Annotated in this window: 88 protein-coding genes and 1 pseudogene; 55 read left to right on the top strand and 34 right to left on the bottom strand. The window is 66.0% G+C overall.

Features of this window, described 5'->3' with window-relative positions:
• Positions 1–38 precede the first annotated feature (38 nt).
• The 8 genes from BRAO375_RS09440 to BRAO375_RS09405 form a co-directional block, all read right to left on the bottom strand.
• A complete protein-coding gene (locus BRAO375_RS09440; protein ID WP_009027243.1) occupies positions 39–341 on the bottom strand; it encodes a DUF3861 domain-containing protein in 303 nt (100 codons plus the stop codon).
• 27 nt (positions 342–368) lie between these two features.
• Positions 369–1070, bottom strand: coding sequence for a PadR family transcriptional regulator (locus BRAO375_RS09435; RefSeq protein ID WP_009027242.1), 702 nt, complete (start codon positions 1068–1070; stop codon positions 369–371).
• Between the two features lie 120 nt (positions 1071–1190).
• The gene (locus BRAO375_RS09430) at positions 1191–4265 is read right to left on the bottom strand and encodes an efflux RND transporter permease subunit (protein WP_009027241.1); all 3075 of its coding nucleotides are present in this window, start codon (positions 4263–4265) and stop codon (positions 1191–1193) included.
• Between the two features lie 30 nt (positions 4266–4295).
• Positions 4296–5411, bottom strand: coding sequence for an efflux RND transporter periplasmic adaptor subunit (locus BRAO375_RS09425; RefSeq protein ID WP_035639743.1), 1116 nt, complete (start codon positions 5409–5411; stop codon positions 4296–4298).
• Positions 5411–6973 carry an efflux transporter outer membrane subunit gene (locus BRAO375_RS09420; protein WP_244423148.1) on the bottom strand — a complete coding sequence of 521 codons (1563 nt, stop codon included), beginning with the start codon at positions 6971–6973 and terminating at the stop codon, positions 5411–5413. The genes BRAO375_RS09425 and BRAO375_RS09420 overlap by 1 nt, the downstream gene beginning before the upstream one ends.
• 345 nt (positions 6974–7318) lie before the next feature.
• A complete protein-coding gene (locus tag BRAO375_RS09415) occupies positions 7319–8236 on the bottom strand; it encodes a PepSY domain-containing protein (RefSeq protein ID WP_009027238.1) in 918 nt (305 codons plus the stop codon).
• A gap of 245 nt (positions 8237–8481) precedes the next feature.
• Positions 8482–9795, bottom strand: a complete 1314-nt coding sequence (gene dctA, locus BRAO375_RS09410) for a C4-dicarboxylate transporter DctA (RefSeq protein WP_009027237.1) — start codon at positions 9793–9795, stop codon at positions 8482–8484.
• 44 nt (positions 9796–9839) lie between these two features.
• Positions 9840–10811 carry an amidohydrolase family protein gene (locus BRAO375_RS09405; protein ID WP_035639755.1) on the bottom strand — a complete coding sequence of 324 codons (972 nt, stop codon included), beginning with the start codon at positions 10809–10811 and terminating at the stop codon, positions 9840–9842.
• 589 nt (positions 10812–11400) lie between these two features.
• On the opposite strand from BRAO375_RS09405, the gene BRAO375_RS09400 reads away from it, so the two are divergent.
• The 6 genes from BRAO375_RS09400 (at position 11401) to cyoD (ending at position 18033) form a co-directional block, all read left to right on the top strand.
• Positions 11401–12633 (top strand): acetyl-CoA C-acetyltransferase, encoded by a 1233-nt coding sequence (locus tag BRAO375_RS09400; RefSeq protein ID WP_009027235.1) that lies wholly within the window; start codon positions 11401–11403, stop codon positions 12631–12633.
• A 238-nt stretch (positions 12634–12871) separates the two neighbouring features.
• Entirely contained in the window at positions 12872–14668 is a 1797-nt protein-coding gene (locus BRAO375_RS09395; protein ID WP_502688870.1) for a chloride channel protein, read from the top strand.
• A 69-nt stretch (positions 14669–14737) separates the two neighbouring features.
• A complete protein-coding gene (locus tag BRAO375_RS09390) occupies positions 14738–16069 on the top strand; it encodes a PQQ-dependent sugar dehydrogenase (protein WP_009027233.1) in 1332 nt (443 codons plus the stop codon).
• A gap of 72 nt (positions 16070–16141) precedes the next feature.
• A complete protein-coding gene (locus BRAO375_RS09385) occupies positions 16142–16975 on the top strand; it encodes a ubiquinol oxidase subunit II (RefSeq protein WP_009027232.1) in 834 nt (277 codons plus the stop codon).
• Positions 16976–16999: 24 nt separating this feature from the next.
• On the top strand, positions 17000–17641 hold the full coding sequence (locus BRAO375_RS09380) for a cytochrome (ubi)quinol oxidase subunit III (RefSeq protein ID WP_009027231.1): 642 nt from the start codon (positions 17000–17002) through the stop codon (positions 17639–17641).
• The gene (cyoD, locus tag BRAO375_RS09375) at positions 17638–18033 is read left to right on the top strand and encodes a cytochrome o ubiquinol oxidase subunit IV (protein ID WP_009027230.1); all 396 of its coding nucleotides are present in this window, start codon (positions 17638–17640) and stop codon (positions 18031–18033) included. Before BRAO375_RS09380 ends, cyoD begins: the two co-directional genes overlap by 4 nt.
• Positions 18034–18250: 217 nt before the next feature.
• Here the strand turns inward: cyoD and BRAO375_RS09370 are convergent, their stop codons facing one another.
• Entirely contained in the window at positions 18251–19045 is a 795-nt protein-coding gene (locus BRAO375_RS09370) for a thermonuclease family protein (RefSeq protein ID WP_035639739.1), read from the bottom strand.
• Between the two features lie 127 nt (positions 19046–19172).
• Here BRAO375_RS09370 and BRAO375_RS09365 point away from each other — a divergent pair, with 127 nt between their 5' ends.
• From BRAO375_RS09365 to BRAO375_RS09355, 3 genes are all read left to right on the top strand, one after another.
• Positions 19173–20204: a S1C family serine protease gene (locus BRAO375_RS09365; protein ID WP_009027228.1), complete on the top strand. Its 1032-nt coding sequence runs from the start codon at positions 19173–19175 to the stop codon at positions 20202–20204.
• Positions 20205–21579: 1375 nt separating this feature from the next.
• Positions 21580–22266, top strand: coding sequence for a cysteine hydrolase family protein (locus BRAO375_RS09360; RefSeq protein WP_009027226.1), 687 nt, complete (start codon positions 21580–21582; stop codon positions 22264–22266).
• Positions 22267–22338: 72 nt separating this feature from the next.
• A complete protein-coding gene (locus BRAO375_RS09355; RefSeq protein WP_009027225.1) occupies positions 22339–23994 on the top strand; it encodes a hypothetical protein in 1656 nt (551 codons plus the stop codon).
• 200 nt (positions 23995–24194) lie between these two features.
• Here the strand turns inward: BRAO375_RS09355 and BRAO375_RS09350 are convergent, their stop codons facing one another.
• Entirely contained in the window at positions 24195–24626 is a 432-nt protein-coding gene (locus BRAO375_RS09350) for a DoxX family protein (RefSeq protein WP_009027224.1), read from the bottom strand.
• 100 nt (positions 24627–24726) lie between these two features.
• Here BRAO375_RS09350 and BRAO375_RS09345 point away from each other — a divergent pair.
• Positions 24727–25685, top strand: a pseudogene (locus BRAO375_RS09345) (LysR family transcriptional regulator).
• Between the two features lie 81 nt (positions 25686–25766).
• Here BRAO375_RS09345 and soxA read toward each other — a convergent pair.
• The 8 genes from soxA to BRAO375_RS09305 form a co-directional block, all read right to left on the bottom strand.
• Positions 25767–26543, bottom strand: coding sequence for a sulfur oxidation c-type cytochrome SoxA (gene soxA / locus BRAO375_RS09340; RefSeq protein ID WP_009027221.1), 777 nt, complete (start codon positions 26541–26543; stop codon positions 25767–25769).
• A complete protein-coding gene (soxZ, locus tag BRAO375_RS09335) occupies positions 26540–26860 on the bottom strand; it encodes a thiosulfate oxidation carrier complex protein SoxZ (RefSeq protein WP_009027220.1) in 321 nt (106 codons plus the stop codon). The genes soxA and soxZ overlap by 4 nt, the downstream gene beginning before the upstream one ends.
• The gene (locus BRAO375_RS09330) at positions 26860–27348 is read right to left on the bottom strand and encodes a SoxY-related AACIE arm protein (RefSeq protein ID WP_009027219.1); all 489 of its coding nucleotides are present in this window, start codon (positions 27346–27348) and stop codon (positions 26860–26862) included. Before BRAO375_RS09330 ends, soxZ begins: the two co-directional genes overlap by 1 nt.
• Before the next feature lie 6 nt (positions 27349–27354).
• Positions 27355–27801, bottom strand: coding sequence for a sulfur oxidation c-type cytochrome SoxX (gene soxX, locus BRAO375_RS09325; RefSeq protein WP_009027218.1), 447 nt, complete (start codon positions 27799–27801; stop codon positions 27355–27357).
• Positions 27785–29062, bottom strand: coding sequence for an NAD(P)/FAD-dependent oxidoreductase (locus BRAO375_RS09320; protein ID WP_009027217.1), 1278 nt, complete (start codon positions 29060–29062; stop codon positions 27785–27787). The genes soxX and BRAO375_RS09320 overlap by 17 nt, the downstream gene beginning before the upstream one ends.
• A 52-nt stretch (positions 29063–29114) precedes the next feature.
• Complete coding sequence (locus BRAO375_RS09315; RefSeq protein ID WP_035639736.1) at positions 29115–31298, bottom strand: xanthine dehydrogenase family protein molybdopterin-binding subunit; 2184 nt, start codon at positions 31296–31298, stop codon at positions 29115–29117.
• A 10-nt stretch (positions 31299–31308) separates the two neighbouring features.
• Positions 31309–31758 (bottom strand): (2Fe-2S)-binding protein, encoded by a 450-nt coding sequence (locus tag BRAO375_RS09310; protein ID WP_009027215.1) that lies wholly within the window; start codon positions 31756–31758, stop codon positions 31309–31311.
• A gap of 140 nt (positions 31759–31898) precedes the next feature.
• Positions 31899–33296 (bottom strand): MFS transporter, encoded by a 1398-nt coding sequence (locus tag BRAO375_RS09305; RefSeq protein ID WP_009027214.1) that lies wholly within the window; start codon positions 33294–33296, stop codon positions 31899–31901.
• Positions 33297–33899: 603 nt separating this feature from the next.
• On the opposite strand from BRAO375_RS09305, the gene BRAO375_RS09300 reads away from it, so the two are divergent.
• On the top strand, positions 33900–34466 hold the full coding sequence (locus tag BRAO375_RS09300) for a CBS domain-containing protein (protein WP_244423147.1): 567 nt from the start codon (positions 33900–33902) through the stop codon (positions 34464–34466).
• A gap of 545 nt (positions 34467–35011) precedes the next feature.
• Here BRAO375_RS09300 and BRAO375_RS09295 read toward each other — a convergent pair.
• Positions 35012–35647: a GntR family transcriptional regulator gene (locus BRAO375_RS09295; protein ID WP_009027211.1), complete on the bottom strand. Its 636-nt coding sequence runs from the start codon at positions 35645–35647 to the stop codon at positions 35012–35014.
• A 118-nt stretch (positions 35648–35765) separates the two neighbouring features.
• Between BRAO375_RS09295 and bioB the strand changes: the two genes are divergently transcribed.
• The 5 genes from bioB to BRAO375_RS09270 all read left to right on the top strand — a co-directional run bounded on the left by bioB (position 35766) and on the right by BRAO375_RS09270 (position 42188).
• Positions 35766–36812, top strand: coding sequence for a biotin synthase BioB (gene bioB, locus BRAO375_RS09290; protein ID WP_009027210.1), 1047 nt, complete (start codon positions 35766–35768; stop codon positions 36810–36812).
• 312 nt (positions 36813–37124) lie between these two features.
• Positions 37125–38282 (top strand): 8-amino-7-oxononanoate synthase, encoded by a 1158-nt coding sequence (locus BRAO375_RS09285; protein ID WP_009027209.1) that lies wholly within the window; start codon positions 37125–37127, stop codon positions 38280–38282.
• On the top strand, positions 38264–38893 hold the full coding sequence (bioD, locus tag BRAO375_RS09280) for a dethiobiotin synthase (protein WP_009027208.1): 630 nt from the start codon (positions 38264–38266) through the stop codon (positions 38891–38893). Before BRAO375_RS09285 ends, bioD begins: the two co-directional genes overlap by 19 nt.
• Positions 38893–40155, top strand: a complete 1263-nt coding sequence (locus tag BRAO375_RS09275) for an adenosylmethionine--8-amino-7-oxononanoate transaminase (RefSeq protein WP_009027207.1) — start codon at positions 38893–38895, stop codon at positions 40153–40155. The genes bioD and BRAO375_RS09275 overlap by 1 nt, the downstream gene beginning before the upstream one ends.
• Before the next feature lie 167 nt (positions 40156–40322).
• The gene (locus tag BRAO375_RS09270) at positions 40323–42188 is read left to right on the top strand and encodes an alkyl/aryl-sulfatase (protein ID WP_009027206.1); all 1866 of its coding nucleotides are present in this window, start codon (positions 40323–40325) and stop codon (positions 42186–42188) included.
• 52 nt (positions 42189–42240) lie between these two features.
• On the opposite strand, the gene BRAO375_RS09265 is transcribed toward BRAO375_RS09270, so the two are convergent.
• Positions 42241–43311: a glycosyltransferase family 4 protein gene (locus BRAO375_RS09265; protein WP_009027205.1), complete on the bottom strand. Its 1071-nt coding sequence runs from the start codon at positions 43309–43311 to the stop codon at positions 42241–42243.
• A gap of 282 nt (positions 43312–43593) precedes the next feature.
• Here BRAO375_RS09265 and BRAO375_RS09260 point away from each other — a divergent pair, with 282 nt between their 5' ends.
• The 4 genes from BRAO375_RS09260 to BRAO375_RS09245 all read left to right on the top strand — a co-directional run bounded on the left by BRAO375_RS09260 (position 43594) and on the right by BRAO375_RS09245 (position 49549).
• Positions 43594–45357 (top strand): ABC transporter ATP-binding protein, encoded by a 1764-nt coding sequence (locus BRAO375_RS09260; protein WP_009027204.1) that lies wholly within the window; start codon positions 43594–43596, stop codon positions 45355–45357.
• A gap of 70 nt (positions 45358–45427) precedes the next feature.
• Positions 45428–47629, top strand: coding sequence for an amylo-alpha-1,6-glucosidase (locus BRAO375_RS09255; RefSeq protein ID WP_009027203.1), 2202 nt, complete (start codon positions 45428–45430; stop codon positions 47627–47629).
• The gene (locus BRAO375_RS09250) at positions 47626–48135 is read left to right on the top strand and encodes a PRC-barrel domain-containing protein (RefSeq protein ID WP_009027202.1); all 510 of its coding nucleotides are present in this window, start codon (positions 47626–47628) and stop codon (positions 48133–48135) included. The genes BRAO375_RS09255 and BRAO375_RS09250 overlap by 4 nt, the downstream gene beginning before the upstream one ends.
• A gap of 97 nt (positions 48136–48232) precedes the next feature.
• On the top strand, positions 48233–49549 hold the full coding sequence (locus BRAO375_RS09245; RefSeq protein ID WP_009027201.1) for an MFS transporter: 1317 nt from the start codon (positions 48233–48235) through the stop codon (positions 49547–49549).
• Between the two features lie 11 nt (positions 49550–49560).
• Here BRAO375_RS09245 and BRAO375_RS09240 read toward each other — a convergent pair whose 3' ends face one another.
• The 4 genes from BRAO375_RS09240 to fixL form a co-directional block, all read right to left on the bottom strand.
• A complete protein-coding gene (locus BRAO375_RS09240; RefSeq protein ID WP_009027200.1) occupies positions 49561–50268 on the bottom strand; it encodes a helix-turn-helix domain-containing protein in 708 nt (235 codons plus the stop codon).
• Between the two features lie 130 nt (positions 50269–50398).
• Positions 50399–50794 (bottom strand): response regulator, encoded by a 396-nt coding sequence (locus BRAO375_RS09235; protein WP_009027199.1) that lies wholly within the window; start codon positions 50792–50794, stop codon positions 50399–50401.
• Positions 50795–50871: 77 nt separating this feature from the next.
• Positions 50872–51489, bottom strand: a complete 618-nt coding sequence (fixJ, locus tag BRAO375_RS09230) for a response regulator FixJ (protein WP_009027198.1) — start codon at positions 51487–51489, stop codon at positions 50872–50874.
• Positions 51482–53092 (bottom strand): sensor protein FixL, encoded by a 1611-nt coding sequence (gene fixL / locus BRAO375_RS09225; RefSeq protein ID WP_502688872.1) that lies wholly within the window; start codon positions 53090–53092, stop codon positions 51482–51484. Before fixL ends, fixJ begins: the two co-directional genes overlap by 8 nt.
• Positions 53093–53274: 182 nt before the next feature.
• On the opposite strand from fixL, the gene BRAO375_RS09220 reads away from it, so the two are divergent.
• From BRAO375_RS09220 to ccoS, 10 genes are all read left to right on the top strand, one after another.
• A complete protein-coding gene (locus BRAO375_RS09220; RefSeq protein ID WP_009027196.1) occupies positions 53275–54108 on the top strand; it encodes a universal stress protein in 834 nt (277 codons plus the stop codon).
• A 35-nt stretch (positions 54109–54143) separates the two neighbouring features.
• The gene (locus tag BRAO375_RS09215; protein ID WP_009027195.1) at positions 54144–54569 is read left to right on the top strand and encodes a CBS domain-containing protein; all 426 of its coding nucleotides are present in this window, start codon (positions 54144–54146) and stop codon (positions 54567–54569) included.
• Between the two features lie 241 nt (positions 54570–54810).
• Positions 54811–56457: a cytochrome-c oxidase, cbb3-type subunit I gene (gene ccoN, locus BRAO375_RS09210; protein ID WP_035639724.1), complete on the top strand. Its 1647-nt coding sequence runs from the start codon at positions 54811–54813 to the stop codon at positions 56455–56457.
• Positions 56458–56468: 11 nt separating this feature from the next.
• On the top strand, positions 56469–57203 hold the full coding sequence (gene ccoO / locus BRAO375_RS09205; protein ID WP_009027193.1) for a cytochrome-c oxidase, cbb3-type subunit II: 735 nt from the start codon (positions 56469–56471) through the stop codon (positions 57201–57203).
• An 18-nt stretch (positions 57204–57221) separates the two neighbouring features.
• On the top strand, positions 57222–57386 hold the full coding sequence (locus tag BRAO375_RS09200; RefSeq protein ID WP_035639721.1) for a CcoQ/FixQ family Cbb3-type cytochrome c oxidase assembly chaperone: 165 nt from the start codon (positions 57222–57224) through the stop codon (positions 57384–57386).
• 7 nt (positions 57387–57393) lie between these two features.
• Positions 57394–58266, top strand: coding sequence for a cytochrome-c oxidase, cbb3-type subunit III (gene ccoP / locus BRAO375_RS09195; RefSeq protein WP_009027191.1), 873 nt, complete (start codon positions 57394–57396; stop codon positions 58264–58266).
• Positions 58267–58363: 97 nt separating this feature from the next.
• The gene (gene ccoG / locus BRAO375_RS09190; RefSeq protein ID WP_009027190.1) at positions 58364–59860 is read left to right on the top strand and encodes a cytochrome c oxidase accessory protein CcoG; all 1497 of its coding nucleotides are present in this window, start codon (positions 58364–58366) and stop codon (positions 59858–59860) included.
• A gap of 18 nt (positions 59861–59878) precedes the next feature.
• Positions 59879–60382 carry a FixH family protein gene (locus tag BRAO375_RS09185; RefSeq protein ID WP_175345308.1) on the top strand — a complete coding sequence of 168 codons (504 nt, stop codon included), beginning with the start codon at positions 59879–59881 and terminating at the stop codon, positions 60380–60382.
• A 14-nt stretch (positions 60383–60396) separates the two neighbouring features.
• Complete coding sequence (locus tag BRAO375_RS09180; RefSeq protein WP_009027188.1) at positions 60397–62598, top strand: cation-translocating P-type ATPase; 2202 nt, start codon at positions 60397–60399, stop codon at positions 62596–62598.
• Positions 62589–62774 (top strand): cbb3-type cytochrome oxidase assembly protein CcoS, encoded by a 186-nt coding sequence (ccoS, locus tag BRAO375_RS09175; protein WP_035639719.1) that lies wholly within the window; start codon positions 62589–62591, stop codon positions 62772–62774. The genes BRAO375_RS09180 and ccoS overlap by 10 nt, the downstream gene beginning before the upstream one ends.
• Here ccoS and BRAO375_RS09170 read toward each other — a convergent pair.
• Both BRAO375_RS09170 and BRAO375_RS09165 read right to left on the bottom strand, forming a co-directional pair.
• A complete protein-coding gene (locus tag BRAO375_RS09170) occupies positions 62771–63973 on the bottom strand; it encodes an MFS transporter (RefSeq protein WP_009027186.1) in 1203 nt (400 codons plus the stop codon). The genes ccoS and BRAO375_RS09170 overlap by 4 nt on opposite strands.
• 85 nt (positions 63974–64058) lie before the next feature.
• Positions 64059–64505, bottom strand: coding sequence for a cupin domain-containing protein (locus BRAO375_RS09165; RefSeq protein ID WP_035639717.1), 447 nt, complete (start codon positions 64503–64505; stop codon positions 64059–64061).
• A gap of 297 nt (positions 64506–64802) precedes the next feature.
• Between BRAO375_RS09165 and BRAO375_RS09160 the strand changes: the two genes are divergently transcribed.
• From BRAO375_RS09160 to BRAO375_RS09155, 3 genes are all read left to right on the top strand, one after another.
• Positions 64803–65078, top strand: coding sequence for a hypothetical protein (locus BRAO375_RS09160; RefSeq protein ID WP_244423146.1), 276 nt, complete (start codon positions 64803–64805; stop codon positions 65076–65078).
• A gap of 55 nt (positions 65079–65133) precedes the next feature.
• Entirely contained in the window at positions 65134–65343 is a 210-nt protein-coding gene (locus tag BRAO375_RS37300) for a hypothetical protein (protein ID WP_139031346.1), read from the top strand.
• A gap of 172 nt (positions 65344–65515) precedes the next feature.
• Positions 65516–66229 carry a peroxiredoxin-like family protein gene (locus BRAO375_RS09155; protein ID WP_009027182.1) on the top strand — a complete coding sequence of 238 codons (714 nt, stop codon included), beginning with the start codon at positions 65516–65518 and terminating at the stop codon, positions 66227–66229.
• A gap of 18 nt (positions 66230–66247) precedes the next feature.
• On the opposite strand, the gene BRAO375_RS09150 is transcribed toward BRAO375_RS09155, so the two are convergent.
• Positions 66248–67144 carry a LysR family transcriptional regulator gene (locus BRAO375_RS09150; RefSeq protein WP_035639714.1) on the bottom strand — a complete coding sequence of 299 codons (897 nt, stop codon included), beginning with the start codon at positions 67142–67144 and terminating at the stop codon, positions 66248–66250.
• Between the two features lie 185 nt (positions 67145–67329).
• Between BRAO375_RS09150 and BRAO375_RS09145 the strand changes: the two genes are divergently transcribed.
• The 3 genes from BRAO375_RS09145 (at position 67330) to BRAO375_RS09135 (ending at position 71729) form a co-directional block, all read left to right on the top strand.
• Positions 67330–68151: a 3-hydroxybutyrate dehydrogenase gene (locus tag BRAO375_RS09145; protein ID WP_009027180.1), complete on the top strand. Its 822-nt coding sequence runs from the start codon at positions 67330–67332 to the stop codon at positions 68149–68151.
• Positions 68152–68217: 66 nt separating this feature from the next.
• Positions 68218–69366, top strand: coding sequence for a DUF3734 domain-containing protein (locus BRAO375_RS09140; RefSeq protein ID WP_009027179.1), 1149 nt, complete (start codon positions 68218–68220; stop codon positions 69364–69366).
• A gap of 239 nt (positions 69367–69605) precedes the next feature.
• Positions 69606–71729, top strand: coding sequence for a methyl-accepting chemotaxis protein (locus BRAO375_RS09135; RefSeq protein WP_009027178.1), 2124 nt, complete (start codon positions 69606–69608; stop codon positions 71727–71729).
• A 153-nt stretch (positions 71730–71882) separates the two neighbouring features.
• On the opposite strand, the gene glgA is transcribed toward BRAO375_RS09135, so the two are convergent.
• Positions 71883–73271 carry a glycogen synthase GlgA gene (glgA, locus tag BRAO375_RS09130; protein WP_244423149.1) on the bottom strand — a complete coding sequence of 463 codons (1389 nt, stop codon included), beginning with the start codon at positions 73269–73271 and terminating at the stop codon, positions 71883–71885.
• A gap of 314 nt (positions 73272–73585) precedes the next feature.
• Between glgA and BRAO375_RS09125 the strand changes: the two genes are divergently transcribed.
• The 7 genes from BRAO375_RS09125 to BRAO375_RS09090 all read left to right on the top strand — a co-directional run bounded on the left by BRAO375_RS09125 (position 73586) and on the right by BRAO375_RS09090 (position 80496).
• Positions 73586–74704, top strand: coding sequence for a CaiB/BaiF CoA transferase family protein (locus BRAO375_RS09125; RefSeq protein ID WP_085964480.1), 1119 nt, complete (start codon positions 73586–73588; stop codon positions 74702–74704).
• 238 nt (positions 74705–74942) lie between these two features.
• Positions 74943–76010, top strand: a complete 1068-nt coding sequence (locus BRAO375_RS09120; RefSeq protein ID WP_009027174.1) for an alcohol dehydrogenase — start codon at positions 74943–74945, stop codon at positions 76008–76010.
• Positions 76011–76146: 136 nt separating this feature from the next.
• Positions 76147–77226, top strand: a complete 1080-nt coding sequence (locus BRAO375_RS09115) for an isocitrate/isopropylmalate dehydrogenase family protein (protein WP_009027173.1) — start codon at positions 76147–76149, stop codon at positions 77224–77226.
• Positions 77227–77315: 89 nt separating this feature from the next.
• Positions 77316–77645 (top strand): hypothetical protein, encoded by a 330-nt coding sequence (locus tag BRAO375_RS09110; RefSeq protein ID WP_009027172.1) that lies wholly within the window; start codon positions 77316–77318, stop codon positions 77643–77645.
• 609 nt (positions 77646–78254) lie between these two features.
• Positions 78255–78992 (top strand): DUF6969 family protein, encoded by a 738-nt coding sequence (locus BRAO375_RS09100; protein ID WP_009027170.1) that lies wholly within the window; start codon positions 78255–78257, stop codon positions 78990–78992.
• 209 nt (positions 78993–79201) lie between these two features.
• Positions 79202–79834: an RNA polymerase sigma factor gene (locus BRAO375_RS09095; RefSeq protein ID WP_009027169.1), complete on the top strand. Its 633-nt coding sequence runs from the start codon at positions 79202–79204 to the stop codon at positions 79832–79834.
• Positions 79831–80496 carry an NrsF family protein gene (locus BRAO375_RS09090; protein WP_009027168.1) on the top strand — a complete coding sequence of 222 codons (666 nt, stop codon included), beginning with the start codon at positions 79831–79833 and terminating at the stop codon, positions 80494–80496. Before BRAO375_RS09095 ends, BRAO375_RS09090 begins: the two co-directional genes overlap by 4 nt.
• Positions 80497–80526: 30 nt before the next feature.
• On the opposite strand, the gene BRAO375_RS09085 is transcribed toward BRAO375_RS09090, so the two are convergent.
• The 3 genes from BRAO375_RS09085 to BRAO375_RS09075 all read right to left on the bottom strand — a co-directional run bounded on the left by BRAO375_RS09085 (position 80527) and on the right by BRAO375_RS09075 (position 83305).
• A complete protein-coding gene (locus BRAO375_RS09085) occupies positions 80527–81345 on the bottom strand; it encodes an enoyl-CoA hydratase (protein WP_009027167.1) in 819 nt (272 codons plus the stop codon).
• A gap of 336 nt (positions 81346–81681) precedes the next feature.
• On the bottom strand, positions 81682–82077 hold the full coding sequence (locus BRAO375_RS09080) for a helix-turn-helix domain-containing protein (RefSeq protein ID WP_006611929.1): 396 nt from the start codon (positions 82075–82077) through the stop codon (positions 81682–81684).
• A 7-nt stretch (positions 82078–82084) separates the two neighbouring features.
• The gene (locus tag BRAO375_RS09075) at positions 82085–83305 is read right to left on the bottom strand and encodes a LysR family transcriptional regulator (RefSeq protein ID WP_009027166.1); all 1221 of its coding nucleotides are present in this window, start codon (positions 83303–83305) and stop codon (positions 82085–82087) included.
• Between the two features lie 603 nt (positions 83306–83908).
• Between BRAO375_RS09075 and BRAO375_RS09065 the strand changes: the two genes are divergently transcribed.
• Both BRAO375_RS09065 and BRAO375_RS09060 read left to right on the top strand, forming a co-directional pair.
• On the top strand, positions 83909–84154 hold the full coding sequence (locus BRAO375_RS09065; RefSeq protein WP_009027164.1) for a hypothetical protein: 246 nt from the start codon (positions 83909–83911) through the stop codon (positions 84152–84154).
• Between the two features lie 329 nt (positions 84155–84483).
• The gene (locus BRAO375_RS09060; protein ID WP_009027163.1) at positions 84484–85218 is read left to right on the top strand and encodes a cytochrome c biogenesis CcdA family protein; all 735 of its coding nucleotides are present in this window, start codon (positions 84484–84486) and stop codon (positions 85216–85218) included.
• Between the two features lie 9 nt (positions 85219–85227).
• Here the strand turns inward: BRAO375_RS09060 and BRAO375_RS09055 are convergent, their stop codons facing one another.
• Together BRAO375_RS09055 and BRAO375_RS09050 are read right to left on the bottom strand one after the other, a co-directional pair.
• The gene (locus BRAO375_RS09055; RefSeq protein ID WP_009027162.1) at positions 85228–86742 is read right to left on the bottom strand and encodes a sensor histidine kinase; all 1515 of its coding nucleotides are present in this window, start codon (positions 86740–86742) and stop codon (positions 85228–85230) included.
• Between the two features lie 234 nt (positions 86743–86976).
• A complete protein-coding gene (locus BRAO375_RS09050) occupies positions 86977–88251 on the bottom strand; it encodes a serine hydrolase domain-containing protein (RefSeq protein ID WP_009027161.1) in 1275 nt (424 codons plus the stop codon).
• A 148-nt stretch (positions 88252–88399) separates the two neighbouring features.
• On the opposite strand from BRAO375_RS09050, the gene BRAO375_RS09045 reads away from it, so the two are divergent.
• The 10 genes from BRAO375_RS09045 (at position 88400) to BRAO375_RS09000 (ending at position 100756) form a co-directional block, all read left to right on the top strand.
• On the top strand, positions 88400–89320 hold the full coding sequence (locus tag BRAO375_RS09045; protein WP_009027160.1) for a dioxygenase family protein: 921 nt from the start codon (positions 88400–88402) through the stop codon (positions 89318–89320).
• Positions 89321–89646: 326 nt separating this feature from the next.
• Positions 89647–90963 carry a CmpA/NrtA family ABC transporter substrate-binding protein gene (locus tag BRAO375_RS09040; RefSeq protein ID WP_009027159.1) on the top strand — a complete coding sequence of 439 codons (1317 nt, stop codon included), beginning with the start codon at positions 89647–89649 and terminating at the stop codon, positions 90961–90963.
• A gap of 66 nt (positions 90964–91029) precedes the next feature.
• Entirely contained in the window at positions 91030–91938 is a 909-nt protein-coding gene (gene ntrB / locus BRAO375_RS09035) for a nitrate ABC transporter permease (protein ID WP_009027158.1), read from the top strand.
• A gap of 13 nt (positions 91939–91951) precedes the next feature.
• The gene (locus tag BRAO375_RS09030) at positions 91952–92743 is read left to right on the top strand and encodes an ABC transporter ATP-binding protein (RefSeq protein ID WP_009027157.1); all 792 of its coding nucleotides are present in this window, start codon (positions 91952–91954) and stop codon (positions 92741–92743) included.
• Positions 92744–92823: 80 nt separating this feature from the next.
• Positions 92824–93249, top strand: coding sequence for a globin family protein (locus BRAO375_RS09025; RefSeq protein WP_035639701.1), 426 nt, complete (start codon positions 92824–92826; stop codon positions 93247–93249).
• Positions 93250–93254: 5 nt separating this feature from the next.
• Entirely contained in the window at positions 93255–94463 is a 1209-nt protein-coding gene (locus BRAO375_RS09020; RefSeq protein ID WP_052536077.1) for an NAD(P)/FAD-dependent oxidoreductase, read from the top strand.
• 16 nt (positions 94464–94479) lie between these two features.
• The gene (locus BRAO375_RS09015; RefSeq protein WP_009027154.1) at positions 94480–97173 is read left to right on the top strand and encodes a nitrate reductase; all 2694 of its coding nucleotides are present in this window, start codon (positions 94480–94482) and stop codon (positions 97171–97173) included.
• A gap of 215 nt (positions 97174–97388) precedes the next feature.
• Positions 97389–98228: an aldo/keto reductase gene (locus BRAO375_RS09010; protein ID WP_009027153.1), complete on the top strand. Its 840-nt coding sequence runs from the start codon at positions 97389–97391 to the stop codon at positions 98226–98228.
• A 196-nt stretch (positions 98229–98424) separates the two neighbouring features.
• Positions 98425–99378, top strand: coding sequence for a DMT family transporter (locus tag BRAO375_RS09005; RefSeq protein WP_009027152.1), 954 nt, complete (start codon positions 98425–98427; stop codon positions 99376–99378).
• 205 nt (positions 99379–99583) lie between these two features.
• Entirely contained in the window at positions 99584–100756 is a 1173-nt protein-coding gene (locus BRAO375_RS09000) for a fumarylacetoacetate hydrolase family protein (protein WP_009027151.1), read from the top strand.
• A gap of 284 nt (positions 100757–101040) precedes the next feature.
• On the opposite strand, the gene BRAO375_RS08995 is transcribed toward BRAO375_RS09000, so the two are convergent.
• The coding region (locus tag BRAO375_RS08995) for a ferredoxin--NAD(+) reductase (RefSeq protein ID WP_035639698.1) at positions 101041–101795 on the bottom strand (755 nt) is incomplete at its 5' end.

The following is a 101795-nucleotide window of genomic DNA, read 5'->3' as shown; positions in this document are numbered from 1 at the left end:
GTTGGTGCGGCTTGCATCGTACTCTCTCATTTACAATCTTATCCCTCCGCCGCCTGCGCCTTCGCGCCTGACTTCAGCTTGGTCATGAAAGCCTTGAACGCCGGGCCGAACTCGGCGAACAGCGGCTCGCCGCGATGGCTGAGCATCACGCCGCCGAGCAGCTTGAGACCGGTGACGAAGGCCTTGCTTTCGTTCGGGTCGAACAGGCCGCGGCGCTGGACGCGGGCGACGATCTCGTTGAGATCGTCGTGGCTGGTGAAGGTGAAGTCGTAGCTCGGACCGACGGCGCCGTCGCTGCGCGGGTCGATGTCGGTCACCTCGATGGCGTAGGCGTGGGGCATGTCGATGCTCCTTTCAGTGTCTCAGTGTCAGGTCGCGGCGCCGTCGTCGCCCTGGATCTCGGCGATCGCGCGGGTGAGGATGTCGCTGACGCGCTTGGCCTCGGCCTCGCTCCAGCCCGGGCGGTGCATCTTGAGCGCCATCTTCAGCGTCTGCACCGCCTGCAGCACCGGCTCCGGCGGGTGCATGCCGCCCATGGCGCGGGCCATGATGCGCATCCGGCTGAGAAGGCCCTCGATGGCGGCTGCGTCGTCCTTCAGCGCCTGGCGGCCGGCTTCGGTGATGGCAAACAGCTTCTTGCCGCCCTCGGCTGATGCTGCTTCGATCTGGCCCATGTCCTCGAGCAGGCTGAGGATCGGATAGACGGAGCCGGGGCTCGGCGAATAGGCGCCGCCGACCAGCTGCTCGACCGCCTTAATCAGCTCATAGCCATGGCGTGGCTTCTCGCCGATCAGCCAAAGCAGCAGGCTGCGCAGGTCGCCCGGGCCGAAGAAGCGACCGCCGCCGCCACGTCCGAACTCGTCGCGGCCGCCGCGCCGTCCGTCGCCTTCAAACCGGCCCGGCCCGCGATGGCGGCCGAAACCGGGACCGCGGCCGGCCAGGCGAGCGTCTTCGCCTCCCTCGCCGAAGCCGTGGTGTCGGTCATGGCGGCGATGATGACCCCAGCCGCGATGCTCGCGCTCCTCGTCCCAACCAGAGCGATCGAAAGTCCAATGATGATGATGTCTCATACGATATGATCTCCGTTTCGTGCGAACGATATATCGTTTATGAGTATCGTTTGTCAACAACGATCGAGTTGGCCTCTCGAATACTGAGCCAAGTGCCTGATCTATGAAGCCTTTCGCTTGCTATGGAGCGGCCGCCACGGCGGGGTCCGCGTTCGTCGCATGCACTGTGCCGCGATGGGCGATCAGCGCATAGGCGACGGGCACCACGAACAGCGTGAACAGGGTGCCGATCGACAAGCCGGTCGCGATCACGAGTCCCATGTTGAAGCGCGACACGGCGCCAGCGCCGCTGGCGGCGATCAGCGGGATCACGCCGAGCACCATCGCCGCCGTCGTCATCAGGATCGGCCGGAGCCGGACGGTCGCGGCCTCGATGATCGCCTCGGTGCGGTCCTTGCCCTGTTCGCGCAGCTCGTTGGCAACCTCCACCATCAGGATGCCGTGCTTGCTGACGAGGCCCATCAGGGTGACCAGGCCGACCTGGGTGTAGATGTTGATGCTGGCGCCGCCGAGCCCGAGGCTGATGAACATCAGCGCGCCCGCCAGCGACATCGGCACCGACACCAGGATGATGATCGGGTCGACGAAGCTGTTGAACAGCGCGGCGAGCGCCAGGAAGATGATGATCAGCGCGAACACGAATGTGGTGACGAAGCCGCCGGATTCCTGCTCGAGCTGCCGCGACGCGCCGCCATAATCGATCGAGTAGCCCGTCGGCAGCGACGTCGCGAGCTCCTTCAGCGTGGTGAGCGCATCGCCCATCGCGACGCCCGGCATCGCCACGCCCGAGATGGTCGCCGCATTGATCTGCTGGAAGTGGTTGATCGACTCCGGAATGGTCTTGTGCTCGAGCCGGGCGACCGTCGACAGCGGCACCATCGCGTCGCCACTGGTGCGGATCGAATAGTCGAGCAGCTGCGTGTCGGTGAGGCGGTCGTTCTGGCGAACCTGGGGAATCACCTTGTAGGAGCGACCCTCCAGGCTGAAATAGTCCAGATAGTTGCCGCCCAGCATGGTGGCGAGCGCGCCGCCGAGATCGCTCATCTTCAGGCCGAGATCGGCGGCCTTGTCGCGGTCGAACACGACGGTGGTCTGCGGCTTGTCGATCTTCAGGTCGGTGTCGAGGAAGATGAACTTGCCGCTCGCCAGCGCCTTGGCCATGAAGTCGCGCGAGACGTCGTTGAGCTCGGAAAACGCACCCGTCGTACCGATCACGAACTGGACCGGGAGGCCGTTGCTGCCCGGCAGCGGCGCGGGCTGGAAGGCGACCGAGCGGGCGCCGGCGATGCCGTTCAGCATCTGCTGGAATTCCGGCTGCAGGGTCTTGGTCGTCGCCTTGCGCTGATCCCAGGGTTTCAGCACCCAGCCGCCGATCGCCTGCGTCGGAGTGTCGATCTGGAACACGGTGCGCGTTTCCGGCCGCTGCGCGATCAGGCCGAACAGCTGCTGGCCGTAGAACTCGCGCTGCTCGAGTGTCGCCGATGGCGCGGAATTGGTCAGCGACAGCACGATGCCCTGGTCCTCGTCAGGTGCGAGCTCGCTGGTCGAGCTGACATAGAGCCAGGGGATCATCGCCAGCAGCAGCAGCGCGAACACAACGACCACAGGCTTGGTGGCGAACACGCTTTCGAGCCCGCGGCGGTAGGCATGGGCGAGCCGTTCGAGCACATGGTCGATTGCGCGGACCAGTCGCGCCTCCAGCGTTTGCGCATCGCGCTCGGTCCGGCGCAGCAGCCAGGCGCAGTTCATCGGCGACAAGGTCAGTGCGATCACCGCCGAGACAGTGACTGCGCCGGCGAGCGTGAAGGCGAACTCCGTGAATAGCGCGCCCGTCAGGCCGCCCTGGAAACCGACCGGCACGTAGACCGCGATCAGCACCACGGTCATCGCGATGATCGGGCTCGCCAGCGCCCGCGCCGACTGGATCGCGGCGTCGACCGGCGATACGCCCTCCTCGATCAGCCGGTGAACCGCTTCGACGACGATGATGGCGTCATCGACGACGAGGCCGATCGCGAGCACCAGCGCCAGCAAAGTCAGGAGATTGATCGAGAAGCCCATCAGCAGCATCAGGCCGAAGGTGCCGATCAAGGACAGTGGAATCGCGATCACCGGGATCAAGACCGAGCGCCAGGAGCCCAAGAACATGAACACCACGATGATCACGATCGCGATCGCCTCGACCAGCGTATGGATCACCTCGTCGATCGACGAGTTCACGAAGTCGGTGGAGTCGTAGAGAACCTCGCTGGTGATGCCGTTCGGCAGCTGTCGCTGCAGCTCCGGATAGACCGCCTTCACGCCGTTGATGACGTCGAGCAGGTTGGCGGTCGGCGCCGCCTGGATGCCGATATAGACCGCCGTCTTGCCGTTGAAGCGCGTCGCCGAGTCGTAATCGTCATTGCCGAGCGTGACGTTGGCGACGTCGCGCAGCCGGATGATGGCGCCGTTGACCTGCTTGACGACGAGGTTGCGATACTGCTCCAGCGAATGCAGGTTGGTCGCGGCGGCCAAGTCGACCTGGACCAGGCGGCCCTTGGTGGTGCCGAGCCCGGAGATGTAGTCGTTGCCCGACAGCGCCGTCGACACATCCGTCGCGGTCAGGCCATAGGTGGCGAGCTTGTCCGGGTCGAGCCAGGCGCGCAGCGCGAATTTCTTGGCGCCGAGCAACTCGGCGGTCTGCACGCCGGAGACGGCCTGCAGCTTCGGCTGCACCACGCGGGTGAGATAGTCGGTGATCTGGTTCGGCGCCAGCACGTCGCTGGCGAAGCCGATATACATCGCGTCGATGGTCTGGCCGACCTTCAAGGTGAGCGTCGGCTGCTGCGTGCCGGTCGGCAGCTGGTTCAGTACCGAGTTCACCTTGGCGTTGATCTCGGTCATCGCCTTGCCGGAATCGTAGTTCAGCCGCAGGTGCACGGTGATGGTGCTGCTGCCGGTGACGCTGGTCGAAGTCATGTAGTCGATGCCGTTGGCCTGGGCGATCGCGTTCTCCAGCGGCGTCGTGATGAAGCCCGCGATGATGTCGCTGTCGGCGCCTGCATAGGCGGTGCTGACGGTGACGATGGCGTTCTGCGTGCGCGGATATTGCAGGATGGCGAGCGTCGTCATCGAGCGCAGGCCGAGCACGAGGATCAGCGCGCTGACCACGAGCGCCAGCACCGGCCGGCGGATGAAGATGTCTGTGAAACGCATGGGAGGCTCTGATGACTGGCTAGCGCGCGGTTACTGATCGACGACATCAGGCGCAGCTTCCGCCACGGGCACGTGCGAATTGTCGATCTTCACGGGACTGCCATTGCGCAGCTTGATCTGTCCGGCGATCACCACCGTCTCACCCGACTTGACGCCGTCGGTGATCGCGATGCGGTCGCCCTTCGCCGGCTTGCTCTTGATGAACATCTGCCGCGCCTTGCCCTGGCCGTCCTTGAGATCGTCGACGATATAGACGAGGTCGCCGTAAGGATTGCTGACGACGGCCGTCAGCGGCAGGGTCACGAGCTGCTCCGGCTGGCCGATGCCGATCTCCACCTTGGCGAACATGCCGGGCAGCAAGCGGGCGGCCTCGTTGTGCAGCGTCGCGCGGACCTGGACGTTGCGGCTGGTCGAATCGACCTTGGCGTTGATCGCCGAGATCTGGCCCGTGAAGCGCTCGCCGGGAAAGGCGTCGACGGCGATCCTGACATCCTGGCCGATCCGGATGTCGGCGAGCGACTGCTGTGGTAGATAGAAGTCGACGAAGATCGGATCGAGGCTCTGTAGGGTGACGATGGTGGTCCCGGCGCTGAGATACTGGCCGAGATCGACGGCGCGGATGCCGAGCCGCCCGGCGAACGGCGTCTTCAAGGTCTTCTGCTCGACGATCGCCTTCTGCTGAGTGACCAGTGCCTGTGCGTTCTTCAGGTTGGCGCGGTCGCTGTCGAGCGTCGCCTGACTCACCGCATTGAACTTGATCTGCTCCTCGTCGCGCTTGACGACGATGGCGTAGTTCTCCGCGGTGGCCTGCAGCGACTGCAGCTTGGCGACGTCGTCGGTGGCGACGAGCTGCAGCAGCGGCTGGCCGGCCTCGACGGAGTCTCCGGAATTGAACTGGATGCTCTGCACGATGCCCGAGGCCTGCAGCGCCAGGTCGGCGCCGTTGACCGCACGCAGTGAGCCGACCGCTGTGAGATTCGAGCGCCACGGGGCGGTTGCCGCGACCACCGTCGAGATCGTCTGCGGCGGGTTGGCCAGGGCACCGATCGCCTTGGCAATCATGATGCCCTTGAAGGTCTGGAAACCGTAGAGGCCGCCGAACAGAACCGCCATGGCGGCCAGCATGATCGTCATGCGTTTCTTCATTACAGTGCTTCCTGGGTCGTGCGGTTAGGGCCGGCGAAATAGCCGGGATTGGCGCGTGGCAGCGCCGCTGGTGTCTCGTCCTGGCGATTCCACCAGCCGCCGCCGAGCGCCTGGAACAGCGCTGCGGTATCGGTGAAGCGTGTCGCCTGCGACTTGATGCGGGAGACGCGCGCGTTGAGGTAGGATTGCTGCGCCGTGATGACGTTGGCGTAAGGAACGGCGCCGCTCTTGAACTGCTCGATCGCCATCGCCAGACTGTCGGCCGTGGCCTTCTCGGCGGCGGCCTGCGCCTTCAGCGCCTCGGCGTCGTACTGGATGGCGCGGAGCGAGTCGGCGACGTTCTGGAAGGCGGTGATGACGGTGCTCTTGTAGAGCGACAGGTCCTGCTCGAAGGTGGCGACGTCGGCTTCCTTGGTATGATACAGCGCGCCGCCGTCGATCAGCTTCTGGCTGACGCTGGAGGCGGCCTCCCACACCAGCGTCGTCGGCGAGAACAGCCGCTCCGGTCCGCTCGCGCCATAGCTGCCCGACAGCGTCAGTTGCGGCAGCAGATTGGCGATGCCGACGCCGACCGTCGCGGTCGCCTGGTGCAAGGTCGCCTCGGCCTGCCGGATGTCGGGGCGCTGGCGGACGAGCGAGGAGGGCAGGGAGACCGGCAGCCTGCGCGGCAGCCGCAGCTCCGCGAGCGTCACATGCTCGCCGCGGTCCTGGCTAGGCAGCCGGCCGAGATAGGCCATCAGCTGGTTGCGCTGCTGCGCGAGTTGCTTCTGCAGCGGGGCCAAGGTCGCCTTGGCCTGCGCCAGCGTCGCCTCCTGCGAAAGCACGTCGGATTTGGAAATGGCGCCGACGTCGAACTGGCGCTGGATTCGCCCGAGCTGATCGGTCTCGGCCTTGATGATCTCTTCCGTGGCGGCGATCTGGTCGCGCAGCGAGGCGTCGGTGATCGCCGCGGTCACGACGTTGGCGGTGAGCGACAGATACGTCGCTTCCATCCTGAACGACTGATAGTCGGCCTGCGCCTGCAGCGCTTCGACCTGGCGCCGTGTGCCGCCCCAGATGTCGAGCGCGTAGCTGACGCTCACCGACGCGCCGTAAAGCGTGTACAGCGAGGTCTGCCCCGGCCATTGCCCCTGCTGCGTGCTGGAGCCCTGCGTGCGCTCGGCCGATCCGCTCGCGCTCACCTGCGGAAACAGCGCCCCCTGTTGCGATAGCGCATTCTCACGCGCGGCGCGCAGCGCGAACTGCGCGGCCTCGATGTCCGGATGATTGCGAATCGCCTCCTCGACAAAGGCGTTGATCTGGCGCGAATGCAACAGCGCCCACCACGTGCCGGGCAGGTCGCGTCCCCACGCGAAGCTCTGCGGATTTCCGCCGGGCGTCGCGGCGCTGGCCGTGGATGCGAGGCGCTGCTCGCGGACGTAGCCGGCGATAGCCGGAGCATCGGGTGACAGGAACTCCGGGCCGACCGCGCAGGACGCGAGCAGCACGCTGCAGCCGACGACACCGAGTGAAGCCGGAACCGCGCCATATCGCGGGACTCGACTTGAACGGGCGTGAAACATCTGGACATCATCCGAAATAAAACAAAACTGTTTCGTTTTGTCTGGCGACGATGCGATGCGGCACGGAATGGGTCAAATCACGTTGCTGACAGGGGCGAGGCTCACGGTTTCTCTCGCGCAATAGGCCGCCATTTCAGGAGCGCGCCGGCTCGTGCGCCGAGCTCGGCAGCGGCGGGATGGCGCGTGTGAGCTACCTTAGCGCTGAACGCGATCAGAGACCCTGTCGATGCGGTCATCAAGCATGAGCCAGGCGTGCCGGTCTGTTGAGCTTGGCGCGTCTCGGTACGGTCGCATGCTGCAACGACCGGCGCTGACGATGCGCCGGTCCATCGTGATAGCGGGAGGTCAGGATGGCATCGAAGGGACGACCGCGGGCTTCGCGGGCACCTCGCGCGCTCGATTCGGGCGGCGCAGCCGGCGCTGCGTCCAGATCAGCACGCCGGTGACCAGCAGGGCGAGCAGCACGACCGAGATCAGCACGTTCGCGGCACTGCCGATCAGCGACCAGTTGCCTTCGTGGAGCAGCCGCACCCAGTTGCGCGGCAGCGCCGAGAGGCCGTCGGCCGTCACGGCATAGGCGCGCAACTCGTCGCCCTCGATGATCCGCGCCAGCATCCGCCCGCCGCGATTGCCGATCATGTTGACCGTGGCGAGATCATGATCCCGCGCGACGATGCTGACCGCCTCGGTCAGCGAGATGCGCTTGGCCGCGGCCGGCTGCGCGGCGAAAAAGCTGTTGCTGGGATCGAGCAGAACCCCGGTCAGCGGGCTCAACAGGATCAGCGGCAGCGTGAACCACGCTGCGCCCTTGTGCCAGCCGGACAGCGTGTTGCGCAGCCGCGGCAGTCCCATCAGGATGCCGATGATCATGATCACGATCATGCCGATGGTGGAGATCGTCGTGAGGCCCTCGATTCCGATCAGGTGCTCATGGGTCATGCGCGCCCACTGAAACACGCTTCCCATCGCGGGCTTGTCGGCCGCCGCGCCGGTCGTCATGTCGAGCTCGGTGCCCGGCCGACCCTGCAGGGTGAGATGCTGTGTCGCCGGATTGATCGAAACGCCGCGCGCCTTGCCGTCGGGGTCGTACTGCCTGATCAGCGCGACGACGCGCGCCGGATCGACACTGCCGGGCTTCACGGCAGCGACCTGTGCGATCGGCTCGAAGGAGAGGATCAGTCCGGTGACAATGATCACCAGCAGCGGCAGCGCGAAAGTTAGGCTGATCCAGCGGTGGAGTTTGAGCAGCAGCTGCTTGTTCATCGTCATCTCCAGATGATCGTCACGCACAGGGGTGATGCGTCGGGACCGTTGTCCGCAGGCGCTCACTCCATGATCGTTTCTGATTATTTGTCGCAGGGCGACGGCTGGAAACCAGCCCTCGTCCGCGCATCATCCCTTAGCTGAGCACAGCGACGGGACGAAGGAGATAACTATTAATTTTAGGTCATGGGCCGTTTGACCGGCGTCAATGCGGCACGATCTGATCCGTGTCGGTGAACATGATTTCAATTTGCATCAAATGCCGTCTTGCTGCCATCGAGCACCTGCTTCAGCCGCTCCGAGTCGAGCGCGTTCTCCCATCTGGCGATGACGATGGTCGCCACCGCATTGCCGATCAGGTTGGTCGGCGTCAGCCCTTGGGACATCAGGCGGTGGATGCCGAGCACCAGCGCGACGCTGGCGACGGGAATGGTGCCGGTGGCTGCCAGCGTGGCGGCCAGCACCACGAAGGCCGCGCCGGCGATGCCGGCCGCGCCCTTCGATGTGACGAGCAGGATCAGGAGCAGGCCGATCTGATGGCCGATGTCGAGCTGGGTATTTGTGGCTTGTGCGAGAAACACCGCGGCGGTGGCGAGGTAGAGGCAGGTGCCGTCGAGATTGAACGAATAGCCGGTCGGGATGACGAGACCGACGATGCTGCGCTCGCAGCCGGCGGCTTCCATTTTCTCGAGCATGCGCGGCAGCACCGTCTCCGACGACGTGGTCGCGATGCAGACCATCACCTCGTCGCGGATGTAGCGGATCAGCTTCCACAGGCTGAAGCCGGTCAGGGCGGCGATGGGGCCGAGCACTGCGGCGATGAAGATCAGGCAGGTCAGATAGAAGCTGCCGAGCAGCAGGCCGAGCTTGGCGAGCGAGCCGACGCCGAACTTGCCGACGGTGAAGGCGATGGCTCCGAAGGCGCCGAGCGGCGCCGCCCACATCACGATCCTGACGACGCCGAAGATCATCTGGCCGGCGACCTCGATCACGTCGGTCACCGCCTTGGCGCGGTCGCCGAGCCAGATCAGCGCAAAGCCGCACATTACCGAGATGAACAGCACCTGCAGGATGTTGCCTTCCGCGAAGGCGCCGACGAAGGTCTGCGGAATGATGTTGAGCAGGAACGGCACGAAGCCGACCGCCGCGGTCTGCTTGACATAGGGCTCGATGGATGCGGAGTTGATCGTCGCGGGGTCGACATTCATGCCGACGCCGGGCTGGAACAGATTGACCGCGGCAAGGCCAATGATCAGCGCGAGCGTCGTGATCACCTCGAAATAGACCAGCGCCTTGATGGCGACGCGGCCGACCTTGGCCATGTCGGCCATGTGGGCGATGCCGTTGACGACGGTGCAGAAGATGATCGGCGCGATCAGCATCCGGATCGCCTTGATGAAGGCATCGCCCAGCGGCTGCATCTGGGCGCCGAGATCCGGCTTCACCGCGCCGAGCAGGATGCCGGCGGCCATCGCGATCATGACCTGCACCCACAGCTCCTTCCACCAGGCGCGGCGGGCGCCCGTCTTGCTGTCGGCGGCGAGAGTCGTGGCAGTCATGATCGGTCCTGTCGCTGTAGGGATCGAAGGTCGGGTGTGGTGACTCAGCTCTTCGGCTCGAACTTGAACAGCCGTTCGGGATTGCTGACAAGCAGCTTTCGCTGCATGGCCGGATCCGGGGCGTAGAGCGGGATCAGATCGACCAGATCGCCGTCATTGGGCATGATCTTGACGTTCGGATGGGGCCAGTCGGTACCCCAGATGACGCGGTCCGCCGCATTCTCGATCAGCTTGCGGGCGAACGGCACCGCATCGTGGAACGGAGGGCCGGAGGCCGAGGCGCGCTCGGGACCGGTGATCTTCACCCAACATCTATCGTCGCTCGCCTGCAGGTCGAGCAGCGCCTTGAACTCGGCGTCGTCGATGCCCTTGGCGGCGCTGATCGTGCCCATATGGTCGATCACATAGGTGACCGGCAGCGCCTTGAGGATCGGCACGAATTCCTGGATCGTCCCGGCCTCGAGATAGATGTCGACATGCCAGCCGATCGCCGCGACGCGGTCGACCAGGGTGCGGAAGACCTTCATGTCGCCGACGCCGCCGAGACGGCGGAGGAAGGCGAAGCGGCAGGCGCAGATGCCGGCCTTGCCGAGCGCGGCGAGATCGGCGTCGGACATTGCCGCGTTGATATTGGCGACACCCTTGTAGTTGCCGTTGCTCTGCGCGATGGCGTCGGTGACGACGCGATTGTCGGTGCCATGAACGGTGGCATTGACAATGACGGCGCGTTCGACGCCGATCTTGGCGTGCAAGGCGCTGAACATCTCCAGCGATGCGTCGGGTGGCGTGTAGGGCCGGGTGGGCGAGAACGGATAGGTCGCGGCCGGTCCGAAGATGTGGGTGTGGGTATCGACGCTGCCCGGCGGCGCCTTGTAGCTCGGGGCCTTCGTCACCGGATCGGGCCCGGGAATGCTGGGGATCTTGGCCTCCTCCGCGGCCAGTCGTGCAGGGATGGCGCCGAGCATGCCTGCCGTGCCCAGTCCGGCGATGGTCGCCAGCAGATCTCGCCTCAACATCACAGCGTCCTCCTCGGAATGGCCGCGATCACCGGCAGGCATCGCCTGCCGTCCCGCAGCGTCTTTCATGATCGCTATCTTCACGCCGCGGCGTAGAGATCAGGCGGCTTTGCAACGTGACATCGCGATCATGGCGTCCTCCCGACCCGGCGCCTTGCAGCGTCCCTGTCGCAACGGGGGCTCATCGCCGCGATCGCAATCCGTTTCCGCGTTCGAAGATCTTGCAGGCGTCGGAGCCTGGCAAGGAGCGTTGGGCGAACGGTCAGTTCTCTTGGTTGGACAATGCGCTGCGGACGTCTTGCAATCTTGCAGGTCGGCGCCCGGCGCTGCGTTGCAACGCACGCGACCGGGTGGAAGATGCGCTTCAACCGAATGGCCAGAAGGTGGCTCTATCGCGCCGCTGCGCCGAATTGTTCGCGGGACGGAAAGGTGAGTAGCCTCAACGCCATGGCGTGCGTTTTGGACATGCGCTTGCAGCTTCAACCAGCGTTGTCGCGACGGCGGCCGGAATGCTATGCGACAGCAAAGGCGATCGTGCCGGCGCGACGCCGCTGCCGGTCTCACAACAACATCGGGCAAAGGAAGCACCATGGTCGACGCGCTCATCATCGACGCCTGCAGAACTCCGCGTGGTATCGGCAAGGCCGGCAAGGGCGCGCTGGCCGGGCTGCATCCGCAGCATCTCGGCGCGACCGTGCTGCGCGCGCTAGCCGAGCGGACCGGCATCAATACCGGCGATGTCGACGACATCATCTGGGGCTGCTCGTCGCAGCGCGGCCCGCAGAGCGGCGATCTCGGCCGGATGTCGGCGCTCGATGCCGGCTACGACATCCGCGCCTCCGGTGTCACGCTCGACCGCTTCTGCGGTTCCGGCATTACCAGCGTCAACATTGCTGCGGCCCAGATCATGGCCGGGCAGGAGGACCTCGTCATCGCCGGCGGCTGCGAGATGATGTCGATGGAGGGCCGGCGCGGCGAGGGGCCGCTGATGATGGATGCCGGCAATCTGCATCTGCGCGCGCTGCATCCGCAGTCGCACCAGGGCGTCTGCGCCGATGCCATCGCCACCATGGAAGGCATTACGCGGGCCGATGTCGACGCGCTCGGGCTGGAGAGCCAGAAGCGGGCGGCGGCGGCGATCCAGGCCGGGCACTTCAAGAAGAGCCTCGTGCCGGTGCATCGCGACGACGGTAGCCTTGCGCTCGACCATGAGGAATATCCGCGGCCGCAGACCACAGCCGAGGCGCTCGCCGGGTTGAAGCCGGCATTCCCGGCGATTGCCGACTATGCGCTCGACGACAAGGGCACGACCTATCGCAACCTGATCCTGCAGCGCTATCCCGGCCTCGAGATCGAGTTCATGCATCATGCCGGCAACTCCTCGGGCGTCGTCGATGGCGCCGCCGCGCTGCTGCTGGCCTCGCCGTCCTATGCCAAGGCCCATGGTCTGAAGCCGCGGGCGCGCGTCGTGGCCATGGCCAACATGGGCGACGACCCGACCTTGATGCTCAACGCGCCGGTGCCGGCCACGCGCAAGGTGCTGGCCAAGGCCGGGCTGACGATCGACGACATCGACCTGTTCGAGATCAACGAGGCCTTCGCGGTCGTGGCCGAGAAGTACATTCGCGACCTCAAGCTCGATCGCGCCAAGGTCAATGTGAACGGTGGCTCGATCGCCCTCGGACACCCGATCGGCGCCACCGGGTCCATCCTGATCGGCACCGTGCTCGACGAACTGGAGCGGCGCGACCTCAAGCGCGGCCTGGTGACGATGTGCGCGGCCGGGGGCATGGCGCCGGCGATCATCATCGAGCGGATCTGAGGGACCCTTCCTCTCATCCAATTCATCTGCGCCCGTTGCGGACCCCCGCAGCGGGCGTTGCCCTTTGAGGGACACTTTGCGACTTTCGGGGCTCTGGGTCGTTGATGCCGGCTCCTCAAGGAGGCCCGACGGTTCCACTTTCCGGACCAGTCAACCACGTTTCGACTGGAAGGGAATTCGCGCTTGTTCCGCTAGTTGCGACAGGTTATTGCCACCGGGAGGCCTCATCGTAGAAGAAATGGCTCTCGTGCTCTCCACGCTGTCGCATATCATCGATCGCAAGGCCTCGAACCGGGTGGTCACGCGGCTGCGGGCGCTGCTGCGCAGCAACGAGTTCTACCTGATACCGCTGGCCCTGGTGATCGGCGTGTCCACCGGCGCCATCGTGACGGTGATGAGCCTGATCGCGCAGCTCGCGCATGTGGTCATCTTCGGCATCCCGATCGACGTCCGGCTCAGCGCCAACGCCTGGGTCAACCCGGTCGTTGCGCTGATCGCGCCAGCGCTCGGCGGCCTCATCCTGGGCCTGATGGAATGGCAGCGGCGGCGCTGGAAGATCGCGGCGGCCGTCGACCCGGTCGAGGCCAATGCGCTGCGCGGAGGCCGGCTGTCGATGCGCGACAGCCTCGTGGTCAGCAGCCAGACCCTGGTCTCCAACGGCTCCGGCGCCTCGGTCGGCCTCGAGGCCGGCTACACCCAGATCGGCGCCGGCGTCGCCTCGCTGCTCGGCCAATATCTCACGCTTCGCCGCAACGACCTCAGGCTGATCGTCGGCTGTGGCGCCGCTGCCGCCATCGCCGCCGCCTTCGGCGCGCCGATCACCGGTGCGTTCTATGCCTGCGAGCTGATCGTCGGCGTCTATTCGGTCGGCAGCGCGGCGCCGATTCTGGCGGCCTCGCTGGCGGGGGCGCTGACCTCGCAATATCTCACCGGCGCGCCGTATTCGCTCGAGATCCAGAAGGTCGGTGCGGTCGGCTTCGAGCAGTACATTGCGCTGTTCGTGCTGGCGCTGCTGGTCGCCTTCATCGGCATCGTGGTGATGCGCGCCTCGCCGGCGGTGGAGCGGCTGTTCGTCCGCATTCCGGTCTGGCTGCGCCCTGTGATCGGCGGTCTCTGCGTCGGCGCCATGGCGATCGTCACGCCGCAGGTGCTGGCGGCGGGTCACGGCGCGATGCTGCTCGACCTGCATCGCGAGATGGCGGTCGGCCTCATCGCCACCATCATCGTGCTCAAGCTCGCCGCGTGCCTGATCTCGTTGGCCTCCGGTTTCCGCGGCGGACTGTTCTTCGCCTCGCTGTTCATCGGCAGCCTGCTCGGCAAGCTGTTCGCAGGACTGTTGGCGCTGGCCGGGCTCAGCATCGCGGTTGATCCGCTGGTGGCGATGCTCACGGGCATGGCTACGCTAGGCGTCGCCATCGTCGGCGGGCCGTTGACGATGTCGTTCCTGGTGCTGGAGATGACCCGTAGCGTCGACGTCACCGCCGTGGTGCTCGGTGCCTGCATCGTAACCTCGGTGTGCGTACGCGTGCTGTTCGGGCACTCGTTCTCGACCTGGCGGCTGCATCTGCGCGGCGAGACCATCCGCAGCGCCAATGATGTCGGCTGGCTGCGCAACCTCACCGTCGAGCGGCTGATGCGCTCCGACGTCGCCAAGGTGCCGACCACCACCAGCATCGCAGCCTGCCGGCGCGAGTTCGCGCTCGGCACGCGGCAGGCCGTGGTGGTGGTCAACAACAGCGACGATTATTGCGGGCTGGTGTCGCTGCCCGATCTGTTCTCCGGCGAGCTCGACTCCATCGCCGACGAGATCCAGGTGGTCGAGCTCGCCAAATATTTCGAGGTCGCGCTGTTGCCCGAAATGAACGTCAAGACGGCGATGAAGATCTTCGACGATTCCGGCGCCGAGGAGCTCGCGGTGCTCGAGTCGGAGAACAGCCGCAAGGTGATCGGCTTCCTGACCGAATCCTTCGCCCGCCGCCGCTATGTCGAGGAGATCGACCAGGCCACGCGGGGCGTGCTCGGCGCGCTGTCGTGACGCATCGCTTCGCGACGTGATCTCCGGGCCAGGATAGGTTGCCGGTCGTTTGGGACGCGCGAGGACGACATGACGAGACGGATCACAACGGCTGTCGTTTGCGTGTTGAGCGCACTGACGGCGACGGCGGCTGCCGCCGAGCCCGCGGTGCTCAAGGGCAAGGACGCGTTCGGCAGCTGGCAGGGCGATGCGCCCGGCACGATCAGGCTGATCCGGCCTGCGGACCTGCCCAAGCCCGGCGCGACCGCCTCGGCCGCCAACGTCTCGCGCGTGGTGCAGCGGCCGGCATCCGCCGTGCCCAAGGTCGTCGACGGCTTCAAGATCGCGCTGTTCGCCGAAGGGCTGAGCGGGCCGCGCATCATACGGACGGCGCCGAACGGCGACATCTTCGTCGCCGAGACACGCGCCGGGCGCGTCCGCGTGCTGCGGCCGAGCGAGGACGGCAGCACGGTCGCCGCGAGCGAGATCTTCGCAGACCGGCTCGGTCATCCCTTCGGCATCGCCTTCTATCCCAGCAGCGATCCGCAATGGGTCTATGTCGCAAGCACCGAGCGCGTGATGCGCTTTCCGTATCGGGCCGGCGACATGAAGGCGTCCGGCGCGATGCAGGTCGTCGTGCCCGATCTGCCGGCCGGCTACGGCCATTCGACCCGCGATGTGGTGTTCACCACGGACGGCCAGCGCATGCTGGTGTCGGTCGGCTCCGCCGGAAATGTCGGCGAGGCCATGGGCGAGCCGACGGGCGGCCTCACCGCCTGGATCAAGGCGCATCCGCTCGGCGCGGCGTGGGGCGGCGAGAGCGATCGCGCCGGCGTGCTGGCATTCGATCCCGACGGCAAGAACCGCAGCCTGTTCGCGACCGGCATCCGCAACTGCGTCGGCCTCGCCATCCAGCCCGCGACCGGCGCGCCGTGGTGCTCGACCAACGAGCGGGACGGGCTTGGCGACGATCTCGTGCCGGACTACGTCACGCGGGTGAAGGAGGGCGGTTTCTACGGCTGGCCCTGGTACTACATCGGCGACAACGAGGACCCGCGGCATCGCGGCGAGCGCGCCGACCTCAAGGGCCGGATCACCGTTCCCGACGTGCTGTTGCAGCCGCATTCGGCCTCGCTCGGCCTGACGTTCTACGACGCCAGCCTGTTCCCACCGGAGTATCGCGGCGATGCCTTCGCGGCCGAGCACGGCTCGTGGAACCGATCCAAGCGGACCGGCTACAAGGTGATCCGCATCCGGCTGAAGGACGGCGTTCCGACCGGCGAATACGAGGACTTCGTCACCGGTTTCGTCATCAACGACCGCGAGGTCTGGGGCCGGCCGGTCGGCGTCGCCGTGGCGCGCGACGGCAGCCTGCTGATCTCCGAGGACGGCAACGGCACGATCTGGCGCGTCACCCACTGAGCTGTGTTTTGCGGCGCAGGAACATCCGCTTCCGAAGTCGGTTGGGAGCGGGGTTGAACGCCGGAAGACCGCATGAACATTTTCGATCCGAAAGGACCGATCGCCGCCGCCCAGCAGACGATCCTGATCGATTCCGTGATCATCATGCTGGCGATCATCGTTCCGACCTCGATCGCGGTGCTGGCCGCCGCCTACTGGTTCCGCAGCTCCAATACGCGGGCACGCTACCGGCCCGATTTCGCGTATTCCGGCGCGGTCGAGCTGGTGGTGTGGTCCATCCCCGCACTCACCGTGATCCTGCTCGGCGGCGTCGCCTGGATCGGCTCGCACGATCTCGATCCCGGCAAGCCGGTCGACGGCACCGGCCTTCCCATTCGGATTCAGGCGGTGTCGCTCGACTGGAAATGGCTGTTCATCTATCCTGATCAGCGCATCGCCACCGTCAACAGCCTCACCGTTCCGATCGGTGCGCCGCTGCAGCTCGAGCTGACCTCCGGCAGCGTGATGACCGCGTTCTTCATCCCGCAGCTCGGCGGCATGATCTACACCATGAACGGCATGGTGACCCGGCTCAATCTGCGCGGCGATCACGTCGGCACCTACAAGGGGCTCGCCTCGCAGTTCAGCGGCGACGGCTTTCCCGACATGATGTTCGACACCCATGTCGTGTCGCAGCCCGACTTCTCCAACTGGGTCGCCAATGCGGCCAAGACCGACCAGGTGCTCGACGAGGCGAGCTACAAGCAGCTCGCCGCGCAATCCGTCGAGAAGACGCCGAGGATCTACCGGCTCAGTGATCCCGAGCTGTTCGGCAAGATCGCCATGCAGCACATCCCGCCGGCGCCCGGGCCGCAATTGAGCGAGAACCGGTCGCGAGAGGAGAGCGGAGCGTCGCATGGCCACTGATCCGTTTGCACCCGGAGTGGACCGATGTCGGTGACATCTGTCGAGCAGGCGCCGGCCTATGCCGATCCGCATCATCTGCGCACCGCCGAGCACGAGGGACCCGCGCCGAAGCGGATCGTCACTGGATACGGCTTCTGGATCTTCCTGCTATCCGATATCGTGATGTTCTCGTGCTTCTTCGCGAGCTTCGCGGTGCTGTCGGGCGCCACCGCCGGCGGACCGGGCGGAGCGGAGCTGTTCGACGTCCGCAACGTCGCGATCGAGACGGCGCTCCTGCTCTTGTCGAGCTTCACCTGCGGCATGGCGAGCATCGCCGCCGAGCGCCACAATGCGCTCTGGTTCCAGGTCGCGATGGCCGTCACCGGTCTGCTCGGCGCCAGCTTCCTGCTGCTCGAGATCCGCGAGTTCGTCGATCTCGTCGGCCGTGGCGACGGGCCGAGCCGCAGCGCTTTTCTATCGGCATTCTTCACGCTGGTCGGCTGCCACGGGCTGCATGTCGGGGCCGGCATTCTCTGGCTGCTGACGATGATGGCGCAGGTCGTGGCCAAGGGCTTCCGCGCCGACATCGAGCGCCGCATCCTGTGCTTCGCGCTGTTCTGGCATGCGCTCGACATCATCTGGGTCGCGGTGTTCTCCGTGGTCTATCTGCTGGGGAGTGCGACATGAGCGAGCAGACCTACTCGGGCGATCCCGTAGAGACCGATCTCGCACCCGGCGAACAGCAGCATGGCGATCTGCGCTCGCGCATCCTGTTCTATGTCGCCGGCCTCGGGCTCGCGGTGCTGCTGACGGCAACATCATTCTTCATCGCCAGGACTGATCTCGTCTGGCAGCCCTCGATTCCCGTCGCGATCATCGTGCTCGCGATCGCGCAGATGGGCGCGCATCTGGTGTTCTTCCTGCACATCACCACCGGGCCCGACAACACCAACAACGTGCTGGCGCTGGCCTTCGGACTGATCATCGTCTTCCTGGTGGTCGGCGGCTCGCTGTGGATCATGTCGCACCTGAACCAGAACATGATGCCGATGGATCAGCTGATGCAGATGCAGCGGTGAGATGGCGCTTCTTCAGGCCGTTGTCCCCAGGAGCCAACTGGCAGTCTTTCCTTCGGCCCCTGGATCGCTTCGCTGCGCTCGCGATGACGGAGCTTGTTGAGCGCGCGGTCCCCACCACACCCGTCATCGCGAGCGCAGCGAAGCGATCCAGGGGCTCAGGAAAGGTTCTGGATGGCTCCAAGGAGGCGTCGTATCACGCGCCGGCCGCCGTTCAGCTTCACTTCCCCTTCGCCGCCCGGCAGTTGAAGGCGCGGCGGAAGCCGGAGGCTTTGGCGTCGTCCTCGGAGCAGAACCAGCGGTCGGGCTCGGTGGTCGCCGGATAGCTCGGGCAGCCCTGCAGATGATAGATGCCGATGTTGCCGGTGACGCGGGCGCGGACGGCGAACTTGCCCTTGATGGTGCAGCCGGGCGGGGCGCTCGGCGCCTCCGGAAACAGCACGGCGCGGATTTCGGGGTCGCGGTCGGCGCGACAGGCGGCGCCGAGCAGGGCGCCGTCCTTCTTGTCGCTGCGGAACTCGCTCGGGGCGATGAAGCATCCCTTCCACAGCCCGCGCGCCGCATCCTTGGCGGCCGCAACGTCATCCTTCACGCGCGCCTTCGCGGCCGGCTCGGCGCTGATCGCGAAGCCGGCACGCGCCAGCTGCTGGTTGAGGCTGAGCTTGTCGCCATCGACGGCGCACAGGCCGATCCTGCGGGTCTTGAGCGGCTTGTCCGGGCCGAGATCCTCACAGCGCACCGCGCGGCCGCCGATCAGCCTGGTCAATTGCTCGCGCGCCTCGACGCCGCAGCTCCAGGGATCGGCGTGATCGTCGATGCACAGCTGGTCGACCTCCGGCGCATCGATGCCGTCGAGCCGGAACACCGTGTCGCCGAGCTGGATGGTGTCGCCGCTGCGCACCGTCGCGGTCGCGGCCAGCGCATCGCCGGCCATGCCGGCTCCCATCATGATGGCCCCGCACAATGCCAACAGCCGGTCTCGCAGCCGCATGCGTCCTCCCGCAATCACATTCATGAAATACCCGATTGAAGTCCTATCACATCGACCATGAGTCTCGCCAAGGGCCGCCGGGTTCGCTGCGAGCGGCCGACTTGCGTCGGGGCGATCAGCTACCCATCTGACGTTACAAAGGAATTACGTCATGTTGGATTTCACTTCCGATGTCGCCGGCGACGCCCTGTCGCCGGCGCAAGCGTCTCCTGCCGTCGGACGCGACGACCGGGCGCTGCTCGATGCCTACTCCAATGCGGTCATCGACGTGACCGATCGCGTCGGCCCGGCGGTCGTCCGCGTCGAGACCGGCCCGAAAGCCGGCTCCCGCGCCGAGCGCGGCGGGCTCGGCTCGGGCATCGTGATCTCGCCGGATGGGCTCGTGCTGACCAACAGCCATGTGGTCGGAAGCTCCAGGGACATCCGGCTGCGCGACGTCGAGGGTGTCGTCACCGACGCGCAGGTGCTCGGCGTCGATCCCGACACCGATCTCGCATTGCTGCGCGCCAATCACGCGCGCGACCTGCGCTACGCGTCGCTCGGCAATTCCAAGAGCCTGCGGCGCGGCCAACTGGTGGTCGCGATCGGCAATCCGCTCGGCTTCGAGTCGACGGTGACGGCCGGTGTCGTCTCGGCACTGGGCCGCTCGATCCGCTCGGTCTCGGGCCGGATGATCGAGGACGTCATCCAGACCGATGCGGCGCTCAACCCCGGCAATTCCGGCGGCGCGCTGGTGTCGTCGGCTGCCGAGGTGATCGGCATCAACACGGCGATCATTCAGGGCGCGCAGGGCATCTGCTTCGCGGTCGCCAGCAACACCGCGCAGTTCGTGCTGTCGGAGATCATCCGTCACGGCTATGTCCGCCGCGCCTATATCGGCGTCTCCGGCCAGACCGCGCCGGTGCCGCGGCGCCACGCCGTTCTCGCCGGCGTCGAGAACAAGATGGGCGCGCTGCTGATGCAGATCGAGCCGGACGGCCCGGCAGCGCGCGCCGGCCTGCTGCCGGGCGACGTCGTGATCAAGCTCGACGGCGTCGACATCAACGGCGTCGACGATCTCATCCGCGTGCTCGACCGCGACCGCATCGGCCGCACGGTGGCGATGGACGTGCTGCGGCTGGGACGATTGCGTGGCATCGACATCCACCCGGTGGAGCGCAAGCCGGCGAGGCAGACGTCGTGATCGTTGTCGCACGTCGAGTGTTGTGCGACGCCGAGCTGTCGCCACGACCACCGCTGTCGTCCCCGCGAAAGTGGGGACCCATATCCCCAGGGAGCGGTTTGAGGCAGGCTCGCCATTGGCTTTTTGCCAAACACGACCGCCGCGGAGTATGGGTCCCGGATCGGCGCCACGCCGCGCTGCGCGTGTCGCGGCTTGTCCGGGACGACAGTTGTGGTGAGGCGATTCACTGCTCCATATGGTAAGCAGAGTATCAGTTGGTAGTCCGGAGGGTGGCAAAGGCGCGCCGGTCTCTGCGTTGTTTGCTCCGTTCCAGCGCGCGCCGTGCCCACCACTCTCACCGGGCATGCGGATGCATGGTGGGCACGCGACCGCCCTGCGGGCGGCTGCTTTGCCCACCCTACGGCAGCGTTGCTCGAAGTGGGATTTACGTATCAAACAGCGATCGACATGAGGGCGCGTTCTCGCGGCGGCTTTCGCCCGAGTCCTGTTCTCAGTTCGCGCCTCGCAACATGCAGAGGGCGCAGGGAATGCCGGGTGACAGCCTCACCCATGGCCCGCCTGCTAACAAAAATGCAGGCGGCAGGTACCACAGGCAAAGCCGGAACACGCCGGCATTCCCTGCGCGGTGGTCTTCACGCTTATACGCAGTCTCCCTGGTGCGCCGGGCTTGTTGGCCACCATGGCGCGACAATGCTTGCGCATCGCGCGGGGGACACCAGCATCGGGGTGTCAGGACGCTGCGACTTCACGTCCGCGAGCAATCGTTCGTCCGCGCCCTCGTTGCCGAGGGACGCTGCGATCTCTCGCGGCCACCGCATCCCCGCCTCGCGTGTCGTGACGATCGCGCGCTACGCCCCTTCTGCTTGAGGCAGGATGCGCGGAGATAATCACTGATTCTGAAAAATAGCAAGTAGATTATTTTTATCGGAAGGTGTCGCGTCGCCCTCCGCCGTCGTCCCGGACTTGACCCGGGACCCATACGCCGCGGCGGGAGTGGTGAGAGCGAGCTGGTCGACGTCTGTGCGTCAAAGAGGAGCCGGTGGTTATGGGTCCCGGGTCAAGCCCGGGACGACACCTTTGAATTGGCGCGATTGGTGGTCGTACCTCCGGCATCGTACGAAGTCCCGCTCAGTCCGTTTCTTGCCGCACAGAGTTGCATCAAGGTGATCGTTGCATGCAATGACCGCTCACGAAATGGGCTGACTTCGCGCCAAATGCGCCTGCTCAGCAAGCGGGCAGCTTCGGCGATCTCACCAACCTGTTGAATTAGTTCGTACTTCGCAATCGCCGTTGCCGTCTTCCCAATTGTACACAATGGCACACCGCTTGCTTCGTTGTCTGCGACGTATTCTCGCGGGGAAGGCAGGCGGCTGACATGGCGAACTCATCTGCATCGGCAACCGCAACGATCATCGCCGAGCCGGAGCCGATCGCGCTCGATCTGTCGAGGACCGCGCTCGTCATCATCGACATGCAGCGCGACTTCATGGAGCCCGGTGGGTTCGGCGAGACGCTGGGCAACGACGTTTCGCAGCTCGCGCGCGCAGTGCAGCCGATCGCCAATGTGCTGGCGGCGGCGCGCAAGAGCGGCATGCTGGTGATCCATACGCGGGAAGGCCATGAGCCGGATCTGTCCGACGCCCCGCCGGCCAAGGTCGAACGCGGCGCGCCGTCGCTTCGCATCGGCGATCCCGGGCCGATGGGCCGCATCCTCATTCGCGGCGAGGCAGGGCACGACATCATTCCCGCGCTCTATCCCACGGACGGCGAGGTGGTGATCGACAAGCCGGGGAAGGGCGCGTTCTACGCGACCGAGATGGGGGACGTGTTGACGCATCACGGCATCGACAACCTGCTGGTGTGCGGCGTCACCACCGAGGTCTGCGTGAACACCACCGTGCGCGAGGCCAATGACCGCGGCTATCGCTGCGTCGTCATCTCCGACGGCTGCGCCTCCTACTTTCCGGAATTCCACGAGATGGGCCTGAAGATGATCAAGGCCCAGGGCGGCATCTTCGGCTGGGTCGCCGAGTCGGCCGCGGTTCTCAAGGCAATAAGCTGAAAGACGGGCTGAGAGATCTGAGACGGATGAGTTCGATCATGTAGTCGCTGCAGACAACAGGGGAGCAAGGCGATGAGCGGAAGCGGGACGGCAAGCTCGGTCAAGGCGGATTTCAAGCCGGTGCTCTGGACACCCGGCGACTGGAACGCGTTCTTCGGTTTCGGCACCAACATCCTCGTCAACATGCTCGTCCTCACCGGGCTGTTGCGCTTCGTGCTGAAGATGCCGGACAGCCTGGTGTTCGGCCGCATCCTGCCGGCGCTCGGCCTGATGATGTGCCTGTCGACGCTGTACTACGCGTTCCTCGCCTATCGGCTGGCGCAGAAGACCGGACGCAGCGACGTCTGCGCGCTGCCATCCGGCGTCAGCGTGCCGCACATGTTCATCGTCACCTTCGTGATCATGCTGCCGATCACCTTGAAGACCGGCGATCCCTTGAAGGGCTGGTCGGCCGGCCTCGTCTGGGTGTTCTTCCAGAGCTTCATCCTGATGATCGGCGGCTTCATCGCGCCCTATATCCGCAAGATCACGCCGCGGGCGGCGCTGCTCGGCACGCTCGCCGGCGTCTCCGTCACCTTCATCTCGATGCGGCCGGCGCTGGAGATGTACATGACGCCGCAGATCGGGCTCGTGTGCTTCGCGATCATCCTCGTGAGCTGGTTCGGCGGCGTGAAGTATCCGAAGGGCCTGCCGGCGGGCCTGGTCGCGATCGCAGTCGGCATGATCATCGCGTGGGGCTCGAACCTGTTCGGCCTCGGGCTCGGCGGTCTCAGCGTGAAGGGCGTCGGTGATGCCTTCGCGAGCTTCGGCTTCTCGGTGCCGCTGCCGGCGTTCGGCACGGTGTTCTCCGGCTTCGAATATCTCGGGATCATCCTGGTGACCGCGATCCCGTTCGGCATCTACGACCTCGTCGAGGCCATGGACAACGTCGAGAGCGCGGAGGCCGCGGGCGACGAATATCCGACCACGCGGGTGCTGACGGCCGACGGCGTCGTCAGCCTGATCGGCTGCATGATGGGCAACCCGTTCATCAACGCGGTCTATATCGGCCATCCCGGCTGGAAGGCGATGGGCGGCCGCATCGGCTATTCCGCGGCGACCGGCCTGATGGTGATCGTGCTGTCCTGGCTCGGCATCATCTCGGTGCTGCTGGCGCTGGTGCCGGTGGTCGCGATCTCGCCGATCCTGCTCTACATCGGCATGCTGATCGGCGCGCAGGCGTTCCAGACCACGCCGGTCAAGCATGCGCCGGCGATCGTGCTCGCCTTCACGCCGCATCTCGCCGCCTGGGCCAAGCTGCAGATCGACACCATGCTGGCGTCCACGGTGACGGCGGCGCAGAGCGTCGGCGGGCTGGCGGCCGACAAGGTGGATGCGGTGAAGACGGCGGCGATCGCGGCGCTGCCGCAGCAGGGCGTGCTGTATCACGGACTCGAGGTGATGGGCGGCGGCTCGATCCTCGCCGGCCTCGTGCTCGGCGCGATCGGCGTGTTCGTGATCGAGCGCGACTTCACCAAGGCGTCGGCGTTCGCGCTGGCCGGGGCTGTGATGACCTATTTCGGCTTCATGCACGGCGAGGCCGTCGGCATCGGCGGCGGCTTCGGCGTCACGCCGGCGGTGGCGCTGGCCTATGTCGTGGTCGCGGGCGGGCTGTTCTGGCTGGGGCGGCTCGGCATGTCCGAGAGCTACGTGCCGCATGCCGACATGCACGCGGCGCCGGCGGAGTAGGACGGATGCGCTTCGACGACTGGTAGAGCCTTTGTCGTCATCCCGGGGCAGCATGCCGTCGCGAAGCGGCGGCGTGTTGGCGATTGAACCGGGAATCTCGAGCTGATGAAAACCGCCGCAAGACAACATCGGGATTCCGGGTTCAAGGCCTGTCGGCCTTGCCCCGGAATGACGTTGGTAAGGCACCGGCAGCGGTGAGATCAGCCGCGCGGCGCGATCGGCGCCTTGCCGTTCCGGCCCCACAGCACGAACAGCGACAGCGCCAGCAGCAGGATGTTGAGCGGCGTCACCGCGCCTTCGCCGCGCGAGATGTGGAAGACGAAGGCGAACACCTGCAGCGTGGCGCAGCCGAGCGCGGCCAGCACGGTGAGGCGCGGCATGATCCGGGTCAACGACGGCAGGAGAATGCCGAGGCCGCCGGCGAGATCGATCAGACCAATGGTTCGGACGAAGCCGACTGAATATTCCCCGGCCCAGGGCATCATCGGCGCCAGGTCCTTGATCGGCGTGAACGTCTTCATGACGCCGGAGAAGGTGAACATGGCAAACACCAGGACTTGGGCCGTCCACAGGCCGATGCGCAGAGCGAGGGAGGGTTGGAGCGGGAGGTCGTTCGTCGTGGTCGCGGACATCAGGAGGTCTCCAGGATTGAAATCTCGGACCGACATTGAGAATTTCTTCTGGTTTGATCATTATGCTCATTGTTGAAGCATCATTTCTCCCGGGTTGATAATGGATACGCTGGTCAGTATTCGGGTGTTCTGCCTGGTGGCGGAGCTCAAAAGCTTCGTCGCGGCGGCCGACCGCCTGGGCCTGTCGCCCGCGATGGCCTCCAAGCATGTCATGCAGTTGGAGCAGCGGCTGTCGACCCGATTGCTCAACCGCACCAGCCGGCGGGTCGGCGTGACCGAGGCGGGGCAGGTGTATTTCGACCAGGTGCGTCCGATGCTCGATCAGCTCGACGAGGCCGAGGCGGTCGTCAGCAAAGCCACGGTGATTCCGCGCGGCACGTTGAAGGTGAGCGCGCCGGTGTGGTTCGCCAATCCGCTGTTTGCCGGCATGCTCGCAGCCTATCACGCGCGCCATCCGGACGTGGTGCTCGACCTCGATCTCAGCGGTCGCCTCGTCAATCTCGTGGAGGAGGGCTTCGACCTCGCGCTGCGGGTTTCCGCAGCCCCAGGGGACGGATTGATCGCGCGTGCCTTGCCGCCGGTCCTGATGCAGCTCGTCGCCGCGCCGAGCTATCTCGCCGCCGCAGGGCGGCCGGCCACGTTGGCCGAGCTCGACGGCCATGCATTTCTCAAATATTCGCTGTATCCGGCCAAGGCGATCATCGTGCAGAGCGATCAGCGCGATGTGACATTGTCGTTCAACGACGTGCTGGTCAGTGGCAATGAGACGATCCTGCACCACGCCGCAGTCGCCGGGATGGCATGGCGGTGCTGCCGCGCTGGCTGATGGCGGATGATCTCGCGAGCGGCCGGCTTGAGACGGTGCTGCCGGACGTGATGACCATCAAGGCGCCGCTGATGGCCGTCTACCCCAGTCGCAAATATCTTTCAGCGAAGGTCCGCACCTTCATCGACTTCATCGCCGCCGATCCGCTGATGAAGCAGGCCTCCGAGGGACCCGCGGCTGCGATCGACCGGGTGGCGGTGCGGGCAAGGAAGGGGCGGAACAAGCGGGCGTGAGGATCTTGGGGCCGAAGGTCTCTCGGCCGTCAAGTCCGGGCATGACGGTCACTCACATGACCGCGCGTGGGGCTTGATCGCTCATGGCCGCACCGCCGGCGCGTCCATTGTCATGCCATGCGCGCGCGACATCAGGTAGAGCTCGAGCGCGATCATGTCGGGCGCGTCGAAGTCGAATGCCTGCGCGCGGATGCCTGTCATGCAGCCGCGCAGGCGCCGCTGCAGCGAGCCCATGCCCTGCCATTCCAGGCGATAGATCGGATAGCCGGTCGGCTGTCCTTGCGTGATCGCCGAGCCCGCGAGATGCTTGTCCCAATTGTCGTCGTGGCAATTTGCGCAGGCGAGATTGAGCTGGCCCTGGCGCTGGACAAACAGCTCGCGGCCGCGCGCGACTGACGAGGCGAGGCGCGGGTCGCCGCCGGCCGTGATCGGCATCCCGCGCGACTGCTTTGCGATCAGCGCGGTCAGCGCCAGCAGCTCGCGACTCTCCGGCGCGAAGGGATCGGCCTCCTGATGCTGCCTGCGGCAGAGATTGACGCGCTGGCCGAGATCGACAGGTGCGGCGCTCGCGGCACTGAAGGCGGGGTAGCGGGCCGCGACGCCCTTCATGCTGACATCCACGGCGCCGTGGCAGTCGCTGCAGGATTTGTCGGCGGCGCCGGCCTTGGTCGTCCACAGCGTCTCGCCCTCAAGCACCGACAGCATCGCGGGATTGGCGGTGTCGTCGTCCTGCATCGCCTTGCTGTCGGCCGACATGAAGTCATAGCCGGAGCGGCGGCCGGAGGGCGCGATCTCGCCGGCCAGCACGGGCAGGGCCATGCCGAGCAGAGCCGCGGCGAGGAGCGCTTGAGGCCTCATTCGACCGTGATCGCCGCCGACGCCGTCGCGACGAAGCCGTTGTCGCCGATCCATTCGAACTCGAATTTTCCGCTCTCGCTCGCCGTGGTGAAGAACGACAGGAAAGGATTGGCCGCGATCGCGGGGAACAGATCGGCGCGGAAGATCTCGGCGCCGTTGAACCTGCAGGTGAAGCTCGTGATGATGTCGCGCGGCACAACCTCACCGGCGGCGGTGTGGCGATAGCCGGGCTCCATGACGTGGCTCATCAGCGTCTTGATCTCGATGACCGCGCCGCGCCTGGCCTTGGGGGGGACGTTGACGAGGGCGGCAGGCATCACGGCATCTCCTCGGTGCAGGCGGCGAGCGTCACGATGACGTCGACGCTGATCGACCAGAACGTGCCGTCGGAGAGCTTTGCGATCGCCACCACCTTCTGCGTATCGGCGAGCCGGATGCGGGTCGTGACCTGGGCGCGGCCGGCGCTCGGCGTGAGATGGAAATTCGCGACGTTGGGCTGCGGATTCTTCTCGTTGAAGACGTGGATGCTCTTCACGAAGCTGTCGGGCGTCATCGGGTGATCGACGCTGACCGTCATCGGCACGGTGTTGCCGTTCTCGACCAGCGGCGGGATGTCGAGCCGGACCTTGCCGGTCTTCACCTGGGCTTCGCCGACGAGGTTGCGGATGGCGGAGGCCAGCATCGCGGGCGTCGCCTGCGCCGGCCGAACCGTGACGAGCGGCAGCGCGGTGGCTGCGGTCAACGTGCCCGCCAGTTGCAGCAGGTGACGGCGGGAGAGGTGGAGCGGATCGAACATGCTGACCATATAGGCTCACTCGCGCAGGGTCGCGAGATAGGCGACGATGTCCTCGATCTGCTCGGCCGACAGGATCGGCTTGTCGCGCCAGGCGGAACCGACGCGGGTCAGGCCGTCGATGCGATAATAGGACGGCATGATCGTATCAGGATTGACTTGGCTGGCGTCGACGAGCCGCAACCGGAGCTGCGCGGGCGTGGAGCGGCTGCCGGCGCCGGCAAGGCTCGGCGCGAGGTCGCCCTGGAAGCGCGCTTCCGGAAACGGGCCGAAGTGACAGAGGATGCAGGTCGAGCTGCGCGCGAGCACGAGCGCGCGGCCGCGCGTGGGATCGCCGGGCTGGCCGGTGAGCGGCTCCGGGATGCCGTCGCCGACAATTGCATAGCGTGCGAGCGTCTGCGCCACAGCGGCCGCCGGCAGGGCGGCGATGATCAGGACGATGAGCCGGCTAGCCGAACGCATCATGGGTCAGCGCCTTGAACCAGGTCGTTGCAGCGTCCGCCTCGGCCGCACGCGTCGCCGGCGGTGCATCCACCGGGCTTGTTTTGGCACCTTCAACTTCAGCGAACAGATCGCCCTTCGGCTGGTAGACGCCCGACAGCGAGAACGCGTTGTCCGGCGCGACGAGGCTGTAGCAGACGCCGGTCAGCGGCGGCGGCTCGGATGGCCGTGCGGTGAGATCGCGCGCGAGCACCGCCGCGCAGAGTTTGCCCTGTGCCTGCGCCGCGCCGGCCGATTTCGGAATGCCGCCGCCGAGACAGGCATCGCCGATCACGTGAACGTCCGGCACGAGCTTGGATGCAAAGGTCGCAGCATCGATCGGACACCAGCCGGTGCGGTCGACCGCGCCGGCGAGCACGGCGATACGGCCGGCCTTCTGCGGCGGGATGATGTTGGCGACATCGGGATTGTAGTTGCCGAATTCGGTGATCACGGTGCGCGTGCCGATTTCGACGCCGGTGACGCGGCCTCCTTGCGACAGGGGAATGCGCTCGATCATGCCCGGGTAGAGCTGCTGCCACGCCTGCTCGAACAGCTTCTGCTGCGAGAAACTGTCCTTGGCGTCGAGGATCAGAATCTTCGACTTCGGCTTGCGGGTCCTGAGGTAATGCGCGATCAGGCTGGCGCGCTCGTAAGGGGCGGGCGGGCAGCGCGAGGGATTGGCGGGGACTGAGATCGCGACCGTGCCGCCATTCGGCATCGCCTCGATCTGCTTGCGCAACAGCAGGGTCTGCTCCCCGGCCTTGTAGGCGTGCGGCATGACAGCGGAGGCCGCCTCGTCGTAGCCTTGCAATGCCGTGAAATCGATGTCGATGCCCGGCGCGAGCACGAGCCGGTCATAGTCGAGCGTGGTGCTATCGGCGAGCGTGACCTTGTGCCCGGAGGCATCGATCGCGGTGGCTGCCTGCAGCATCACGCGCACGCCCTCGGCGACAATCCTGTCGTAGCCGAACTGCTGCGCGCCGATGTCGCGCAGGCCGGCGATGACCTCGTTGCTCAGGGGGCAGGAGGTGAAGGTCTTGTTGGCCTCGACCAGCGTGACGTCGAGCTTCGCATCGGCGTGGCGCAGCGCGCGAGCGCAGCTCGCGCCGCCGAAGCCGCCGCCGATCACGACGACCCGCGCCGCCGTCTGCGCGCGCAGCACGGCAGGGGCGGCGATCATCGCAGCGCTCGCTGCGATCAGGCCGCCGACCTCTCTGCGTGTGCGCGGCCGGGTGAATGTCATAAAGTCAGAATAGCACGGCGGCGGCCGTTGGTCCCAACGGCCGCCATCCACGTCATGCGAAGGTGATGTTCTGGTCGCGCAGCGGCACCGAGCGGATGCGTTTGCCGGTAGCGGCGAAATACGCGTTCAGCACGGCCGGCGCGGCGACGCCGATGGTCGGCTCGCCGACACCGCCCCAGAAGCCGCCGCTGGGGAGCATGATCGATTCCACCTTCGGCATCTCGGCGATGCGCATCGAGTTGTAGCTGTCGAAATTGGTCTGCTCGATACGCCCGTCCTTCACCGTGCAGCCGCCATAGAATAGCGCGGACAGGCCGTAGACGAAGGAGCCCGCGATCTGCCGCTCGACCTGCGCGGGGTTGACGACGTAGCCCGGATCGGTCGAGGCGACGATGCGGTGGATCTTGATCTTGGTGCCGTCGATCACAGAGATCTCGGCCGCGCCCGCGACATAGCTGCCGTAGCCGTGCAGCTGCGCCAGCCCGCGATGCACGCCCTCCGGCGCCGGCGTGCCCCAGCCGATCTTTTCGGCCACCGCGTTGAGCACGGCGAGATGCTTCGGGTTCTTGCTCATCAGCTTGCGGCGGAATTCCAGCGGATCCTGGCCGACGGCGTTGGCGAGCTCGTCCATGAAGCATTCGAGGTAGATCGCGTTCTGGTTCACGTTGACGCCGCGCCAGAACCCCGGATTGATGTGCGGATTGCGCATCGAATGTTCGATCAGGAGGTTCGGCACGGAATAGCCGATCGTCGCCTCGCCCGAGGGCGCGAGCCCCTGGAAGGTCGCGGGGTCCTTGCCGTTGACCAGCGCATCGGGCCGCAGGCTGAACAGGATCGACTGGCCGGAGATGCGCATGTGCAGGGCGGTCAGGTTGTTGTCGGCGTCGAAGCCGCCGGTCAGCTTGCACTGCGTGATCGGGTGATAGCGGCCATGCGTCATGTCCTCCTCGCGCGACCACAAGAGCTTGACCGGCGTGCCCGGCATCGCCTTGGCGATCTGCACGGCCTGGCGGACGTAGTCGGTCTGGCCGCGCCGGCCAAAACCGCCGCCGAGAATCAGCTTGTGCACCTCGCATTTGTCGGCCGGCAGGCCTGAGGCTTCCAGCACCGCGGCGAACGCCGCCTCGCCGTTCTGCGTGCCGCACCACACCTCGCAGCGCTCCGGCGTGTAGAGCGCGGTGGCGTTCATCGGCTCCATCGTGGCGTGGTTCTGATACGGATAGTTGTAGACGGCCTCGACCTTCTTCACCGCGCTCGCCAGCGCCGCCTTGGCATCGCCGTTCTCATTGCCGACGAAAGCCGGCCCGGAGTCGAGGCCCTCGGCCAGCCATTTGCCGATGGATTCCGACGAGACTTTCGCGTTCGGGCCCTCGTCCCATACGATCGGCAGCGCATCGAGCGCGGTCTTCGCGTGCCACCAGGTGTCGGCGACGACGGCGACCGCGGTGCCGTCGACCGCGACCACCTTCTTGACGCCCTTCATGCCGGCGATCTTGGCCTCGTCATAGCTCTTGAGCTTGCCGCCGGTGACCGGGCAATCCTTGATCGCGGCGTTGAGCATGCCGGGCAGCTTGATGTCGGCGCCATAGACCATCGCGCCGGTGACCTTGTCGGCGGTGTCGAGGCGCTTCACGCCCTTGCCGATCAGGGTCCAGTCCTTCGGGTCCTTCAGCTTGACGTCGGCCGGCGGCGTGAGCTTCGCCGCGGCTTCAGCGACCTTGCCGTAAGTCGTGGTCTTGCCCGAGGCCTTGTGGGTGATGACGCTGTTGGCGGCGGTGCATTCGGCGACCGGCACCTTCCATTCGTCGGCGGCGGCCTGGATCAGCATCATGCGCGCGGCGGCGCCGCCCTTGCGGACATAGTCCTGCGACGAGCGGATGCCGCGGCTGCCGCCGGTGGAGAAATCGCCCCACACGCGCTTGCGCGCGACGTTCTGGCCGGGTGTCGGATATTCGGTCGTGACCTTGCTCCAGTCGCAGGCGAGCTCTTCCGCGACGAGCTGGGCGAGACCGGTCAGCGAGCCCTGGCCCATCTCGGAGCGGGCGATGCGGATGACCACGGTGTCGTCGGGACGGATCACCACCCAGGCGTTGACTTCCGGAGAGCCATCCGCGGCGCGGACCACCTGCGGGCCGCCGAAGGGAATGTCGAGCCCGAGCGCGAGGCCGCCGCCGAGCGCGGCGGTGCCGATGACGAAGGAGCGGCGGTTGAGGCGCGGCGTCACATGCTGGTTCATGCCGGCCTCCTCAGGCGTTCGCCGCGGCGTGGATCGCCTCGCGCACCTGCGCGAAGGTTCCACAGCGGCAGATGTTGGTGATGGCGTCGTTGATGTCCTGGTCGCTCGGCTTCGGATTGTCCTTCAAGAGCGCGGCGACGGCCATGATCATTCCGCTCTGGCAATAGCCGCATTGCGGAACGTCGTTCTCCAGCCAGGCCTGCTGCACCTTGTGCAGGCCGTTGTCCGCCGCAAGGCCTTCGATGGTCGTGATCTGCTTGCCCTGGGCTTCCGAGACGGTGACGCCGCAGGAGCGCACGGCGGCGCCGTCGAGATGCACCGTGCAGGCGCCGCATTGTGCGATGCCGCAGCCATATTTGGTGCCGGTCAGCCCGGCGTTCTCGCGGATCGCCCACAGCAGCGGCGTGTCCGGCTCGACGTCGAGCGAATAGGATTTTCCGTTAATCGTGAGGTTTGCCATCGCAGATCCCTTTGGTTCAACTCGCCAGTTGAACTGAGGGGCGCACTTTGGCGCGAACGTTGGAATCCTTCAAATCAAGAATATGCGTTTGCGACGCGGAAGATTTGTGATGGGGCGGGGTTGTAGTTCGCCTGAACTCATCAGCCCCGCGGAGGCGCCACCGCCAGCCGCAGGAAACTCATCACGCTGCCGAGGGCCGCAAAGCCCGCGCCGAGTGCCAGCGCCATGGTTGCACCCTCACGGCCGGCCAGGCTGAAGCACAGCGCCGCCAGCGCCGCGCCAGTGGTCTGGCCGGTCAGCCGCGCCGTCGCGACGATGCCGCTGGCGCCGCCGCTGCGATGCGGCGGGGCGCTTGACATGATGGCCTTCATATTCGGTGCCTGGAAGAAGCCGAAGCCGATGCCGCAGATCAGCATGCGCCAGACGATGTTCGGGATGCTCGGGTTCTCCGGCAGCATCGCCAGCAGCGCCATGCCGGCTCCGAGCATCACGAGGCCGATGCCGCCGAGCAGGCCGGCGGGAAAGCGGTCCGACAGTCGCCCCGCAATCGGCGCCATGATGGTCACCGCGAGCGGCCACGGTGTCATGAGGAAGCCGGTCTCGACCTGCGAGCGCTGCAAGATGTCCTCGAAATAGAACGGCAGCGAGACGAAGCCGAGGCCCTGCACGGAGAAGGAGCACACCGCGGTCGCCGCCGACAGCGCGAACACGCCGCGGCGGAACAGGTCGATCGGCAGCATCGGCGCGGGATGATCGGCCTGCCGCCGCGTCAGGATGATGCCGAGCACCAGGGCGCCGATCAGCTCCGCGACCACCATGGAAGGCGTCGCGCCATGCGCGGCGCTGCCGATGCCGGTGATAAAGAGGCCGAGGCAGACAGCGGCGAGGCCGGCGCCGAGGAAGTCGAAGGCGTGCTCGGCGCGCGGCGTCTTCGGCAGCATCTTCATGCCGATGGCGATCGCGATCAGGCCGAACGGCAGATTGATCGCGAACAGCCAGGGCCAGGAGCCGAGCGACAAGATCGCCGAGGCGATCGTGGGTCCGAAGGTGAAGGAGATGCCGACCACCAGCGCGTTGTGGCCGAGGCCGCGTCCCAGCATCTTGCCGGGATAGACGTAGCGCACCAGCGCGGTGTTGACGCTCATGATGCCGCTGGCGCCGAGCCCCTGAAACGCCCTGGCGATCACCAGGGACGGCAGCGACCAGGCCAGCGCACAGCCCACCGAGGCCAGCGTGAACAGCAGCAGGCCGCCGAGATAGATGCGCTGATGCCCGACGATCTCGCCGAGCGCGCCCAGCGGTAGCAGGGTCGCGACCAGGGCGATCTGATAGATGTTGACCACCCAGACCACCTCGGCGGGCGACACGTGCAGATCATTGGAGATCGACGGCAGCGCGATATTGGCGATGGCGACGTCCAGCGAGGCCATCGACAGCGCCGTGAAGATCGCCGCGATCGCCCAGGGCCGCTGGCTGGCGGGCAGGCCATCGGAGGTGCCGTCGCCGGCAGGCTTGGTCGCGTGGAGGCGGTTGGACATGGGCACCTTCGGTTCGCGGGCGCGTGCGGACCAGCATGTACACGGGGGCGGGCCGCGGCCCCAGCCGTCACGGGCGCATGGGCTTATGCACGAGGGCGCGGGCGAGATGGTCGATGCCGCAGCAGCTACCCCGTCTTGCTCCGTCATTCCGGGGCATTCGCGCGCAAAACGGCGCAGCCGTTTTGAAGCAGCGCGAATGAGCCCGGAATCCATAACCACGAACGGAAGTGAGGCGCGAGACGCCCACCACCAGCGTGCCCCACACGACGGCCTGTGGGTATCGGTTCCGGGCTCGCGCTACGCTTGCGGCCGACTGCGTCGTCCTCAAGCTCCGCGCGCCCCGGAACGACGCGGGGAGAGTGCGTTCTGCTTGATCCGTCATTCCGGGGCATTCGCGCGCAAAACGGCGCAGCCGTTTTGAAGCAGCGCGAATGAGCCCGGAATCCATAACCACGAACGGAAGTGGGGCGCGAGACGCCCACCGCAGCGTGCCCCATATGACCGCCTGTGGGTATGGGTTCCGGGCTCGCGCTACGCTTGCGGCCGACTGCGTCGTTCTCAAGCTCCGCGCGCCCCGGAACGACGCGGAGGAGAGGGCGTGCCGTGCGCGCTCATGGCCTCGCTGGCAACATCGTCACGGTGCTGACGCGGCCATCTATTTCGACTATCGTCCGATGCAAACAGACCATCAAGGCAGAACAAAACAGGGAGCCCACGAGGAGATCAATGAGCACAGTCAAAGACGCGCTGGCCCAGAAGAGTGGCGCCCTCATCCATGTTCGCTCTCGCGACATGGTCGTCGAAGCCTTGCAGAAGATGCGCGACAGCCGGGTCCGGTCGGTGCTGGTCATCGACGACGGCGTGCTCGTCGGCATTGTGACCCAGGGCGACTGCGCCATCAAGGTGCTGCTGCCCGGGCTCGATGCGAAAGAGACGCCGGTCAGCCAGGTGATGACGGCCAACCCGGTGACGGTCAGGCCGGACCACCGGCTGGACAGCTGCATGGCGATGATGTCTCAGCGCGGCTTTCGCCACCTGCCGGTGCTGGACGCCGACAAGGTCGTTGGCGTGATCTCGATCGGCGACGTCGTCAAGAACATCATCCGGGATCTGGAGCACAATGTGGACGACCTGATGGGCTACATCCTGAAAGACGGGCCGGGGGGATGATTAGGTAAACGTAGTGCAGTCGCCGGTGTATGTCTCGTGGTGAACCGCAGTTAATCAAAGCCCTGATTAAGAGGCTCCTTCGTCGTCGTCCGTTAGTCATTGTCTGGTGCCGACTGAATGCGCCTATTGATTGATCGGGTAGTCGGCTGGCACACTGGAGAGATGAGGTCCCAGACTGCAAAGCTTCCCAAGACACAAGGCTATCCGCTTAGTCCATCAGCGCTAGATGATGCGCTTAAGCGCGCCGGTGTTTCAATCGATGTCCTCCTCATTCGACAGCCTGGCACGCTATTCGACGCACATTTTTGGCCGCCCAATCCCAACGTTCCCTATGAACGCCTCTACGTTCGTGTCGGCTCTGTACCGGTAGACCAAGTAGGTCCTATACGCCGCGAATTTGAGGCCAAGAAACTTCCTGTTCTGGTGGAATGGATTGCGAGCATTCTAGCGCATGATCTAAAATCACCTGTTCGGCGCGAGGAGCAGATGCTCGACCTTCGGGTACGTTAGACTTCTGCCCGCAGCGTGCTCGCGCGTGTGCAGAGCTACGCGCCACCCGGCCGCGCCAGCCGCTCAATCGTCTGATTGTGCCGTGTCAGCAACTCACACGCATGCCCGATCTGCCGCTCGCGCAGCGCCTGCAGGATCTGGCGGTGATCGCCGTTGCTGCGCGGGCGCCAGCCGGCGGTGCGGGCCATGGTGAGGACGAGGCGCGAATTGGCGAGGCGTAGGCCGTCGAGGCTGGCCAGCAGGCGCGGCATCGCGCAGGGCGTGACCAGCGCGCGGTGGAAAGCGCGGTTGGCGGTCTCGAACTCTTGAATCGTTTCGGCATTGTCGCCCTCGATCAGCGCGAGCTCAATCGCGGCGAGATGCGCCGGCGTGTAGCGCGGGGCGGCATTGCGCAGCGCGATCACTTCGAGCGCGACGCGCATCTCGACGATCTCCTTGGTCGACCTGGCGTCGAGCGGTGCGACCCGGACGCCGCGCCGGGGCGTCGCGACCACCAGATAGAGCGCCTCGAGTTGCCGGAACGCCTCGCGCACCGGGACGTGGCTGGAGTTGAACTCGCGGGCGATGTGGTCCTGCCGCAGCGGCGCGTCTGGGGGCAGGGCGCCGCTGACGATACGTTCGGTGATGGCCTCGGCGATGCGGTGCGCGGTGGTCAGGTTCTCGTCTTGCATAGTGATAGATTATCTATCGAAAAAGCTGATGCACGGAAAGTCGCGGTATCTTACGGTTTCACGAGGAGTAGTTTCATAGATAATTTCTATGAAAATCTATAAATGTGGGGCGCGCGGGATGGCCGGTGTGAGCAGTTCATGGTTGGAGCAGAACGAGCACGGCGATGCGGTTCGCCATGATTGGACGCGGGACGAGGCCGAAGCGCTGTACGCTCTGCCGTTTCCGGACCTGATGTTCCTCGCCCAGTCGGTGCATCGCCGGCACTTCGATCCCATCCGGCTCGAGACCGCGAGCCTGCTCAGCATCAAGACCGGCGGCTGTCCGGAGGATTGCGGCTACTGCTCGCAGAGCGCGCATTACGACACCGGCCTGAAGGCGACCAAGCTGATGGACCAGGACGCGGTGGTCGCGACCGCGCGGCGCGCGAAGCAGGCGGGCGCGGAGCGCTTTTGCATGGCGGCGGCCTGGCGCAGTCCGAAAGACCGCGATCTCGATCAGGTGTGCGACATGGTCAGCGCGGTCAGGGATCTGGGCATGGAGACCTGCGTGACCCTGGGCATGCTGACGCCCCCGCAGGCGCAGCGGCTCAAGGACGCCGGGCTCGACTACTACAACCACAATGTCGACACCTCGCCCGAATTCTACGACCGCATCATCACCACGCGCACCCTGCAGGACCGCATCGACACGCTGGCGCATGTCCGCGAGGCCGGCATCAAGGTGTGCTGTGGCGGCATCATCGGCATGGGCGAGGAGGTCGACGACCGGCTCGGCATGCTGGTGCTGCTCGCCAATCTCGATGCGCATCCGGACAGCGTGCCGATCAACATGTGGAACGAGGTCAAGGGCGTGCCGGTCAACGACACCGCGGCGCGGCCCGACGGCATCGCGCTGGTGCGGCTGATCGCGGTCGCGCGCATCATGATGCCGCAGAGCGTGGTGCGGCTGTCCGCGGGGCGGCAGCACATGAGCGACGAATTGCAGAGCCTGTGCCTGCTGGCCGGCGCCAACTCGATCTTCATCGGCGACGTGCTGCTGACGACGGCCAATCCGCAGGCCGCGCGCGACGCCGATCTGCTGGCGCGGCTCGGCATGACCTCGTCATTGGCGGCGCGCGAAAGAGTGGATGCGAGCGAAGCGGCGCATCAATCAGGTACAGCGTGATGTTGCAGGATCAGGGGCCACATGGTTCGAGACGCGCCGCCATAGCGACCGTTCGCGACGACTCGATCGCGTGCGCGGCGCTCCTCGGCTTCGAAACCGACGCTGCACCTGGACGATAAGCCGTGCGCGTATCAAGGCGCGGAGCGGGCGTTCGATCTCATGCGGTCCTTGGCGGCTTCACCGAAGCGCTTTCCCCTCATCCTGAGGTGCCCGCCCTTCGGGCGGGCGTCTCGAAGGGCGAGGCCCCAACCTTGGCCGCACGGTTCTCCGATCCTGAGCGAGTGCGGCTAACCGACGGAGAGCGGATACAACATGTTTTCCGAGAAACTGGCGATTTATGCAAAGAAGCTGCACGATCTCGCAGCCGACGATCGTCTGCGGCATCTCAGTCCAAGATCCGGTCTCGATTTCTCTTCCAACGACTATCTCGGCCTCGCCCACGCTCCGCGCATCAAGCGCGCGGTCGCGGCGGCGATGGAGGCGGGCACGCCGGTCGGCGCCGGCGGCTCGCGGCTGCTGCGCGGCAATTGCGTGGAGCATGAACGGCTGGAGGCGGACGCGGCGCGCTTCTTCGGTGCCGAGAGCGCGCTGTTCTTCGGCTCGGGCTATCTCGCCAATCTCGCCGTGCTCACGACGTTGCCGCTACGCGACGACCTCCTGGTGCTCGATGCGCTCGTGCACGCCAGCACTCATGAGGGCGCGCGCGGCAGTCGCGCCGAGAGCTGCCTGTTCCATCACAACGATCCCGACGCCGCCGACGACAGGATCCTTGCGTGGCGCCGGGACGGCGGCGTAGGCCGGCCCTGGATCGTCGTCGAAAGCCTCTACAGCATGGACGGCGACATCGCGCCGCTGGACGAGCTGATCGCCGTGGCCGAACGCCACGATGCCTTTGTGCTGATCGACGAAGCGCATGCGACCGGCGTTCATGGACCACAGGGGCGGGGACTTGCCGCACGCTTTGAAGGCCGTGCCGACATCGTCGTCGTGCACACCTGCGGCAAGGCGCTCGGCGCCGCCGGCGCGCTGGTCACCGCCCATCGCGTGCTGCGCGAGACCTTGATCAACCGCTGCCGGCCCTTCATCTTCGCCACCGCGCCATCGCCATTGATGGCCGTCGCCGTCAGCGAGGCGCTCGCGATTCTGCAGGACGAGCCGGAGAAGCAGCAGAGACTGGCGCAGCTCGTGGCGTTTGCGCATCGCGAGATCGTCGCGCGGTTCGGCGAGACCTGGTCGTCCTCGCAGATCATTCCGTTCATCGTCGGCGACAATGCGCGTGCCATGACGCTCGCGGCCGAGCTGCAGCAGCGCGGCTTCGACATCCGCGGCATCCGGCCGCCAACGGTGCCGGCCGGCACAGCGCGGCTGCGGCTGTCGCTGACCTTGAATGTCGATGAGGCCGCGATCACGGCGCTGCTCGATGCGCTGGCTCAGCTCGCAGGAGAACGGCGATGGCGCAGCGCATCGTAGTCACGGGTACCGACACCGGCATCGGCAAGACCGTGTTCGCGGCCGGCCTGACGGCACTGCTCGGCGCCTGCTATTGGAAGCCGGTGCAGGCTGGCGTTGCGGACGAGACGGATTCCCGTCAGGTTCAGCGGCTTGCCGATGTCGCCGACGACCGTGTGATCCCCGAACGCTACCGGCTGGCCGAGCCGGCCTCGCCGCATCTGGCAGCACGCCTCGAAGGCATCAGCATCGATCCGCTCCGGCTGGAGCCGCCAGAACTGGGCGACGTGCCGATCGTGATCGAAGGCGCGGGCGGCGTCATGGTGCCACTCAATTCCGACACGCTCTATCTCGATGTGTTCGCGCGCTGGCGCTGCTCCGTCGTGCTGTGCGCGCGCACCAGCCTCGGCACGATCAACCATTCGCTGCTGTCGTTGGCCGCGCTGCGCAGCCGCGGCATCGACGTGCGGGGCATCGCCTTCATCGGCGAGGCTCGTCCCGACAGCGAAACGACGATCTGTCGTCTCGGCGCGGTGAAGCATCTCGGCCGCTTGCCGTGGCTCACGCCGCTCACCGCCAGCTCGCTGCAGGCGGCTGTCGCCGCTGAATTTCGGCCGGGGGATTTCGAGTGATGACAGGCGCGGCGTCGCCGATCTGGCACCCGTGCACCCAGCATGCGCTGCAGCCGCAGATGACGCCGATCCTGCGCGGCGAGGGCGCCTATCTCCACGCGTCCGACGGCCGGCGCATCATCGATGCCATCGCATCCTGGTGGGTGGTCACGCATGGCCATTGCCATCCGCCCATCGTGCAAGCGATCCAGGCGCAGGCCGAACGACTCGACCAGGTGATCTTCGCCGGACACACCCACGAGCCGGCCGAGCAGGTCGCCGCCGGATTGCTGGAGCTTGCACCCCCCGGCCTCACGCATGTGTTCTTCTCCGACTCCGGCGCCACCTGCGTCGAGGTCGCGCTGAAGATGGCACTCGGCTATTTCAGGAACATCGGCGAGCCGCGCACGCGCATCGTGGTGATGCAGCACTCCTATCACGGCGACACCATCGGCGCGATGTCGGTCGGCGCCCGCGGCGTGTTCAATGCGGCCTATGAGCCGCTGCTGTTCGATGTCGCCGTCGTGCCGTTTCCGGCTGCGGGGGCGGAGCAGGCGGCGCTCGATGCGCTCGCTGCGATCTGCAAGCGGGATCGGCCGGCGGCTTTCATCGTCGAGCCATTGGTGCTCGGAGCCGGAGGCATGCTGACATATCCGGCGTCCGTGCTGCGCGAGATGCACCGGATCTGCCGGGCGTTCGGCGTGCTGTTCATTGCCGACGAGGTGATGACCGGCTGGGGCCGCACCGGCACGCTGTTCGCCTGCGAGCAGGCGGAGATTGCGCCCGACATCGCCTGCTATGCGAAGGGGCTCACCGGCGGCGCGCTGCCGCTCGCGGTCACGCTGTGCAACGAGGCGATCTTCGCGGCGCATCTGTCGACCGACCGCGCGCGAACGTTCTTCCATTCGAGCTCCTACACGGCCAATCCGATCGCCTGCGCGGCGGCATGCGCCAATCTCGAGCTGTGGCGCCGGCCGGAGACCAGGGCCCGGATCGGCTCGCTGGCAGCGGCGCAGGAGCGCTGCCTGGCCCGCTTCCGCTATGACGAGCGGTTCTCCGATCTGCGGCGGTGCGGCACGATCACGGCGCTCGATGTCCAGGCGGAAGAGCGGGGGTATCTTGCCGAGGTCGGGCCGCAGCTCCAGGCGTTCTTCCGCGACAGCGATGTGCTGCTGCGACCGCTGGGCCACACGATCTACGTCATGCCGCCCTACTGCGTCACCCCGGGCGATCTCGATGCGATCTATTCGGCGATCGACGAAGCCGTCGATCACGTGCTCTGAGGCGCCGTTCCGCTGCGCGCAATTTGCGCTCCAAGATGCCCCGCATTAGCATCGCGCGAACCAGGTTCGTTGCGGGGGAGGATGCAGCCATGAATGCGCCGGTCGGCGGTGACAGCGCCACGGAGACCAAAGAGGCCAGCGCGGCCGTCAGTGCGGCGCAGCAGGCGATGCTCGACGCGCTGCCGTTCGATGACGCGGCCGATTTCGACGATGCGGCCCGCGGCTTTCTTGGCACCATCGATCAGGCCAACGTCACGACGGCGCAAGGACGCAGCGTCTGGAGCCTCGCACCCTACGGCTTCCTGGAGGCGGAGGAGGCGCCGCCAACGGTCAATCCGAGCCTGTGGCGACAGGCGAAGCTCAACATGCATCACGGCCTGTTCGAGGTCGTTCCCGGCGTCTACCAGGTGCGTGGGCTCGATATTGCCAACATGACGCTGATCGAAGGCGACACCGGCGTCATCATCGTGGATACGCTCACCTCGATCGAGGGCGCGCGCGCCGCGCTCGATCTGTATTATCAGCACCGCGGCACCAGGCCGGTGACGGCGGTGATGTTCACGCACACCCACACCGATCATTGGGGCGGCGCACGCGGCGTCGTCGACGAGGACGCGGTGACCAGCGGCCGCGTGCCGCTGATCGCGCCGAACCTGTTCATCGAGCACGCCGTGTCCGAGAACATCATCGCTGGACCCGCGATGCTGCGCCGGGCGCAATATCAGTTCGGCCCGCTGCTCGCGAAAGGCCCTAAGGGGCATGTCGATTGCGGTCTCGGCAAGACCATGGCGGCCGGCAGCGTCGCGCTGCTGCGGCCGAACGACCTGATCATGGCGACCGGCGACACCAGGACGATCGACGGCGTGAGGTTTGAATTCCAGATGGCGCCGAACAGCGAGGCGCCGGCGGAGATGCACTTCTACGTGCCGCGTTACAAGCTGCTGAACCTCGCCGAGAACTGCACGCACAATTTTCACAACCTGCTGCCGTTTCGCGGCGCCGATGTGCGCGATGCGCTGGCATGGTCGAAATATCTCGGCGAGGCCCTGCAGTTGTGGGGCGGCAAGGCCGAGGTGATGTGCGGCCAGCATCATTGGCCGGTGTGGGGCGCCAGTCGTGTGGACACGATGATCCGCGAGCAGCGCGATCTGTACAAGTTCGCGCATGACCAGACGTTGCGGCTGATGAACCACGGCCTGACCGCGAGCGAGATCGCCGAGCAGATCAAGTTGCCGGCGAGCCTCGACGGCGCCTGGCATGCGCGCGGCTATTACGGCCACATCCGGCACAATGTGAAGGCGATCTATCAGAAATATCTCGGCTGGTACGATGCCAACCCGGTCAATCTCGATCCGTTGCCGCCGGTCGAGGCCGGGCGGAAATATGTCGAGTACATGGGCGGCGCGGAGGCGTTGCTGGCGCGGGCGCGGACGGATTTCGCCAAGGGCGAGTTCCGCTTCGTCGCGCAGGTGGTTGGTCATCTCGTATTCGCCGAGCCGGACAACGTCGCGGCTCGTGCCTTGCTGGCCGATACGCTGGAGCAGCTCGGCTACGCCGCGGAGAGCGCGACCTGGCGCAACGCCTATCTGTTCGGCGCGCAGGAGCTGCGCCACGGCATGCCGGTGGTGCCGGCGCGTCCGGGCATGCCGCGTGAGACCTTGGCGGCGCTGCGCACCGAGCAATTGTGGGACGTGCTCGGCGTCCGCCTGAACGGGCCGAAGGCCGAGGGCAAGCACATCGTGCTGAACTGGACGTTCACCGACACCGCCGAGCGCTTCGTGCTGACCCTGCAGAACTGCGCGCTGACCTACGCGGTGGGCGTGCAGGCATCGACCGCCGATGCGGGCTTCACGCTGGCGCGTGCGACCCTGGACGAGATCATCGCCAAGGCGGCGACCTTTCCAGAAGCGGTGGCGGCCGGAAAGATCACGTTCGTCGGCAATCCGATGCGGCTTGCCGAGCTGATGTCGCTGATGGACGAATTTCCGCGAATGTTCGAGATCGTCGAGCCGAAGCGGGCCAAGGTCACGTGAGCAAGAGGGAGGTCGGCCGGTTTCCCGCCGGTCGACCTCCACGACAAGGGATCTACTCGGCGCTGCTGACCAGCCGGATGCGCGGCTCGGCCTTCTCGATCAGCCGGCGGTAGGCGGCGAGATAGTCCAGCGCCATCCGTCGCGCCGTGAAGCGCTGCTCGAACTGTTCGCGCACGCGGGCGCGGCTGAGATGGTGCAGGCGGTTCACCGCGGCGACCGCGCTGAGCTCGTCCTCGACGATGAAGCCGGTGATGCCGTCGTCGATCACTTCCGGCACCGAGCCGCGGTTGTAGGCGATGACCGGCGTGCCGCAGGCCATCGATTCGATCATCACGAGCCCGAACGGCTCGGGCCAGTCGATCGGCAGCAGCAGGCCGAGCGCGCCCGACAGGAACTCCGGCTTCTCCTGGTCACCGATCTCGCCGACATATTCGACCAGCGGGTTGCCGTTGATCAGGGGATAGATCAGCTGGTCGTAGTAATCCTGGTCGGCGCGGTCGATCTTGGCGGCGATCTTGAGCGGAATGCCACAGCGCATCGCGATCTTGATCGCGCGGTCGACGCCCTTCTCCGGCGCGATGCGTCCGAGCACCGCGAGATAGCTGGGGGTCGCCGGCTTCGGCATCAGGAGCTTCTCCGGCAGGCCGTGCAGCACGGTGCGGACCCAGTTCGCATTCGGCACCGGACGCCGCTGCGCGTCGGAGATCGAGACGACGGGAACATCCTTGAACATCGAAAAGACCGGCTGGTGCTCGGGAAGATCGAGCCTGCCGTGCAGGGTGGTGAGGAACGGCGTCGGCTGGCGATGGAACAGGGAGAACGGATAGTAGTCGAGGTGGAAGTGGAGGATGTCGAATTCCTCGTCGTCACATCGCTGCCGCACATTCTCCAGCATGACCATGTGGAGCGCGTTGGGATCCCGCACCGAGCCGTCCAGGCGCAAAGCCTTCGGCCAGCTTGGCGAGAGCTTCGCCGACGTCTGCGAATCTCCGCTGGCGAACAATGTCACGTCGTGCCCAAGGGCAACGAGCTCTTCGGTCAACCAATGAACGACCCGTTCAGTGCCGCCGTAGAGCTTCGGAGGTACGGCCTCCGTCAATGGAGCAACCTGCGCAATGCGCATCTCACCGTCTCCTGTTCGTGATCATGGATGAAGCCCCCAATGGCACCGGCACTGCCGCAGCGGGAACGTAGTCCCTGCTGATGAGGTTCCCCGGTCTTCGATCACTCTTTTTTCGACACAACGTGTTCCTGCGTGTCTCATTGGTGCCATCCGACTCGCCAAAGTTGATGCCACTCCTCATGCAGGATCAGCAGAGCCGATGTGCTGCTGCACAACGGAACGGAACAAGGAACGCCTCGTTCATCTGGCCGCAACGGGTGCCCTCACTGCTACGGACATGCTATGGATCAACTATCAGGCTACGCGCACCGGCCGTTTCCTTTCGTGATGCGCTATCTGCGCAAACGTCCGACAGCTCATCTCATCATTTTGACGTCCGTCATGGGGGCGGTTGCCTGTTCAGTAGGCACCCAATACGGCGTCAAGTTCCTGGTCGACAGCCTCTCCACGGGACCTCGCGGCAACGGCAATGTCTGGGCCGCCTTCGCGCTGCTGATGGCGCTGATCGCGACCGACAACATTCTCTGGCGGGTTGCCAGCTGGATCGCGAGCTTCACCTTCGTCGGCGTGACCGGCGATCTGCGCCGCGACATCTTCCGGCATCTCACCGGCCATTCGCCGAGCTACTTTGGCGACCGTCTGCCGGGCATGCTGTCGAGCCGCATCACCGCGACATCCAATGCGGTGTTCACGGTCGAGAACATGTTCGTCTGGAACGTGCTGCCGCCGTGCCTCGCCACGGTGGCCGCGATCTGCCTGATTGGAACCGTGAGCGGCCCGATGGCGGTCGGCCTGCTGTTCATCGCGGCGATGATGGTGCTGGCGATGTTCCGCCTTGCCGCGGCGGGCAGGCCGCTGCACGATGACTTTGCCGACAAGGCGGCGATGGTCGACGGCGAAATGGTCGACGTGATCTCGAACATGCCCCTGGTGCGCGCGTTCTGCGGCTTGCGCCACGAGCATGACCGGTTCGACGCGACGGTGAACAAGGAACTTGAGGCGCGCGGGCGCAGCCTGCGCTATCTCGAGAAGCTGCGCATCCTGCATGCGACGGTGACGATCCTGCTGACGGTGGCGCTGATGGCCTGGGCAATTTCGCTGTGGCAGCGGGGCGGGGCGACGACCGGCGACGTCGTGCTGGTCTGCACGCTCGGCCTCAGCATTCTCAACGCGACGCGTGACCTCGCGGTCGCGCTGGTCGACGTCACCCAGCACGTGGCGCGCATGAGCGAGGCGATCGCCACGCTGCTGCAGCCGCATGAGCTGAGCGATCACCCCGAGGCCGAGCCGCTGGTGAAGAGCGGCGCCGCGATCGCCTTCGACAACATCACCTTCCACTATCCGGGCGGTCACAAGCTGTTCGAGAACTTCTCGCTGCGGCTGCAGCCGGGGCAGCGTGTCGGGCTCGTCGGCCAGTCCGGCGGCGGCAAGTCGAGCCTGTTCACGCTGCTGCAGCGGTTCTACGATCCGCAAGCCGGCCGCATCATCATCGATGGGCAGGACATCGCCAAGGTGACGCAGCAGAGCCTGCGCGAGGCGATCTCGGTGGTGCCGCAGGATATCTCGCTGTTCCACCGCTCCATCCTGGAGAACATCCGCTACGGCCGGCCGAGCGCGACCGACGACGAGGTGCTGCGCGCCGCCATCGCCGCGCGGTGCGATTTCGTCGAAACCTTGCCGGAATGCCTGCACACGATGGTCGGCGATCGCGGCGTCAAGCTGTCCGGCGGCCAGCGCCAGCGCATCGCGATCGCGCGCGCCTTCCTCAAGGACGCGCCCATCCTGCTGCTCGACGAGGCCACCGCCGCGCTCGACAGCGAGTCGGAGGAGGCGATCCGCGAGGCGCTGAGCCGGCTGATGCGCGGCCGCACCGTGATCGCAATCGCGCATCGGCTCGCGACCTTGCGGAATTTTGATCGGGTCGTGGTGCTGAAATCGGGCAGGATCATCGAGGACGGCGCGCCCGACCGGCTGATGCAGGGCGAGGGGCCGTATCGCGAGCTCGTCACCCAGGAGATGAACCGGCTCGCCAAGTTCGCGGCCTGAGCCGCGATCGCGTTGCGTCAAGATCGCGTCCCCGGCGTCCGGGTCGACGCCAACTCGCACGAGGTCCATCATGTCGGCCGAACTCGCAAGCACACGGGCATCGATGGCAGGCGCCGACGCGCCCGCCGAGCAGCCTTTCTACATTCCCATGACCGGACCCGCGGCGCGGCCGCGGCGCTCGCTCAAGCACGACGACACCTTCATCGTGCTCGACGGTCACGGCGACATCGGCGCGTCGGCCGGCGGGCCGGATGGTCTGTTCAATGCCGATACGCGCTATCTGGCGCGGCTCGAGCTGACGCTCGCCGAGATGCAGCCGCTGCTGCTCGGATCGAGCCTGCGGGACGACAATTCGGCGCTGACGATCGATCTGACCAATCCGGATATCTATCAGCAGGGACGGCTGGTGCTGCCGAAGGACATGCTTCACATCGTGCGCACGATCTTCCTGTGGCGCGGCACCTTCTATCAGCGTATCGGCGTGCAGAACCATGGCGACCGCCGTGCCAGCTTCGATCTCAAGCTGACCTTCGACAATGATTTCGCCGACCTGTTCGAGGTCCGCGGCTCGGTGCGAAAGCGGCGCGGCACCGGCTCGGGTCGGCTGATGGGGCCGTCTGACGTCGTTCTCGATTATCGCGGGCTCGACAATGTGACGCGCACGACGGCCCTGCATTTCGATCCGCGTCCGTCGCGCCTTGCGGTGGACGTCGCCTCCTATCATTTCGATCTCGATCCGCAGCAATCGACCTCGCTGTTCATCGCCGTGAGCTGCAACGCTGCGACAGGTGAGCAGCCGGGTCGCTTCTTCCGCAGCCTGCTCGCGCATCGCCGCGAGATGCGCCGCTGCACGCACGGCGCCACCACGATCGAGACCTCCAACGACATCCTCAATGAGGTGCTGTGCCAGGCGGCGGCCGATCTCAACATTCTGATGACCGACACGCCGGAGGGCCGCTATCCCTATGCCGGAATTCCCTGGTACTCGACGACGTTCGGCCGAGACGGGCTGATCACGGCGATGCAGATGCTGTGGGTCGATCCGCGTATCGCCCGCGGCGTGCTGCGCCGGCTCGCCCGGCATCAGGCGAAGGAGACCGATGCGCTCGCCGATGCCGAGCCCGGCAAGATCCTGCACGAGATGCGCGGCGGCGAGATGGCGGCGCTGCGCGAGGTGCCGTTCGCCTGCTACTACGGCAGTGTGGATTCGACGCCGCTGTTCGTGCTGCTGGCCGGCCTCTATGTCGAGCGCACCGGCGACCTCGAGACGTTGAAAGAGCTGTGGCCGGCGATCGAGCTGGGACTGAGCTGGATCGACGGCCCCGGCGATCCTGATCGTGACGGCTTCGTCGAATATCAGCGCGCCTCGGAGCAGGGGCTCGCCAACCAGGGCTGGAAGGACTCCTACGACGCGGTCTTCCATGCCGATGGACGGCTCGCGGAAGGCAACATCGCGCTCGCCGAGGTGCAGGGCTACGTGTTCGCCGGCAAGCAGCTGGCGGCGCGCTGTGCGCGGCGGCTCGGCAAGACCGACATGGCCAATCGGCTCGATGCCGAAGCGGCCCGGCTGGCCGAGCGGTTCGAGGACGCGTTCTGGTGCGAGGAGCTGAACACCTATGCGCTGGCGCTCGACGGCAACAAGCAGCCGTGCCGGGTACGCACGTCCAATGCCGGCCAGCTGCTGTTCAGCGGCATGGTGCGCGAGGATCGTGCACGCAAGGTCGCCGCTGATCTGCTGCGCCCGCACTTCTTCTCCGGCTGGGGCATCCGCACCGTCGCCCTTGGCGAGGCGCGCTACAATCCGATGTCCTACCATGACGGCTCGATCTGGCCGCACGACAACGCGCTGATCACGCTCGGCCTGTCGCGCTACGGCCTCAAGCACGCGGTGGAGGAGGTGTTTCGCGGCCTGTTCGAGGCGGCGTCCTACATGGATCTGCGCCGGCTGCCGGAGCTGTTCTGCGGCTTCCGGCGCGAGAAGCATCGCGGTCCGACGCTCTATCCGGTCGCCTGCGCGCCGCAGGCCTGGGCGAGCGCGACGCCGTTCACGCTGCTCGAAGCGGCGCTCGGCCTGGAGTTCGATGCCGAGCGCGGCGAGATCCGGCTGCGCAACCCGCGACTGCCGGCGTTTCTCGATTGGGTCGTGTTGCGCGATCTCCGGCTCGGCCACTCGACGATCGATCTGCGCCTGCGTCGCCATGGCGAGGACGTCTCGATGGAGGTGCTGCGTCGCCGCGGTCAGATCCAGGTCTCGCTGGTGCTGGCCCAATGAGGGCGCCCAACCGTTGCCGCCGTGGCGTCGGCGTGGCGTCCGGCATCGTCGCGCTCGCGATGCTGACGCTGCAGGCGCATGAGGCGGCGGCGCAACAGGTTGCGCCGACTCCGGCTGTGAAAGAGGCGCCAACACCCGCGAAGGAACCGCCGCCACCGCCCTCGGTCACGATCCTTGGCGCGCGCGATGCGCATGGCGTGCTCGGCCGGGACGTGCGCAGCTCGACCGGCGAGGACATGGGCCACATCGTCGATGTCATCGTCGATCTCACCGGCACGGTGCGCGCGGCGGTGATCGATTTCGGCGGCTTTCTCGGCGTCGGCAGCCGCAAGATCGTGGTCGATTGGACCGCGCTCGATTTCAAGCACATCGCCGAGAAGAGCGACCAAGTGACGCTCGATCTCACCAAGGAACAGGTGAAGGCGGCGCCCGAGTACAAGGAGGACAAGCCCGTCGTCGTGCTCGGCGCGGCCGGCAAGCTGTCCCCCTGGGATTTCGATCATTGAGTTGATGCGTGAGACCGCCGGTCCGGCATGCGCGTGCCCGGAACGCGGTGGGGACGTTATGTCCTCGAGACCCCTGTGGATTGAACCGTAGAGAGCCATGGTCAACGCACGGCCGTCCAGATCACCTGACCGGGAGCCTGCGCCGGACCGCAATTCGGAGCCGCGTCGCGATCCCGTGCATGATCACGGCCAGACGGCGAAACCGTCGCCGTCGCGGCAGAGCCTGCGCGGGCTCGACTGGTTCATCTTCTTCCTTGCCGACGTGCAGACCGGCTTCGGTCCGTTCATTGCGGTGTATCTCACCACGCAGAAATGGACCCAGGCGCAGATCGGTCTGGTGCTGTCGATCGGTGGCATCGTCGGCCTGATCGGGCAGATGCCGGGCGGTGCGATCATCGATGCCGCCAGATCGGAACGGCGCGTGGCGGGATACGCCGTCGCCACCATCGGCTGCTGCGCGCTTGCTTATGCCGTCTGGCCGATCTTTCCGGTGGTCGCCGGCGCGGCGACGCTGCACGCGGCCGCGAGCTGCGTGCTGGGGCCCGCCATCGCCGCGATCAGCCTCGGACTGGTGGGACCGCGCGGCATGGCCGAGCGCCTCGGCCGCAACGCGCGCTTCGCCTCGCTCGGCAACGGTGTCGCCGCGGCGATCATGGGCACGTGCGGTTATCTGCTCTCCAGCCGTGCGGTGTTCCTCGTCACCTTCATCCTCGCGTTCCCGACCTTGATCGCACTGTCGCGGATTCGCGAGCGCGAGATCGACATCGCTCGCGCACACGGTCGCGCCGTTCAGGAGGATGAAGAGGTGGCGCGGCTGTCGTCGCTGCTCGGCCTCTTGCGCCAGCGCGCGCTGCTGGTGTTCGCGGTCGGCGTGTTCCTGCTGCAGCTCGCCAATGCGGCGATGCTTCCATTGATGGCAGGGGTGGTGACGACGAAGTCGAGCGAGTGGGCGCCGATGCTGATTGCGTTCTGCATCGTGGTGCCGCAGGCGATCGTCGCCTTGACGTCACCATCGGTTGGCGCGGTGGCGCAACAATGGGGCAGGCGGCCGCTGCTGATGCTCGGATTTGGCGCGCTCGCCGTGCGCGGCGCGCTGTTCGCCGTGGTGCACGATCCCTACGTGCTGGTCGCGGTGCAGATCTTCGACGGTGTGACCGCTGCGGTGTTCGCGGTCATGATCCCGCTGACGGTGGCAGACGTCGCGTTCGGCAGCGGCCATTTCAATCTGGCGCAGGGGATCGTCGGCACGGCCACCGGAATCGGCGCCTCGCTGTCGACCGTGCTCGCGGGCTTTGCCAGTGACCGGTTCGGCAGCGCCACGGCCTTTCTGGGATTATCGGGCGTGGCGCTTGCGGGTCTCGTGCTGATCGCGCTGCTTATGCCGGAGACAAGGCAGCGCGCCCATCGTGTTTGAGAGCGGATCCTTCAGGCGTCCATGCTCCGCAGGCGCTGGCGGTTGCGCAGCACGATCTGGCGGGCGCCGGAGAAGCCGAGAATGCCCTGGCTCTGCAGCTGCGACAGCGCGCGGGACACGGTCTCCAGCGTGAGGCCGAGATAGTCGCCGATATCGCGGCGGCACATCGGCAGCGCCATCATGCCGGCCACCGCGAGACGGCGGTCCATCTCGAGCAGGAAGGTCGCGACGCGCTCCATCGCGGTCTTGCGGCCCAGCAGCAGCATGTGGTCTTCGGCGTGGCGGAGATCGTGGGCCGTCATGGTCCAGAGCTTGCGGGCGACTGCGACGTCGACGCCGGCCGCCTGCTCGAGGCTGCGGCGCTTCACCAGGCGCACGGTGGTGTCGATGATGGCTTCAGCGGCGAGGCGGTGCGCGGAGCCGAACTCGAGGCCGAACACGTCGCCGGGAAGATGGAAGGCGCCGATCTGACGGCGGCCGTCGGACAGCAGCTTGTAGCTGCGCACGGCGCCGGAGATGACCTGGTAAACGTACTCCGCCGGCTCGTCCTCGCCGTAGATCTCCTCGTCTTTCTTGTACGAGAACTCGCTGGCGATCAGCCCCGCATGACCGGTGATCTCGGCAAACGGGTTGGCGGCGGGAGCATTGACGGCAGGAGAGGGGACGGCATGGGGGGCGTTGGTGTTGACGACCGGGTGGGTAATCGACTGATTGAGCATGACCATCTCCTTGCGGCGGATGGCGATGTGGTACATTGCGGCCGCCGTTAAGGACATTTGGGCCGTTATCTTAAGGGGGTTCCCCTACGGAGATGTACGTAGGTGCGGCGGGACTCTGGCAGGCGGAAGGCTACGGAGCGGTAGCCTGGTGGTCGTTGGCGATCGCCTTGCGGATGCGCTTGACCAGATTGTCGTCGAGCAACGGCTTGAGCAGGAAATCCTGGATGCCGACGGCTGCGGCGCGCGCCGCCAGCCGGTCGTCGTAATGGCCGGTGATCAACACCACGGGCGCGGTCGCGCCCTGCTTGCGCAATTTCTCGGCGACCTCGACGCCGTTCAGCTCCGGCATCTTGTAGTCGACCACGAAGCAGTCGACGGGCGCATGGTCCGACGCCTTCAAGAGGGCAGTGCCGCTGCGGAACGTGCGGACGTCAAAGCCATCGGCCTCCAGCAGGAATCGCAGCGAGCCGAGGACGTCAGCGTCGTCGTCCGCTACATAGACCTTTGGTTTTGTGAGAGCCGACATCGCACGTGCCGCGAGAAGTTCATGTTGAACCGAGGCACAACATAACACTCGATTCCGTCAAGCCAGCTTGATCTAGCTCAATCCTTCAGCGCACCGGCGCGCATCGCGAGACGGACGAGCTCGGAGAGGCTGTTCGCTCCCATCTTGGTCATGACGTTGGCGCGATAGACCTCGATGGTGCGCGGGCTGATGTCGTATTCGCGCGCGATCAGCTTGTTGGAGAGGCCGGCCATCAAGCCGTCCATCACCTGGCGCTCCCTGGGGCTGAGGCTGGCGATGCGGCCGAGAATGTCCTGCGTGACCGATTCGTTCTTCGCCGCCGGCTCGGCCTGCTTGATTGCCATGTCGATCATGGCGACGAGGCGCTCGTCCTCGAACGGCTTTTCGAGAAAGTCGACTGCTCCGAGCTTCATGGCCTCTACCGCGAGCGGCACGTCACCATGGCCGGTCATCACCAGGATCGGAAAGCTGCTGCCGGTGGCCTTCAGGCGCTTGAGCAGTTCGATCCCGTCGATGCCCGGCATCCGCACGTCGGACACCACGCAGCCGAAGCCGAGCGTCGGCAGGCGATCGAGGAAGGCTTGCGCGTTGTCGAACAGCGTGACGTCGAAGCCGGAGGAATCGAGCAGGAAGTTGAGCGAATCCCGCATCGCCTCGTCGTCGTCGATCACATAGACCTTCGCCCGCTCAGCCATCATGCTCAACCCTGGTTGGGGCCGCCGGCAGAGTGAAGCGGAATGTCGCTCCGCCTGCCTCATTGTTCTCGGCCCACATGCGCCCGCCATGGGCCTCGATGATGGTACGGCTGATCGAAAGGCCGACTCCCATTCCGGTATCCTTGGTGGTGAAGAAGGTCTTGAAAAGATTGGGCATGACGTCGTCGTGGAATCCCGTCCCGGTATCGGAGACGGCGATCTCGATCAAGTCGTCGCTGATCCTGCGATTGGTGGCTGCGAGCTCGCGCGGCTCGGAATGGGACATCGCCTCGAGGGCGTTGCGGAACAGGTTGACCAGCACCTGCTGGATCTGCACGCGGTCGGCCAGCACGAGGTCGGCATCGGGGTTGAGCTGGAACCGCAGCTGGACGTTCTGCTCGCGGGCGCCGGCGAGGCCGAGCGCGCCGGCTTCCTCGATCAGCTTCGACAGGCTCTCGACGCGCTTTTCCGATTCGCCGCGCGAGACGAAGTCGCGCAGCCGCCGGATGATCTGCCCGGCGCGGATCGCCTGCTCGGCGGCGCGGTCCATCGCGCTCTCGATCTTGGGCGTGTTCGGATCGCTGCTGCCGGTGAGCAGCCGGCGCGAGCCCTTCATGTAGTTGCTGATCGCGGCGAGCGGCTGGTTGAGCTCGTGCGCCAGCGCCGAGGCCATCTCGCCCATCGCGCTGAGGCGCGAGACGTGGACCAGCTCCGACTGCAATTCGCGCAACCGCGCCTGGGTCTGCTGGTGCTCGGTGAGGTCATGGGCGAAGCCGGTGAAATAGGGCTTGCCGCCGGACTGCATCTCGCCGATCGACAGATGCATCGGGAAGGTCGTGCCGTCACGGCGCCGGCCGGTCACGATGCGGCCGATGCCGATGATGTGGCGTTCGCGGGTGCCATGATAACGGGTGAGATAGCCGGCATGGCGCGAACGGTCCGGCTCCGGCATCAGCTCGCTGACGTCGAGGCCGACGGCCTCCTCCTCGGTATAGCCGAACATCCGCTCCGCCGCGGCGCTGAAGAACTGGATGATGCCGCCGCCGTCGATCACGATCATGGCGTCGGGCACGGTGTCCAGGATCGAGCGGAAGTGCTGCTCGCGCAGCCGCAGGGCCTCTTCCAGCCGCTTCTCCTGGTCGATGTCGAGGGCGATGCCGCGGAGGTGGCGCGGCTGGCCGGCGTCGTCAGGAACCACGCCGGCGAGCACCCGGATCCAGTGGCCGCCGCTCGGCATCTTGAACGACATGTCGAACCAGGTGCCCTGGTGGCGCGCATGCTCGATCGCCGCTTCCACCGGCGCCCGATCCTGTCCGCCGAGCAGCGCCAGGAACGAGCCATAGGTCACCGGCTCATCCTCCGAGATCCCGAACAGCTTCCGCGTGGTCGACGACCAGTAGAATTCGCCGCTCGCGAAATCGAGATCCCACGCGCCGAAGCCCAACGCATGAGCGTCGTTGGGGCGGACGGACGCGTCCGGGAACGGTTGAGGAACGCCGCGCACTTCGAGACCTTCGATCGATTCGCCTTGGTGGTCGGGAAAACCCTGTTGCCGGACAGCCGCGCCGACCGAAATGGCCGAGCCCCGTATTCTATACCAGATTGCGCGTCTGCAACCCGGGCCGACTTAAACTTTGGTTCGACAATTCAAGGCTTTCTCCGATTCAGCCCGGGTTCCATCACGCGCTGGCCGTGCGAGGTCCGCGGTTGCACCTTGATCTATCTCATCGCGGGGGGTGATTTCACCTCTAAGAGCTGCATGGAAGCAATGTTTGGAGAGGCGGGATGACGCTCTCGACTGTCATGGTGAGCCTTGCGCTCAACCAGCCCAATGAGGCCCGCCTTCAGGTCGCAAGCGATCTTGCGGCCCGATTCGGCGCCGGAATCATCGGCGTGGCCGCCGCGGAATTCACGCCGCCGCTGTATTTCACGACGGGCGAGCAGGCGCAGGACCTGATCGAGCAGGGCGAAGCTGCCCTGCAGGCCAGGCTCGGCGAGCTCGAGCAGCAGTTCCGATCGGTGATCGGTGATCGCGCCGCGCCATTGAGCTGGCGCAGCGCGCTGGATTTTCCCATCCGCCATGCGCTGTCGCAGGTGCGCGCCGCCGACATCCTCGTCACGGGCAGCGCGCCCTCCGGCGTGGCCGATGCCTACGCGACCGCCAGTCCAAAGGATCTGGTGATGCAGGCCGGCCGGCCGCTGCTCGTGGTGCCGGACACGGCGAACTGGCTCGACCTCGGCACCGTGCTGGTCGCCTGGAAGGAGACGCCGGAGGCGCGCCGCGCGGTGGGCGATGCGCTGCCGCTGCTCGCCAAGGCGAGCGACGTGGTCGTCGTCGAGATCCTGGAGAATACGTCGGAGTTCGATGCCTGCGAGGCGCGGCTCGACGACGTGGTCGCCTGGCTTCGCCGTCACGACATCGTTGCCTCGGCCCGGGTCGAGGAGCCGGGGCAGGGGCGCAACGTCGCCGCCAGGCTCGATGCCGTCGCCGCCGATTTCACGGCGGGTCTGATCGTGGCCGGCGCCTATGGTCATTCGCGATTCCGCGAGCTCGTGCTCGGCGGCGTCACCGAACATCTCGTCACGCGTGCCGAGCGCTGCGTGCTGCTGTCGCACTAAAATTCAACCGCTCCACCGAGAATAGGATTGCCGCCTTGTACAAATTTCTCGAGGACACCGCTGGCAGCTACATGACGCGGACCATCACCACCGTGACCCGCGAGACCACGATTCGCGAGCTCGGCGACATGTTCGACCGCGACGATTTCAACACCTATCCCGTCGTCGAGAACGACGAGGTCATCGGCATCGTGACCAAGTTCGACGTGCTGAAGTGCTTTGCGTTCACGCCCAACCAGATGCTGCCGCGCTACAGCGACCTGATGAACCGGACGGTCGCCGACGTGATGACGTCCGAGTTCATCTATGTCAGGCCGGACACCAAGCTGACGCGCGTGCTACAGCTGATGGTCGAGCACCGCATCCGCAGCCTGCCCGTCACCGACGGCGACAATCGCCTCGTCGGCATCATCGCCCGCGAGGATATCGTTCGGGCGCTCGCGGCGGCGGCCAAGGATTGACGGGGATTGACGGCCGACGGACGGCGGGCGTCGTGCTCCTTAACTGATACGGAAGTCTAAGACCTGATCGTCCCGTACGCCTTTGGCGTGCGGGACGAAGTGCTTGCGAGCGCCGCGCCTTGCTCTGACGAGGCAACATTCCGGCTCTTTACCGGCGAACGGGTCGCAAGGTTGATTTCGATCAATTCCACGTGTGGGCGATTATGGTTGCTGGTCTCGTGTTCTTTCAGCGAGATTCCGCATGAGCGCGTCCTCACCAACAAAATCCATGACCATCGGCGAGAGTGGGCTGTCGCTCATTTTCGCCGTCACCGCCTTCTTGTGCGTCTTCGCTGCGGCGAAGGCACTCGATACGGCTTTCGCGTTTCACGCCTCGCTCGCGGCTGCCGCCAGCGCGGCGTCCGTCTTCTTCATCCTCAATCGCTACTTCGAGCGCGGCGACCTGCCGGCGCAGGAGATCAATGGCCGGCCGAACTACAACCTCGGTCCGATCAAGTTCTCCTCGTTCATGGCGATGTTCTGGGGCATCGCCGGCTTCGCCGTCGGCCTCATCATTGCCTCGCAGCTCGCCTGGCCGGCGCTGAACTTCGATCTGCCCTGGACCAGCTTCGGCCGCCTGCGCCCGCTGCATACCTCGGCGGTGATCTTCGCCTTCGGCGGCAACGTGCTCCTGGCGACCTCGTTCTACGTCGTGCAGCGCACCTGCCGCGTCCGCCTCGCCGGCGACCTGGCGCCGTGGTTCGTGGTGGTCGGCTACAACTTCTTCATCCTCATCGCGGGCACCGGCTATCTGCTCGGCGTCACCGAGGGCAAGGAGTACGCCGAGCCGGAGTGGTACTCCGATCTGTGGCTGACGATCGTCTGGGTGGTCTATCTGCTCGTTTTCCTGACGACGATCATCAAGCGCAAGGAGCCGCACATCTTCGTGGCGAACTGGTTCTATCTGGCCTTCATCGTCACGATCGCCGTGCTGCATCTCGGCAACAACCCGGCGCTTCCTGTGTCGTTCTTCGGCTCGAAGTCCTACATCGCCTGGGGCGGCGTGCAGGATGCGATGTTCCAGTGGTGGTACGGCCACAACGCGGTCGGCTTCTTCCTGACCGCCGGCTTCCTCGCCATCATGTACTACTTCATCCCTAAGCGGGCGGAGCGTCCGGTCTATTCCTACCGGCTGTCGATCATCCACTTCTGGGCGCTGATCTTCCTCTACATCTGGGCCGGCCCGCACCATCTGCACTATACGGCGCTGCCGGACTGGACGCAGACGCTCGGCATGACCTTCTCGATCATGCTGTGGATGCCCTCCTGGGGCGGCATGATCAACGGCCTGATGACCCTGTCCGGTGCGTGGGATAAGCTGCGGACGGACCCGGTGCTGCGCATGCTGGTGGTGTCGGTGGCCTTCTATGGCATGTCGACCTTCGAAGGTCCGATGATGTCGATCAAGGTGGTCAACTCGCTCAGCCACTACACCGACTGGACCATCGGTCACGTGCACTCCGGTGCGCTCGGCTGGGTCGGCTTCGTGTCCTTCGGCGCGCTGTACTGCCTCGTGCCGTGGATCTGGAACCGCAAGGGTCTCTACAGCCTCAAGCTGGTGAACTGGCACTTCTGGACGGCCACGCTGGGCATCGTGCTCTACATCTCCGCGATGTGGGTCTCGGGCATCCTGCAGGGTCTGATGTGGCGGTCCTACACGGCGCTCGGCTTCCTCGAATACTCCTTCATCGAGACCGTCGAGGCGATGCACCCCTTCTACATCATCCGTGCCGCCGGTGGCGCGCTGTTCCTGATCGGCTCCCTCATCATGGCCTACAATCTCTGGATGACGGTCCGGGTCGGTGAGGAAGAGGTTCAGTCGCCCGTCGCCCTTCAGCCGGCGGAGTGAGGTATCCAACCATGTCATTCTGGCAACGACACCAAGTCTTCGAGAAGAACTCGATCATCCTGGTCATCGGCATCCTGCTGGTGATCGCGATCGGCGGCCTCGTCGAGATCACTCCGCTCTTCTACCTGAAGAGCACGATCGAGGCGGTCGACGGCGTGCGTCCCTACACGCCGCTGGAGCTCGCCGGCCGCAACATCTATGTCCGCGAGGGCTGCTATCTCTGCCACTCGCAGATGGTGCGTCCGCTGCGTGACGAAGTGGAGCGCTACGGCCACTTCTCGCTCGCCGCGGAGAGCATGTACGACCACCCGTTCCAGTGGGGCTCCAAGCGCACAGGTCCTGATCTCGCCCGCGTCGGCAACAAGTACTCCGACGACTGGCACGTCACGCACCTGACCAACCCGCGCGCCATCGTTCCGCAGTCGATCATGCCCGGCTATCCCTTCCTGAAGGAGACCGAGCTGAACGCCGACAACGTCGCCGACCATCTCAAGACGTTGCGGGCCGTGGGCGTGCCCTACACCGAGGACCAGATCGCCAACGCCGCCGCCGACTTGAAGGCGCAGGTCGATCCGGACAATGCCGGCGCGGAGGCGCTCACCAAGCGCTATCCGAAGGCGGTGGTGCGCAACTTCGACGGCAAGGCGGGGGCGCCGACGGAAATGGATGCGCTGGTCGCGTATCTGCAGATGCTCGGCACCCTGGTCGACTTCAAGATCTACAACGAAAAAGCCAATCTGCGCTGAGATCGGGAGCCTGACATCATGAAGCCCATCCTTGCAGTCGAGAACATCGCGTCGTCACTCGTGACGACGCTGTGGACCCCGATCTTTGTCGCGATCTTCATCGCGATCGTCACCTACGCCCTCTGGCCTCGCAACAAGGCCGCTTTCGATGAGGCGGCGAGCATGCCGTTGCGGGAGGAGTAAACTCAACATGGCTGACCATACCGAAGTCGACAGCGTCTCCGGCACCGCCACGACGGGCCACGCCTGGGACGGCATCAAGGAGCTCAACACCCCGCTGCCGCGGTGGTGGGTGATCACCTTCTACATCACCATCGTCTGGGCGATCGGCTACTGGATCGTGTATCCGGCCTGGCCGACCATCTCCAGCAACACGGCAGGGCTGTTCGGCTACTCGTCCCGCGCGGACGTGGCGGTCGAGCTTGCCAACCTCGAGAAGATCCGCGGCGCCAAGATGGCGGCGCTCGCGACCGCCTCGCTCGCCGACATCGAAAAGGATCCGGCGATGCTGGCCCTGGCGCGTGCCAAGGGCAAGACCGTGTTCGGCGACAATTGCGCCGCCTGCCACGGCACGGGTGCGGCCGGCGCCAAGGGCTTCCCGAACCTGAACGACGACGACTGGCTGTGGGGCGGCTCGCTGGAGCAGATCCAGCAGACGCTGCTCTATGGCGTCCGCTCGGGTCATCCCAAGACTCGTGAGGGCCAGATGCTCGCCTTCGGCAAGGACGGTATCCTGAAGCCGGCGGAGATCGTCAACGTCGCCAACTACGTGCGGGAGCTGGCGGGGCTGCCGACCCGGCAGGGCTATGACGCCAAGGCCGGCGCCAAGATCTTCGCCGAGAACTGCGTGGCCTGCCATGGCGACAACGCCAAGGGCAATCCGGAGGTCGGCGCGCCGAACCTCACGGACAAGATCTGGCTGTACGGCTCCGACGAGGCGACCCTGATCGAGACCATCACCAATGGCCGCGGCGGCGTCATGCCGGCCTGGGAGGGCCGTCTCGACCCGACCACGATCAAGGCGATGGCGGTGTATGTCCATTCGCTGGGCGGGGGAAAGTAACGGAAATCCAACGGAACTTTCCCTTCAATTGAGCTGGATCAACTGAGCGGCCGAAGGTGGGCATACCTTCGGCCGCAACTGCGAGAAGACCCCAGCGATGAACCAGACGGTAAAGCCCGAGGATTTGAAGGCTCAAGCCTTGAAGCCCCAAGATCTGCAGCCGGTAGACGACTACGGTCCGCTCTATGCCGCGCACAAGAAGGTCTATCCGCAGAGCGTCACCGGGACGTTCCGGCGGATCAAATGGGGCCTGATGGGCGTCTGTCTCGGCGTCTACTACTTCCTGCCGTTCGTGCGCTGGAATCGCGGCCTTGGCGCCCCCGACCAGGCAGTGCTGATCGACTTCCCCAACCATCGCTTCTATTTCTTCTTTATCGAGCTGTGGCCGCAGGAGGTGTATTATTTCACCGGCCTGCTGATCATCGCCGCGATCGCACTGTTCCTGATGAATGCGATCGGCGGCCGCATCTGGTGCGGCTATCTCTGTCCGCAGACGGTGTGGACTGACCTGTTCTACGCCGTGGAGCGCCTGATCGAGGGCGACCGGCGCGAGCGCATGAAGAAGGCCGCCTCGGACGATCCGATGAAGCTGCAGCGGATCTCCGAGCTCGTCCTGAAGCATTCGATCTGGCTCTTGATCGCCTGGTGGACCGGCGGCGCCTGGGTGCTGTATTTCAGCGATGCGCCGACCCTGGTGAAGGAGCTCGTCACCTTCCAGGGTCCGCCGCTGGCCTATATCTGGATCGCGATCCTGACTGCGACGACCTACACGCTCGCCGGCTTCATGCGCGAGCAGGTCTGCGTCTACATGTGCCCGTGGCCGCGGATTCAGGCGGCGCTGACCGACGAATGGGCGCTCAACGTCACCTATCGCTACGACCGCGGTGAGAACCGCATGTCGGTCAAGAAGGCCGCCGAGCTGCGCGCGCTGGGCCAGCCGGCGGGCGACTGCATCGACTGCAAGCAGTGCGTGGCGGTGTGTCCCACCGGCATCGACATCCGCGACGGCGCGCAGATGGACTGCATCCAGTGCGGCCTGTGCATCGATGCCTGCGACACGGTCATGACCAAGATCGGCCGCCCGACGCGGCTGATCGGCTATGACAACGACATCAACATTCATCGCCGCCAGGAAGGCAAGCCGCCGATCTACAAGCTGGTGCGCGCGCGCACGGTCGCTTACGCGGCGATTATCGCCGTCGTCGGCGGGGCGATGGTCTACAAACTCGCGACCCGCTCGCTGCTCGACGTCAATGTGCTGCACGACCGCAACCCGATCGCGATCAAGCTGTCCGACGGTTCGATCCGCAACGCCTATACGATGCGCGTCCTCAACAAGCACGGCTTCGACCGCGTCATCGCCATCGACATCGAAGGTCCGGTCAACTCGACCGTCCACGTGGTCGGCGCCGACTCCGTGACGCCCGACCGTCCGATGATCGTGATCGGCCGCGACCAGACCGAGGAGCTGCGTCTGCTCGTGACCGCGCCGGAGGAGAACAATCCCGAGAAGTCGATCCCGGTGAAGTTCCACATCACCGACATCGGCCTCGGCGTCGTCGCCTCCGCCACCGACAATTTCGTCAGCCCGTAAGCTCAAGGGAGCCCGTCCATGGCCAGCAGCCGTTCCGAACCGTCCTTCCAGCTGACCGGACGCATGGTGCTCGCGATGCTGATCGGCTTCTTCGGGCTCGTGATCGGCGTCAACGTCTACATGATGAAGATGGCGATCTCGACCTTGCCGGGCACGGACGTGGACAGCGCCTACAGCGCCAGCCTCGGCTACGAGAAGGAGATCGCGGCGGCGCGCGACCAGGAGGCGCGGCGCTGGAAGGTCGAGGCGCATATCGAGCGCGGGGCCAGCGGGGCGGCCGTGGTGCAGGTCAATGCGCGCGATGCCAGCGGCAATCCGATCTCCGGCTTGACCTTCCAGGGCCGGCTCGAACGTCCCGCCGACAAGCGCGCCGACCAGGAGGTCGCGCTCGCAGAGGTCGGCGGCGGCGTCTACCGCGGCACCGCGGAGGCGGTCGCGCCGGGACAGTGGGACCTCGTGCTGGAAGGTGACTCCAGCGGCCGGCGGCTGTTCATGTCCAAGAACCGCGTGCTGCTGAACTGAAGGGACTTCCGATCATGCACGTGACGCGTGACTTCTCCCATTACGTCAAGGATCTCGGCGCCGGACTGAAGCATATCGACCTCGCGGTCGAGGGCGTCAGCTGCGCCGGCTGCATGGCCAAGATCGAGCGCGGCCTGTCGGCGCTGCCCGACGTGACCCTGGCGCGCGTCAATCTCACCGACCGCCGCGTCGCGCTGGAGTGGAAGCAGGGCACGCTCGACCCGGCCAAATTCATCGATCGCCTCGCCGAGCTCGGCTACAAGGCCTATCCGTTCGAGAAGGCGAGCGCCGAGGCCACGGAGGCCGAGGAATCGCGCTTCCTGCTGCGCTGCCTCGGCGTCGCGGCGTTCGCGACCATGAACGTGATGATGCTGTCGATCCCGGTGTGGTCCGGCAATGTCAGCGACATGCTGCCCGAGCAGCGCGACTTCTTTCACTGGCTCTCGGCGCTGATCGCGCTGCCGGCCGCCGCCTATGCCGGCCAGCCCTTCTTCCGCTCGGCGTGGCGCGCCTTGAGGACCGGCAACGTCAACATGGACGTGCCGATCTGCATCGGCGTGATCCTGGCGTTGGGCATGTCGATCGTCGAGACCTTCCATCACGCCGAGCACGCTTACTTCGATGCCGCGATCATGCTGCTGACCTTCTTGCTGGTCGGCCGCTATCTCGATCAGAACATGCGGCGGCGGACCCGTGCGGTCGCCGGCAATCTTGCCGCGCTGAAGGCGGAGACCGCGACCAAGTTCATCGGCCCCGATGAAATCTCGGAAGTGCCCGTCGCGGCCGTCCGTGCCGGCGATCTCGTGCTGCTGCGCCCTGGTGAGCGCTGCGCCGTCGACGGCGTGGTGGTCGAGGGCCGCTCCGAGATCGACCAGAGCCTGATCACCGGCGAGACGCTGTATGTGCCGGCGGAGCATGGGACCGCGGTCTATGCCGGCTCGCTCAACATCTCCGGCACGCTGCGGGTCCGCGTCTCGGCCGCGGCCGAGGGCACCTTGCTCGCCGAGATCACGCGCCTGCTCGATACCGCACTGCAGGCCCGCTCGCGCTACATGCGCCTCGCCGACCGCGCCTCGCGGCTCTATGCGCCGGTGGTGCATGCGACCGCGGCGCTCACCGTGCTCGGCTGGGCGCTGGCCGGCGCGAGCTGGCACGATGCCATCGTCACCGGCATCGCCGTGCTGATCATCACCTGTCCCTGCGCGCTCGGCCTTGCCATTCCGACCGTCCAGACGGTCGCGTCCGGCGCGATGTTCAAGTCCGGCGTGCTGCTCAATGCGGGTGACGCGATCGAGCGCCTCGCCGAGGCCGATCACGTCATCTTCGACAAGACCGGCACCTTGACGCTGCCGGAACTGGAAGTGGTCAACGCCGCCGACATTCCTGCCGATATGTTTTCCGTCGCCGGGCAGCTCGCGCTGTCGAGCCATCACCCGGTGGCGGCAGCTGTCGCCCAGGCGGCGAAGTCGCGGTCGCCGCTGATGGGCGCTGTCGAGGAGCCGGGGCAGGGCGTCCGCGCCATGGTCGATGGTGTCGAGCTCCGGCTCGGCCGTCCCTCCTTCTGCGGTGCCGAGGCGCTGGTGGCGCAGAGCGCGAGCGTCGATCCCGAAGCCTCCGTCGTGGCGTTCAGCCGCGGCGATCAGAAGTATCTGTTCTCCGTTCGCCAGGGTCTGCGCCCCGACGCCGCGAAGATCGTCGCCGGCCTGCAGCGGCGCGGCATCAAGGTCGAGATCCTCTCCGGCGATCGCGAGGCGGCGGTGGCCGCGGCCGCGAAGGCGCTCGGCATCTCCGAATGGCGCGCCGGCGTGACGCCGGCCGACAAGATCGCACGCGTCGAGGAGCTCAAGCGCGCCGGCGTGAAGGTGATGATGGTCGGCGACGGCATGAACGATGCGCCGTCGCTGGCCGCCGCGCATGTCTCGATGTCGCCGATCTCGGCCGCGCATCTCAGCCAGGCCACCGCCGATCTCGTCTTCCTCGGCCGTCCCTTGGCGCCGGTGCTGGCGGCGGTCGACTATGCGCGCAAGGCGCTGCACCTGATGCGGCAGAATCTGTGGCTCGCGGTGGTCTACAACGTCCTCGCCGTGCCGCTCGCCATCAGCGGCGTCGTCACGCCGCTGATCGCAGCCGCCGCGATGTCGGGTTCGTCGATCCTGGTGATGCTGAACGCGCTGCGCGCACGCAAGGTTCGCGAGGAGGCCACGACATGGAAGTGATGATCATCCTCGTACCGCTGGCGCTCGCGCTCGGCTTGGCCGGCCTTGTCGGCTTCCTCTGGTCGCTGAAGAGCGGCCAATATGAGGACCTCGAAGGCGCGGCGTGGCGCGCCATCGCGGACGATGATGCGCCGGCGCCGCAAGCACAGCCCGAGGCTGCGCCGAGCCGCTCCTAAGCACGGGCCGGCATCAGCCGGCCTGTCAGAGCGGCTGCAACGACCAGCGCAGCGGCGATGCCGGCGACGCAGGCGGTCCAGCCGAACCGATCGAACAACTGGCCGAGCACGGCCGTGCCGACGATGCCGCCAGAAAAATAGCTGGCGAGATAGATCCCGCTGGCAACCCCCTGGTCATGCGTGGCGGCCTTGCCGACGAAGCCGGTGGTCACGGCCTGTGCGAAGAACGTGCCCGCGCCAACCAGCACCATGCCGGCTAGCACCGTGGCGAGCTGTGACGACAGCATCAAGGCCAGGCCGAGCGCTGTGATGGCGAGCGATCCCCAGATCGCCCGCCTTGCGCCGGTCCGCGCGGCGATCCGGCCGGCGAGCAGGGTGGTGACGATCGAGGGCAGGAACACGACGTAGACCAGCCCGATGCTCATCATGCCCAGCGAAAGCGGCGGCCGCACCAGGACGAAGTTCACGAAGGTGAAGGCGCCGATGAAGGCGAACAGCACGCAGAAGCCGATGCCGAACGCGGCGCGCAGGCGGCTGTTGCCGAGGTGGTCGCGGATCGCAGCGCTCCGCAGCGCACTCCTGGTGCTCGCCATCATGGCGCCGCGGCCGATGGTGACGCCGACCAGCAAGGCGCCGAAGAGATTGAGCGCGGCAAAGACGTAGAAGGTCGGCTCGAGGCCGAGCGCGCCGGTCAGGCTCGCCGAGACCAGACGCCCGACCAGATTGCTCGCGACATTGCCGGCGATGTAAGCCGAAAACGCGCCGCCAGCCTCTGTGGCGCTGCACTGCTCGCCGAGATAGGCCAGAGTGAGTGCGAAGGCCGAGGCCATGCACAGGCCCTGCAGGATGCGCAGTCCTGCGAAGACCGTGAGGTTCGGCGCGCTCGCGAGCAGCGCGGTGAAAACGGTGAGCAGCGCGAGGCTGCAGACGATGCCGATGCGGCGATCGATCAGCGGGCTGAGCAGGCCGGTCGCAAGGCTCGAGATCGCCATGCCGAGCGTGCAGGCATTGACTGCAAGCCCCATGGCGGCCGGGCTGACATGGTAGTGCTGGATCAGCGCCGGCAGCATGGCCTGCGCAGCAAACAGGTCGACCAGACTGAAGAAGGCGATCAGCCCGATCACGATCGCGCGCCGCATGGCTGCCGGCATGAGAGCGCGATCGGCATGCGTCAGCGACGATGCCGGAACATCCGTCATGACAAATCCTCTCGACTGATGGCCAAGGGGGAGGGACCGGAACGTCAGGCCGGCGTTCCGGTCCAGTCCGATGGAATTTCCCGACCTACATGTTGTGGTCGTGCGGATCCTTGCGAATGTCGCCGACATAGAGGATGACCGTCTCCTTGCCGTCGTTCTTCCACCAGTGCGAGGTGCCGAACACCTCAGGCCTGATGTCGCCGGCCTTGTGCAGGATCGGCTCGGCGCAGTTGCTGGCATATTCGAGGATCTCGCCCTGCTGGACGAAGATCAGCGCAGGGCGATCGTCGTGGCTATGCCACGGCACGATGCCGCCAGGCGCGATGGTCAGCTTGCGGAAGCGCAGCTCGCGGTCCTTGAGGTTGGCGGGCTGCTTCTCCAGGTCGATTGCGCCAAGCGTCACGTCGGTGACGCCGACGGCCTTCACGTCGACTTTCTCCCGCACGCCCGCCTTGATCTTGTCGGCGGGGCATTCGCCCGCGCGTGCCGCTGGTGTCGCTGCGACGAATCCGGCGAACAGTGCGGTCGTCATCAGGAGCGCCTTGAGCCTGAGTGGTCGGGATGTCCTTGCGTTCATGTCATGCCTCCAAGGGATATGCGCCGCTTCGTGCGGCGCTACGCGGAGCCAGCATGGAGGCCGAAGGCCGATGGCGGAAATATCAGTTGGCTTTCGTAACCATAGCGCTCCGCTATCTCCGCCGTCCGCGATAACCGGATGCTATGGCCTCCATCGCGTGAAGGCATTTCATGTCGATGCTGATGTCATGTCTTGTAGCAGCGTGCCCTGCACGACAAGGGCGTCAGCAAGAGGAGGAATGGGATGAGCCGGATGTTGAAGACGACGATCATCGCCGCGCTGTTCGGCACGGCAGTTTCGATGGCGGCAAGCGCGCAGGGCGGGTTTGGCATGGCACCCGGAATGGCCATGGTCTACAGCTCGGGACAGACAAGCATGGTCGCCGTCGCAGCCGGCGAGGCCAATCACAAGGCGATGATGCGCCGTGCCACCAAGGTCCCGCAGAACACCGTCTTCTTCATGAGCGACGGGCAGCTGTACATGGCTCATGGGCGGCTCGACCCGACAGGCAACTTCTATATCAACTGAGCGGATCTCTGGGTTCTGCAGTCCACCCGAAGGGTGGATTGCAGCGGACCGAACGATGGCCGATCCGCGGTTCATGATCGCCGCAGAACTGGCGGCGTTGGAAACAGGGGCGCTGCACCATGAGCGCTCGGCGCAGATTCCGACGCGGCGCGTCATGGACCCAGAAATGGCCCGCAAATCGCAGGGCAGTGGCAAACCTGGCGCCGCTGACCTCCTGCGCTGGTATTTTCGGCGAAGGTCGCCGGCAAGTCCCGTCGAAAGATGAGGCGACCGGCTGTTTGCGGCCCGCCCCGCAAATCAGTAAGAAAGCCCGACGCGATGATTGATCAGTATGAAGTCGCCATGCTCAATCTGGATGAGCGCGAGCATCCCGGTGCGGCGCATGCGCGAGACGGGTGGAGCGCCGGCATCGGTCACCTCCGGCACAGGAGCGGTACATGACGGCACTCTCTCCCGACGATGCCGAGCGCTTGCGGCAGGTCTTCCTGCAATGCCGCGGCACTGCCGCAACGTTGCGCGAGCAGCTGGCGACCTACGCGGCCGCCGGCCGTGAGATCTTCCCCGCCTATGCTGACGCTGTCGACCGGCTTGTCGAGCGTCTGCAGGCGAATGGCGGCGGCGACAACGCGCCGCGCCCGGGCGAGGTCATGCCGCCGTTCGTGCTGCCCGATGATACCGGACAACTGGTCGATCTGACGTCGCTGCTGGCGTCCGGGCCCGTCGCCGTGATGTTCTTCCGCGGTCACTGGTGTCCTTATTGTCGGCTCAGTGCCGTAGCGCTGGTCCGGGCCGCGCACCGCATTCGCGAGAGCGGCGGACGGCTCGTCGCCATCACGCCGGAGCTGCAGTCCTTCGCGCAACGCTTCAAGACCGAGACCGGTGCCGACTTTCCGGTGCTGAGCGATCTCGACAATGGCTACGCCTTGTCGCTCAACCTCGCGATCTGGCTCGGCAGCGAAGTTCGAACCTTGCTGGGACACCTGGACTTCGCCGCCTTCCACGGCAATGACGGCGGCATGCTGCCGATTCCGGCGGTCTTCGTGGTCGGCTCAGACGGCCTGGTCAGGGCACGCTTCATCGATCCTGACTTTCGTCGGCGCATGGAGGTCGACGATCTCGTCGCCGCGCTGGCGCAGGCGGCCGAGGCCTGATCATTCCGATCGGCGAACTCAGTGCGGCTGAGCGAGCCATTGCTGCCAGTTCCTGCCGCGCAGGATGCGCATCACTGCGGATGCAACGGCCGTGCGCTCGCGACCGGCGACGCCGTAGAGGTGGATGGTTCGACGTGCGTCGAGTCCTTCCAGTGCGGCGCGGCGCAGCGTCGCCGGCAGGCTGGTGGTCTGCGGCACCACGCCGATGCCGACACCGGCTTCGACCAGCGCGATCAGGTCGCGCTCGGAATGCACGTCATGGCTGCGATCGATCTCGACGCCCAGATCGCGCAATTGGGTGCGCAGCCGCTCGTCATGTTCGCAATAGCTGCGTGACAGGAACGCGCCCCGGCCCAACTCCTCGACAGCGATCCTGTCCTGCGTTGCAAGCCGATGCTCATCGCTCACCGCGACATCGAAGTCTTCGGTGAACAGCGGCCAGACATCGAGCCGATCCCAGGTCTCGCTGATCTCGGCGGCGATGCCGAGCTCGGCTTCGCCGTTCTTGAGATGGTCCGCGACGGCGCGGCTGCTGCCGCGCAGGAATCTGAATTCCAGCTTGTTGAACTGCCGCTGCAACTGCTCGAGCACGGGCAACAGCACGGCGAGGTCGACCGAGTCGGCGAGCGCGATCCTGAGCGTACCGATCTCACCGCTCTTGAACGACGATGCGAGGGACCGCGCGCCGGCGGCTGCGTCGTAGCACTGCTTGAGAAGCGGATGCATGCGCTCGCCGAGCTCGGTCAGCTGGGCGGAAGGCCGCTCGCGCCTGAACAGGTCGCCGCCGAGCTCGGCTTCCAGCTGCTTGATGGCGCGGGTCAGAGACGGCTGGGTGACGTTGCATTCCTCGGCCGCCCGCGTGAAGTGCAGCAGCCGGGCGACGGCAAGAAAATACCGGACCTGATGCATTTCCATGGATCGCTCCGTTCGACCGGGCCCAGGCGGGCGTGGTCCAATTCTGCAGGGACTACCAATTGGCGTCGGCGATGGCGATAGAGGCATCCTATCGTACGACAAGCCAAACGGCATTTCCGTCGATCGGCTGGGCCCGGCAGACTAGCAGACGTCGAGCAATCCACGAAGCGATCGAAGGATAGGCCATGGCTACAGATACGACGACGACCGACCCCGCGTTACGTTCGCTGGCTGGACGGGTGGCCGTGGTCACGGGATCGACCAGTGGGATCGGCCTCGGCATCGCCAGGGCCTTGGCCGGGGCTGGCATTCATGTCGTCCTCAATGGTTTCGGCAAGCCTGAGGAGATCGATCGGATCAGATCCCAAATCGCGGCGGAGTTCGGGGTCAGAGCCGGCTATGGTGCCGCCGACATGACGCAGCCTGTCGCGATCGAGCGCATGATCGCCGAGATCATGGCAGAGTTCGGCCGTATCGACATCCTGGTCAACAATGCCGGCATTCAGCATGTCGCGCCGCTGGAGGACTTCCCGGCGGAGAAATGGGATGCGATCGTCGCGATCAATCTGTCCTCGGCCTTCCACACCATGCGGCTCGCGCTTCCCGCGATGCGGCGTCACGGCTTCGGCCGCATCATCAACATCGCGTCCGCGCATGGCCTGGTCGCCTCGCCGTTCAAGTCGGCCTATGTCGCCGCCAAGCACGGCATCATCGGCCTGACCAAGGTCGCAGCGCTGGAGGCGGCTGAGAGCGGCATCACCTGCAACGCGATCTGTCCGGGCTATGTCTACACCCCGCTGGTCGAGGCGCAGATCGACGGGCAGGCAAAGGCGCACGGCATCTCGCGCGATCAGGTCATCCGCGACGTCCTGCTGGCGCAACAGCCCAACAAGCGTTTCGCCACGGTCGAGGAGATCGGCGCACTCACGGTGTTTCTCGCGAGCGACGCCGGCGCATCGGTCACGGGTGTCGCCCTGCCGGTCGACGGCGGCTGGACCGCGCATTGACGGCCGCACCGCGTAACAAGCGGCACCGCGACGACGAACAGACGATACGCAACGCAGGAGGGAAGCATGGCCGAGATCAACGAGAACTCGCGCATGATCATCGATCGCAGCAAGCTGCCCGGGCAGGTGGTTCTCGTTCTCCAAGGCGGTGGCGCGCTGGGATCGTATCAGGCCGGTGTGTACCAGGCGCTGCACGAAGCGGGCCTGGAGCCGGACTGGGTGATCGGGACATCGATCGGCGCCATCAATGCCGCTCTGATCGCCGGCAGTCCGGTGCAGGAGCGCATGGCGCGGCTAAGCGAGTTCTGGAAGCGGATGCACCGCAAGCCGGCCTGGGCACTGCGCACGGCATTTCCTGATTTCAACGAGCGCCTCTCCTATTGGATGACCGTGACGCATGGGATCCCCGGCTTCTTCCGACCCAACGCGCTGGCGCATGCCGGTGACGGCTATCCACTGGGAGCCGAGCAGGCGGGCTACTACTCGACCACCCCGTTGCGCGAGACGCTGCAGGAGCTGGTCGATTTCGACCTCCTGAACAGCGGCGGCCTTCGCCTCACGGTCGGTGCCGCGCATGTCCGCAGCAGCCGGATGCACTATTTCGACAGCCGTGACGGCGCGATCGATGTCCGTCACATTCTGGCGTCAGGCGCGCTGCCGCCCGCTTTCCCCGCGGTCCGCATCGACGGCGAACTGTACTGGGACGGCGGCATTCTGTCGAACACGCCGACCGAGGTCGTGTTCGACGACAATCCGCGCAGGGACTCGCTGATCTTCGCGGTGCATCTCTGGAATCCCGTCGGAGCCGAGCCGAATTCGATGGCGGAGGTGTTCAACCGGCACAAGGACGTGCAGTATTCCAGCCGGATCTCCAGCCACATCGCGCGGCAGCAGCAGACGCACCGCTTGCGCCACATCATCAATCAGCTCGCCGCGCGCCTGCCCGATCAGGTGCGCAACGATCCGGCCGTGCGCGAGCTTGCCAGCTATGGTTGTCAAACGCGGATGCACGTCGTCCGGCTGCTGAGCCCGCAGCTCGACCGCGAGAGCCATACCAAGGACATCGACTTCAGCGAGCGGGGCATCACCGCGCGCTGGAGTGCGGGCTATCAGCATACGCAGTCAATGCTGGAGCGGATGCCGTGGGATGGGGAGTTCGATCCGCTCTCAGGCGTGGTGCTGCACGATCCGGCGATTGCAACGGCTGCGGAGTAGGGACGGTCCTCAGTCGGGCCCAGGCATCAAACGTCCAGTCGAGTGGCAATCCGATACCGCCCGTTCGTTCCACTTTAAGGGATTAGTCGTAGTTCGTTCTTAATCATTGTGGCGGGCGGCAGCGATGCCGCGATCTGTTTTGCAGGCCAGGTCGGAGTGTCCGAAAGCCGTTGTGCGCATGCGCTATGGCTGCTCGCGAATTCGGCTGACCTCGCCATCCAACTGATTGGGAACGACCGATGTCCAAGCGTGCAACGATGCAGAGCGACACCTTTCAGGCGGACGCCGGAGCGGTCAGTCTCAAATGGAAAATTCTCGCAGGCAACCTGCTGACCGGCTTCTTCGCCATGGCCTTCGCTGTTGCGCTGGCATGGAGCAGTTGGGGCGATCTGGGTAAGCGCGAGCAGGCGGCGCGGGTGCTGGACGCCTTCGAACTGGTCCTGAAGGTCAACGCGCAGATCCCGCTCGAGCGCAGCCAGTGGAATCTGCTGGCCGCCGGCGCATCCGCGTCGGCTGACGACGTCGCCAAGCTGGACAAGGCCATTGCCACCACCGACGCGTCGCTGGCGCAAGCCAAGTCCGCCGCGCAACTGGCGGGATTGCCGATCAGCAACATCGACGCCGCGGAGCAGACCCTGCGCGGCGTGCGATCGGCTGCGCGCAGCGCCGTTCCGCTGCCGGCCGCACAGCGCCCCGCGAACATCCAGGCGACAACAACTGATGGTCTCGGACGAGCCGCGGAGTCGCTGAACGCCGCCATCGACGAGACCGCCATCGAGCTGTCGCGCGTCGGCGGCGATGTTGAAAATCTCCTGCCGTCCGGGCAGCTGGCACAGCTCTCGCAGTCGATGCGCACCATCAACGGCGCGCGCTCCGCAGTGCTGCGCTTCTTCATCCAGAACCAAGGCTGGACGCCGGTGCGTCTCGCCGAAGTGACCGAGCAGAGTGGGCAGGTGACCTTGCTGTGGCAGCAGATCGAGCTTGCGGCGCGCAGCGTTCGCAACACGCCGGAGGTGACGTCGGCGCTCGAGCATGTCCGTACGACGCTGATGGGTGACGGCGAGCGCCGCTATCGTGCGATCGTGACCGCCGCGCGCGACGGTCAGCCGTCGCCGATCACCGCGGAGGAGTGGGGCCGCTGGACCACGCCGATGCTGAACAATGTCATCGTGCTGCGCGATGCTGCGCTGAAGTCGGCGCATCAGTCGATCGATCAGGCGATCGGCGCGGCCCGGCTGCGCCTGTTCATTGCGCTCGGCGTTCTCCTGCTCGTCGCCGCCGTTTCGGTCGCCGTCGTGATCGGCGTCGTGCGTGGCGTCATCGGCCCGCTGGTCGGCCTGACCGGCGTGACCTTGCGCCTCGCCAATGGCGAGTTGAGCGCCGACATTCCGAACGAATCCCGCAAGGACGAGATCGGCGCGATGGCGCGTGCGCTGAAGATCTTCAAGGACGCCCTGATCGCCAAGAAGCAGTCCGACGAGGCGGCGCAGCGCGACGCGCAGGCGCAGATCGATCGCGCCCGCCGGCTCGATACGCTGACGCGCAACTTCGAGGCCACGATCGCCGAGATCGTCAACACCGTGTCGTCGGCCGCCTCCGGACTCGAGACCTCGGCGGATACCCTGACCAACACCGCCAACCGCTCGAAAGAGCTCAGCACGGTTGTCGCGGCGGCGTCGGAGGAAGCCTCCGCCAACGTCCAGTCGGTCGCGTCCGCCACCGAGGAGCTGTCGTCATCGGTGAATGAGATCAGCAGGCAGGTGCAGAGCTCCGCACGCATGGCCGGCGACGCCGTGCAGCAGGTGCGCCAGACCAACAGCCGGGTCGCCGAGCTGTCGCAGGCGGCCGCGCGCATCGGCGACGTCGTCGAGCTGATCAATACCATCGCCGGCCAGACCAACCTGCTGGCGCTCAATGCCACCATCGAGGCAGCCCGCGCGGGCGAGGCCGGCCGCGGCTTCGCCGTGGTCGCGACCGAGGTGAAGGCGTTGGCCGAGCAGACGGCCAAGGCCACCGACGAGATCTCGCAACAGATCTCTGGCGTGCAGGCGGCGACGCAGGAATCGGTCAACGCGATCCAGGCGATCAGCTCGACGATCGAGCGTCTCGCCGAGATCGGGGCTGCGATCGCGGCCGCCGTCGAGGAGCAGGGCGCAGCCACCCAGGAAATCTCCCGCAACGTCCAGCAGGCGGCGCACGGCACCCAGCAGGTCTCGTCCAACATCACCGACGTGCAGCGCGGCGCGACCGAGACCGGCTCGGCCTCGGCCGAGGTGCTGTCGTCGGCCAAATCGCTCGCCGGCGACTCCAACCGCCTCAAGCGCGAGGTCGGGAACTTCCTCGAAGCAGTGCGCGCGGCCTAGGGCTCGCCGCTTCAGCAGTCAAGAAAGAGCCCGGACCATGTCCGGGCTCTTGTTGTTTGACAGTAGGCCGGCTGAGCGCAGCGATATCCGGGTCTCATGCGCCGCTGGTGTTGAACCCGGATGTCGCTGCGCTCATCCGGGCTAAGGCACTGCCTATGACGCCAGCATCTTGCGATACAGCGTGTTGTAGCAGGCGGCCGAGAGGTCCCAGCTGAACGAGCGCGCCATCGCCGACAGCCGCATCGCGTTCAGCTGCTCGGTGCGCCGGAACGCGGAGAAGGCCCGTTTGACGCCGCCGAGGAACGACTCTGCCGAGGGCTTCTCGAACAGAAACCCGGTCTCGCCGTCGGTAATGGTCTCAGCGAGGCCGCCGGTCTGGTGTCCGATCGGCAGCGAGCCGAAGCGCTGCGCGTACATCTGGCTGAGGCCGCACGGCTCGAAGCGCGACGGCATCAGGGTGAAGTCGCTGCCGGCGAAGATGCGCCGGGCCTGGGCGTCGTTGAAGCCGATCGCGACGCCGATGGCGTCCGGCCGGCGGCGATGGGCGTCCATCAAGGCGCGCTCGATCGAAGGCTCGCCGGTCCCGGTGACGACGATCTGACCGCCGGCGCCGACGATCTCGTCGGCGGCCTCCAGCACGAGATCGATGCCCTTCTGATGTACCAGGCGCGCGACGATTCCGAACATCGGACCGCGCGAGACCGCGAGCCCGAACTGCTTGCGGACATAATCGGCGTTGGCCTTCTTGCCGTTCCAGTCGCCCGCGGCGAAGGGCTGCGCCAGCTTCTGACAGTAGCGGGGATCCCAGCTCTCGTCGATGCCGTTGAGGATGCCGGTCAGCTCATGCGCATTGGAGCGCTGGCGCAGCAGGCCCTCCAGGCCGCAACCGAGCTCGGAGGTCGTAATCTCCTTGGCATAGGTCGAGCTGACGGTCGTCAGATGCGACGCATAGACGAGGCCGCCCTTCAGGAACGAGAGCTTGTCGTAGAACTCCAGCCCGTCGATGTGGAACGAGGATTCCGGCGCGCCGATCCGGCGCAGCGACTCTCGCGGGAAGAGGCCCTGATAGGCCAGGTTGTGGATGGTCAGGATCGAGGGCACGTCGACCCCGCGCCACGCCAGATAGGCCGGCACCAGCGCCGCCTGCCAGTCATTGGCGTGCACGAGATCTGCTGCCCAGGTGGTGTCCAGCGTGCCGGCGGCCAACTCGGCCGCCGCGGCGGCGAGACGGCCGAAGCGGATGTCATTGTCCGCCCAGTCCTGCCCGCTCTCGTCGCCGTAGGGATTGCCCGGCCGGTCGTACAGCTCGTCGCAGAGCAGGACGTAGACCGGCAGGCCGTCGCGCGTCGATGATCGGCCGAGCGCGCAGCCCGGCATCTCTGCCAGGGGATCGCAGCGGCCAACGATCTCGATGTGAGTGAGTTGCTCGATCACGTCCCGGTAGCCGGGCAGCATGATCCTGACGTCAGTATGAGAGCGCAATGCCCGGGGAAGTGCCGCGGAAACCGCAGCCAGTCCGCCCACCCGGACGAAATCGTCCATTTCGGTCGTAACGAACAGAACCCGCAAGAGATGTCCTCGATCAAGCCCCATGTTCGTCCTATGCAAGAAAGGGTCCAAATTCAGTCATCAACAAAAAGCGATGCCGCAGCGCCGCGAAAGACCAAACGCGTTCGACATCGAATGGTTCGATCTGGACAAGACGCGCACGGCGTCCGATGGCTTACGCTTCGTAAATGCAAGGACGGGCCGGCCTTCGGCCACGTCCGGCACAGAAGAAACGCCGACAACAGGGAGCTACACGCGTGAGTCTAGATCGAGAGCATGAGAGCCGTTTGACAGGATGCTTCGAGGGCCTGCGCGTGCTGGACTTTTCGACCACCATCGCCGGCCCGCATTGTGCCCGCATGCTTGCCGATATGGGTGCGGAGGTGATCAAGATCGAGTCAGCCGAAGGTGAAACCATGCGCAACCGGCCGCCAATGCGGCATGGCTGCTCCACCGCTTTCGGTCAGCTCAACGTCGGCAAGAAAAGTGTCGTGCTGGATCTCAAGTCGGACGAGGGAGTCGAAGCCGTGCGTCGGCTGGTCGCATCCGCCGATATCCTGGTCGAGAACTTCCGGCCCGGCGTGATGCAGCGGCTCGGGCTGGACTATGCAACCTTGAGTGCGCTCAACCCACGGCTGGTCTACTGCTCCATCTCGGGCTACGGCCAGACAGGCCCGTCGGCGGAACTCCCGGCCTATGCGCCTGTCATCCACGCCGCCTCGGGCTATGACATGGCCCATCTCGCCTATCAGCCGGGGCGCGACCGGCCGGATTATTGCGGCATCTATCATGCCGACGTGGTCACCGGGACCTACGCCTTCGGCGCCATCGCCTCCGCGCTGTATCAGCGCGAGCGCACCGGCCGCGGCCAGCACATCGACTGCTCGATGCTGGAGTCGATGCTGAGCCTGACCTTGAACGAGATCCAATGGTCGCAGTTTCCGGTCGTGCAGCCGTCGCGGCCGACCTTCGGCCCGGCGGCGTGCCGCGATGGCTATGTGATGATCGCCATTGCCAGCGAGAAGACGTTCCAGAACCTGATGGTGGTGATCGGCCATCCCGAGTGGACGAGCGATGCCCGGTTCGCCCGATATTCCGACCGGCGGGCAAACTGGGGCGCGCTGATGGATGGTGTGGAAGCCTGGTCGGGCCAGCTCTGCGTCGCCGACTGCGTCGCCGCCTTGAACGCGGGCGGCGTACCGAGCTCGGCCTATCGCAGCGTCGCCGAGGCGCTGGCCGATCCGCAGATCGCCCATCGCGGCGCGCTGGCAGACGTCGAGGACGATGCCGGCACGTTCAAGGTCGTCAACCTGCCGTTCCGGATGTCCGAGGCGAAGGTCGCGGCGGGCTCGCGCTCGGCCAGTCTCGGCGAGCACACCGCCGATGTGTTGCGGGAGGCGGCGGCGATCGCGCGGGACAACGGGTGAGGACGCTGAGGCAAAAGGCTGCAGGGCTGCCATGAGGACGCGCCATGCGCGCGGTCTTGCTGCTCCGCGCGTTTCCGGCCAATGTTCCTGACATCGCAAGAACAGTCCGGATCCGCCGGACGCGCTCGTGCCGGGAGGAGATGTCGAGGCCACGCTTGCCCCTGCGCAAGACGTCGCCCGCTGGTCCCGTCATGACGCCGTCCGGTCCCGCCGCCGACCGGACCACGGGAGTGAACGCATGAAGAGCTTCAAGGTCACCGATTTCAACGCGCCGCTGACCGAGGTCGACGAGCCGACGCCGCAGCCGTTCGGCAAGCAGGTGCTGATCAAGGTGAAGGCCGCCGGCGTCTGCCACAGTGACCTGCACATCTGGGAAGGCGGCTATGATCTCGGCCACGGCCGCAAGCCGCTGTCCCTGAAGGATCGCGGCGTGTCGCTGCCGCGGACCATGGGGCACGAGAGCGCCGGCGAGATCGTGGCGTTCGGACCTGACGTGACGGAGGCGGAGAAGGGCGGGCTGAAGGTCGGCGACGTCGCGCTGGTCTATCCCTGGATCGGCTGCGGCAAATGCGCGACATGCCTGGCGGGCGACGAGAACATGTGCCTGAAGCCGGCCTCGCTCGGCGTCTACTGCGACGGCGGCTATGCCGATCACATGACCGTGCCGCATCCGCGCCATCTGATCGACCTCAAGGGGCTCGATCCCGTGACGACGGCGCCCTACGCCTGCTCGGGCGTGACGACCTACAGCGCGCTGAAGAAGGTCGAGAAGGATTTCGATACGCCGATCGTGATCTTCGGCGCCGGCGGTCTCGGCCTGATGGCGCTGTCGCTGCTGAAGGCGATGGGCGGCAGGGGCGCGATCGTCGTCGACATCGATGCGCGCAAGCGAGAGGCCGCGATGGCCGCAGGCGCGCTGGCCGCGGTCGACGGCAAGGCGCCGGATGCGCTGGAGCAGCTCAACAAGGCGGCGGGCGAGCCGATCCGGGCCGTGATCGACCTGGTCGGCAATGCCGCCACCGCGCAGCTCGGCTTCGACTGCCTGACCAAGGGCGGCAAGCTCGTCATCGTCGGCCTGTTCGGCGGCGGCGCGCCGTGGGCCTTGCCGCTCATTCCGATCAAGGCGGTGACGATCCAGGGCAGCTATGTCGGCAATCTCCGCGAGACCAAGGAGCTGCTCGATCTCGTCCGCGCCAAGAACATCGCGCCGATCCCGGTCACCCCGATGCCGCTCGCCAAGGCCAACGATGCCCTGCACGAGTTGCAGAAGGGCCAGCTGGTCGGCCGCGCGGTGCTGACGCCGTAACCTCCGCTCTCTCTTCTCGTCATGGCCGGGCTTGACCCGGCCATCCACGCCTCAGGCACCGCATCGCTTGAAGATGGATGCCCGGGTCAAGCCCGGGCATGACGGAGTTGTATCCTGCCCCTCGAAAGCCTTGCTCATGTCCTCCACCAACGCCCTTCACATCGCAGTCCTCCCCGGTGACGGCATCGGGCCGGAGGTCATGGCGCCGGCGCTTGAAGTGTTGCGCAAGGTCGAGGCCAAGGCCGGCCTGTCGTTCCGCTTCACCGAGGCGCAGGCCGGGGCAAACAACTATCTTGCGACCGGCGCCTCGATCGCCGAGTCCACGATTCGGCTGTGCGAGGAGGCGGATGCCATCCTGCTCGGCGCCTGCGGCCTGCCGTCGGTCCGCTATCCCGATAACACCGAGATCGCGCCGCAGATCGAGCTGCGCTTCCATTTCGATCTCTATGCCGGCGTCCGGCCGGCCCGGCTGATCCCGGGCGTGCCGAGCCCGATCGTCGGCGCCGCCGAGCGCGGCATCGATTTCGTCGTCATCCGCGAGTCGACCGAGGGGCTGTTCGCCTCAATGGGCAAAGGTGTGGTGACACATGAGGAGGCGCGCGAGACCCTCGTCATCACCCGCAAGACCTCCGAGCGTCTCTTCAACTTCTCCTTCAAGCTCGCCGAGCGGCGCAAGGCGCGGGGCCGTCCCGGCACATTAGGCTGCGTCGACAAAGCCAATGTGTTCAAAGCCTTCGCGTACTTCCGCAAGATTTTCGACGAGGTCGCTCACCTTCATCCGGACGTGAAGACGGACCGCCTCTACATCGATGCCTGCGCGCTGATGCTGGTGAAGCGTCCGTGGGATTTCGACGTGCTGGTCACCGAGAACATGTTCGGCGACATCCTGTCCGATCTCGCTGCCGGCCTCGTCGGCGGCATGGGCATGGCGCCCTCGGCCGACATCGGTGATCGCCACGCCGTGTTCCAACCCTGCCACGGCACCGCGCCTGACATCATGGGGCAAGGCAAGGCCAATCCGACGGCGATGATCCTCTCGGCGGCGATGATGCTCGACTGGCTGGCCGACACCCACGGCATCGAAGGCGCCGCCGAGGCGGCACAGCGGATCGAGCAGGCGGTCGACAGGGTGTATGGAGGCGGTCTCAAGCCGTTCGAGTTCGGCGGCCACGCCGGCACGATCGACGTCACCAAGGCGGTGCTGGAGGCGCTCTAGGCCGGCAACGGCGCCTCCGGCCGCCGCGCGAACGTAACCTTTCTCGACATGCGACGAACGAGCAGCACGGGCTGCAAGGAGGTCGAAGCATGTCGCGACGCGTCCGGATCAGGCATCGCGCCAGCGGCGAAGTCATCGCCGAGGGGCCGATCGGCGTGTTCGGGATCATGCCGTTCGAAGGCAACTACTATATCGCGCGGAGTTGCCTCAGGACGGCCCGGCTGACAGCGAGCTGGCATCCCGGGTTCTGCGTCTACAAGTTCTTTTACGTCTGGCTCGACCTGCATCTACCGGACGGAATGCGTGAACCTTCGGTTGGATGGCTGTACTGGCTGCCGAATCCCCTGTTCTTCTTCATCGGATTCCGGCCGGCCGTCGCACGGTCGTCGCCGGCGCTCTCGGTCGAGGAGATCACCTGAAGCTCGGCGTCAGCGCAGGTGTGGCCCCATGGTCGCGCCAGCGGCGGCTGACACGCGCACGAGCCGAGCGAGGGCCCACGGCTCGCGCCGGGTAGGAGTCCGGGGCAGGCGTAACCCTCAATCCCGGCCAGTCCCGCAGACGCCTTTCGGCACAGCGGTCAGGGTCCTCCGGATCGCGCCGGCTTTTTTCCAAGCGGCGTAACCTTTTCCGATCCCGGCACGAACGGTGACGCGCCGGACATGGCTGGCGAACGTGACGACGCGTCTGAGACGCGGTCGATTGTCCTAACGCAAGGAGAGACTGAGATGTCTACACTGAAGAAGAGCCTGCAAACGTTGGGTGCGATCGCTGCTGTCACCGGCATGGTCGCGGCGGCACCGGCCCCGGCGGCCGCCGGTTCGAATCCGTGTGCGCCCAAGCACAAATCGGCCAAGCGGGGGGCCAATCCGTGCAAGGCGAACCCCTGTGCGGCCAAGGCGAATCCTTGCGCCGCGAAGAAGTAACCACCACGCGGGTCGACGTATCTCGTCCAGCGGATTGCCATGAGGGAGACGGTGCGTGTCGCATGATGCCGTCTCCGGCCTTTCTCGCTCAGAGGCACGCACGACATGACGGATCGAAGGCTTACGCTGGTGTCCGGTGACGATGCATCATGGCTTTCGCCGGAGCTGCTGTCGCGCATGGCGACGGCGGCAGAGACGGTCGTCGACTGCATGCGCGAGCTTCATGAAAGCGGGAGCAACCTCGTGATGGAGGTGCTGCGCGGAAGCGACGGGTTCGTCGAGTGGGAGCATTATCCGCCCGACGATGTGCGCGACCCTTGCTCCCATGCGCAATTCTTTCTCCACGCGCATGCTCCCGACGAGCGGGACCGTCATGACTATGCTCATTTCCACACGTTCATGGGGACGGACGAGATACCGGGCGTGCTACCGCCGAAGCTCGCGAGGGCTCCGGACAATGGCGCCGCGATCACGCATCTCGTCGCGATCTCGATGACGGCGACAGGCCTGCCCGAGCGGCTGTTCACCACCAACCGCTGGGTGACTGCGGAGACGTGGTATCGCGCTCCTGATGCGATCGCGATGCTCGACCGTTTCGTGATCGGTGGCGAACGGCCCGTCGACCGCTGGATCACCGCCATGCTGGTTCTGTTCAGACCGCAGATCGAGTTGCTCCTCCATCAACGTGACGCTGCGGTCGATCGCTGGCGTGCGACGCATCCGGACTGCGATGCCTACGAGGACCGGCGCCTGGAAGTAACCTCCTCGCTGGATATTTCGCTCGAAGCTCAGATCGCATGGCTCGACGCCCGATTGGAGAGCGGCGGGGAAGGCCACGCGTAACCTTTCCGCGCCCTGCGACGAACATCTGAATGATCGGGCTACTGCCCCGACCGGTTTGCCATGAAGCCATCGGCAAGTCGCCCCGAACCTGGCGGAGATCATGTTACCGGCCTTGCTGATCCCTGGATGTGCGCCGCGCCTTGGCGTGCCCGTGATTCCGTTCGCAGCGCGCGGGATTCGACCGTTTCGAGCTCCGTCGGATGTCGCCGATGGCTGATCCGAGCAGCCGCTCTCCGCAGCTCAGGCTCGTCGGCAGCGGTTGTGAGGCTGCACCCGAGGCGTCCCGGGCCACAATCCCCGATACCGAATGGGCGATCCTGATGGCCCATGCCCAGGACGGCGACAGGGCGGCGTATCAGCGTCTGCTTCGGGAGATCACACCCTATCTGCGTTCGTTGGCGGCACGCCGCCACCGCGATCCCGGCGATATCGAGGACGCGGTGCAGGACGTGCTGCTGACGGTCCATGCCATTCGGCATACCTTCGATCCGACCAGGCCGTTCGGCCCGTGGCTCGTGACGATCGCGAAGCGGCGGTTCATCGACCGGCTGCGAAGCCAGGGGCGTCGACGTCGTCGGGAGTTGCCGCTGGCGGCTGAGCACGAGGCTGTGGCCGCCCTCCAAGTGAGATTTGACGAGGGATCGGACAGGCGCGAACTGAAAAAGGCGATCGACGAACTCCCACCGATGCAACGCCAGGCAGTCCACCTTCTCAGGCTCAGGGAGATGTCGTTGAAGGAAGCTTCGCAGGCGAGCGGCATGTCGATCGCCTCTCTGAAGGTCAACGTGCATCGCGCAGTGAAGAATCTGCGCAGAATGTTGGGCGACCGGAGCGAGACATGATTGCGACACCAGATCTCATCGACTCCCTCGCCGCGAACATGAAGCCGGTACGGCGCCTGCGCCCGCCGCTGGTGCGCGCGGCCTGCTGGCTGCTGCTCGCGGCCTTGGTCGTCGCGCTGCTTGCGGTCAGCCAAGGGATGCGTTCGGACCTCATGCCGCGGCTGTGCGATCCGGCATTTGCCGTGGGCATGGCCGGGGCGGTCATGACCGGCGTGCTGGCGGCGGTCGCGGCCTTTCTCGTCAGCCTGCCGGACCGTTCGCGATCGTGGCTGCTGCTTCCTGCGCCGGCCGCGGTGATCTGGCTGTCCAACATCGGCTACCAGTGCCTCATGCCGTGGATCTCGATGGGACCAGACGGGGTCAGTGTTGGCGAAGCGACTCGTTGCCTGGCGACGCTGGTGCTGACGAGTCTGCCGCTGTCCCTCGCGATGCTGGTGATGCTGCGCTACGCGGCGCCGCTGCGCCCGACAGCGGTCACCCTGATGGGCAGCCTGTCGGTCGCAGCGATCACTGCAACGGCGCTCTCGCTGTTTCATGCAGGCGATGCGACGGCGATGATCATCATGTTCAACTTCGGAGCGGCGGCCATGTTCTTGGGCCTCGGCGGCCTGTTCGGCCGCCGCATGTTCGAGTGGATCGCGCCGCGCGCCGATATCAGCTAGGCGGGAAGGGGGCGCTTCCGCGATCGGCGGCTACCGTCCCTTGAACGCCGGCTTGCGCTTCTCCATGAAGGCGCGGCGGCCTTCGCGAAAATCCTCTGAATCCATGCAGGCGTCGCCGATGCGCTTGATCGCGGCCATGTCGCGGCGGCTTTCGTCCTTCAGCACTTCCGCGATCGTGATCTTGGCGGCCTGGACGGCGAGTGGGGCGTTGCCGGCGATGGTGCGGGCGATGTCGAGCGTCGCCGGCATCAGCCCGTCAATGCCCATCATCCGGTCGATGAGGCCGATCCGCAGCGCCTCGGTGGCGTCGATCCGCTGGCCGGTATAGAGCAGCAGCCGCGCCTGCGAGGGGCCGACCAGTGACACCAGGTTGCGCAAGCCGTCATAGCCATAGGCGATGCCGAGCCTGGCGGCGGGAATGCCGAACTGGCTGTCGCTCGCCGCGAAGCGCATGTCGGCCAGCATTGCAATCTGCAGCCCGCCGCCGAGGCAGAAGCCGCGGATGCAGGCGATGGTCGGCTTGGGGAAGTCGGCGAGCAGCGCCCGCTGGGCGGCGCTCCGCTGAGCATAGGCTTCCGAGGCCTCGGCATTGTGGCGGCTCTGCTCGAACTGGCTGATGTCCGCGCCCGACACGAACGCCTTGTCGCCGGCTCCGGTCAGCACCACGACTCGGACGGCGGCGTCGTCACGCAGCGCGACCAGGGCCTGGCCGAGGCCCTCCCACATCTGCAGCGACATGGCGTTGCGCTTCTCGGGATTGTTGAACGTGACGATCCCGACCCCGTCGTCGACGGTCAGGAGGATCTTGCCCTCGGCGAAGGCCACGGGCGACTTCGAGATGGTTGGCATGCGTATCCAGGGAAGCGCGGGGACAGCGCCATCGTTCACCGCGGCCGATGCGGCGTCAACGTCAGATCATGGTTGAGAGACGCGCCCGGCGAAACGCCGGCATGCCGCCACTTCCTATGACGGCAGAGAAGGCAGAGGAGGGTCACGGAGCCTCAGACCGCGCAGCCAACGCTGGGCGGACCAGAAAGGCCGAAGACCGGCCGTGTCGGTCGATCGGCGCGTTTGCCAAAGCCGTGAACTCGCCCGAGCTGGCAGAACGCCTTGGCGCCCCCAAGTTGCGCCCTCGAGCGATGATGGCCCATACCCATCAAGCGGAGACCTGTCAGATGGCCCCGCTCATTCTTCGTTCGCGGCGATCGACTCCATCAGGGACACCAGCTGACGTTGCACCGTCTGGTCCTTGATCTTGCTGTAGGCACGCAGCAACCGCAGGCTGAACGCCGAGTCCAGGAACAGCAGGCTCTCGACTTCGCGGGCCTTGTTGTCGCCGTCGTAGAAGAACGTGACGGGCACGTCGAGCGCGGTGGCGATCTGCTGCAGACGCGCAGCGCCGACACGGTTGACACCCTTCTCGTACTTCTGGACCTGCTGGAAGCTCACGCCGAGCTTCTCGCCGAGCTCAGCCTGCGAGATCTTCTGCTCTACACGCCGGAGGCGAATGCGCTTGCCAAGCTCGATATCGGGCTTGCCGGCACTGCGCTGCTTCATTTTCTTAGCCGCTGACTTGTTCATACTGATTTTACCGTCCTTCCATCGGAAATCCCCCGAATAAATGGGTCAGGGGTTCACCCATATATACTGTTTTAAGTTGCTGTGGATGAATGAATTCGTCTTTAAACCACGGGTATTTGCCAGGGTTAAAAGCCTCCACCAGCCAGTCGATCATGTGACGCACCCTAGGGATGCGTCCTGTGGTGGCATGGTATGACAGCCAGATGTCGTACGACCACTTCAGATCAACTTCGAGGGGTATGATCTTCCCGCCCAGCGCACTCGCATAGGTTGGGAACACCCCGATGCCGGCACCGTGGGCGACGGCCCAGTAATTGGCGCTGGAGACATTGGTGGTCATCGCGATCAGGTCCCGCTGCTCATAGCCGGGGAAGATGGTCGCGAAAGCTGTATTCGCTGCCGCTTCATCCGCTACTTGCAAAACCAAGCGATGTTTGACCAGCTCGTCAATCGTCTTTGGGATGCCATACGCTTCGAGATATTTCTCGCTGGCGAAGCACATCAGATGCATGCGGCCGAGCCGGACCAGCTTGACGTCGAGCGCCGCCGGCCGCGACAAATGGATGGCGACGTCGGCCTCGTGACGCGACACGTCGGCCGAGCGCATCGCGCAGTACAGGTCGACATTCACGTTCGGAAAGCTCTGCTGAAACTCGACCAGCCGTGGCGCGAGCCAGAAGGTGCCGAGTCCCTCGGTCACCGCGACGCGGACCTCGCCGGATGCGGCGCTGGCAAGACCGTCGCCGGCGCGCAGCAGCTCGAATGACGCGGCCTCCATGCGCTCGACTGCCGAGACCACCAGCGCGCCCTCGTCGGTGAGGCGGGCGCCGTGAACGTCACGCGTGAACAGGGTCGCGCCGATCTGCCGTTCGAAATCGTCGATGCGCCGCCTCACCGCATTGATCGACAGCGTGAGCCGCTCGGCGGCCGAGCGGAAGCTGCCGGCTCTGACGACTTCGAGGAAGATGCGCGCTGCATCCCAGTCGGTGAGATTGGCCAGCGCCGATTTGCTGGCGGCTGGCTTCGGGGGGACCGGACGATTCGGGGCCGGGCGCTGGGAGGGCTTCACCGGCGCCGCGCCGGAAGCCGCTGCGCCGTCATCGCCTGCATTGCGGATCGCCGCGCCGGCAGGCGCGTCGTCTTGGACGGCCGGAGCCAGAGTCGCATCGGAGGCTGCCACCTCCTGGCGTTCCTTCTGAGGAACGCCCCGTTCCGCCGCAACGCGCATACAAGCTCTCTCCGCCTGCTAGAGTGCTACCGATAAACTACGGAAACTACAGGACATGGCGCAGTTCGTGCCATGGGTCACTTCGACAAGTCGCTTCGAAAAGTCGCTTCGACATGTTGCTTCGACGAGGCGGCTCGATGAATCGGTTCGAATGGGTTGGTTGAGACATTGACGCTCGAGATGAGTCTTTCGGCTTCGATCCTCTGCAGCATGGCCTTACCGCCTGCGGTCGCGCAGGGGTACACACAATGTATGCCAGAGACACGCTTAGCGCGAATCGAGTCGAACATCGACGGTTTTTGTCGGAACCGCACTGAAATGGTATTCGAAGATGGCCAGCCGTCATGCTATCTTGATGAACGGATGGTGGCGCTGACTCATCGAATCCTAGATTTCGATCAAGCGTCGTCGCGCGATTACGTGCGAGACGTTGGCGAGCCGACCACAGCTCTGGACGCGGGGGGCGATACCGAGCTGGCGGGGACGGGCGCAGGGGAGCAACAGATGACGTATTGGAAAGCCATCCGTGAGCCGGGATCTGCTCGGCTCCATCTCGTCGCACGCTAGAACGGAACGACGCCCGTGGCCAACTCGGACGAACAGATGTTTGCAGTGCTCGCATCGCTTGAGCAATGCCGCGCGGCCTTGGTCGCGACGGGCAATCGCGAATCCGCGCATTTGATCTCGGTCGCCATCCTCGACCTGCGCATGAAGCTGAACCGTTTGAGCGAGGACGATCTGAAGTCGCTCTGCGATGAGATGGTTCAGTCTGACAATCCGGACAAGCTGCGAGATCCGAAACTGCAGCCGGGCCAGCGTCGTCAGCCGCTCCTGCGAGTCGTTAAGTAGCATAGTTCGTTATGTGCACAAAGGTGCATTTAGCGCATTCGTGATATGCCGTGACAGCAATGTGAGACGGGGAGCAACGTCAGAGGCCCCGACCTCCAAATCGGCGGCCGCGGGCGCAGAGCGGGCGCCGTCTGGCGTCCTCGTTGCCGGATCCCGCGATCCCTGGCAGATGGCACCGAAGCTCCGCTTCGTGACACATCAACCCGCGCCATGCCGCCGTAACTTCGGCGCTTCTGTTGCGTAATCCTCCCATCGGCGGCATGAAGCAGCATGCCCGGGCGTCAGGATGCGCCCAGGGGGACGTCATGAGGACGTAGCGCGGGACTCGCATGATTCAGAACGTATCGATTCCGGCGGCGTTCATCGCCGGCCTGGTGAGCTTCCTGTCGCCATGCGTCCTGCCGCTGGTTCCGCCCTATCTGGTCTATCTCACCGGCGCCACGATCGAGCACATCGAGAGCGAGGAGCCGCCGGCGGCCTCGCGACGCGCGGTGATGATCTCCGCGGCCTTGTTCGTGCTCGGCTTCTCCACCGTGTTCGTGATGCTCGGCGCCAGCGCCTCGCTGATCGGCGGCCTCATCCGCGCCTGGTCGGAGCAGCTGTCGATCCTCGCCGGCATCGTCATCATCGTGATGGGCCTGCACTTCCTCGGCCTGACTCGGATTGCGTTCCTGATGCGCGAGGGGCGGCTGCCGATTCCGAAGCCGGTCGGGCTGTGGGGCGCCTATGTCATGGGCCTTGCCTTCGCCTTCGGCTGGACGCCGTGCATCGGCCCGATCCTGGCGGCGATCCTGTCGATCGCCGCTGCCGAATCCACGGTCGCGAAGGGAGCCGGGCTGCTGGCGATCTACTCCGCCGGGCTCGGCATCCCGTTCCTGGTCGCGGCCTTCATGATCGAGCAGTTCTCGGCGCTCTTCATGCGGATGCGCGGCCACCTCGTCAATGTCGAGCGGGCGATGGGCGTGCTGATGATCGTGACCGGCATCGGCTTCCTCACCGGCGCCGTCTCGACCTTCAGCATCTGGCTGCTCGAGACCTTCCCGGCGCTGCAGAAGTTCGGCTGAGCAGAGCGATCAGTCCTCGAGCTTGCAGGTGATGGTGTAGACGACGCCGGGCGGCAGGAAGTCGACCGTGGCCTCGCCGCCGAGCTGGTCGCGCGCTGACCGCTCGATCAGGCGCGAGCCGAAGCCGCGCTGGATCGGGGCCGACACCACCGGTCCGCCGGTCTCCTGCCAGACCAGCCGCAGCCGCGCCGGCAGCTTCTTGACCGCATCCGCCGGCGTGTACTCCCAGGACAGGTCGACCGTGCCGGTGTCGTTGGACAGCGCGCCATACTTGGCCGCGTTGGTCGCGATCTCATGCACGATCATCGACAGCACCACCGCGAGCCGCGGCGACAGCGGGACCTTCGGGCCGGCGATCCGGATGCGCTCGGGGTTGTTCAGCCGGTAGGGCTTGAGCACGCGGCCGATCACGTCCTCCAACTCCGAGCCCTGCCACTTCTCCTTGCTGAGCAGATTGTGCGCCTCGGCGAGCGCGCCCAGCCGGCCCTCGAACTTCTCGCGCTCGGACCGGCTGGCGCTGCGGAAGGTCTGCACCGCGATCGCCTGCAGGATGGCCAGCGTGTTCTTGACGCGATGGTTGAGCTCCTCGATCAGGAGATCGTGCAGCATCTCGGCGCGCGCGATCGTCGTGGCCATCCGCACCGCGAAGGCCAGCCCGATCGCCAGCATGATGCCGCCGATCAGGCTGGTGATGGCGAGGTTGCGCCACAACGGCGCGACCAGCGAGGTCTCGCTGATGCCGGCGCCGATGATCCAGCCGGTCAGGTTTGAATGCGTGAAGCTCGACAGCAGCGGCTGTCCTTCGAGCGACAGGCTCGACAGGGTCGTCTCGTGCTCGCTCATCATGCGATCATAGACGGTGGGCGAGGCCTGCTTGCCGAAGGTCTCGGCCGCGTTGGGGACCCGCGCGAACACCGTTGCCTTGCGGTCGAGCAGCGACAGCGTCCAGTCGGCATTCGGCCGCTGCTTTTCCAGGATGCTCTGGAACATCTCGATCGGCGGGCTGAACGAGATGTCGTAGATGACCTGGCCGTCGCGCAGCACCGGGACCTCGACGGTGATGATCAGGCTCTTCTTCACGACGCCGTAGAACAGGTCCGAATATTGCGGCTTCCGGGTCTCGAACACGCGTTCGGTGATCCCGCGGTTGCTGCGCAGGGGCAGGTGGGCCGTATCGGTGGTCGCCGACGAGAACAGCTGATGACCCGCGCGGTCCGCAACGAGGATGGTGCCGTCCCTGCCGTATTGCTCGAGAAAGCCCATGGCGATCGGGCGGAAGCGCTCGAAGTCGCCGCTGGTCAAGGCGTCGGTGAGCGCGAGCACCTGGACGCCGCCGGTCATGCGCTGCATCTCCGCATCGAGCGTCAGGCGGATGCTGCGCACCGTCTCGAGCACGCGCTGCCGCGCCTCGCTGCGATCCTGCGTGTAGTTGTGAAAGACGATTCCGCCTGCGAACAGGATCAGCGGCAGCGTCGTCCCTGCGACCAACAGAGCAAGCCGGACCGGCAGGGTGAGCTTTGGCACTGATGCCCCTTGGGGTGCGAATCTCGGTCGCTTGGCAGGATGCCGCCACCGGGCGCGGCGGTTGCGGCCATTGTTTGCAGCGGAAGGATATCAGGCTGGACCGGCAGCGTCCGCAATGGCCCCGCGGCAGCCGCCGTTCACATCGGTGTCAGCATAGGAGAGCGGCGTGCCTCCGCCAAGCGCGGCGGAGCGCTGATCCCCGGTTCCCGGCGCGATTTCGTCCGCGCCAGGACCTTACAAATTGCTCTCGGTGATCGCGGCATAGACCATCGAGCGCAGCTCGCGCCGGATCGGGTAGGCGCTCGACGGCAGCACCTGGGTCATGAAGATCGTGATCAGCTCCTCGGCGGGATCGATCCAGAACGCGGTCGAGGCGGCGCCGCCCCAGGCATATTCTCCGGGACTGCCGGCGATCAGCGTCTTGGCCGGATCCATCGTCACCGAGAACCCCAAACCGAAGCCGATGCCGTTATAGGCCGCCTCCGCAAACATCGAGCGCGACAGCGCCGGCAGGTCGACGCCGCCCGGGAGATGGTTCGAGGTCATCAGCTTCAACGTCTTCGGCCCGAGCAGCCGGACGCCGCCGAGCTCGCCGCCATTGATCAGCGCGCGGCAGAAGGTGAGATAGTCGGCCGTCGTTGCGCACAGGCCGCCGCCGCCGGAGATGAAGTCGGGCGGGCTCAGGAACGTGCTGGCGGCGGGATCGTCCTGCAAGGTCAGGCCGCCCTTGCGGTCGGCGGCATGGAACGACATCATGCCCGCCGGATCGGCCGAGTAGCACGCCGCCAGCCGATGCGCCTTGGATGCAGGGACGTGGAAGTCGGTATCGGCCATGCCCAACGGATCGAAGATGCGCTCCTTCAGGAATTGCTCGAACGGCTTGTCGGCGATCTTGCCGACGAGATAGCCGACCACGTCGGTCGAGACCGAGTAGTTCCAGGCCTCGCCGGGCGAGAACTCCAGCGGAATCTTCGCGAGATCATCGATCATCGACTGCAGCGTGCCGGCCTTCTCGACCGCGCCGATCTTGGCGTCACGATAGGCGGCATCGACGTTGGAGCGCTGCTGGAAGCCGTAGGTCAGCCCTGACGTGTGGCGCAGCAGATCGACGATCAGCATCGGCCGCGTCGGCGGCCGGCTGATGAAGGCCGGCGCCGTGCCGGCGACGAACACGCCCAGGTTCTTCCACTCCGGAATGTATTTCGCGACCGGCTCGTCGAGCGCGACCTTGCCTTCCTCCACCAGCATCATGAAGGCGACCGAGGTGATCGGCTTGGTCATCGAATAGATGCGGTAGATCGTCTGGTCCGTGACCGGCACCCTGCGCTCGACATCGGCATAGCCGAGCGAGCTCTGATGCACGATCTTGCCGCGGCGATAGACCATCAGCTGGGTGCCGGGGAAGCGGCCGGCGTCGATATAGCGCTGCTGCAGATGCGCATCGATGCGATCGAGCGCGGCTTTCGACATGCCGACGGTTTCGGGCGAGGCAGGGGTCGGGGCGAGCATCGGGACGTCTCCGCTGTGATCTTGTTTCTGCGGGCGTGCGCAAGGATCATGCGCACGGCCATTTGTGCGGGTGATAGCCGAAAAACGTCCCACTTCCAATGGCAGGCCAGGGATGCGTCGTATACGCTTCGGACCGGGAGGACTGGCCATGACACAATTCAACGAAGCCGAGCTCACGGACGCCGTCGTCGCCAGCTTCGACGGCACGCCGGACGCGCGCACCAAGCTCCTGCTGCAGGAGCTGGTCAAATCGCTGCACGACTATGTGCGCCGGACGAATGTGACTTTCGATGAGTGGGCCGCCGCCATCGACTTCCTCACCCGCACCGGCCAGACCTGCACCGCGAGCCGGCAGGAATTCATCCTGTTGTCCGACGTGCTCGGCGTGTCGATGCTGGTCGATGCCATCAACCATCGCGACAGGGCAGGGGCGACGGAGACCACCGTGCTCGGCCCGTTCTATGTCGGCGAGCACAGGGTGACGCCCCACGGCACCGACATCTCCGCGGACCTGAAGGGCGAGAAGATGTTCGTCCAGGCCCGCGTGACCGATCTCTCCGGCGCGCCGCTGGCGGGCGCGGCGGTCGACGTCTGGCATGCGGATGATGAAGGCTTCTATGACTCCCAGAGACCCGATTACGCCTCGGACGGCCCATCGTCGCGGGCGCGCTTCATCGCCGACGCGGACGGACGCTTCTTCTTTCGCACCATCCTGCCCTGCAGCTATCCGATTCCCACTGACGGCCCGGTGGGGCAGATGATCGTCAGCACCAGGCGGCATCCGATGCGGCCGGCCCATGTGCACTTCCTGGTCGATGCCAAAGGCCATGAGCCGCTGATCACGCATGTATTCATCGGCGGCGACGCCTATCTCGACAGCGACGTGGTATTTGGCGTCAAGGACGAGCTGATCGCCAAGGTCGAACAGCGCACCGGTCCGGTGATGCCGGATGGCAAGCTCGCTGCCGCGCCCTGGCATCTGATGACCTATGAATTCCGCATGAAGCCGGGGGCCGGCGTCGCGCCCAAGCCGATGCTCGCCAAGACGGCCGAGGAAGCAGCGGAGTAGGTACAGATCGGTCCGCCCACTTCTTGTGCAACGCACAGGAAGTGGGCGAATCGCAAATTTTGCGTGCGGCCGCAGGCCTGCGAATGTCGCGGCCGATTTCGCCAGCCTATTGATTGCTATACGCTTTCTTGCTGTCCGGCGCTTGGCACGAAGCTTGAATAATGAGCTTCGACGCCATCGATGCCGTCTGCGCAAACCCCCATCCGACCTCTGACGCTGCCCCTCCGAGGCACCTCCTCGGCACGCGCCCCTGTGCGCGACGGCGCGGTGTCTTGCGGACGGGCCCTTATCCACCGAGCGCTTTTCAGACAAGGACGACTGCACTCATGACGAAGACCGCCCATCCTGCTCGCTCCTCCGGCCTCAGCCGCCGTCAGATCCTGAAGGCCGGTGCCGGGACCGCGGCGCTGCTCGCGGCCGCGAAGCTGAACCTGCCGGGCGGCGCCTTCGCGCAAGGCGCCGGGCCGGAAGTCACCAGCGCCAAGCTCGGCTTCATCGCGCTCAGCGATGCCGGCCCGCTGTTCGTCGCCAAGGACAAGGGCATCTTCGCCAAATATGGCATGCCCGACGTCGACGTGCAGAAGCAGGCCTCGTGGGGCACCACGCGCGACAACCTCGTGCTGGGCTCCGAGGGCAACGGCATTGACGGCGCGCATATCCTGACGCCGATGCCGTATCTGATCTCCTCCGGCAAGGTGACGCAGAACAACCAGCCGACGCCGATGTACATCCTGGCGCGGCTCAATCTCGATGCGCAGTGCATCTCGGTCGCCAAGGAATATGCCGACCTCAAGCTCGGCCTCGACACTGCGCCGTTCAAGGCCGCGCTCGAGAAGAAGAAGGCCTCGGGCAAGGCCGTGAAGGCCGCGATGACCTTCCCCGGTGGCACCCACGATCTGTGGATCCGCTACTGGCTCGCCGCCGGCGGCATCGATCCGGACAAGGACATCGAGACCATCGTGGTGCCGCCGCCGCAGATGGTGGCGAACATGAAGGTCGGCACCATGGACTGCTTCTGCGTCGGCGAGCCCTGGAATGCGCAGCTCGTCAACCAGGGCATCGGCTACACCGCCGTGACCACTGGTGAGATCTGGAACAAGCATCCCGAAAAGTCCTTCGCGATGCGCGCCGCCTTCGTCGACAAATATCCCAAGGCCGCGAAGGCGCTCACCATGGCGGTGATGGAGGCGCAGCAGTGGTGCGACAAGATGGAGAACAAGCAGGAGCTTGCGACCATCATGGCCAAACGGCAGTGGATGAACTGCCCGGTCGACGACGTCGCCGGACGCACCGCCGGCAAGTTCGACTACGGCACCGGCAAGGTGGTCGAGAACTCGCCGCACATCATGAAGTACTGGCGCGATTTCGCCTCCTATCCGTTCCAGAGCCACGACCTCTGGTTCATCACCGAGGACATCCGGTGGGGCAAGTACGAGGCCGGCTTCGACGCCAAGTCGCTGATCGCCAAGGTCAACCGCGAGGATATCTGGCGCGAGGCGGCCAAGGAGCTGAACGTTCCGGCCGCGGAGATCCCGACCTCCAAGTCGCGCGGCAAGGAGACGTTCTTCGACGGCAAGGTGTTCGACCCCGAAGATCCCGCCGCCTATCTGAAGTCGCTGTCGATTAAGCGCATCGACGCCTGATCAGGACCTTAGCCCGCGCGCGGCAAACGCGCGCGGCTCCTCTCATTGCACGGAGAAAGACTTCCGATGTCCATGCCAGCGTTGACCAATGACAGCGTGCCCAAGGTTGTCCCGACTGCATCAGCATCCGCCACGGCGTCGGTGGTGACGATGACCCCGAAGCAGCCGCCGAAGGCCGAGCGTTATGTGAAGATGGCCCGCGAGGCCGCGGTGCGCGTGGTGCCGCCGCTGATCGTGCTGGCGCTGTTCCTGATCGTCTGGGAGCTGTTGTGCCGCCGCGCCGGCTCGGCGCTGCCGCCGCCGTCGCGCGTGTTTTCGGACACGCGTGAGCTGATCTTCGATCCGTTCTTCGATCATGGCGGCATCGACAAGGGCCTGTTCTGGCACCTCGAGGCGAGTCTCCGCCGCGTCGCGATCGGTTATGCGATCGCCGCCGTCGTCGGCGTCGCCTTGGGCACCCTGATCGGCCAGTCGGTCTGGGCGATGCGCGGGCTCGATCCGATCTTCCAGGTGCTGCGCACGATCCCGCCGCTCGCCTGGCTGCCGCTGTCGCTCGCCGCGTTCCGCGACGGCCAGCCCTCGGCGATCTTCGTCATCTTCATCACCTCGGTGTGGCCGATCATCATCAACACCGCGGTCGGCATCCGCAACATCCCACAGGACTACCGCAACGTTGCCGCGGTGGTGCAGCTCAATCCGCTGGAGTTCTTCGCCAAGATCATGATCCCGGCGGCGGCGCCCTACATCTTCACCGGCCTGCGCATCGGCATCGGCCTGTCCTGGCTCGCCATCGTCGCGGCGGAGATGCTGATCGGCGGCGTCGGCATCGGCTTCTTCATCTGGGATGCGTGGAATTCCTCGCATATCAGCGAGATCATCCTGGCGCTGTTCTATGTCGGCATCATCGGCTTCGTGCTCGACCGCCTGATCGCGGTCGTCGGCAAGGTCGTCACCCGCGGCACCGCGACGAACTGAGAGGGACAGCACCATGGCCTATCTGAAGCTCGACCACGTCGACAAGGTCTTCACCCGCGGCGCAGCGACGACCGAGGTCCTGAAGGACATCAACCTGACGATCGAGAAGGGCGAATACGTCTCGATCATTGGCCATTCCGGCTGTGGCAAGTCGACGATGCTCAATATCGTCGCCGGCCTCACCACCGCGACCACCGGCGGCGTGCTGCTGGAGGAGCGCGAGGTGAACTCGCCGGGACCGGACCGCGCCGTCGTGTTCCAGAACCACAGCCTGCTGCCCTGGCTCACGGTCTATGAGAACGTGCGGCTCGGCGTCGACAAAGTCTTCGCCAAGACCAAGACCCGCGCCGAGCGCGACGCCTGGACCATGCACAATCTCAACCTCGTGCAGATGGCCCACGCCAAGGACAAGCGTCCGAACGAGATCTCCGGCGGCATGAAGCAGCGCGTCGGCATTGCGCGCGCGCTCGCCATGGAGCCGAAGGTGCTCTTGCTCGACGAGCCGTTCGGCGCGCTCGACGCGCTGACGCGGGCGCATCTGCAGGACTCGGTGATGGCACTGCATCAGAAGCTCGGCAACACGATCCTGATGATCACTCACGACGTCGACGAGGCCGTGCTGCTGTCGGATCGCATCGTGATGATGACCAACGGCCCGAGCGCGCATATCGGCGAGGTGCTGGAGGTGGCGCTGCCGCGTCCGCGCAAGCGGCTCGAGCTCGCGACCAATCCGACCTACGTGAAGTGCCGTCAGCGCGTGCTCGAATTCCTTTACGAGCGGCATCGCTTCGTCGAGGCGGCGTGACGATCGAAGGCGGAGGGCGGATCGAACCGCTCTCCGCCCCCGGCGACTAACGGGTTCTCGTTTCATCATAAGGATTTCCCATGACGCCGTCTCAGATCGCATTGGTTCAGGAGAGTTTTGCCAAGGTCGCGCCGATCTCCGATCACGCCGCGACGATCTTCTACGGCCGCCTGTTCGAAATTGCGCCGCAGGTGCGCGCGATGTTTCCCGACGATCTCACCGAACAGCGCAAGAAGCTGATGGCTACCCTGGCTGTCGTCGTGAACGGACTTTCGAACCTGCCTGCGATCCTGCCGGCGGCGAGCGCGCTGGCCAAGCGTCACGTGAATTACAACGCCAAACCCGAGCACTATCCCGTGGTCGGCGCGGCGCTGCTGTGGACTCTCGAGAAGGGGCTGGGTGAAGCCTGGACGCCCGAGGTCGCTGACGCCTGGACGGCGGCCTATGGCACGCTATCGAGCTTCATGATCGCGGAAGCCTATGGCAATGCACAGGCAGCGGAGTAGGTCATTTGAGTGAGCCGCTCGTCATCGTCGGCAACGGCATGGCCGCCGCGAAGCTGGTCGAGGAGCTGTCGCACACGGCGCTCGGCCGCTACGCGATTGCCGTGATCGGCGAGGAGCCGCGACTCGCCTATAACCGCGTGCTGCTGTCGTCGGTGCTGGCCGGCGAGGCGGCCTCGCACGAGATCGAGCTGAAGCCCGCCGCCTGGTGGCGCGAGCGCGGCGTGACCTTGAAGTACGGCGCGCGCGTTACCGGCATCGATGTCGGCCGCCGCGAGCTGCAGATCGAGAACGATGAGAACGTGGCGTTCTCGCGTCTGGTGCTCGCCACCGGCTCACTGCCGCTGCGCCTGCCGGTGCCCGGCGCCGATCTCCCGGGCGTCCACACCTTCCGCGATAGCCGTGATACCGACGTGCTGCTGAGCCTCGCCGCGAAGAAGGCGCGCGTGGTGGTCGTTGGTGGCGGACTGCTCGGGCTGGAGGCCGCCTATGGTCTCGCGCGCGCCGGAGCCACCGTGACGCTGCTGCACCTGATGGATCGCTTGATGGAGCGTCAGCTCGATGCGCCGGCGGCCGCGCTCTTGAAGGTGTTGGTCGAGCGCAAGGGCATCGAGGTACTTCTTCAGGCCAGTACGGCGGCGATCCATGGCGAGGCGCGTGTCGAAAGCGTCGAGCTCGCCGATGGACGGCGCATCGCCGCCGACGCCGTGATCTTTGCCGCCGGCATCAAGCCCAATGTCGCGCTCGCGAAGCAGGCGGGGCTTGCCGTCAATCGCGGCATCGTCGTCGACGACGCGATGCAGACCTCGGCGCCCGGCATCTTCGCGCTCGGTGAATGCGCCGAGCATCGCGGCACCTGCTACGGGCTGGTGGAGCCCGCCTATGAGCAGGCGAAGGTGCTGGCGCGGCATCTGGCCGGCCGCAAGTCCAGTTATGGCGGAAGTGTCGTCTCGACCAATCTGAAGGTCTCCGGCGTCGCGGTGTTTTCCGCCGGTGACTTCATCGGTGCGGAAGGCAGCGAGGCGATCGTCCTCAACGATGCCAGACGTGGCATCTACAAGAAGCTGGTGATCGCTGCTGGCCGTCTCACCGGCGCCGTGCTGATCGGCGACACCCAGGATGCGCTCTGGTATCGCGACCTGATCCGCAGGAATGAACCGATCGTATCGATCCGGACCGAGATGATGTTCGGCCGCGTGGGGACGCGGGCGGCGTGAGAGGGGGCCTCGCACGATGACGAGTGTTGATCCGAAATTGCGTACGGTGCGAACCGCCTGTCCTTACTGTGGCGTCGGCTGCGGCGTGCTCGCCACGCCTGACGGCAGCGGCGGCGCGGCCATCTCGGGCGATCCCGTGCACCCCGCCAATCTCGGCCGGCTCTGCTCGAAGGGCTCGGCGCTCGGCGAGACGCTCGGGCTCGACAATCGGCTGCTGTATCCGATGATCCGCTGCAAGCATGGCATGGAGCGGGTGGCCTGGAGCGATGCACTGGATCACGTCGCAAGCCGGCTGAAGCACATTGTCGCCCGCGACGGCGAGGACGCGGTCGCGTTCTATCTCTCCGGCCAGATGCTGACCGAGGATTATTACGTCGCCAACAAGCTGATGAAGGGTTTTCTCGGCTCGGCCAATGTCGACACCAATTCGCGGCTGTGCATGGCGTCCTCGGTCGCCGGCCATCGCCGCGCCTTCGGCGCCGACACCGTGCCGGGCACCTATGAGGATCTCGACCAGGCCGATCTGCTGGTGTTCGTCGGCAGCAATGCCGCCTGGTGCCACCCGGTGCTGTACCAGCGCATGCTGGCGAACAAGCAGGCCCGCGGCGCGAAGTTCGTGGTCATCGATCCCCGCCGCACCGACACGTCGAGCGAGGCGGACCTGTTTCTCGGCCTGAAGCCCGGCACTGATGCCGCGCTATTCTCCGGCCTGCTGGTGCATCTCGCCGACGCCGGCGCGCTCGATCGCGACTACATTGCGCGCCACACCCTGGGCTTCGACGACACGCTCGCGCGCGCCCGCAATCTCGCCGGCAGCGCCGCTGCGACCGCGCTCGCCACCGGCCTGTCGGAAGCCGATGTCGCCGCCTTCTTCAAGCTGTTCCGCGACACGCCCAAGGTGGTCACGCTGTATTCCCAAGGTGTCAACCAGTCGGCGCAGGGCACCGACAAGGTCAACGCGATCCTCAACTGTCATCTCGCCACGGCGCGCATCGGCAAGCCGGGCACGGGGCCGTTCTCGCTGACCGGCCAGCCCAATGCGATGGGCGGCCGCGAGGTCGGCGGGCTCGCCAACCAGCTTGCGGCTCACATGAACTTCACGCCGCCGGATATCGACCGCGTCCGCCGCTTCTGGAAGGCCTCCGACATCGCCACTCACGAGGGGCTCAAGGCGGTGCAGATGTTCGAGGCGATCGCGCGCGGCCAGATCAAGGCCTTGTGGGTGATCGGCACCAACCCCGCGGTGTCGCTGCCCGACGCCGATCTGGTGCGTGCGGCGCTGAAGAAGCTCGAGCTGTTCGTCGTCTCCGAGAACGTTCGCTCCAACGACACCGTCGACGTTGGCGCGCATGTGCTGTTGCCGGCGCAGGCCTGGGGCGAGAAGTCGGGCACCGTCACCAATTCCGAGCGGCGCATCTCACGACAGCGCGCCTTCCTGCCGCCGGCCGGCGAAGCCAAGCCGGACTGGTGGATGCTGAGCGAGGTCGGCAAGCGGCTCGGTCACGCCGCCGCGTTCAGCTACACCTCCGCCGCGGATGTGTTCCGCGAGCACGCCGCGCTGTCGGCGTTCGAGAACGACGACAGCCGCGATTTCGACATCGGTGGTCTGGCGACGCTGTCGGATGAGGAATACGAGTCGATGGCGCCGGTGCAATGGCCGGTGCGCGCCGGCAAGCCGCCGTCGCCGCGCTTCTTCGCCGACGGCGCCTTCTACGCCCACGACCGCAAGGCGCGCTTCGTCGCGCCGGAGGTGCCGGCGCTGCGGAGCGAGACCACGGCTGCGCGGCCCTTGCGGCTGAACACCGGGCGCATCCGCGACCAGTGGCACACGATGACCCGCACCGGCCTCAGCCCGCGTCTCGGATCGCATCTGCCGGAGCCGTTCGTCGAGGTGCATCCGGACGACGCGCTGCGTTACGGCCTGATGCCGGACGGTTTCGCCAAGGTGACGACCGAGCACGGCCAGTGCATTCTGAAAGTGGTCGTCAGCGAGCGCCAGCAGCGCAGCATGCTGTTCGCGCCGATCCACTGGAACGCGAGCAACTCCTCGCACGGCCGCGTCGGCGCGCTGGTCGCCGCGCATACCGACCCGTTCTCCGGCCAGCCCGAGGCCAAGGCGACGCCGGCCGCGATCTCACCTTACGAGTACGTCTTCCGCGGCTTCATCCTGTCGCGCACCGAGCTGTCGCTGCCGTCCAACCTGTGGTGGGTGCGTGCGACGGTGCAAGGCGGCTTCGGTTATCTGTTCGCCGACAATGGCGACCTCATGCGGTGGCCGGCCTGGCTGAAGGCGCGCGCCACCGATGATGTCGCCGACTACATGGATGTCGGCGGCGGCGTCTATCGCGCGGCATCCTTCGACGGCGACCGCATCGAGACCTGTCTGTTCGTCGGCCCCGGCCATGACGCCGGCGATTGGAACGTCGTGAAGACGATGTTCGCGGCCGACCGCCTCGATGACGAGCAGCGCCGCATGCTGCTGTCAGGCCGCGCGCCGGAGGGCGCCAGTGGCGGCCCGATCGTCTGCGCCTGCTTCGGCGTCGGCCGCGACACCATCTGCGAGGCCATCGCCGCCGGCGCCCGCACGCCCGCCGCCATCGGCGCGCGGATCAAGGCCGGCACCAATTGCGGCTCCTGCATCCCCGAGATGAAGCGGCTGATCGCGCAGGTGCCGGCGCAGGCGGCTGATGCAGTGAAAGTGGCGAGCTAGTGCCACCACGACCGTCATTCCGGGGCGACGCGCCAGCGTCGAACCCGGAATCTCGAGATTGGTTTGCACTGATTCATGTCCACCGCATCGAGATTCCGGGTTCGAGGCCTGCGGCCTCGCCCCGGAATGACGGGCGTGAGGAGGGCGCGCGCAGCGCAAGAGTGACGGGGCCTGGGCAATCGACGCCATCCCCGCCGTCCTCTATGCTCGCCGCCATGAAGCACAAGACATTCGGAACCGGCGGTGCCGGCGTCTCGGTGATCGGGCAGGGCACCTGGTATCTCGACCACGCCGACCGCAGGCGCGCCATCACCACGTTGCAGCACGGGCTCGACCGTGGCATGACGCATATCGACACCGCGGAGATGTATGGCGACGCCGAGCTCGTCATTGCCGAGGCGATCGCGGGCCGGCGCGATGAGGTGTTCCTGGTCTCAAAAGTGCTGCCGAGCAACGCTTCCCGCAAGGGCACCATCACCGCCTGCGAGCGCTCGCTGAAGCGGCTGAAGACGGATCGCCTCGATTGCTATTTGCTGCATTGGCCCGGCTCCTATCCGCTCGAGGACACCGCCGCCGCATTCGAGGAGCTGAAAGCCGCCGGCAAGATCGCCTCTTGGGGTGTCAGCAATTTCGACGTCGACGATCTCGACGAGCTGCTGGATGTCGCAGGCCCCGGCAAGATCGCCTGCAACCAGGTGCTCTACCATCTGCAGGAGCGCGCCATCGAGCACGCAGTCATCCCGTGGTGCGGCCAGCATGGCGTCGCCGTGGTCGCGTATTCGCCGTTCGGTCACGATGATTTCCCCGAGCCGCGCAGTCCCGGCGGCGAGGTATTACGGCGCATTGCAGAGCAGCATAACGCCACGCCACGCCAGATCGCGCTCGCCTTCCTGACGCGCGCCGCGTCGCTGCTCGCGATTCCCAAGGCTTCCCGGCCGGAGCATGCGGAGGAGAACGCCGCCGCCGGCGACATCGAGCTGACCGCCGCCGACATCGCCGCGATCGACCGCGCCTTCCCGCGCGGGCCGAAGCCGCGGGGCCTGCCGATGCTGTAGTGCAGCATCACGGACAATTACGGATGTTTGCTACTCCGGCGCGTGGCCAGCGCATAGATGCTGCCCGCTTTCAACGGGTTGTCGCGGCGGCGTGATTGGCGTTTTGTCGCCTCTCACCGAATCGTTCTGCTTCAACCTTTCGAGTTCGACCGTGACCCCGCCCCCGAGTGCGGCAGCCGCCGCGCGGCTCGACGACATGCCGACCTCCCTGCAGGAGAAGCCGAAGGATGCGCACAAGCGCGCCCCCGCGCGCGCCGACCGGCCGTTCCGCGGCATCGCGCTGATCCTGCTGTCGACCGTGTTCCTCGGCACCTCGGACGTCACCGCGAAATATCTCTCCAAGACGCTGCCCTCGATCGAGATCACCTGGATCCGCTTCGTGGTGTTCGCGATGATCATGGTGCCGGCGATGATCCCGGGCTCGCCGCTGTTTGCGATGCGCACCGAGCGGCTGAAGTTCCATCTGCTGCGCGGCGTCGCGCTGCTCGGCTCGTCGCTGATGTTCATCACCGGTTTACGCTATCTGCCGATCGCGGAAGCCTCCGCCACCGGCTTCGTCGCGCCGCTGTTCGTCACCGCGCTGTCGATCGTCTTCCTCAGCGAGAAGGTCGGCCTGCGCCGCTGGATCGCAACCGCGGTCGGCCTGTTCGGCGTGCTGATCATTCTCCGTCCCGGCACCGGCGCCTTCCATCTCGCTGCGCTGTTTCCGATCGCCTCGGCCTTCGCCTGGGCCTGCACCCTGATCATGACGCGCATGATGAGCGGCCGCGAGCACGCCATCACCATCATGACCTATTCGTCGATCGCCGGCGTCTGCATGCTGTCGATGATGGTGCCGTTCGTGTGGGTCACGCCGTCCTGGCAGGACATCGGCTTCGGCGTGCTGGTCGGAATCGCCTCGACCATGGGGCAGTGGATCGTCGTGCTCGCCTTCCGCTATGCCGACGCCTCGGTGCTGGCGCCGTTCTCCTACACCCAGCTGCTATGGGTCAGCATCCTCGGCTTCCTGGTGTTCGGCGAACTGCCGGATGTCTGGACCATCGTCGGCGCCGCCTTCATCGTGTCCAGCGGCCTCTACACCGCCCACCGCGAGCGCGTCCGCCGCTCGCAGCTGCTGCAGGTCGCCGGCGAGAGCTCGCCGAATCCGTGAAGGGACCTCGCCGTCATTCCGGGGCGAGGCCGAAGGCCTCGAACCCGGAATCTCGCGCTTGTCTTGCTCCCGCGCCTCATCTCGGGATTCCGGGTTCAAGGCCTATGGCCTTGCCCCGGAATGACGGAGCGTGTGGCTTGGAGTTGGCTCCGGCCGATGCTACCTCTGCTCCCCGAGCAACAAGAACAATGGGGAGCACGCCGCCATGATCGATCTGACGCCCGAGACCGTATTGCCCGACGACGGCACCAGCGGCACGCTGGTCGGCCGTGTCTGGCGGCCCGATGTCGACGGCCCGGCCGTGGTCGCCGTGCGCGATGACGGCGTGTTCGACGTCACCTCCGCTTTTCCCACCGTCACCGCGCTGTGCGAGCACGACGATCCGGCGGCCACCCTGGGCGCGATGAAGGGCGAGCGCATCGGCGATCTCGCCGCCATCCTCGCCAACACGGCGCCGGACCGCCGCGATCCGGCAAAACCGTGGCTGCTGGCCCCGGTCGATCTGCAGGTGCTCAAGGCCGCCGGCGTCACCTTCGCGATCTCGATGCTGGAGCGCGTCATCGAGGAGCGCGCGCGCGGCAATCCGGCCTCGGCCGAGGCGATCCGGACAGAGGTGGTGCGTCTGGTCGGCGACGATTTCTCCAAGCTCAAGCCGGGCTCCGACCAGGCGATGCACCTCAAGCAGGTGCTGATCGAGCAGAACGCCTGGAGCCAGTATCTGGAGGTCGGCATCGGCCCCGACGCCGAGGTCTTCACCAAGGCACCGACCTTGTCATCGGTCGGCACCGGCATGGATGCCGGGCTGCATCCGAAATCGACCTGGAACAATCCGGAGCCGGAGGTCGTGCTGATCGTGTCGAGCCGCGGCGCCATCGTCGGCGCGACGCTCGGCAACGACGTCAATCTGCGCGATTTCGAGGGCCGCTCGGCGCTGCTCTTGTCCAAGGCCAAGGACAACAACGCCTCCTGCGCGATCGGCCCCTTGCTGCGCCTGTTCGACAAGAGCTTTTCGCTCGACGACGTCAGGAAGATGGATGTCGCGCTCAACGTCACCGGCAGCGACGGCTTCGTGCTCGACGGCCATTCCTCGATCTCGAAGATCAGCCGAGACCCGACCGATCTCGTCGCCCAGACCATCGGCGCCGTGCATCAATACCCCGACGGCTTCGCGCTGTTCCTCGGCACCATGTTCGCCCCCGTCAAGGACCGCGACGCGCCGGGCCAGGGTTTTACGCACAAGCGTGACGACATCGTCACCATCTCCGCGCCCCAGCTCGGCCGCCTCGTCAACCGCATGCGCAACAGCGACGAATGCGAGCCATGGACTTTCGGGGTGGGCGCGCTGATGCGCAGCCTCGCACGGCGCAAGCTGATCTGAGGTGCGACGGCTTCCACAAACTCGGTGTCATTCCGGGGCGCGCGAAAGCGCGAGCCCAGAATCCATACGCCGCAGCGCGCGTGAGAAATAGCCTAGGACGTCTCATAGCACTCAGTCGTCATCGCCCGGCTTGACCGGGCGATCCAGTACGCCGCGGCCTGAATGGGTCCACCGAGAGGCCGCGGCGTACTGGATCCCCGCTTTCGCGGGGATGACCGCGGTGGTCTTGGAGCCTTCTGAACCCAAATCCATGCCACGCGGCGGTCCTCGACGGCAGGGGCGCTTCACACATGCCCCGAGGCCATCTGCCCGGCGGCGCGCCGCGGGCGCTCCTGCACTTGCGCGGTGTCGCCCAGCGCGCGGTCGCGGACCAGCGACAGCGCGTGGTCGCGTTCGGCGGCGGCGCTGCGGCGGGGCTCGGGGCGGCGCGGGGCGAGATCGTCCTCGATCGGATCCTTCGGCACCAGCGACAGCGCGCGCTCGAACGGATCGAGCGAGCCGTCGCGGCTCTTGCCGCTCTCTTGCCTCGGCTCCGGCTCGGGCGGCCGCCGCGCCACCAGCGTCTTGATGCGGCCGATCAGGCCGGACGGCGCCTCCGGCGGCGCGGAGTCGAACGGATCGGCGTAGAACGTCGCGCCGGCCTTCTCGACCATGCCGGCGAGCGCCGTCACCATGCGCGGCGAGCCGCAGGCATAGACGACATCAGTGGACGTCAGCGTCGGCATGTGCGGCTCGATACGGCCGGTGCGGATCGACGGATGATTGATCGGGCCTTCCTCCACGGTCGGAACAATCGTGACGTTCGGCAGCCGCGCCAGCTGCGCCAGGATCGGCGTCATGTAGAGCTGCGGCAGTTTCTTCGCGCCGGCGATGATCACCATCGGACGGCTGCGGTTCTCGCGTAGCGCCATCGCCGCGATCGCCCAGATTGGCGCGAAGCCGGTGCCGCTGCCGGCGAGGACGAGCCGCCCGGCGCCGCCCGGACGCAGGAAGGCATGGCCATACGGCCCCTGGATGCGCAGCCGGTGGCCGGGGCGGA

The sequence above is a fragment of the Bradyrhizobium sp. ORS 375 genome, assembly GCF_000239775.1.
Classification (GTDB): Bacteria; Pseudomonadota; Alphaproteobacteria; order Rhizobiales; family Xanthobacteraceae; genus Bradyrhizobium.
The sequence above is the reverse complement of the archived record's forward strand: the minus strand, read 5'-3'. Positions and strand labels throughout refer to the sequence as shown.

What these genes read in the sequence shown, in the direction of transcription:
- BRAO375_RS09135 (WP_009027178.1), top strand. Translation starts at nt 69,606, where the DNA reads ATGTCCAAGCGTGCAACGATGCAGAGCGACACCTTTCAGGCGGACGCC.
- BRAO375_RS09400 (WP_009027235.1), top strand. Translation starts at nt 11,401, where the DNA reads ATGGTCGACGCGCTCATCATCGACGCCTGCAGAACTCCGCGTGGTATC.
- BRAO375_RS09200 (WP_035639721.1), top strand. Translation starts at nt 57,222, where the DNA reads ATGAAGCCCATCCTTGCAGTCGAGAACATCGCGTCGTCACTCGTGACG.
- BRAO375_RS09425 (WP_035639743.1), bottom strand. Translation starts at nt 5,411, where the DNA reads ATGAAGAAACGCATGACGATCATGCTGGCCGCCATGGCGGTTCTGTTC.
- BRAO375_RS09185 (WP_175345308.1), top strand. Translation starts at nt 59,879, where the DNA reads ATGGCCAGCAGCCGTTCCGAACCGTCCTTCCAGCTGACCGGACGCATG.
- BRAO375_RS09165 (WP_035639717.1), bottom strand. Translation starts at nt 64,505, where the DNA reads ATGACGACCGCACTGTTCGCCGGATTCGTCGCAGCGACACCAGCGGCA.
- BRAO375_RS09360 (WP_009027226.1), top strand. Translation starts at nt 21,580, where the DNA reads ATGGCGAACTCATCTGCATCGGCAACCGCAACGATCATCGCCGAGCCG.
- BRAO375_RS09005 (WP_009027152.1), top strand. Translation starts at nt 98,425, where the DNA reads ATGCCGACCTCCCTGCAGGAGAAGCCGAAGGATGCGCACAAGCGCGCC.
- BRAO375_RS09245 (WP_009027201.1), top strand. Translation starts at nt 48,233, where the DNA reads ATGGTCAACGCACGGCCGTCCAGATCACCTGACCGGGAGCCTGCGCCG.
- BRAO375_RS09160 (WP_244423146.1), top strand. Translation starts at nt 64,803, where the DNA reads ATGTTGAAGACGACGATCATCGCCGCGCTGTTCGGCACGGCAGTTTCG.
- BRAO375_RS09095 (WP_009027169.1), top strand. Translation starts at nt 79,202, where the DNA reads ATGGCTGATCCGAGCAGCCGCTCTCCGCAGCTCAGGCTCGTCGGCAGC.
- BRAO375_RS09240 (WP_009027200.1), bottom strand. Translation starts at nt 50,268, where the DNA reads ATGCTCAATCAGTCGATTACCCACCCGGTCGTCAACACCAACGCCCCC.
- BRAO375_RS09380 (WP_009027231.1), top strand. Translation starts at nt 17,000, where the DNA reads ATGTCGGTGACATCTGTCGAGCAGGCGCCGGCCTATGCCGATCCGCAT.
- BRAO375_RS09440 (WP_009027243.1), bottom strand. Translation starts at nt 341, where the DNA reads ATGCCCCACGCCTACGCCATCGAGGTGACCGACATCGACCCGCGCAGC.
- soxA (WP_009027221.1), bottom strand. Translation starts at nt 26,543, where the DNA reads ATGAGGCCTCAAGCGCTCCTCGCCGCGGCTCTGCTCGGCATGGCCCTG.
- BRAO375_RS09405 (WP_035639755.1), bottom strand. Translation starts at nt 10,811, where the DNA reads ATGTTGAGGCGAGATCTGCTGGCGACCATCGCCGGACTGGGCACGGCA.
- BRAO375_RS09065 (WP_009027164.1), top strand. Translation starts at nt 83,909, where the DNA reads ATGTTTGCAGTGCTCGCATCGCTTGAGCAATGCCGCGCGGCCTTGGTC.
- bioD (WP_009027208.1), top strand. Translation starts at nt 38,264, where the DNA reads ATGGCGCAGCGCATCGTAGTCACGGGTACCGACACCGGCATCGGCAAG.
- BRAO375_RS09030 (WP_009027157.1), top strand. Translation starts at nt 91,952, where the DNA reads ATGGCCTATCTGAAGCTCGACCACGTCGACAAGGTCTTCACCCGCGGC.
- BRAO375_RS09415 (WP_009027238.1), bottom strand. Translation starts at nt 8,236, where the DNA reads ATGAACAAGCAGCTGCTGCTCAAACTCCACCGCTGGATCAGCCTAACT.
- BRAO375_RS09350 (WP_009027224.1), bottom strand. Translation starts at nt 24,626, where the DNA reads ATGTCCGCGACCACGACGAACGACCTCCCGCTCCAACCCTCCCTCGCT.
- BRAO375_RS09395 (WP_502688870.1), top strand. Translation starts at nt 12,872, where the DNA reads ATGGCTCTCGTGCTCTCCACGCTGTCGCATATCATCGATCGCAAGGCC.
- BRAO375_RS09080 (WP_006611929.1), bottom strand. Translation starts at nt 82,077, where the DNA reads ATGAACAAGTCAGCGGCTAAGAAAATGAAGCAGCGCAGTGCCGGCAAG.
- BRAO375_RS09435 (WP_009027242.1), bottom strand. Translation starts at nt 1,070, where the DNA reads ATGAGACATCATCATCATTGGACTTTCGATCGCTCTGGTTGGGACGAG.
- BRAO375_RS09220 (WP_009027196.1), top strand. Translation starts at nt 53,275, where the DNA reads ATGACGCTCTCGACTGTCATGGTGAGCCTTGCGCTCAACCAGCCCAAT.
- ccoG (WP_009027190.1), top strand. Translation starts at nt 58,364, where the DNA reads ATGAACCAGACGGTAAAGCCCGAGGATTTGAAGGCTCAAGCCTTGAAG.
- BRAO375_RS09090 (WP_009027168.1), top strand. Translation starts at nt 79,831, where the DNA reads ATGATTGCGACACCAGATCTCATCGACTCCCTCGCCGCGAACATGAAG.
- BRAO375_RS09110 (WP_009027172.1), top strand. Translation starts at nt 77,316, where the DNA reads ATGTCGCGACGCGTCCGGATCAGGCATCGCGCCAGCGGCGAAGTCATC.
- BRAO375_RS09115 (WP_009027173.1), top strand. Translation starts at nt 76,147, where the DNA reads ATGTCCTCCACCAACGCCCTTCACATCGCAGTCCTCCCCGGTGACGGC.
- BRAO375_RS09075 (WP_009027166.1), bottom strand. Translation starts at nt 83,305, where the DNA reads ATGCGCGTTGCGGCGGAACGGGGCGTTCCTCAGAAGGAACGCCAGGAG.
- BRAO375_RS09050 (WP_009027161.1), bottom strand. Translation starts at nt 88,251, where the DNA reads ATGCTCGCCCCGACCCCTGCCTCGCCCGAAACCGTCGGCATGTCGAAA.
- BRAO375_RS09330 (WP_009027219.1), bottom strand. Translation starts at nt 27,348, where the DNA reads ATGGTCAGCATGTTCGATCCGCTCCACCTCTCCCGCCGTCACCTGCTG.
- BRAO375_RS09310 (WP_009027215.1), bottom strand. Translation starts at nt 31,758, where the DNA reads ATGGCAAACCTCACGATTAACGGAAAATCCTATTCGCTCGACGTCGAG.
- ccoS (WP_035639719.1), top strand. Translation starts at nt 62,589, where the DNA reads ATGGAAGTGATGATCATCCTCGTACCGCTGGCGCTCGCGCTCGGCTTG.
- BRAO375_RS09355 (WP_009027225.1), top strand. Translation starts at nt 22,339, where the DNA reads ATGAGCGGAAGCGGGACGGCAAGCTCGGTCAAGGCGGATTTCAAGCCG.
- ntrB (WP_009027158.1), top strand. Translation starts at nt 91,030, where the DNA reads ATGTCCATGCCAGCGTTGACCAATGACAGCGTGCCCAAGGTTGTCCCG.
- BRAO375_RS09045 (WP_009027160.1), top strand. Translation starts at nt 88,400, where the DNA reads ATGACACAATTCAACGAAGCCGAGCTCACGGACGCCGTCGTCGCCAGC.
- BRAO375_RS37300 (WP_139031346.1), top strand. Translation starts at nt 65,134, where the DNA reads ATGGCCGATCCGCGGTTCATGATCGCCGCAGAACTGGCGGCGTTGGAA.
- BRAO375_RS09155 (WP_009027182.1), top strand. Translation starts at nt 65,516, where the DNA reads ATGACGGCACTCTCTCCCGACGATGCCGAGCGCTTGCGGCAGGTCTTC.
- ccoO (WP_009027193.1), top strand. Translation starts at nt 56,469, where the DNA reads ATGTCATTCTGGCAACGACACCAAGTCTTCGAGAAGAACTCGATCATC.
- BRAO375_RS09265 (WP_009027205.1), bottom strand. Translation starts at nt 43,311, where the DNA reads ATGCGCATTGCGCAGGTTGCTCCATTGACGGAGGCCGTACCTCCGAAG.
- BRAO375_RS09170 (WP_009027186.1), bottom strand. Translation starts at nt 63,973, where the DNA reads ATGACGGATGTTCCGGCATCGTCGCTGACGCATGCCGATCGCGCTCTC.
- BRAO375_RS09150 (WP_035639714.1), bottom strand. Translation starts at nt 67,144, where the DNA reads ATGGAAATGCATCAGGTCCGGTATTTTCTTGCCGTCGCCCGGCTGCTG.
- cyoD (WP_009027230.1), top strand. Translation starts at nt 17,638, where the DNA reads ATGAGCGAGCAGACCTACTCGGGCGATCCCGTAGAGACCGATCTCGCA.
- BRAO375_RS09420 (WP_244423148.1), bottom strand. Translation starts at nt 6,973, where the DNA reads ATGTTTCACGCCCGTTCAAGTCGAGTCCCGCGATATGGCGCGGTTCCG.
- BRAO375_RS09295 (WP_009027211.1), bottom strand. Translation starts at nt 35,647, where the DNA reads ATGCAAGACGAGAACCTGACCACCGCGCACCGCATCGCCGAGGCCATC.
- BRAO375_RS09015 (WP_009027154.1), top strand. Translation starts at nt 94,480, where the DNA reads ATGACGAGTGTTGATCCGAAATTGCGTACGGTGCGAACCGCCTGTCCT.
- BRAO375_RS09250 (WP_009027202.1), top strand. Translation starts at nt 47,626, where the DNA reads ATGAGGGCGCCCAACCGTTGCCGCCGTGGCGTCGGCGTGGCGTCCGGC.
- BRAO375_RS09235 (WP_009027199.1), bottom strand. Translation starts at nt 50,794, where the DNA reads ATGTCGGCTCTCACAAAACCAAAGGTCTATGTAGCGGACGACGACGCT.
- ccoN (WP_035639724.1), top strand. Translation starts at nt 54,811, where the DNA reads ATGAGCGCGTCCTCACCAACAAAATCCATGACCATCGGCGAGAGTGGG.
- BRAO375_RS09390 (WP_009027233.1), top strand. Translation starts at nt 14,738, where the DNA reads ATGACGAGACGGATCACAACGGCTGTCGTTTGCGTGTTGAGCGCACTG.
- BRAO375_RS09385 (WP_009027232.1), top strand. Translation starts at nt 16,142, where the DNA reads ATGAACATTTTCGATCCGAAAGGACCGATCGCCGCCGCCCAGCAGACG.
- bioB (WP_009027210.1), top strand. Translation starts at nt 35,766, where the DNA reads ATGGCCGGTGTGAGCAGTTCATGGTTGGAGCAGAACGAGCACGGCGAT.
- fixJ (WP_009027198.1), bottom strand. Translation starts at nt 51,489, where the DNA reads ATGGCTGAGCGGGCGAAGGTCTATGTGATCGACGACGACGAGGCGATG.
- BRAO375_RS09060 (WP_009027163.1), top strand. Translation starts at nt 84,484, where the DNA reads ATGATTCAGAACGTATCGATTCCGGCGGCGTTCATCGCCGGCCTGGTG.
- soxZ (WP_009027220.1), bottom strand. Translation starts at nt 26,860, where the DNA reads ATGCCTGCCGCCCTCGTCAACGTCCCCCCCAAGGCCAGGCGCGGCGCG.
- BRAO375_RS09010 (WP_009027153.1), top strand. Translation starts at nt 97,389, where the DNA reads ATGAAGCACAAGACATTCGGAACCGGCGGTGCCGGCGTCTCGGTGATC.
- BRAO375_RS09120 (WP_009027174.1), top strand. Translation starts at nt 74,943, where the DNA reads ATGAAGAGCTTCAAGGTCACCGATTTCAACGCGCCGCTGACCGAGGTC.
- ccoP (WP_009027191.1), top strand. Translation starts at nt 57,394, where the DNA reads ATGGCTGACCATACCGAAGTCGACAGCGTCTCCGGCACCGCCACGACG.
- BRAO375_RS09260 (WP_009027204.1), top strand. Translation starts at nt 43,594, where the DNA reads ATGGATCAACTATCAGGCTACGCGCACCGGCCGTTTCCTTTCGTGATG.
- BRAO375_RS09305 (WP_009027214.1), bottom strand. Translation starts at nt 33,296, where the DNA reads ATGTCCAACCGCCTCCACGCGACCAAGCCTGCCGGCGACGGCACCTCC.
- BRAO375_RS09270 (WP_009027206.1), top strand. Translation starts at nt 40,323, where the DNA reads ATGCTCGACGCGCTGCCGTTCGATGACGCGGCCGATTTCGACGATGCG.
- BRAO375_RS09025 (WP_035639701.1), top strand. Translation starts at nt 92,824, where the DNA reads ATGACGCCGTCTCAGATCGCATTGGTTCAGGAGAGTTTTGCCAAGGTC.
- BRAO375_RS09275 (WP_009027207.1), top strand. Translation starts at nt 38,893, where the DNA reads ATGACAGGCGCGGCGTCGCCGATCTGGCACCCGTGCACCCAGCATGCG.
- BRAO375_RS09145 (WP_009027180.1), top strand. Translation starts at nt 67,330, where the DNA reads ATGGCTACAGATACGACGACGACCGACCCCGCGTTACGTTCGCTGGCT.
- BRAO375_RS09040 (WP_009027159.1), top strand. Translation starts at nt 89,647, where the DNA reads ATGACGAAGACCGCCCATCCTGCTCGCTCCTCCGGCCTCAGCCGCCGT.
- BRAO375_RS09180 (WP_009027188.1), top strand. Translation starts at nt 60,397, where the DNA reads ATGCACGTGACGCGTGACTTCTCCCATTACGTCAAGGATCTCGGCGCC.
- BRAO375_RS09320 (WP_009027217.1), bottom strand. Translation starts at nt 29,062, where the DNA reads ATGACATTCACCCGGCCGCGCACACGCAGAGAGGTCGGCGGCCTGATC.
- BRAO375_RS09285 (WP_009027209.1), top strand. Translation starts at nt 37,125, where the DNA reads ATGTTTTCCGAGAAACTGGCGATTTATGCAAAGAAGCTGCACGATCTC.
- BRAO375_RS09370 (WP_035639739.1), bottom strand. Translation starts at nt 19,045, where the DNA reads ATGAATGTGATTGCGGGAGGACGCATGCGGCTGCGAGACCGGCTGTTG.
- BRAO375_RS09140 (WP_009027179.1), top strand. Translation starts at nt 68,218, where the DNA reads ATGGCCGAGATCAACGAGAACTCGCGCATGATCATCGATCGCAGCAAG.
- BRAO375_RS09085 (WP_009027167.1), bottom strand. Translation starts at nt 81,345, where the DNA reads ATGCCAACCATCTCGAAGTCGCCCGTGGCCTTCGCCGAGGGCAAGATC.
- dctA (WP_009027237.1), bottom strand. Translation starts at nt 9,795, where the DNA reads ATGACTGCCACGACTCTCGCCGCCGACAGCAAGACGGGCGCCCGCCGC.
- BRAO375_RS09000 (WP_009027151.1), top strand. Translation starts at nt 99,584, where the DNA reads ATGATCGATCTGACGCCCGAGACCGTATTGCCCGACGACGGCACCAGC.
- soxX (WP_009027218.1), bottom strand. Translation starts at nt 27,801, where the DNA reads ATGATGCGTTCGGCTAGCCGGCTCATCGTCCTGATCATCGCCGCCCTG.
- BRAO375_RS09315 (WP_035639736.1), bottom strand. Translation starts at nt 31,298, where the DNA reads ATGAACCAGCATGTGACGCCGCGCCTCAACCGCCGCTCCTTCGTCATC.
- glgA (WP_244423149.1), bottom strand. Translation starts at nt 73,271, where the DNA reads ATGGACGATTTCGTCCGGGTGGGCGGACTGGCTGCGGTTTCCGCGGCA.
- BRAO375_RS09100 (WP_009027170.1), top strand. Translation starts at nt 78,255, where the DNA reads ATGACGGATCGAAGGCTTACGCTGGTGTCCGGTGACGATGCATCATGG.
- BRAO375_RS09255 (WP_009027203.1), top strand. Translation starts at nt 45,428, where the DNA reads ATGTCGGCCGAACTCGCAAGCACACGGGCATCGATGGCAGGCGCCGAC.
- BRAO375_RS09365 (WP_009027228.1), top strand. Translation starts at nt 19,173, where the DNA reads ATGTTGGATTTCACTTCCGATGTCGCCGGCGACGCCCTGTCGCCGGCG.
- BRAO375_RS09430 (WP_009027241.1), bottom strand. Translation starts at nt 4,265, where the DNA reads ATGCGTTTCACAGACATCTTCATCCGCCGGCCGGTGCTGGCGCTCGTG.